Below are 84,657 nucleotides of genomic sequence, written 5' to 3'. Positions count from 1 at the left end.
GGTGGTCCCACCTGACCCCATGCCGAACTCAGAAGTGAAACGCCGTAGCGCCGATGGTAGTGTGGGGTCTCCCCATGTGAGAGTAGGGAACTGCCAGACATCAAACAAGTGAAGAGGCCATCCGAAAGGATGGCCTTTTTGCGTTATGTTTCCCGGAAAAAGTCAGACCCGGTAAGCGAAGCGCCACCGGGCTAAGACACGTTTAATGGATCACTTGTGACAGGAAAGCCCGCGTACGTTCAGATTTAGGATGTGCGAAGAACTCATCCGGCGGTGCCTGCTCAACGATTTCCCCACGATCCATAAAGATCACCCGATCGGCCACGGTTCTGGCAAACCCCATTTCGTGCGTCACACACAGCATGGTCATCCCGGACTGCGCCAGTCCAATCATGGTATCCAGTACCTCTTTCACCATTTCCGGATCCAGGGCGGATGTCGGTTCATCAAACAGCATAATTTTCGGTTTCATACAGAGCGAACGGGCGATAGCCACGCGCTGCTGCTGACCGCCTGATATCTGGCCGGGAAATTTATTGGCGTGCTCTGCGATACGTACCCGTTCCAGGTAGTGCATCGCCAGTGCTTCAGCCTCCTTTTTAGGCATCTTTCGTACCCAAATTGGCGCAAGCGTACAGTTCTGCAGAACGGTCAGATGGGGAAACAGGTTAAAGTGCTGAAACACCATTCCCACTTCCTGGCGCACCCGTTCGATGTTACGAATATCTTCATTCAGCTCGACGCCATCAACAACAATGCGCCCCTGCTGATGTTCTTCAAGGTGGTTAATACAGCGAATGGTCGTGGATTTTCCGGATCCGGAAGGGCCACAAAGAACGATCCGTTCGCCCTGCTTAACCTTGAGGTTAATGTCTTTCAAAACATGAAACTGCCCGTACCATTTATTCACGTTTTCCAGCGTAATCATCGCGTCGGCAGGTGTCATAGTAATCTGGCTCATAATTTCCTCAGTGCGGTGTACGCCCGGTGTTAAAGCGCTTTTCCAGATGCTGGCTATAGCGCGACATGCTAAAACAAAAGATCCAGTAGATCAGAGCAGCGAAGACATATCCCTCGGTGGACATACCCAGCCAGGCAGGGTCAACGGTCGCCTGTTGCACGCTGCTAAAGAGATCGAACAGCCCGATGATGATCACCAGGCTGGTATCTTTGAAGAGGGCAATGATGGTATTGACCAGGCCCGGGATAACCAGCTTGAGTGCTTGTGGCAATATCACCAGTCCCTGCGTTTTCCAGTAGCCAAGTGCCAGTGATTCCGCCGCTTCGTACTGACCTTTCGGCAGAGCCTGCAGGCCCCCACGCACCACTTCCGCAACGTAAGCGGACTGGAAAAGGATGACCCCGACCAGGGCACGGATCAGTTTGTCTATCGTTGTCCCTTCTGCCATAAACAGCGGCAACATGACCGAAGACATAAACAGAACGGTGATAAGCGGTACGCCACGCCAGAATTCAATGAAAATAACGGAAAGCACACGTACGACAGGCATTTTTGAGCGCCGCCCAAGCGCGAGCAAAATACCCCATGGCAGTGCGCCGGCTATCCCAACGGACGCGATAATCAGCGTCAGCGTTAACCCACCCCACTGACGTGTTTCAACACGTTCCAGCCCCAGGAAGCCGCCATACAATAGCACCCAAACAATAATGGGATACACCACTGCCCAACAGGCAATATAACGGCCCCGATGAGGCAGTTTTTTCCAGAACATTACGGCGATGGAGAGCAGCCCGATGGCCAGTGCCAGATTAATCCGCCAGCGCTGTTCATGCGGATACAATCCATACATGAACTGGCCAAAACGCTCATGAATAAACACCCAGCAGGCCCCTGCTTTTGTGCAGTCTGCGCGAGTGGATCCCGACCAGTTAGCCTGTAAAAAAGCCCAGTTCAGCAGCGGTGGAATTAATTCCCACATAAGCCACAAACATACAATTGTCAGCAGGCTGTTACTCCAGCTGGAGAACAGATTCTTACGCGCCCAGAGAATTAAACGTCCGCCTGTCGAACTGGCAGGGCGCGAGGAGTGCGACAGTATCGCTTTTGTCATCATAGATCCTTAGCGCTCGACCAGTGCTATACGACGGTTATAGAGGTTCATCAGCAACGAAATCACCAGGCTGATGATCAGATAGACAGACATTGTGATGGCAATAGTTTCAATGGCCTGTCCGGTCTGGTTAAGCACGGTTCCGGCAAACAGCGACACCATATCGGGGTAACCAATGGCGGCCGCCAGCGATGAGTTTTTGACAATATTGAGATATTGACTGGTCAGCGGCGGAATGATGACCCGTAACGCTTGCGGAATAATGACCTGACGAAGCGTCACCGTATGGGGTAATCCCAGCGAGCGTGCCGCCTCGTGTTGTCCGTAAGGAACGGCCTGGATCCCCGCACGAATAATCTCGGCGATAAATGCAGAGGTATAAATCGAAAGCGCCAGCGTCAGTGCTGCCAGCTCAGGAATTAAAACCATTCCGCCCTGGAAGTTAAAGCCACGCAGCTGCGGAATATCCCAGTGAAGGGCGGCCCCAAACAGCCAGTGTGTCAGGAGTGGCAGACCAATGATAAGGATTGCGGCGATTGGCCAGGTTTTACGAAGCTGCCCGGTTTTGAACTGATGCTTGCGGTTATAGCGGAAGATGGCGGCTGAGAGAGCAAGCGCTATTACAAGGGCGGCAATGAAGGCATACAACCCTTCACCCGGCTGCGGAGAAGGAATATACAACCCGCGATTACTCAGGAAAAACAGATCAAGAGCATCAATAGCCTGACGTGGCCCCGGCAGGTTGCGTAGCACGGCAAAATACCAGAAAAAGATCTGCAGCAGCGGCGGGATATTACGGAACGTCTCAATATAAAAAGTAGACAGTTTGCGCAGCAGCCAGTTTTCGGACAAACGTGCCAGACCAATAAAGAAGCCCAGTATGGAGGCAAAAACAATACAAAGTGCAGAGACCAGCAGCGTATTCAGTAAACCGACCACGAACACGCGTCCATACGTGTCGCCTTCCTGATAATCAATAAGGTGTTGAACAATGCCAAACCCCGCGCTGCGATCCAGAAAAGCAAAGCCGGAGGTAATACCGCGATTATTCAGGTTGGTTATAGTGTTATGGATGAGATACACGGCGATAAGAACAACCGCAATAATCGCAATAACCTGGAATAGCCAGGCGCGGACCGCGGGATGAGAAAAGGATAGCGATCCTTTTACGGCTGAGCGGCGATGGGACATAAAGAAACCTCGGTAACCATGACTCTGGGGCGGGCACTGCCTTAACAGTGCCCGTTACAGCAATGACTTAACGTACTGGTGGCGCGTACTGAATACCGCCGTTGTTCCAGAGATTGTTCTGGCCGCGTTTGATCTTCAGAGGGCTTTCCGATCCCACGTTGCGCTCAAAGATCTCAGCGTAGTTACCCACCTGTTTGATGATGTTGTAAGCCCACTTGTTATCCAGCTTCAGATCCTTCCCGAAATCGCCCTCTGTTCCCAGCAGATGAGCCATATCCGGCGTGGACGGTTTAGCGGCTTTCTCGTCGACGTTTTTCGAGTTGATGCCCATCTCTTCGGCATTCAGCATGGCAAACAACGTCCAGCGAACAATGGAGAACCAGTCTTCATCGCCACGACGCACAACCGGTCCAAGAGGCTCCTTGGAGATCACTTCAGGCAGGACAATCCACTCCGCCGGGTTGCTCAGCTTAATACGCAAGGCGTACAGCTGTGACTGGTCAGAAGCCAGCGTGTCGCAACGACCGGATTCCAGCGCTTTGGCCGATTCATCGGAGCGATCGAATGTCACAGGGGTATATTTCATGTTATTTGCTTTGAAATAATCCGCGACGTTCAGCTCGGTATCGGTACCGGCCTGGATACAAACGGTCGCGCCATCCAGCTCTTTGGCGCTTTTCAGGCCCGCTTTATTGTGGGTCAGGAAACCGATACCGTCATAATAGGTCACGCCAGTAAATGCCATTCCCATGCCTGCATCGCGGGAAGAGGTCCAGGTGGTATTACGGGAAAGCATGTCAACTTCGCCAGACTGTAATGCAGTAAAACGTTCTTTCGCCGTCAGCGGGGTATATTTTACTTTACTGTCGTCACCGAAAACGGCGGCGGCAACACCACGGCAGACATCAACATCAATACCGGTAAATTTGCCGTTTGCATCGGCATAAGAGAAGCCAGGTAAACCGTCACTGATCCCACATTGAACAAACCCTTTCTTTTTAACGGCATCCAGTGTCGTACCCGCATGGGCCTGACCGGCTACAGCAAACAACATGCCCGCGGCGGCCAGGCTGGCTATCATCGTCTTTTTCATAATGCATCCTGTGTGGCGAAATTTATCGTTATAGAGGCGTTTTAAACGCTTTACCTGTCTGTGGCTTTGGCCAACGTTTATAAAGCAAACGTAATGCCAGGTTTTGCGCTCAACAAAATAGGTGACCAATGAGCGCATAATGCTGAGTGTAGACAGGGTTAAATAAAGAGAGCGCCCCGAAACGGTGCGAAATTACAACCTGTGCCACAAATCGGAGCAAAACTTTCATGGGCTATGCCTTAAAAAGAAGAGATAGTTTCTGGGGTGAATATTGGCAGGGTATTAAATGTAATTAATATGTGAAAATCATCACGATAGAATATGTAATTTAACGCTGTGCATTAAAAATATGTGACTGTCCGCAGGATGAAATAAACAGGCTGGGTAAAGACGGGGCTATTTTTTTACTTATCTGAAAGCGCTGCACTCTTTAAAAGCAAAAGCGCGGACAGAGCCGCGCTTTCTACACACATGATACGTTCTGATGTTACTTCGTCAGAGCAACGATACCCAGCGTCAAACCTGCCACTGCGGCAGCACCACCGGCGATAGCACCTGCTGTTTCCCAGTTGTCCTGAGTGGTGCCTTTCATACAGGTATTGGTATGAACCAGTCGGCCTTGATCGTCGTATACCGGTACACATGGAGAGTCGTGCGCGCATCCAGCAAGCAGCGCAGCGAGTAGTGCAACGGAAATGAATCTTTTCATGATGTTACCTCAGTATTATTTCTCATTCGCTATACAGCCAGGAGGGCTATTAACGAACTGGAGACTATTTTACCACCGGGATAAGGCAACGTTGCACGGGGAATAATCTCAAATTATGTTGTTTGTAAAAATCGTGGAGAAAAGTCGCTGTCAGGATGAATTAATGGAGAAAATATGAAGACGTAACGCGGCGTTTTTACTTAATGCAAATGGTTAACTATTAATGCTGTGATTATGACATATCTAATTCATTGTTTATGCTAAAAATAAAAAAGGCACCTGAGGTGCCTTTTTTGAGAAACATTACTCTTTATGTTTCGTAAACCGGCGCCGGACAACCACAAAGAAGACGGGCACGAAGAAAATTGCCAGAAGCGTTGCGGAAAGCATCCCTCCCATAACGCCTGTCCCGACAGCATTTTGCGCGCCGCTCCCGGCTCCTCTGCTGATGACCAGTGGCATCACGCCAAGGATAAAGGCCAGCGACGTCATCAGGATCGGTCGAAGGCGCATTCTGGATGCTTCCAGTGTGGCTTCAATGATCCCTTTACCTTCTTTATCCATCAGATCCTTAGCAAACTCGACGATCAGAATGGCGTTTTTCGCTGACAGACCAATCGTTGTCAGCAGACCGACCTGGAAATAGACATCATTATTTAACCCGCGAATCGATGCGGCGAGAAGTGCGCCCGTGACACCCAGCGGCACAACCAGCATGACCGAGAAGGGAATAGACCAGCTTTCATAAAGCGCAGCCAGGCACAGGAACACCACAATCAGTGAAATGGCGTACAGGGCAGGTGCCTGGTTACCAGACAGTCGTTCCTGATAAGACATTCCCGTCCAGTCATGGCCGATACCGGAAGGCAGTTTTGCGGCGAGGTTCTCCATCAAGGCCATCGCCTCACCGGTACTTTTACCCGGCGCGGACTCACCGAGGATCTCCATCGAAGGCATCCCGTTGTAGCGCTCCAGGCGAGGCGAGCCATACACCCAGTGCGAGCTGCTAAAGGAGGAGAACGGCACCATTTCTCCGTTCGCGCTGCGCACGTAGAGGTTGTTGATGTCCCCTGGCAACATACGGAAGTGAGCGTCGGCCTGGACGTACACTTTTTTCACGCGTCCATGATCGATAAAGTCGTTCACATAGGTTCCCCCCAATGCCGTCGAGATCGTCTGGTTGACGTCAGAGAGGCTGACGCCCAACGCCTGTGCCTTCTCCTGGTCGACATCCAGTTTGAACTGTGGGGTATCTTCCAGACCGTTAGGACGAACGCGAACCAGCAGATCGGGGTGCGCTCTCACCATGCCGAGCAGTTGATTACGCGCCTGGGTCAGTTGGGTATGCCCCAGGTTAGCTTGATCAATCAACTCAAAGTCAAAGCCCGTTGCAGTACCCAGCTCGATAATCGCAGGCAGGTTGAACGGGAACACGAGGCCATCTTTAATCTGACTGAAGGCCTTTGTCGCACGCCTTACAATCGCCTCAACGCTATTTTCTGCGCCGGGACGCGCTTCCCAGGGCTTCAGGCTAACGAATGCAATACCGGAGTTCTGACCCTGACCACTAAAGCTAAAGCCGTTCACGGTAAACACCGATTCAACGTTAGCCTTCTCGTTGTTGAGATAATAGTTTTGAACCTGGTCAAGCACCCGCTGGGTTCGCATCTGGGTGGCACCGGCGGGGAGCTGGACCATGGTCATAAATACGCCCTGATCTTCTTCGGGCAGGAAGGAGGTGGGTAAGCGCAGGAACAGTACGGCCATGCCACCGACGATGATGACGTATACCACCAGATAGCGCCCGGTCTTACGCAAAATACCGCTTACGCTGTTGCTGTAATGCTCCACGCTCCGGTCAAAGAGCGCATTAAACCAGCCGAAGAAGCCACCTTTCTTTTCGTGACGATCGCTGGAGACGGGCTTAAGCAAGGTGGCGCACAGTGCCGGTGTCAGAATCAGAGCGACCAGCACTGACAGCGCCATAGCCGAGACAATGGTCAGCGAGAACTGACGATAGATGGCTCCCGTTGAACCGCCAAAAAAGGCCATGGGGATAAAGACTGCTGAAAGCACCATGGCGATACCCACCAGTGCGCCCTGTATCTGCCCCATCGACTTCTGCGTCGCCTCTTTTGGCGGCAGCTTGTCCTCAACCATGACGCGTTCGACGTTCTCAACCACCACGATGGCGTCATCAACCAGCAGGCCAATCGCCAGCACCATACCGAACATGGTCAGGGTGTTGATGGAGAAACCGAACGCCGCCAGGATCGCAAACGTACCCAACAGCACGACCGGCACCGCAATTGTCGGGATAAGCGTCGCCCGCAGGTTTTGCAGGAAAAGATACATCACCAGGAAGACGAGAATGATCGCTTCGAACAGCGTTTTCACCACTTCGTGGATAGAGATCTTCACAAAAGGCGTGGTGTCGTAGGGGTAGACTACGTTCAGCCCCTGCGGGAAGAACTGCTGGAGCTGGGCCAGTTTGCTCTTGATGGCGGCGGCCGTGTCCAGTGCGTTTGCACCGGTAGCCAGCTTAATCCCCAGGCCGGTTGCCGCTTGCCCGTTGATTTTGGTGACCATATTGTAGTTTTCGCCACCCAGCTCAATGCGGGCCACATCTTTCAGATGAACCATGGAGCCGTCCTGGTTCACCTTGAGCGTCACGCGGCCAAACTCTTCCGGAGATTTCAGACGCGTTTGTGCAATGATCGAGGCGTTCAACTGCTGCCCCGGTACTGACGGCGTTCCGCCTAACTGGCCGGCCGCTATCTGGTCGTTCTGCGTTTTCAGCTGATTAATCACATCCAGCGGCGTCAGCTGGTATTTGTTCATCGCGTTGCTGTCGAGCCAGATGCGCATCGCATACTGGGCACCAAACAGCTGCACATCACCAACTCCCGTGGTGCGGCTAATGGCATCTTTCACGTTAGACGCGACATAGTCAGAGATGTCATCCTGCGTGAGGTCTTTGTTATCGGAGATAAAGCCTGCGACCAGCAGGAAGCTGCTGCTGGACTTCTCAACACCGATCCCTTGCTGCTGGACCTCTTGGGGGAGCAGCGGCATGGCGAGCTGCAGTTTGTTCTGCACCTGTACCTGCGCAATGTCCGGGTCTGTTCCGGACTGGAAGGTCAGCGTGATGGTGACATTACCTGCGGAATCGCTGGTGGATGACATATACATCAGGTTATCGATACCGTTCATGTTCTGTTCGATAACCTGCGTTACGGTATCCTGCACCGTTTGCGCATCAGCACCCGGATACGTTGCGGTGATAGCCACGGCGGGAGGGGCAATGGTCGGATACTGCGCGATGGGCAGTTTGAGAATGGCCAGCCCGCCTGCAATCATCAAAATGATGGCAAGCACCCAGGCGAAAACCGGCCGTTGGATAAAGAAATTAGCCATGTCGTCGTCCCTTAACCGGCTGGAGTCGTGGTGGTATCAGGCGTCGCGACGACGGTAGCGCCCGGTCTGACTTTTTGTAAGCCGCTGACAATGACGCGGTCGCCATTTTTCAGCCCTTCCGTCACCAGCCAGCGATCGCCAATCGCCTGAGGGGCAACGACGGTACGTGACTCAACCTGGTTTTTATCGTTAACCACCAGAACGGATGCATCACCGCGCGGCGTGCGGGTCACGCCTTGTTGTGGGACCAGAATCGCATCAGGCTGTGTGCCTTCATCAATGCGGGCCCGGACAAACATGCCAGGCAACAGCAGGTGCTGTGGGTTTGGGAAAATCGCGCGCAAGGTGATAGAGCCGGTACTTTCGTCGACCGTGACATCCGAGAACTGCAGCGTACCTTTCAACGGGTAGGGCTGACCATTCTCCATCACCAGCTCAACGGTGCTGGTGGCCTCTCCTTTTTGCAGGCTCGTCTGCTTCAGACGCATAAAATCACTGCTGGACTGGGTGACGTCGACATACATCGGATCAAGCTGCTGAACCGTTGCCAGGGCTGCGGCTTGCCCGTTCGTCACCAGTGCGCCTTCGGTGACGCTGGATTTACCGATGCGACCCTCGACGGGAGACGTCACTTTGGTATAGGCAAGATTAATGCGCGCGCTTTCAACGCCTGCCTGTGCGGCAACGACGCTGGCATCTGCTTGCTGCGCTGTCGCCACGGCCTGGTCGTATTCCTGCTTGCTGACATACTGCGTGCCAACCAGCGTGAGATAGCGTTTTACCGTCAGGTGCGCAATGTTAGCCGCCGCCTGGGCCTTCGCGAGTTCACCTTTCGCGTTGTCATACGCGGCCTGATAGGTGGCAGGATCGATCTGATAAAGTGACTCGCCGGCTTTTACATCACTTCCCTCTGTGAAGTTACGACGCAATATGATGCCGCTCACCTGAGGACGAACCTCCGCAACGCGAAAGGCATCTGTTCTGCCCGGGAGTTCGGTGGTGACAGCCAGAGGGGCGCTTTTCACAATATGCACGCTGACCTGAGGTGCCTGCGGATGCGGTGGTTGGTTTTCCTGACCATCGCATCCAGTGAGCAGTACCGCGCAGACAATAAAACCGGATAAGGGCAAACGTCTGAAATAATTCGTCATTACTGTTCCTTTAAATACCCATGAACCGATATTTGCCGTGAATCGGTAGCAGGGCAGAGGGATAAAAATAAAATGTAGGGCGTATAATAATGAGGGTAATTAATGTTTTTTAATTTATAAGTGCGAATGAACAGGCCTTAAGGCAAAAATCAGAATCAAACCTGGTGTTAGCGAGGATATACTTCTGGCTGGTTAATCAGATAAATGGCATTTAACGTGGTTCAATTATTCATCTCATGAATTTAATTATATCTATGCATTTGTCTTAATTATTAATTAAGCGATTTGACTTTTTTTGTGCAAAATTAAAACGCAAAGTAGTGAATACTTTCGTGTACCTGAACCGTGTAAATATAAACTTTGTGAGTAACGAGTAGTCGTCTATGGCGCGTAAAAAGAAAGAAGAGGCTCAACAAACCCGTCAGCAGCTGATTGAAGCGGCTATCGGGCAGTTTGCGACGCGGGGCGTGGCGAACACGACGCTGACGGATATCGCGGATGCAGCAAATGTTACACGGGGTGCCATCTATTGGCATTTTACCAGTAAAACAGAAATATTTAATGCCATCTGGGAACAGCAATTACCGTTTCGTGACATCATTCGTGACAGACTTTCTCTTTCTGCAGGCAGCGATCCCTTGTTAATGCTTCGTGAGCAATTTATTGCTGCGTTGCAATATATTGCACATGAGCCTCGGCAATGCGCTCTTTTGCAAATTTTGTATCATAAGTGTGAATTTAATAGCGATATGATTTCAGAGTGTGAAATCAGAAAACGTATTGGTTTTAATTATGAGTCTTTACGTGCCACGTTGCAGGACTGTATTTCGCGGAACCTCATTTCGTCACAGGTAAATGTTGATCTAACCCTGATTGTTTTCCACGGTTTTTTCAGCGGAATCATTAAAAACTGGTTAATGAATAACAGCAGCTTTAATCTTTATCAGCAGGCTCCTGCGCTGGTCGATAGCATTCTGGCGACACTCCCTGTCGTGCGGGTGTCGCCTCATGAGGATGATTTTAGCTCAGCGCCAGGTAACATTTCCCCTTGCGCGCAGAGCGTTTCGATGGTCTGCGCACTGACCGGCTTGCCCAACAGATAGCCCTGAAGCGTGTTGCAGCCCAGCGCCGTCAAAAAGGTTTGCTGTGCTTCGGTTTCCACCCCTTCCGCCACGACTTTCAGATTTAGCGTTTTTGCCAGGGCCACAATCGCTGAGACAATGGTGGCGTCTTCGCTTTCACCGCTTAACTCTTTCACGAACGCTCTGTCAATTTTCAACTCACAGGCCGGCAGGCGCTTGAGATAAAGCAGGCTGGAATAGCCTGTACCAAAATCATCAATGGACGCTTTCACGCCCGCGTCCGTCAGCTCTGTCAGCACGCGCACACTCTCATCCGGGTTGCTCATCGCCGTGGTTTCCGTCACTTCAAGGATCAGCATCTCCGGCGGTACGCTGTGACGCGTCAGGCAGTCGAGCACCGTTTTAACCAGTGAAGGTTGCTCAAACTGCAGTGTCGACAGATTCACCGCCATCGACCAGTTTTGATGCCCCTGAAGGTGCCACTCCCGCAACTGACGGCAGGCCTCATTAAGCACCCAGTTACCAATCGGGATGATCAGCCCCGTTTTTTCCGCCAGCGGCAGGAACAGGTCTGGCGTCAGTAATCCCTGTTTCGGGTGTTGCCAGCGCAATAGCGCCTCGAACCCAAGGACAGGACCCGCCGGTGCGTGGAATTTTGGCTGATAAAGCAGGCGCAGTTCATTACGATCGATAGCCAGCCACAGATCGTTCATCAACTGGAGATGGGTCTGCGCCAGGGTGTTCATGGAGGGCTGGAAAAAGTGATAACCGTTTCGGCCCATGTGCTTCGTGTGGTACATCGCCGCATCGGCGTTAAACATCAGCTCGCGCTCGGTTTTACCGTCGTGGGGATAGAGCGCGATACCAATGCTAAGGGTTACCACCAGTTCATAGGGATCCAGATTGAATGGGCTATCGATAGCGCGAACCAGCGAGTTGGCCAGCGAGGCCGCATCATCCGGACCTTCTCCTTCTGCCAGCAGAACAAACTCATCACCACCGATACGGGCAAGGGTGAACTGACCCTTCAGGGGCGTGAGCAGGCGCTGCGTCACGGCGACAAGCAGTCTGTCACCGACATCATGGCCGTACGCATCGTTGATGGTTTTAAACCCGTCGAGATCCATGAACATCAGTGCAAAATGGGTGCCTTCACGGTCAGCTTTGCTGATGGCCTGATCGAGTCGGTCCTCCAGCAAAACACGGTTCGGCAGACGCGTCAGCGTATCCTGCAAAGCCAGTTGAGCGAGTTCGCGGTTCGCTTCTGCAAGGGATGAGGCCAGAAGAGAGGTTCGTGCCTGAAGGCGGGCATCCAGCATCGAGACCAGCAGCGTGATCCCCAGTATGGCGAGTGCGACGACGCTGACCAGTACTGCCAGCCAGCTGCCGTTAATACCTTCATGATGTGTCATGGTCGACATTGGGAACTGAGCGGCTTTCATCCCGGCATAGTGCATACCGGCAATGGCGATCCCCATCGTAACGGCGGCGGCAAGACGCATCAGAGACACCTGAGACGCTTCATGCCGCAAGCGGAACGTCAGCCATAATGCGGCGAGCGAAGCCGCAAGCGCAATGACAACCGAAATGGCCACCCATGTTTTGTCCCAGATAATACCGGGAGAGACTTCCAGCGCCGCCATGCCAGTGTAATGCATCGCCACAATGCCGCAGCCCATCACTAACGCACCGGGCAGCAGACGGCGCAAACGTAACTGCTCACAGCTAACAAGCCACAGCGCAAACAGTGACGAGCCCACGGCGATAACCATGGATAGCACCGTCAGGGTCGCGTTGTAGCGCATGCTCATGGAGAGGTCCATCGCCAGCATGCCGATAAAATGCATGGCCCACACGCCAATCCCCATGGCAATACCGCCGCCGGCCAGCCAGACGCGCGCAGCCACGCCCTGACTCCCGGCAACACGAGCAGCCATATTCAGCGCGGTATAGGCAGCAAGGATAGCAACAACAAAGGAGAGGACGACGAGGATATGGTTGTATTGGCTAACCAGCATGATCGGTTCTACTCGAGTGTGAGGTTACGCAGGTGCGGTTGAGAAGGGCGAGACATTATCATCGTAAGGTAACGGCTCAAAGGGATTTAAATCCCCGTTTTTAGTGGGTCATAATAGTGAGTTTAGCGACGTCAGGCGGTTAGTCGAGTTCTGAGCAGTTCACTAATTTTAGCGGATTTACGGAATTCATATTGCGACACTTATCGGCTTCAGTGCTCATCAGTTCAATCCACTGCATCAGGAGCGCGTCGAAGAGGAAAACCGAGACAGCAAATACAACCAGCCACCAGTATTTACGAATCATACGTATCGTTCCGGGTGAAGAGGTTCAGTGAGGTGGTGGAAATATACACGAAAAGTTGCGATTTAAAAGGGGGATAAACGAAGGTTTACACAGCCTTGACGGTGACAGGCACGGGCAATAAAAAAGGCGCATCCCCATGCCAGGTAGCGCCTTTTTAAACAAGCATTTCGCTAACCGAAATTAGTTCATGCCGTATTTTTTCAGTTTCTTACGCAGTGTACCACGGTTGATACCCATCATCAGGGCAGCGCGGGTTTGGTTACCGCGGGTGTATTGCATCACCATGTCCAACAGTGGCTGTTCAACTTCAGCCAGTACCAGCTCATACAGGTCATTAACATCCTGACCGTTCAGTTGAGCAAAATAGTTCTTCAGTGCCTGTTTAACCGAGTCACGCAGGGGCTTTTGAGTTACCTGATCCTGAGAGTTAACGGTAGAAACGGTCAGTACGTCAGAATTTACGCGTTGTTCGAACATAGTTCTGTCAGCTCTTTATTTCATTACGCAAGATTTTCGAAGTATGCCTCCAACGCCTCCAGCTGTACGCTGGCATCCTCTATGGCGTTGAATGTGCGCCGAAACTGGTCATTTGGAGCGTGCTCCTGGAGATACCAGGATACGTGTTTACGCGCAATTCGGTACCCTTTTGCCTGACCATAAAAGTCATGCAATTCCCGAACATGCGAACAAAGCAAGCGCTTTACCTCTGCCAGTGGCAGTGGGGCAAGCAACTCCCCAGTGTCCAGATAATGCTGGATTTCCCGAAAGATCCAGGGTCTTCCCTGAGCGGCACGTCCTATCATCAGAGCATCAGCTCCCGTATAGTCGAGCACAGCTCTGGCTTTAAGCGGGTCAGTAATGTCACCATTCGCGATAACCGGAATGGAAACTTTCTGCTTAACTGCCCGAATGCTGTCGTATTCAGCTTCACCATTGAACAAACAGGCGCGAGTGCGTCCATGGATGGTCAGGGCCTGAATGCCACAGTCTTCGGCCAGTTGGGCAATCTCTACACAGTTACGGTGTTCCGGCGACCAACCCGTGCGAATCTTCAACGTAACAGGAACGTCCACTGCGCTGACAACCGCGGTCAGGATAGACTTCACCTGGTCGGGGTATTGCAGAAGGGCTGAACCTGCAAGCTTGCGATTCACTTTCTTGGCGGGGCAACCCATATTGATATCAATAATCTGGGCGCCACTTTCCACGTTAATCCGCGCGGCATCTGCCATCTCTTCAGGCACGCTTCCGGCAATTTGCACGGTGCGAATACCTGGTTCATCAACGTGCACCATCCGAAGGCGGGACTTATCGCTTTCCCACACCTGTGGGTTAGACGACATCATCTCGGAAACGGTTAAACCTGCCCCCATCTCATAGCACAGCGTCCTGAACGGCCGGTCGGTAATACCTGCCATTGGGGCTGCGATCAGGCGATTTCTGAGCTGGTAGTGTCCGATGCGCATGAGTTAAGAAATGACCATACTGTGACTGCAAGGCGGCGTATATTACGCATTTTTTGCACGAGATGAAAGGCCAAACTTTGAACAATCCACTGTTGTAGATCAAGGAATCGCCGCTCTGTCCTTCAGGTGAAAATTATAAACCTGTTAAATCATAAAGTTATGATGTAATGATTATTTTATAGCCGCTTACAATTTCCCGTAACTTCTCATCATTTCTGAATAAATGCATCACTTGAGCGGGATAATCTGCTGTTTTTAGCAGCAGATTATCCCGCTTGTTTGCGATCTGAGTCGCATTTTAGAACATGATCTGCATGCGAAAAATGCGCATTATTCGACGACTACGCGACCATGAAGGGGTTGTACCGGGCGGTTATTTTCGTGGTGCATCGTATGGGAGAATTTCTCAAGCTGCTCTGCAGAGACGGTCAGCGGGTGCTTCAGTACAATCCAGGTTACCCCCTCTGAGCACGGCGGTGTGGTCAGCGAGCCGCTAAAGCGCCAGTACGTTTTATCTTTTGGAATCAGCTTGTTCAGATTGAGATCCTGCTTAATGGAGACGTTCTGTTCGGCCTGCTCAGGCATGACGCTCCACAGCTTATCCAGCTCCGGGTTCGCGGCCCCTTTATCGAACATGACCGCCACCACCGCCAGCTCTCCGGCCGCGTTTTTGTGCACCAGATGCATTTCCATCGCAAATTTCTTGCCATGTACGGTGTTTTCGCTCGGTGCGTGGAAATGGAACTGTTGCAGGGTCCAGGTTTGCTTATCGAGGGTAAGGGTATCGCGGGTTTCCGGCTTTTCGCTTGCCTGAATGGTGTGGCCGTTGTTCGTCAGCGTCACAGGGCCATCAATGTAATGCGTTTGCAGCGGGGAGAGGTGCGCGTTCGCGGTGGATTCAATGTTGATGGGGGACTGGTTCATCCCGCTTTGACAGGTTTTGTAGGCCTCGTCCAGTTCGCCCCAGTGTTCCGGTGCGCCTTCGCCTTCGTAGCTCCAGTGTGATGCGCAGGCTGAAGCCGAGATAATGCTCAGCGCGAAGAGCGCTGCCTTGCCAGTAAAGTGGGTCATAGTATTCTTCCGGTGAATTATTGTGGTTCAAACCATTTTTATCAATATGATTTGTGTGGGTATTTTACCGGAGAAGGGCACGGGAAGAGAGGATTATCGGAGGAAGAGAGGCGTGGTCAGATGACCACGCCAATGGCTTACTTTTTACGGCCCGTAATACGACACCACTCTTCTTTTTCGACCACCGGGTCGAGGGCGAAAAGATCGGCGTAGGCTTCGCAAACGCTGTCAGCCTGGCTTGCCAGGATCCCGGAAAGCCCCAGCAGACCGCCGTCAACGGGCAGTACGCTGATTAACGGGGCCAGTTCGCGTAATGGGCCGGCCAGAATGTTCGCCACCACCACATCGGCTTTCATGGCTTCTGGCTGCGCATCCGGCAGATACAGTTCAAGACGGTCAGAAACGCCGTTGCGTTCAGCGTTATCACGGCTGGCCTGAATAGCCTGTGGATCGATATCGATCCCAATGGCTTTGGCCGCGCCCAGTTTCAGCGCCGCGATAGCGAGGATCCCGGATCCGCATCCGAAGTCGATCACCGTCTTGCCGTCCAGATCCAGACTGTCCAGCCACTGCAGGCACAGAGAAGTCGTCGGGTGAGTACCGGTCCCAAATGCCAGGCCCGGATCCAGCATCACGTTTACCGCGTTTTCATCCGGAACGTCACGCCAGCTCGGGCAGATCCACAGACGTTTACCGAACTGCATCGGGTGGAAGTTATCCATCCACTCACGTTCCCAGTCTTTGTCTTCCAGCTGTTCGATTTTGTGTGCAAAACCCGCACCCAGCAGCGGATGATTTTCCAGGATCGCGACAACCTCTTTCATGTCAGTTTCTGCATCAAACAGGCCAATAACGTCGGTATCACCCCACAGGCGGGTTTCGCCCGGCAGTGGCTCAAACACCGGCGTGTCATGCGTGTCCTGGAAGGTGATGGAGACCGAACCGGCTTCCATCAGCGCATCGCTTAGCTCTTCGGCGTTAGCGCCGGTTGTATTCAGTTTTAGTTGGATCCACGGCATGGCAAAACTCTTTATTTATCAGTAGAAATCGTAGCGGGCTGTGGGACAGGCTGACCGAAACGGTTCCCGACCACAAACGCCAGTAAACTTAACAGTAACGAAGGCACAATAGGATGGAAGCCCAGGTACTGAATTTTAAATGTAGCTAGCACGGCATACAGCACACCGCCGACAATCATGCCGCTCAGGGCGCCGGCAGCGTTGGCGCGCTCCCAGTAGAGGCCCAATACCAGCGGCCACAGGAAGACGGCTTCAAGGCCGCCAAACGCCAGCAGGTTCAGCCAGATGATCATCTCCGGCGGACGCCATGCGGCTAACAGCAGCAGCGCGCCTAAAACGAGCGTAATCACCGCCGACATACGCTTCAGGCGTCGTTCATTTTGCACCTGCTCAGGACGCAGGTTCAGGTAGAGATCTTTAATGATCGTAGCGGAACTCTGCAGTAGCTGGGCGTTAATGGTCGACATTATGGCGGCCATTGGCGCGGCGAGGAATATCCCCGCGGCAAAAGGCGGAAGCACTTTGACCATCAGGGTTGGGATCACCAAATCGGGAACCGTAAGGTCGGGGATCACCGCACGTCCTAACGCACCCGCCAGATGCATGCCGAACATCAGGATTGCAACAACGACCGTCCCGATAATAATACCCCGGTGAACGGCTTTGCTGTCTTTATATGAGATACAACGCACGGCGGTATGCGGCAGGCCAATAACACCAAAGCACACCAGCACCCAGAACGACGTCATAAATGTTGGCGAAAGGATATCATCCGCACCCTGCGGGGAAATCAGTTTCGGGTCAATCGCTTCCAGAGTTTCAACGGCATGGCTCAGACCACCTGCGGCGTGAACAATTCCCACCAGCAGAACGATTGTGCCAACGAGCATCACCATCCCCTGCAGCGTATCGTTCAGCACGCTGGCGCGAAATCCGCCAAACGCGGTATACAGCGCAATGCTCACCCCAAAGATGATAAGGCCCGTCTCATAGGGGATCCCAGCAGCGGTTTCCAGCAGACGTGCCCCGCCGATGAACTGCACCGTCATTGCACCAATAAACGCGACCAGCAGGCTTAAGCTTGCCAGCCACACCAGCAGACGGCTCTGGTAGCGCGCAAACAGCATATCGTTGAGCGTCACGGCGTTATAACGGCGTGCCAGAATGGCAAACTTTTTACCCAGTATACCCAGCGAGAGCCAGACGGCAGGCAGCTGAATCATTGCCAGCAGCACCCAGCCTAACCCGTATTTATAGGCTGCACCGGGGCCACCGATAAACGAGCTGGCGCTGATATAGGTGGCGGTAAGCGTCATGGCCAGCACGACACCGCCCATCGAGCGACTGCCGAGGAAATACTCATTCAGGAAGGTGCCGGTGGTTCTCTTACGCATTGCATAAACGGACAAACCAAACACGACCACCAGATACGCGACCAGCGGCAGAATGACTTCAAGCTGCATCATCATCCTCCAGCGGGATATCCCGGTAGATAAATTTCACCATTGCCCAGCACAGCAGGATAAAGACCAGCGGCACCAGCAGGCAGGCCATTTCGAACCAGTGAGGCAGGCCGGTAATGCCGATAGCCGAGTCAGGTAAGTAAGCGGTCACCAACCATGCGGCAAGATAGAGAAGGGTCAGCCACAGCGCCCATCGCGCTTCTTTATGGGCCTGAACAAAACGCTTGTCCATTTTTTGTCCCTTGTGGATGAATAAAGCGGGGATTGTACATGATGGGGCTTTCCGATCCCCAGAAATAAAAAAAGGCCGGATTATCCGGCCTTTTTGGCGTGACTGCGCGCTTACTTCTCTTGCAGACCGAGTTTTTTCTCCAGATAGTGGATGTTAGTCCCACCATTCTGGAAGTGCTCGTCGCTCATGATACGCATCTGCAGTTCAACGTTGGTTTTTATACCGTCGATGATCAGCTCCTGCAGGGCGTTCTTCATGCGGGCAATTGCCACGTCACGGTTTTCGCCGTAGCAGATAAGCTTACCGATCATGGAGTCATAGTACGGCGGTACGGTGTAACCCGCGTAGATATGAGACTCCCAACGCACACCAAAGCCACCCGGCGCGTGGAAACGCGTGATTTTACCCGGGCTTGGCAGGAAGGTATTCGGGTCTTCGGCGTTGATACGGCATTCCACCGCATGGCCTTTGACCACAACTTCTTCCTGTTTGATGGATAGGGGCTGACCCGCAGCGATACGCAGCTGTTCTTTGATCAGGTCAACGCCGGTAATCATTTCGGTAACCGGGTGTTCTACCTGAATACGGGTGTTCATCTCAATGAAGTAGAACTCGCCGTTTTCGAACAGGAACTCGAAAGTACCCGCACCGCGATAGCCGATATCGACACAGGCTTTAGCACAACGCTCGCCGATGTAGCGACGCAGTTCCGGCGTAATGCCCGGTGCTGGCGCTTCTTCAACCACTTTCTGGTGACGACGCTGCATGGAGCAGTCACGTTCTGCCAGATAGATAGCGTTACCCTGACCGTCAGCCAGCACCTGAATTTCGATGTGGCGTGGGTTTTCCAGGTATTTTTCCATGTACACCATGTCATTGCTGAAAGCTGCTTTCGCTTCCGCTTTGGTCATGGAGATGGACTGAGCCAGTTCAGCATCGCTACGCACAACGCGCATACCGCGACCGCCGCCGCCGCCGGACGCCTTGATGATAACCGGATAGCCAATGCGTTTCGCATGAGCACGGTTAGCATCCATGTCGTCGGTCAGAGGACCGTCAGAGCCCGGTACGGTTGGAACACCGGCTTTTTTCATCGCGGTGATTGCGGACACTTTATCGCCCATCAGGCGGATAGTGTCAGCTTTCGGGCCGATGAAGATAAAGCCAGAGCGCTCAACCTGCTCAGCAAAGTTGGCGTTCTCAGAGAGGAAGCCATAACCCGGATGAATTGCCACCGCGCCGGTGATTTCAGCGGCGCTGATGATAGCCGGGATGTTCAGATAGCTTTTTACGGACGGAGCCGGGCCAATACAGACCGTCTCATCCGCCAGCAATACGTGTTTTAAATCGCGATCCGCGCTTGAGTGCACAGCGACGGTCTTGATGCCCAGTTCTTTACAGGCACGAAGAATACGCAGTGCAATCTCGCCGCGGTTGGCGATAACAATTTTATCCAGCATGTTCGCCTCGTTACTCGATGACGACCAGCGGCTCGTCAAATTCAACCGGCTGACCACTTTCGACCAGAATCGCTTTCACAGTGCCTGATTTGTCTGCTTCGATCTGGTTCATCATTTTCATCGCTTCAACGATGCACAGGGTATCGCCTGCGTTGACTTTCTGACCCACTTCGATGAACGCTTTCGCATCCGGGCTCGGGGTGCGGTAGAAAGTACCAACCATTGGGGAACGTACGATGTGACCACTGATTTCTGCTGCAGCGGCAGGTGCGGCTTCAGCTGCTGGTGCAACGGCTGCGGAAAGCGCAGGCTGCTGCACTGGCGCAGCATAAGCCTGCTGCATTACCGGGAAGCTAGCGGCTGGGGCTGCACGGCTGATGCGTACAGACTCTTCGCCTTCAGAAATTTCCAGTTCGGAGATGCCTGATTCTTCAACCAGCTCGATCAGTTTTTTAATCTTACGAATATCCATGAGTGGGTTCCGTACTCTTGTTTAGTGTGATTGTGACAAGCGTTTTACCGCTGTCTGTAAAGCGTATGAATAGCCGTCAGCGCCCAGTCCGCAAATAACGCCAGCGGCGATATCTGATAGATAGGAATGGTGGCGGAACGGCTCTCGGGCGTGCACGTTGCTCAGGTGGATCTCGATAAACGGGATACTCACTGCGAGCAGTGCGTCGCGAATAGCAACACTGGTGTGCGTAAACGCGGCCGGATTGATCAGGATATAGTCCACAATGTCTTTAGCCTGATGAATACGGTCGATGATTGCGTACTCCGCGTTCGACTGAAAATGATCCAAATCCACATTCAGCGACGTTGCTTCCGTGCTCAGACGGTTAACAATTTCACTCAATGTTAGCGAGCCGTACTTCTCTGGCTCGCGGGTGCCGAGCATGTTCAGGTTCGGTCCGTTTAAAACTAAGATATGGAACTTATCAGCCATTGTGCCGCTATCTCCTGCGATTCTCCGGTAAAAAACAAAATATACCTTCGAAGCACGATTGTCACCTTTTCAGAGGCCTAAAACCGCTGTCGGGTAAACCAAAGTCGCACATTATAACGATTTCGTAGCATTTGGCAGCTAAATACTGGTCTTATCAGGGAAGATTATCAACCGCTATCCGAAAAAGATTCGCGGTTGACAGGGATTCTGCGGGAAAACGCACAGTTTCGCGAATTATCGCAACCACTGACGGAACTTCTTGTAACGCCATGCTAAAAGCGCCACAGCCAGCAGCGCGTAGAGCATGGGCTGCGGGGAGAGGATCTTCACCGACCACAGATAATGGATGGGTGCGAGGATCGCGACAAGATAGACGAAGTTGTGCAGCAGTTGCCAGCGCCTGCCCAATGTACGTTGTGCATATTGCGTTGATGTCAGTGCTAATGCCAGTAACACCAGCCAGCTCACGATACCTAACGTCAGGTACGGACGGGTGACCAGTTCGCGGCCCAGCAGTGCCAGGTTGTTAATGCCCAGTTCCAGCAAGGCGTAGCTGGTCAAATGGAGCGTCGCCCAGGCAAAACACCATAGTCCCAAAAGCCGGCGGGTGCGTATCAATAATGGCTGTTTAGCGTAGCGTGCTAACGGTGACACCAGCAAGGTCGCCAGTAAAAATTTCAGAGCCATCCGACCGGTAAAGTGCTGGATATCCTTTGCCGGATCAGCGCTAAAAAGCCCCTGGCTGGCGGCCCAGAATAACCAGATAAAAGGAAGCAACCCGGCTAAGTGCAACAGCACTTTCAGCCAGGTTATCTGTTTTGCCGTTAAACGCACTCAGAAGTTCTCCCGTAAATTAAGGCCACGGTAAAGCGACGCCACTTCATCAGCGTAGCCGTTAAACAGCAGTGTCGGCTGACGCTTCACATCCAGCGCGCCGCCGGAACCGATAAATCGCTCAGTGGCCTGCGACCAGCGGGGATGATCGACGTGCGGGTTCACATTGGCAAAAAAGCCATATTCGTCGGGTGCCGCCAGGTTCCAGGTCGTGGGTGGACGTTCGCGGGTGAGCTTAATGCTGACGATAGATTTAATCCCTTTAAAACCGTACTTCCACGGCACCGTTAAGCGAACAGGCGCGCCGTTCTGCGGCGGGAGTGCTTTGCCGTAAACACCGACGGTCAGCAGCGTAAGAGGATGCATCGCTTCATCGAGCCGTAACCCTTCGACATACGGATATGCAAGCCCACCGCCGATAAACCGATCTTTCTGGCCCGGCATCTCGTCCGGGGCGTAGCGCGTCTGGAAAGAGACATATTTTGCGTTGCTGGTGGGTTCAACCATCGCCAGCAGTTTATGCAGCGGGAAGCCTACCCAGGGCACAACCATCGACCAGGCTTCCACGCAGCGCATGCGGTAGATACGCTCTTCCAGTGGGAAACGGGTGGTGAGATCGTGATGGTCCAGCGTCAGCGGTTTTGCCACTTCACCGTCGATTTTCAGCGTCCACGGATCGGTTTTCATACTCCCCGCGTTGGCCGCAGGATCGGCCTTATCGAGACCAAATTCGTAGAAATTGTTATAGCCGGTCACTTTGTCTTCCGGCGTGAGCGTCAGTGTGTTTTGCCACTGAGCGGGCTTCGTAAAGGTGAGCGGGGCGCCGGAAGGGGCTTTGGGGCGATCGTTACCTTTAAACCAGTCGAGCAGGTCGGCATGAGCCGCAGGGGAAAGCGTCAGTGCGGTGGCGCTGATGCCAAGCATTTTCAGGATCTGGCGGCGCTGTAACATAAAGACAGATTCAGACGTTACGTCGGCTTCCGTCAGTTTTCGGGTTTTCATGGCATCCTCCGTCATGCGTTTTTCTAAGCATGACGGAGGAGAGGGATTAGCGCGAATATGTCACGAAAATTTGAAGATTAGGCAATTTTCACCAGTGCGCGGCCATGGAACTGGTTGTCCATGATCTTGCTGGCATATTCAGGCGCCTGGCTAAGCGTGATTTCGGTTGCGCTCTGAGTAAAGAACGTGTCCGGCAAATCGCGCTGCAGACGTTCCCAGGCCGCAATGCGGCGCGCCGCCGGGGTCATTACGGAATCAACACCCTGCAGGCGAACGTTACGCAGAATAAAGGGCATCACGGTGGTGGGCAGGGCAAAACCGCCCGCCAGACCACAGGCTGCCACGCAGCCGCCGTAGTTCATCTGCGCCAGCACTTTTGCCAGCACTTTGTCACCGACGGTATCTACCGCACCTGCCCAGAGCTGTTTTTCCAGTGGACGGGTTTCGGCAAACTCGTCGCGGCTCAGGATGCGATTAGCGCCGAGCTGACGCAGGTACGCGTGGGTGCTCTCGCGCCCGGATACTGCCGCAACCTGGTAACCCAGTTTGTGCAGCAATGTCACCGCCGTGCTGCCCACACCACCGCTGGCACCGGTCACGACGATCTCACCCGATTCAGGGCGAATACCGGCATCTTCCAGCGCCATCACGCACAGCATGGCGGTAAAGCCTGCTGTACCGATGATCATCGCTTTACGACCATCCAGGCCTTGTGGCATCGGCACCAGCCAGTCGCCTTTCACGCGCGCCTGTGTCGCCAGCCCGCCCCAGTGATTTTCACCCACGCCCCAGCCCGTGAGCAGCACCTGCTGGCCGGCATGGAAGCGCGGATCTTCGCTCGCATGAACCCGGCCCGCAAAATCGATACCTGGCACCATAGGGAAATTTCGGATGATTTTACCCTTCCCGGTAATAGCCAGCGCATCTTTATAATTTAAACTGGACCAGTCGATGTCGACGGTCACTTCGCCTGCCGGCAGTCGGCTCTCTTCAACGGCCTGCACCGAGGCAAGCGTTTTGCCGTCCTGCTGTTCTAAGATCAAAGCCTGCATACAGGGTCCTCACGACTCAGATGATTGGAAAATAGCTCCTGAAGACTATACTCCCTCAGGGAAAAGCAATGCCGATTTAACGCAATAAATTGCCAGATACGCCAGGTTTGATAGTATGCCGCATTTGAAATGCAAGTTAGCGCTTACTCGCTACCCCCTCAACCCACGGAGTTATCTCAAGGATGCGATTAACGACGAAGTTCTCGGCTTTTATCACCTTACTGACGGGGCTAACCATTTTTGTCACGCTCCTTGGCTGTTCTCTGAGCTTTTATAACGCCATTCAGGACAAGCTGGTTAATCGGGTGCAGTCTGTCGCGTCGGTGATTGATAATCGTCTCCTCACCACCCCGCTGCCGGCGCTGTCCCGCGAGCTGGATGAGTTGATGGTGCCTGTCGATATTGTCCAAATCGACATTCTGCAGGGAAAGCATAATGTTTTAAGCCATGCCCGGCAGGACAGCTATCGGCCTGCGGGCGTGGTAAGCCAGTACCGGGAAGTGACGGTGCATTCCCTTAAAAACCCGGGCATGACCATAAACATGGTCTACCTCGATCCGATGGCCAGCTACTTCCGCTCGATGATGACCACCGCGCCGCTCACCGTCGCCGTCGCGTTTATTGTCCTGCTGATTTTTCTCGCAGTTCGCTGGCTGCGCCGTCAGCTCTCTGGTCAGGAACTGCTGGAGATGCGTTCCGTGCGAATACTGAACGGTGAACGCGGCCCGCAGGTGCGCGGCTCGATCCATGAATGGCCTGCACGTGCCAGCAGTGCGCTGGATATGCTGCTCTCAGAAATTCAGTTCGCTAGCGACCAGCGCAGCCGTATGGACACGCTGATCCGCTCTTACGCTGCGCAGGATAATAAAACCGGGCTGAACAACCGTCTTTTCTTTGATAATCAACTGGCCACGTTGCTGGACGATCCGGAAAAAGTCGGGACGCACGGTGTTGTCATGATGATTCGCCTGCCCGATTTCGATCTGCTGCGCGACACCTGGGGACAGCGCGTGGCGGAAGAGAATCTCTTTACGCTGATCAACCTGCTCTCCACCTTTATTATGCGTTATCCGGGTGCGCTACTGGCCCGTTATCACCGCAGCGACTTTGCCGTGCTGCTGCCTCACCGTACTCTGAAAGAGTCAGAAAGCATCGCCAGCCAGCTGCTGAAAGCGGTGGATGCGCTGCCGCAGAGCAAAATGCTCGACAGGGACGATATGGTTCATATGGGCATCTGTGCCTGGCGCGGCGGCCAGTCGACGGAACAGGTGATGGAACATGCTGAAGCGGCAACCCGTAACGCCGTGTTGCAGGGCGCTAACGGCTGGGCAGTGTACGACGATTCGTTACCAGAAAAAGGGCGCGGCAATGTGCGCTGGCGAACGTTGATAGAGCAAATGCTCAGCCGCGGCGGGCCGCGCATTTATCAAAAACCGGCGGTGATGAAAAACGGGAACGTTCATCACCGTGAGCTGATGTGCCGTATTTTTGACGGTACGGAAGAGGTCATCTCCGCGGAATATTTACCGATGGTGCTGCAGTTTGGGCTTTCTGAAGAGTACGACCGCCAGCAGATCACCCGACTCATTCCGTTTTTATCCTTTTGGCCCGAAGAAAACCTGGCGCTACAGGTTACCGTGGAGTCGTTAATTCGCCCGCGTTTTCAGCGCTGGTTGCGTGATACATTAATGCAATGCGAAAAATCGCAACGCAAACACATTATTTTTGAACTTGCTGAGGCGGATGTGGGTCAACACATCAGCCGGTTACGTCCGGTAGTACGGTTGATTAATGCGCTAGGTGCCCGTGTCGCGGTCACGCAGGCGGGTTTAACGCTGGTTAGTACTAACTGGATTAAGGAACTGGATGTGGAGTTATTAAAGCTGCATCCGGGGCTGGTAAGGAACATTGAAAAGCGCACGGAAAACCAGCTGCTGGTACAGAGTCTGGTGGAAGCGTGCAAGGGAACGCGAACACAAGTCTTTGCCACGGGCGTGCGCTCCAGAAGCGAATGGCAGATGTTGACAGAGCGCGGTGTGACGGGCGGTCAGGGGGATTTTTTTGCCTCCTCTCAGCCGCTTGACACCAATGTGAAAAAATATTTGCAAAGATACTCTGTTTGACCTGCCGTTTAATCCGTTTTCACGTAGAATATCGCGCCTGTAGCTTTGAGTATGACGAGCAAAAAGCCAGTGAACGACCTTTAGCGGGTTACAAATGTCAGTGAGGGACGCTACTGTGTACTCAGCCCTGAGGGAATCAGGGAAAGATTTGTAACATCAGGATACGAACTGCACAAATTTTCACCGCTGCAGATGATTTTTGCGCCTTGTCGCTGCTGCGTGTGGTTGGTAAAGTAAGCGGATTTTGTTTTCCGCCCCAGCTTTCAGGATTATCCCTTAGTATGTTGAAAAAATTTCGTGGCATGTTTTCCAATGACCTGTCCATTGACCTGGGTACCGCGAATACCCTTATTTACGTTAAAGGACAAGGCATCGTATTGAATGAGCCTTCCGTTGTGGCCATTCGTCAGGATCGTGCCGGCTCGCCGAAAAGCGTAGCCGCTGTGGGTCATGACGCGAAGCAGATGCTGGGACGTACCCCTGGCAACATCGCCGCAATCCGCCCAATGAAAGACGGCGTTATCGCTGACTTCTTCGTGACTGAAAAAATGCTTCAGCACTTCATCAAGCAGGTTCACAGCAACAGCTTCATGCGCCCAAGCCCGCGTGTTCTGGTGTGTGTGCCGGTTGGCGCCACCCAGGTTGAACGTCGCGCAATCCGTGAATCAGCCCAGGGTGCAGGCGCGCGTGAAGTGTTCCTGATTGAAGAGCCAATGGCGGCGGCAATCGGTGCGGGTCTGCCTGTTTCTGAAGCGACCGGTTCTATGGTGGTGGATATCGGTGGTGGTACCACTGAAGTGGCCGTTATCTCCCTGAACGGCGTGGTGTACTCCTCTTCCGTGCGTATCGGTGGCGATCGTTTCGACGAAGCCATCATTAATTATGTGCGTCGTAACTACGGTTCCCTGATCGGCGAAGCGACCGCTGAGCGTATCAAGCATGAAATCGGTTCCGCTTACCCGGGCGATGAAGTGCGTGAAATCGAAGTTCGCGGCCGTAACCTGGCTGAAGGTGTTCCACGCGGCTTTACCCTGAACTCCAACGAAATTCTGGAAGCGCTGCAGGAACCTCTGACCGGTATCGTGAGCGCAGTGATGGTTGCCCTGGAACAGTGCCCACCAGAACTGGCGTCTGACATCTCCGAGCGCGGTATGGTTCTGACCGGTGGTGGTGCGCTGCTGCGTAACCTCGACCGCCTGTTAATGGAAGAGACAGGTATTCCTGTCGTAGTTGCAGAAGATCCACTGACTTGCGTCGCCCGTGGTGGTGGCAAGGCGCTGGAAATGATCGACATGCACGGCGGCGACTTGTTCAGCGAAGAGTAGTCATTGTGAAAGGGTAGCGTATCGCTACCCTTTCTCTCTGACACGAGAATACGCATAGCCTATGAAGCCAATTTTTAGCCGTGGCCCATCGCTACAGTTTCGCCTCATTCTGGCGGTCCTGGTTGCGCTTGGGGTCATTATTGCCGATAGCCGCCTCGGTACGTTCAGTCAGATCAGAACGTACATGGATACCGCCGTCAGTCCTTTCTACTTTATTTCAAATGGTCCCCGTGAGTTGCTCGACTCCGTTTCCCAAACGTTGTCTTCACGTGACCAACTCGAACTCGAAAACCGGGCATTACGTCAGGAACTGCTGTTGAAAAACAGCGAGCTGCTGATGCTGGGACAATATAAGCAGGAAAACGCGCGTCTGCGTGAGCTGCTTGGCTCGCCGCTGCGTCAGGATGAGCAGAAGATGGTGACGCAGGTGATCTCCACCGTCAACGATCCCTACAGCGATCAGGTTGTGATCGACAAAGGAAGCGTGAACGGTGTGTATGAAGGTCAGCCTGTTATCAGTGATAAAGGCGTTGTAGGCCAGGTTGTTGCTGTGGCCAAACTGACCAGCCGCGTTCTGCTGATCTGCGATGCCACGCATGCGTTGCCGATTCAGGTACTGCGTAATGACATTCGCGTCATCGCGGCCGGTAACGGGTGTACCGACGATCTCCAGCTGGAACATCTGCCGGCTAACACGGACATTCGTGTGGGCGACGTTCTGGTGACGTCGGGTCTGGGTGGACGTTTCCCTGAAGGGTATCCGGTTGCGGTTGTCTCTTCGGTGAAGCTTGATACGCAGCGTGCCTATACCGTGATTCAGGCGCGTCCAACCGCGGGTTTACAGCGTCTTCGCTACCTGCTGCTGCTGTGGGGCGCCGACCGCAATGGTGCTAACCCCATGACGCCTGAAGATGTTCATCGCGTCGCGAATGAACGCCTGATGCAAATGATGCCGCAGGTTCTGCCGGCACCGGATGCCATGGGACCCCCTGCGCCAGTACCGGCCCCTGCTACGGGGCTAACGCAGCCGCTGCCGGATGCACCGCCACCGCCTAAACTCTCCTCGGGAGGGCAGTAGTGGCAAGTTATCGTAGCCAGGGACGCTGGGTTATCTGGCTCTCATTTCTCATTGCGCTGTTACTGCAAATCATGCCCTGGCCGGACGACATTCTCGTTTTCCGGCCAAACTGGGTATTGCTCATTTTGCTCTACTGGATCCTTGCCCTGCCGCACCGCGTAAATGTCGGCACAGGTTTTGTGATGGGTGCCATACTGGATCTCATTAGTGGCTCTACGCTTGGCGTGCGCGCCTTGTCCATGAGTATTATTGCGTACCTCGTCGCACTTAAATTCCAGCTCTTTCGTAACCTCGCGCTCTGGCAACAGGCGCTGGTGGTGATGTTGTTGTCGCTTGCTGCGGATATCGTTGTTTTCTGGGCAGAGTTTTTAGTGATCAACGTCTCTTTCCGACCGGAAGTGTTCTGGAGTAGTGTAGTAAACGGTGTGCTCTGGCCGTGGCTGTTCCTGCTGATGCGTAAGGTTCGCCAGCAGTTTGCTGTGCAATAAAAGGTTTCTATGACGTCTCTATATCTTGCTTCTGGTTCTCCGCGTCGTCAGGAGTTGCTCACTCAGCTGGGCGTCTCCTTTGAACGCATCGTTACGGGCATCGAAGAGAAACGCGCTGAAGGCGAAAGTGCCCAGCAGTACGTTTCTCGACTGGCGCGTGAGAAAGCGCAGGCAGGCGTGGCGCAAACGCCGCGTGACTTGCCGGTGCTGGGGGCAGATACCATCGTTATTCTTAACGGTGAAGTGCTTGAGAAACCGCACGACGCTGAACATGCGGCGCGCATGCTGCGCAAAATGTCCGGACAAACACATCAGGTAATGACCGCCGTCGCGCTGGCGGACAGCCAGCACGTGCTGGATTGCCTGGTGGTGACGGACGTGACATTCAGAGTGCTTACCGACGACGAGATCGCCGCTTATATCACCAGCGGTGAACCGATGGATAAGGCAGGTGCATACGGTATTCAGGGGCTGGGTGGCTGTTTTGTCAGGAAGATTAATGGCAGCTATCACGCCGTAGTCGGCTTACCGCTGGTGGAAACGTATGAGTTGCTGAGCAATTTTAACTCACTGCGTGAGGGAAGGGATAATTATGACGGCTGAATTGTTGGTAAACGTAACGCCATCGGAAACCCGTGTGGCCTATATTGATGGTGGCATTCTTCAGGAAATTCATATTGAGCGTGAAGCGCGGCGCGGAATAGTAGGCAATATCTACAAAGGTCGTGTCAGTCGTGTACTACCGGGTATGCAGGCGGCTTTTGTAGATATTGGACTGGATAAGGCGGCATTTTTACATGCCTCCGACATTATGCCGCATACCGAGTGCGTCGCGGGCGAAGAGCAAAAGCAGTTTGCCGTGCGCGATATCTCCGAACTGGTGCGTCAGGGCCAGGATCTGATGGTGCAGGTTGTCAAAGATCCGCTGGGCACGAAAGGCGCCCGTCTGACTACCGACATTACCTTGCCTTCCCGCTATCTGGTCTTCATGCCTGGCGCGTCCCACGTGGGCGTTTCGCAGCGCATTGAAAGCGAAAGCGAGCGCGAGCGTCTTAAAAAAGTGGTCAGCGCTTACTGCGATGAACAGGGCGGGTTTATCATCCGTACCGCCGCAGAAGGGATCAGTGAAGACGATCTGGCGTCTGATGCGGCCTACCTCAAGCGCGTCTGGACCAAAGTCATGGAGCGTAAAAAACGCAACCAGACCCGCTACCAGCTTTACGGCGAACTGGCGCTTGCTCAGCGCGTCCTGCGTGATTTTGCCGATGCACAGCTCGACAGAATTCGCGTGGATTCCCGCCTGACCTATGAAGCACTGCTGGAATTTACCGCCGAATACATTCCCGAAATGCCTGGCCTGCTGGAGCATTACACGGGGCGTCAGCCTATCTTCGATCTCTATGACGTCGAAAATGAGATCCAGCGAGCGCTGGAACGCAAGGTTGAACTGAAGTCCGGCGGCTATCTGATCATCGATCAGACCGAAGCGATGACGACGGTGGATATCAACACCGGCGCGTTTGTCGGCCATCGCAACCTGGATGACACCATCTTTAATACCAACATCGAAGCCACGCAGGCCATCGCCCGCCAGCTTCGCCTGCGCAATCTGGGCGGCATTATCATCATCGACTTTATCGATATGAGTAATGAAGACCATCGCCGTCGTGTGCTGCACTCGCTGGAGCAGGCGCTGAGTAAAGATCGCGTGAAAACCAGCATCAACGGCTTCTCACAGCTGGGGCTGGTGGAAATGACGCGTAAGCGTACCCGCGAAAGCGTGGAGCATGTGCTGTGCAATGAATGCCCAACCTGCCACGGACGTGGCACAGTAAAGACGGTTGAGACCGTCTGCTACGAGATCATGCGTGAAATCGTTCGCGTTCATCATGCCTACGACTCCGATCGTTTTCTGGTCTATGCTTCCCCTGCGGTGGCTGAAGCGCTGAAAGGCGAAGAGTCGCACGCGCTGGCGGAAGTGGAAATCTTTGTCGGCAAACAGGTAAAAGTTCAAATCGAACCGCTCTATAACCAGGAGCAGTTTGACGTCGTGATGATGTAAGACGCGGTACGCCGCGTGACCAAAGCTGACAAGGAGAGATGAGTGAGGCGATTGCCGGGGATTTTATTGCTTACAGGGGCAACGCTGGTCGTGATTGTCGCGTTGCTCGTGAGCGGGCTGCGCCTCGTTTTACCGCATCTGGACAGCTGGCGTCCGCAGCTGCTGGCAAAAATCGAATCCACCACCGGTGTCCCGGTGGACGTGAGCCAGATAAGCGCCAGCTGGCAGAATTTTGGTCCGACGCTTGATGTCCGGGATATCAATGCCAGCCTGAAAGATGGCGGCTATCTGAAAATCAAACGCGTCACCCTGGCGCTGGATGTCTGGCAAAGCCTGCTCCATTTTCGCTGGCAGTTCCGCGATCTCACCTTTTATCAGCTTCAGTTTCTGACCAATACCCCGCTGTCCGGCGGCGATAGCAATCAGAGCCTTGAAACCAACCGCTTCAGCGATCTCTTCCTGCGTCAGTTCGATCATTTCGATCTGCGCGACAGCGAAGTGAGCTTTATTACCCTCTCCGGACAGCGCGCTGAACTGGCGATCCCACAGCTGACCTGGCTCAACGGCAAAGAACGCCATCGCGCGGAAGGACAGGTGAATCTCTCCAGCCTGAACGGCCAGCACGGCGTGATGCAGGTTCGTATGGATCTGCGCGACGACGACGGTTTGTTAAATAACGGCAAGGTATGGCTGCAGGCCGACGACGTGGATGTTAAGCCGTGGCTCGGCGACTGGTTACAGCAAAATATGCAGCTGGAAACCGCCCGTTTTAGCCTTGAAGGCTGGATGACCCTGACGAAAGGGGTATTTGCCAGCGGCGATATCTGGCTTAAGCAGGGGGGCGCAAGCTGGAAGGGCGAAAAACAGCAGCATCAACTTTCGGTCGATAACCTCACCGCGCACGTGACGAAAGAGAAAGAGGGCTGGCAGTTTGCCATTCCGGACACACGCATCACCATGGATAACAAACCCTGGCCGCGCGGGGCTCTGACGCTGGCCTGGATGCCGGAACAGGATGTCGGTGGGGCGACCAGCAAACGCAGTGACGAGCTGCGTATTCGCGCCAGCAACCTTGATCTGGCCGCAATAGAAGGTCTGCGCTCGATGGCCGCCAAGCTCTCTCCGGATCTGGGGGAGATCTGGCTGGCAACGCAGCCAAGCGGAAAGATAGATTCGCTGGCGCTGGATATCCCGCTTCAGGCCACGGAAAAGACCCGTTTTCAGGCCGCATGGAAAGGTCTGGCCTGGAAGCAGTGGAAGATGTTACCGGGGGCGGAAAACTTCAGCGGTAAGCTGGAAGGGAGCGTTGAGAACGGCAGGTTAACGGTCGATATGCATGATGCCAGAATGCCTTACGAAACGGTCTTCCGTGCGCCGCTGGAAATTGAACAAGGCAATGCGGTGCTCAACTGGTTGCGTAACGATAAAGGCTTCCAGCTGGATGGGCGCCATATCGATGTGAAAGCCAAAGCGGTGCATGCGCGTGGCGATTTCCGCTATCTGCAGCCTGAAGGTGAAGAGCCGTGGCTGGGTATTCTGGCCGGGATCAGCACTAACGACGGTTCTCAGGCCTGGCGCTACTTCCCCGAGAACCTGATGGGCAAAGCGCTGGTGGACTATCTGAGCGGCGCGATCCAGGGCGGCCAGGCGGATAATGCCACCCTGGTCTACGGCGGTAATCCGCATCTTTTCCCGTACAAGCACAATGAAGGTCAATTCCAGGTGCTGGTGCCGCTGCACAACGCCACCTTTGCCTTCCAGCCGGGCTGGCCTGCGCTGAAAAATCTCGACATTGAACTTAATTTTATCAATGACGGATTATGGATGAAGGCAGACAACGTGGCGCTGGGCGGCGTAACGGCCAGTAACCTGACGGCAAACATTCCGGATTACTCAAAAGAGAAGCTTTTGATCGATGCCGACATTAACGGCCCCGGGAAAGCGGTCGGCCCCTATTTTGAAGACACGCCGCTGAAAGAGTCACTGGCAGCCACCCTTCAGCAGCTGCAGCTGGATGGCGATGTGAGTGCTCGCTTACATCTTGATATCCCGCTCGACGGTGAAATGACCACCGCCAAAGGCGACGTCCGTCTCAATAACAACAGCCTGTATATTAAGCCGCTTGAAAGCACCCTGAAGAACCTCAGCGGGCAGTTTAGCTTTGAGAACGGTAACCTGAAGAGCGAGCCGCTCACGGCCAGCTGGTTTAATCAGCCTGTGAATATTGATTTCTCGACCACCGAGGGCGAGAAAGCTTATCAGGTAGCCGTCAACCTGGACGGCAACTGGCAGCCATCGCGCATGGATGTTCTGCCAAAGCCGATTGAGGAGTCCGTTAACGGTGCAGTCTCCTGGAATGGCAAGGTGGCAATTGAACTGCCTTATCACGCCGGTGCGCGCTATAAAGTTGATATCACTGGCGATCTGAAAAACATTCAGAGCCAGTTGCCTGCACCGCTGGATAAATCGTCCGGTCAACCGCTGCCAATAAAGGTTAACGTCGATGGCAATCTTAACAGCTTCGCGCTGACCGGCAGTGCGGGTGAGAAAAACCATTTCAACAGCCGCTGGCTGCTTAACCGTAAGCTCACGCTCGACAGAGCCATCTGGACGACGGACAGCCGCACCACGCCGCCGCTGCCCGATCACACCGGCATTGAGCTTAATCTGCCACCAATGGACGGGGCCGAGTGGCTGGCCCTGTTCCAGAAGGGCGTGGGCCAAAACGTTGATGAGGCTGCCCAGTTCCCGCAGAGCATTACTGTTCGTACGCCGTCGCTGATGCTGGGTGGACAGCAGTGGAATAACCTGAGCATTGTTTCGCAGCCGACGGCGAACGGGTCAAAAGTCGAAGCCCAGGGCCGCGAGATCAATGGCACGCTGACCATGCGCGACAACGCGCCGTGGCAGGCGGCGATTCGCTATCTTTACTACAACCCGGCCACCGCGAGCGGAAAAGATCGTCCGTCAAATACGGCGCCGTTGAATAACCCAACCCGTATCGACTTCAGCGGCTGGCCCGATCTCCAGCTACGCTGTGCTGAGTGCTGGCTTTGGGGTCAAAAGTATGGCCGTATTGACGGCGATTTCGCCATTAAGGGGAATACGCTGAGCCTTGCGGGCGGGCTTATCGACACCGGCTTTGGCCGTCTGAGGGCCGCCGGGGAGTGGGTTAATAACCCGGGCGAGCAGCGAACCTCTTTGAAGGGCGACATCAAGGGCAATAAACTGGATTCCGTGGCTAACTTCTTTGGCATCAGCACGCCGCTGCGGGGGTCATCATTTGACGTGAATTACGATCTCCACTGGCGAGCGGCACCGTGGACGCCGGATGAAGCCTCGCTGAACGGCATTCTGAAAACCCGCTTTGGCAAGGGTGAGATTGCCGATGTGAGTACCGGGCATGCGGGCCAGATACTGCGTCTGTTGAGCTTTGATGCCCTGCTGCGTAAGCTGCGTTTCGACTTTAGCGATACCTTCAGCGAAGGTTTCTATTACGACTCTATCCGCAGTACGGCATGGATCAAAGACGGGGTGCTGCATACCGACGATACGCTGGTGGACGGCCTGGAAGCGGATATTGCGATGAAAGGCTCGGTCAACCTCGTGCGCCGCGAACTGGATATGGAAGCGGTGGTGGCACCTGAAATTTCTGCCACCGTCGGCGTGGCGGCGGCTTTTGTGGTGAACCCGATTGTCGGTGCGGCGGTGTTTGCCGCCAGTAAAGTGCTGGGGCCGCTGTGGAGCAAAGTCTCTATTCTGCGCTATCGCATCACCGGGCCGGTGGATAAACCGCAGATTAATGAAGTGCTGCGCCAGCCGCGCAAAGATGCACAGCAATGATTTGACGTGGGCAGGTAATTGCCTCACTCTCAATAAATACGATTTATATACCGCCACGGGCGGCAACGAACGAGTAGCAATACGATGAGTCTGAACCTGGTAAGTGAACATTTGCTCGCAGCGAACGGCCTGAGCCATCAGGACCTGTTCTCCATTCTTGGTCAACTGACCGAACGCCGTCTCGACTACGGCGATCTCTATTTCCAGTCGAGCTATCACGAATCCTGGGTTTTAGAAGACAGCATCATTAAAGATGGCTCTTATAACATTGACCAGGGTGTCGGTGTACGTGCCGTCAGCGGCGAGAAAACCGGTTTTGCTTATGCCGACCAGATTAGCCTGGCCGCACTGGAGCAGAGCGCGCTGGCCGCGCGGACTATCGTTCGCGAAACCGGTGACGGTCGCGTGAAGACGCTGGGTGAAGTGCAGCACTCCGCACTCTATACCAGTATCGATCCCCTGCAGAGCATGAGCCGTGAAGAGAAACTGGACATCCTGCGTCGCGTGGATAAAGTCGCGCGCGCTGCGGATAAACGCGTGCAGGAAGTCTCTGCCAGCCTGAGCGGTGTCTATGAACTGATCCTGGTCGCGGCGACAGACGGCACGCTGGCAGCGGATGTGCGTCCGCTGGTACGTCTTTCTGTCAGCGTGCAGGTTGAAGACGACGGTAAGCGTGAGCGCGGTTCAAGCGGTGGCGGCGGTCGTTTTGGTTATGACTGGTTCCTGGGCGATGTTGACGGTGAAGCACGCGCTGACGCGTGGGCAAAAGAGGCCGTGCGCATGGCGCTGGTGAACCTGTCTGCCGTGGCGGCACCCGCCGGTACATTGCCGGTGGTACTCGGCGCAGGCTGGCCTGGCGTGCTGCTGCACGAAGCGGTGGGCCACGGTCTGGAAGGCGATTTTAACCGTCGCGGCACCTCCGTATTCAGCGGCCAGATGGGACAACGCGTCTCTTCTGAACTCTGTACCGTGGTTGATGACGGCACGATGCAGGATCGCCGTGGCTCGATTTCAATCGACGATGAAGGTACGCCCGGGCAGTACAACGTGCTGATCGAAAATGGCGTCCTGAAAGGCTACATGCAGGACAAACTCAACGCGCGTCTGATGGGCGTTGCGCCAACGGGCAACGGCCGTCGTGAATCCTACGCGCATCTGCCGATGCCGCGTATGACGAACACTTACATGTTGCCGGGTAAATCCACACCGCAGGAGATCATCGAGTCCGTTGATTACGGCATCTTCGCGCCAAACTTTGGTGGCGGTCAGGTAGATATCACCTCCGGTAAGTTCGTCTTCTCCACTTCAGAAGCGTATCTGATTGAGAAAGGCAAAGTGACCAAAGCGGTGAAGGGGGCGACCCTGATTGGCTCCGGTATTGAAGCCATGCAGCAAATCTCCATGGTCGGTAACGATCTGAAGCTGGATAACGGCGTTGGTGTTTGCGGTAAAGAGGGCCAGAGCCTGCCGGTTGGCGTCGGTCAGCCAACGCTGAAAGTGGATAACCTGACGGTGGGCGGCACCGCCTGACCTGAATCAATCTGAAAAAATGGCGCGACTGTAAAAGTCGCGCCATTTTTTTTAACGTGCGTTACCCAGCGGGATCTCCGGGTCGGGCTCGTGCGTGATGCGGTTGCGTAGGTCACGACGAATGATTTCAATCGACCAGAACCAGATCAAATGCCCCACGATCTCTGAGACGTGTTCGTACCAGGGCAGTTCGAACAGCGGGGGTGTCAGCCCCATCAGCGGGAAGGAGATCATGTGAACAAAAAGCTGTGCTAACGCACCCGCCAGTAAACCTTGCCAGAGTTTAATTTTTGGGAAGACTTCAGCAACTACACAATACCCTACAGCAAAGACGATAGAGAAAATAATATGTGTTACACCGACCGCGTTAAATATATGTCCGGCAAAGGAATAAACCGCGGCGTTAGGGTCAGCAATGCCCAGCCAGTCGCGTAAAAATACATAAGGAGGATTTAAAAAATTGCGGGAACAATCAATCTGACCTGCGGCTCTTATTAATTGCTCCGGTCCGCATGCGCTGGTGAATAAATCGGTAGGGCTTCGCGGCGGAAGCGGCACCTCTGCTCCCCATTTTACGAAGGCGGAGACAATCCCTGCAATCAAACCAATGAACGCGGCGAGTCCATAGCGCCTGCGTGAAGGCGGTGTTTGTTCAAATATATTCATTTCTTTTCCTTGTTTAACGTCATCCTGAGAAATACATTTTATTATTCATATCGGTAACAAATTAATAACAGCCTGACTGTCAGACTGTTTATAAGGTAAGGCGCAGATGGCGGCAGTGTCAATTCGCTATTCCTGGCAGGGGTGAAGGAATATTCCTGAATGACGGTCTGTATCATCCTGGAATATTCATCACAAATATACATTTCGGAAATTAAAGGTTATTCCTTTCGTCTTTCGCGCATTCCCTGAAACAACTCCGCCACGTCCACAAAATACTCGGTCAGATAGTTTATGCACACCTGAACCTTGAGCGGCAGTTTGTCTTTCTCGGTGTACAACGCGTACACCGGACGCGGATCGGACTGATAGCGCGGGAAGAGGATCTCCAGTACACCGCTGTTGATCTCGTTGATCACCCACATTAACGGCACATACGCGATCCCGGCGCCGGCCACCAGCCAGCGCGAGATGGTCATCGGATCGTTGGTGACGAACCGTCCTTCCGGCAGCAGTCTGGTGGAAATCCCTTCCGGGGCAATCAGCTCAAATTCATTGTCGGGGCGAACGCTGTACTCCAGCCAGGAGTGGTTGGTGAGATCGGCGGGTTTCTCCGGCACCCCGTACTGAGCCAGATAGCTTTTCGAGGCGCAGACCACCATTGGCATACTGCCCAGCCGCCGGGAGAAGAGGCTGGAGTCCTGCAATGCCCCCACGCGGATCACCACGTCCAGCCCGTCGGCAATCAAGTCCGGGGCGGGAATGCCCGTGACCAGATTGACGGTTAATCCCGGGTACTCTTTCAGCATGTCAGCGGTCATGGCGGCGAGAACATTTTGTGCCATAGTTGAAGAACAACCGATGCGCAGCGTACCGATAGGCGTGTTGTTGAAGGCGTAAAGTTGTTCGTGCACATCCTGCACTTCGAGCAGCATGCGGCGACAACCCTGATAGTAAATCTTACCCGCTTCCGTCAGCCCAATGCTGCGGGTGCTACGGTTGAGTAGCTTGACCTGCAGCTCATCTTCCAGTTTGGACACAGTCTGGCTGATGGAAGAGACGCTCATCTGAAGCTGACGTGCAGCGGCGGTAAAAGAGCCAAGTTCAACCACTTTGGCAAAGACCGACATCCGTTTTAGACGTTCCATTGTTAACTCTGGCTTAAAAGTGATTTAGATCACATATTATAGATAACAGCATAACAGTTACGTTAATATATTATTAATTACATAACGGCTGCGCCATTCTCGCCCGGCGTTTCTTGCTCTCCTGCGGTGGCGTGCGCTAAAAAAGTCTGAAGCCTGCACTCTCTCTAATCAAGGTCAACATGAGTCTGTTTCCCGTTATCGTGGTGTTCGGTTTGTCGTTCCCACCGATATTTTTCGAGCTTCTTTTGTCACTGGCGATTTTCTGGCTGGTGCGCAAGGTGCTGGTCCCCACCGGGATCTACGATTTTGTCTGGCATCCTGCATTGTTCAATACCGCGCTGTATTGCTGCCTGTTTTACCTGATATCGCGCATGTTTGTCTGAGGTTGATGTGAAAACGCTAACAAGAAAAATCTCCCGCACTGCCATCACCATGGCGCTCGTTATCCTCGCGTTCATCGCTATTTTCCGCGCCTGGGTCTATTACACTGAATCACCGTGGACGCGTGATGCCCGCTTTAGCGCTGATGTCGTGGCAATCGCCCCCGACGTGGCGGGTCTCATCACTGCGGTCAATGTCCACGATAACCAGCTGGTGAAAAAAGATCAGGTACTGTTCACCATCGACCAGCCTCGTTATCAGAAAGCGTTAGAAGAAGCCGAAGCGGATGTGGCCTATTATCAGGCGCTGGCTTCCGAGAAACGCCGTGAGGCAGGTCGCCGTAACCAACTGGGTGTTCAGGCGATGTCCCGCGAAGAGATTGACCAGTCCAATAACGTCCTGCAAACCGTGCTGCATCAGCTGGCCAAAGCGCAAGCGACGCGCGATCTTGCCCGGCTCGATCTTGAGCGCACCGTGATCCGCGCACCAGCCGATGGCTGGATCACCAACCTGAATGTTTATGCCGGGGAGTTTATCACCCGCGGCTCAACCGCCGTGGCGCTGGTTAAACAGAACTCCTTCTACGTGCTCGCCTATATGGAAGAGACCAAACTGGAAGGCGTGCGTCCGGGGTTCCGGGCTGAAATTACGCCGCTTGGCAGCAACCGAGTGCTGAAAGGCACCGTCGACAGCGTAGCCGCGGGGGTCACTAACTCCAGCAGCTCTAACGATACTAAAGGGATGGCGACGGTGGATTCCAACCTGGAATGGGTACGTCTGGCCCAGCGTGTGCCGGTGCGTATCCATCTGGATGAACAGCAGGGCAATCTGTGGCCTGCCGGGACCACAGCGACGGTGGTGATCACCGGTGAAAAAGACCGTGACGCCAGCCAGGACTCCATCTTCCGTAAAATTGCCCATCGCCTGCGCGAGTTTGGTTAATCGTTATGGGTATCTTTTCCATCGCCAGCCAGCACATTCGCTTCGCCGTTAAGCTGGCGTGTGCCATTGTGCTGGCGCTGTTTGTCGGCTTCCACTTTCAGCTGGAAACCCCCCGCTGGGCTGTACTGACGGCGGCGATTGTCGCGGCAGGGCCTGCCTTTGCTGCGGGCGGGGAACCTTACTCCGGAGCGATCCGCTACCGTGGGATGCTGCGCATCATCGGGACATTTATCGGCTGTTTCGCCGCACTGACCATCATTATATTGATGATCCGCACGCCGCTGCTGATGCTGATGGTGTGCTGTATCTGGGCGGGCTTCTGCACCTGGCTCTCGTCGCTGGTGAAAGTGGAGAACTCCTACGCCTGGGGGCTGGCCGGTTATACCGCGCTGATTATTATCATCACCATTCAAAGCGAACCGCTGCTTGCCCCACAGTTTGCCGTAGAGCGCTGCAGTGAGATTGTCATCGGTATTGTCAGTGCGATTGTCGCTGACCTGCTTTTCTCTCCTCGCTCCATTAAGCAGGAAGTGGATCGTGAACTGGATGCGCTGATTGTTGCCCAGTATCAGTTGATGCAGCTCTGTATTAAGCATGGTGACAGCGAAGAGGTGGATAAAGCCTGGAGCGCTCTGGTGCGCCGCACCACGGCGCTGGAAGGAATGCGCAGCAATCTGAACATGGAGTCTTCGCGCTGGGCACGTGCCAACCGCCGCCTTAAAGCCATCAACACCGTCTCCTTAACGCTGATTACCCAGGCGTGTGAAACCTATCTGATCCAAAACACCCGCCCGGACGCGGTAACCGATACCTTCCGCGAGCTGTTTGCGGAGCCGGTGGAAACCGTTCAGGACGTACACAAACAGCTTAAACGCATGCGCCGGGTCATTGCCTGGACCGGGGATCGTGATACGCCAGTGACGATCTATACCTGGGTCGGGGCCGCGACGCGCTACCTGTTGCTGAAACGCGGTGTGATCAGTAACACCAAAATCAGCGCGGTGGAGGAAGAGGTGCTGCAGGGTGAAGTGGTGATCAAGGCAGAATCCGCCGAACGCCATCACGCGATGGTTAACTTCTGGCGAACAACGCTTGCCTGTATGCTCGGCACGCTGTTCTGGCTGTGGACCGGCTGGACCTCCGGCAGCGGCGCGATGGTGATGATCGCCGTCGTTACCGCGCTGGCGATGCGTCTTCCGAATCCGCGCATGGTGGCCATTGATTTCCTGTTCGGCACAATTGCTGCACTGCCGATTGGCGCGTTCTATTTTCTGGTGATCATTCCCTCGACCCAGCAGAGCATGTTACTGCTCTGTATTAGCCTCGCGGTGATGGCGTTCTTTATCGGAATCGAAGTGCAAAAACGTCGGCTGGGTTCATTGGGTGCCCTGGCCAGTACGATTAACATCATTGTGTTGGATAACCCGATGACCTTCCATTTCAGCCAGTTCTTAGACAGCGCCTTAGGTCAGCTGGTGGGTTGTTTCCTGGCGATGATGGTCATTCTGCTGGTGCGGGATAACTCTCAGGCACGGACGGGCCGCGTGCTGTTGAATCAGTTTGTCTCGGCTGCCGTGTCGTCCATGACCACCAATACCGCGCGTCGCAAAGAGAACCACCTGCCGGCGCTCTATCAGCAGCTGTTTTTACTGCTGAACAAGTTCCCGGGTGACATCGCCAAGTTCCGTCTGGCCTTGACCATGATTATCGCGCACCAGCGTTTACGTAATGCCCCCGTGCCCATCAATGACGATCTGTCGGCTTTCCACCGCCAGCTGCGTCGGACGGCCGACCACGTGCTTTCCGCCTCCAGCGATGACAAACGACGTCGTTACTTTAAGCAACTGCTTGAAGAGCTGGATATCTACCAGGAGAAGCTGAAAGTCTGGGAAGCACCGCCTCAGGTGACAGAGCCGGTAGGACGGCTGGTGTTTATGCTGCATCGCTATCAGAACGCCCTTACGGATAACTGACTGAAGTAAAAAAGCCGACGCCAAAAGCGTCGGTTTTTTTGTGGCTATACTTATTCCAGCATGCTCTTACATTCAGGAAGGGAGGACACATGACAACCCAGGCGCTTCAGGACAATCACCTTTTTCAGACCGGTTATCTGGTCAACGGCATATGGAAAACGCTGGACACGACGTTTGATGTGCTGAACCCGGCTACCGGTGAGGTCATCGCCAGAGTAGCCAAAGCCGGCAAAGCAGAAACCGAAGACGCCATTGCCGCGGCGGCCAAAGCCTTCCCGGCATGGCGCGCCAAAACCGCGAAAGCGCGTTCGGCAATTCTCTACCGCTGGTACGAACTGATCATTGAGAACAAAAGCTGGCTCGGGCGTTTAATGACCACCGAACAGGGCAAGCCCCTGAAAGAAGCGGAAGGCGAGGTGGAATACGCCGCGAGTTTTATCCAGTGGTTCGCCGAAGAGGCCAAGCGCGCGAACGGCGAAATTATTCCACCGATCAAACCGGGTTCCCGCATCCTGGCGACCCGCGAGCCCATCGGCGTGGTCGCGGCGATTACGCCGTGGAACTTCCCGATGGCCATGCTCACCCGTAAATTAGGTCCGGCGCTGGCGGCAGGGTGTACCGGGGTAATCAAACCGGCAAATAACACACCTCTCAGCGCCTTCGCGCTGCTTACGCTGGCAAAACAGGCCGGTGTACCGGATGGGGTACTCAACGCCGTAGCCGGGAATACGCATGAAATCAGTGACGCGATTATGGCGAGCCATGAGGTGCGGAAAATCTCCTTTACCGGCTCGACTTCTGTCGGCAAAACGCTGGTGCGTAACGCCGCAGAAACCATGAAGAAAGTGTCGATGGAGCTGGGAGGCAATGCGCCGTATATCGTCTTTGAAGATGCGGATATTGAGGCTGCCGTTAAAGGGGCTATCGCCAATAAATTCCGCAATGCCGGGCAGGTCTGCGTCAGCGTTAACCGTTTCTATATTCAGGAAACCGTCTACGACAAATTTGTGAATAAGCTTGCCGATGCGGTGAAGGCCCTGAAGGTCGGGAATGGTCTGGAAGAGGGCGTCATCGTGGGGCCGCTGATCGAATCCTCCGCCGTCGATAAGGTGCGTGAACACGTTGAAGATGCCGTGGCCCGGGGCGCGACCGTTCTGGCGGGCGGTAAACCCCATTCGCTTGGCGGCAATTTCTGGATGCCAACTGTCCTGGGCGATTGCCATGAAGGCATGAAACTGGCTGAAGAAGAGACGTTTGGCCCGGTTGCGGCCTGCTTCCGTTTTACCTCGGAAGATGAGGTTATCCAGCGTGCCAACAACACGCCATATGGCCTGGCGGCTTACTTCTATACCCAAAATCTGGCACGTGTCTTCCGCGTGTCGCAGGCCATCGAAAGCGGGATGATAGGAATTAACGAATGTGCCGTCTCCACAGAGCTGGGGCCGTTTGGTGGGGTAAAAGAGTCTGGCCTTGGGCGTGAAGGGTCCGTGCTCGGGCTGGAAGAGTATCTGGAAGTCAAAACCCTGCATATTGGGGGATTATAATAATCAGGGCGGCGCAGGCCGCTCGCCTGGACTGGGTGACTGGCAATGAAAACCTATACCTTTGATTTTGACGAGATCGACAGTCAGGATGACTTCTATCGTGAATTTATCCGGGTGTTTGATCTTGAACGGGAAAGCGTCACCAATCTGGACACGCTGTGGGACGTGGTGACCGGCAGCCTGCTGCCGTTACCGCTGGAAATTGAGTTTATCCATCTGCCTGAAAAGTTGCGCAGACGGTTTGGCGCACTCATTTTGCTGTTTGATGAAGCGGAAGAAGAGCTGGAAGGGCAGCTACGCTTCAACGCGCGCCATTGATCAAGCCATAAAAAAGCCCCTGACCAGAAGGCCAGGGGCAAGTCGTATGATGAGATACGACGAGGGTTTATTTATACAGTTGAGCCGTTGCATGCCAGTGGTCACCTTGGTTCAGCTCGGTGACGCGATAGCTGCTGGCGCCTGCTTTTTCAGCTTTAGCGGCCAGTGCCTGACGGATATCCATTGGAGAGCCGGTAACGGACGTCACAGACACACTCCCCATAGACTGCAGATTCTGCGCCTGATCAGCGTTCACTTGCTGTACGGCTGCACTTGCGCCGAAAGAGAGAACGGATGCCAGACCGAGGGTTGCGATGATGAATTTGGTTTTCATAGTTTTTGCTCCTGAATAGGGTTTTTGCTCAACGGCGAGAAGGGTTGAACTGCTATTTTTATGCCTGGTGCCGTTGAGTAGAGATTTTGGTCTTCAGTTATTACTAAAACTTATTTGTACAGCTCAGCGGTGGCGTGCCAGTGGTCACCTGAACGCGCTTCAATGATGCGATAAGATGACGCACCTTGTTCTTCCGCTTTTTTGTTCAGCATCTCATGCATGTCCATTGGAGACGTGCCGATTGCGCCGACGGAAACCGTACCGATTGCCTGGCGGGATTGTGCCTGCTCGGCATTGATAGCGTCAGCGGCGAAAGCACCGAATGACAGGACAGACAGGACGCTGAGCGCCGCTACAGTAGTTTTGATTTTCATGATTCTTTACCTCGTCGAATTTTTAGTGGGGTCTTTGTTTCGTGACCCTCATCACAAAATCAAGTATACACTAATAACGGTAAAAATTAATACCAGACTAATTGTTTCTGTTGTTATTACGTATTAACTAACCTGTTTTTTATAACCTAATGGCATAAAATTGTGCGTTTATTGTTCAATCTGTGGCTGTATATCTAAGAAAATCATATGGATATTAGCTTTTGATTTTTTGTGCGATTTTTTGATTTATCATTCACCAAGTGAATGTTAATGGGCGGTAAAAAGCACTATTTGTTAAAGTAAAGGGCGGGATAAAACAGGGGGAAACGCGGCAGAAGCAGAATGATCCCCGCAGCAGGACGCCACGGGGAGGGTAATCAGAGTTCCTGCTCGAACAGGTCCAGAATCGCTTCGTAGAGATCTTTCACTGAGAAGCCATTGGCGGGGGTAGTGAAGATGGTATCGTCACCCGCAATCGTCCCAAGGATGCCTTTGGGCTTACCCAGCGAGTCCAGCATACGTGCAATCAACTGTGCAGCACCCGGGCTGGTATGGATCACGACAACGGCATCGTTGTAATCGATATCGAGAACCAGATTCTTCAACGGGCTGGAGGTGGTTGGCACGCCAAGTTCTGCAGGCAGGCAGTAGACCATCTCCATTTTGGCGTTACGCGTACGTACCGCACCAAATTTGGTTAACATGCGGGAGACTTTCGACTGGTTGATGTTATCGAAGCCTTGTTCCTGTAAAGCCTGAACAATTTCTCCCTGAGAACTGAATATCTCTTCTTTGAGTAGCGCTTTAAACGCCTTCACTAAATCTTCTTGCTTAGACGAGCTTCGCATAAGTCACCCGGAATATGACGAAAGAAACAACATTATTATGCATGTGGATGAATTTTTATGCAAATTATCTGCCAGCGGTTAGGCTGAAATAATGTTATGAAAGGGAGTGATTTTATCAGATTTCGTTATCAGAAAACATGCCTGGGTCACGGCAAGCAAATAAGCTTAAAAGTAAATTAAATGTTATCAAAATGATGTTGTTTTGGTGGCGTGGCAGGGTGTATTGTAACCCCCTCTTAATTCGTTGTCGTCTGTCGTCAGATAGCCTTCTGGTGAGAGATAAAGTCGCGCGACCTCAAATTATTTAGTGACGAAAATTGTAATTAATTACCTGCTGAATTATGGTCGCCGCAACGGAGTTACAGATACTTAAGTTAACCATAATAAGGAGTTTAGGATGAAAGTCGCAGTCCTCGGCGCTGCTGGTGGTATCGGCCAGGCGCTTGCCCTACTACTGAAAACCCAACTGCCTTCAGGCTCAGAACTCTCCCTGTACGATATTGCTCCGGTAACCCCAGGTGTGGCGGTTGACCTGAGCCACATCCCGACAGCTGTGAAAATCAAAGGCTTCTCCGGTGAAGATGCTCGTCCTGCCCTGCAGGGCGCGGACGTGGTGCTGATCTCCGCTGGCGTGGCGCGTAAGCCAGGCATGGATCGTTCAGACCTGTTCAACGTCAACGCGGGTATTGTGAAAAACCTGGTGCAGCAGATTGCTGAAACCTGCCCGAAAGCGTGCATTGGTATCATCACTAACCCGGTGAACACCACGGTCGCTATCGCGGCAGAAGTGCTGAAAAAAGCCGGTGTTTACGATAAGAACAAACTGTTCGGCGTAACCACGCTGGACATCATCCGTTCCAACACCTTTGTGGCTGAACTGAAAGGCAAACAGCCTTCAGAAGTTGAAGTGCCGGTTATCGGCGGTCACTCTGGTGTCACCATTCTGCCTCTGCTGTCGCAGATCCCTGGTGTTAGCTTCACCGAGCAGGAAGTGGCTGACCTGACCAAACGCATCCAGAACGCGGGCACCGAAGTGGTGGAAGCGAAGGCGGGTGGCGGTTCTGCAACCCTGTCTATGGGTCAGGCGGCGGCACGTTTTGGTCTGTCACTGGTTCGTGCACTGCAGGGCGAGAAAGGCGTTGTTGAATGCGCGTATGTTGAAGGCGACGGAGAACACGCTCGTTTCTTCTCTCAGCCGCTGCTGCTGGGTAAAAACGGTATCGAAGAACATCAGCCGATTGGCAAGCTGAGCGCGTTTGAACAGAACGCGATGGAAGGCATGCTGGATACGCTGAAGAAAGATATCACTCTGGGCGAAGAGTTCGTTAACAAGTAAAACGGATGTCCCCATAGGCCGGGCCGTCATGCCGCCCGGCAAAAAAAACGGAGCAATGCGCTCCGTTTTTTTATGCCTGTCAGTTGGTGGCCGGGTATTCCTGAATCGTCACCTGCAGCGTCAGCTTCTTATCGTTACGCATGACTTCAACCGGGATGATAGAGCCAGGACGGATCTCCGCAACCTGATCCATGGTCTCCAGCGCCGATACCGCTGGTATGCCGTTGACCGACACGATGACATCATTAACCTGAATTCCCGCGTTAGCCGCCGGGCCGCCAGGCGACACTTCGTTGACCACGATGCCCTGAATCTGATCGATACCGCCGCCCTGCGAATGCATAGGCGCAATTTCACGACCGCCAATACCAATATAACCGCGGATCACACGGCCATCGCGGATCAGCTTATCCATGATCTTGGTCGCCAGCTGGAAGGGAATGGCGAACCCAATCCCTTCCGGCGTCTCACCGTCATTGCTCTTATCGAACGAGAGGGTATTGATACCCATCAGTTCGCCCAGCGAGTTGACCAGCGCACCGCCGGAGTTACCGTGGTTGATGGACGCATCGGTTTGCAGGAAGTTCTGCCGTCCCGACGGGTTGAGGCCAATGCGACCGGTGGCGCTGATAATCCCCTGCGTGATCGTCTGGCCCAGGTTATAAGGGTTACCGATAGCCAGCACGACGTCGCCAATATGAGGGGTTCGTTTACGGTTGATAGGAATAACCGGTAAACCGCCCGTGGCGTTGATCTTCAAAACAGCCAGGTCAGTCAGGCTATCCGAGCCCACCAGCAGGGCCTCAAACACGCGGCCATCCTGCAGGGCAACGATGATCTGGTCGGCATCGTTAATCACGTGTTTGTTGGTAATGATGTAGCCGCGCTCGTCCATAATTACCCCGGAACCGAGAGTGCGGATCTCCAGCTGGTTATGGGCTGAGCTATTGAGGCCACGGTTATAAACGTTAACCACGGCAGGCGCGGCACGGCGAACGGCCTGGTTGTAGGTCGCAGGCGTTTCATCCGCACTGTCGAACTGAGGCGCCGACAGCTTATTGAACTGGCGTAAAGACGGCATGACGACCAGCAGCAGGCCGGCAACAATCAAACCGATGACAATTGAACGAAAGAGCTTTAAAAGCATGATGCGCGTGTCGTTAATAAAGGAACGATTTGCAGCATAACATGAGTTATCCGGACATCACACGCAGCGGTGATGTCCGGAATCGCAAATGCTTAGCGCAACAGAATATAGATAGACTCGTTGCCGCGCATAACCTGCAGGGCAATGACCGCCGGTTTGCTTTCCAGCACCTTGCGCAGTTCTGCGATGGATTGCACGCGATTGCGGTTCACGCCGATGATCACATCATCCTGATGCAATCCGGCCTGCGCGGCAGGGCTGCTCTTCTCGACGGTATCGACGCTAATCCCTTTCGTCCCGTCTTTCAGCTGCCCATCGCTCAGCGTTGCCCCTTGCAGCGCCGGGGCGATAAGCTCCGCGCTGGCAGAGGATGAGGTGCTCTTATCAAGCGTCACTTCGACATCCAGCGGCTTACCATCACGAATCAGGCCTAACTTCACTTTGGCACCCGGTTCGGTGGTGGCAATACGCGAGCGCAGTTCCGCAAAGCTGCTCAGCGGTTTATCGTTCAGGCTGACAATCACATCGCCCGACTTCACGCCAGCTTTTGCCGAGCCGGAGTTTGGCAGCACTTCACTGACAAACGCACCGCGCTGCACATTGATGTTGAACGCTTTCGCGATGTCAGCGCTCATCTCCATCCCTTTGATGCCCAACAGCCCGCGTTTGACCTCACCGAACTGAATGAGCTGCTGCGCCAGCGTTTTGGCCATATTGCTGGGGATAGCAAAACCGATGCCGATACTGCCGCCGCCCGGCGCCAGGATAGCGGTGTTAATCCCAATCAGCTCGCCGTTGAGATTGAGCAATGCCCCGCCGGAGTTCCCGCGGTTAATTGAGGCGTCGGTCTGGATAAAGTTTTCCAGGCCTTCCAGATTCAGACCGCTGCGACCCAGCGCCGAGATTATCCCGGAGGTGGCGGTTTGCCCTAAACCAAACGGATTCCCCACGGCGACAGCAAAATCACCAACACGCAGTTTATCGGAGTCCGCAATGGCAATCTGAGTCAAATTGCTCGGGTTTTGCACCTGCAGCAGCGCGATGTCGCTCTGGTCATCGCCGCCAATCAGTTTGGCCTCAAACTCACGCCCATCGTTCAGCTGTACGCTGATTTTATCGGCCTGACTGATAACATGATTGTTGGTCAGAATATAACCTTTGGCCGCATCAATAATGACGCCAGAACCCAGACCTTCAAAAGGCTGCGCCTGCTGGTCGGGCGACTCATCGCCAAAATATTTTTTCAGTTCTTCAGGTACGCGTTGATTTTGTAATGCCGTGCCTTCTACCTGCACGCTCACTACCGCAGGCAGAACTTTTTCCAGCATTGGCGCAAGGCTTGGAATTGCCGCCTGGCCGGGTACCTGGGAAGGCAGGGCGGCAGATGCAGGGAAGGACGCCGAGAGAGATAACCCGACACTTAACGCTATAGCGCTCAACAGCTGGTTTTTTTTCTTCATCGATGCTGACTCTCGTAACCTGGAATAAAGGAAAAACGGCCCTAAAACACGTTGATGTTATTGAATTTTAAACCGCTGAACAATGAAGTGCTTACTCAATAATAGCTGGGGTCATGAAGAAAGGACGGGCGCAATAGCAGCGCCCGTAAAATAAATTCAGGTTGTGCGATTAATCGCGTTTTGCACCGCCGCGCAGCAGGCCAGACGCGCCATCTGAATAGTCGCGTGGCATCTGAACAGGGGCCTGATCGTTACCGGCTTCAGAGTCGGCCAGACGGTTACGGAATGGATTGGATTCCGCGGTCATTTCTGGCAGCAGGCTGCTGGAGCTTTTTGCCATATGTTGATAGAGCTGACGATAGTCGGTCGCCATGTTGTCCAGCAGCTCGGCGCTACGGGCAAAGTGGCTGACCAGCTCTTCACGATACTCTTCCAGTTCGGCTTTGTTCTTTTCCAGTTCGTACTGCAGTGACTGCTGCTGACGCAATTTGCGATTACCGAAACGCATGGCCACAGCACCAATGACGATGCCGACGACTAAACCGATTAGCGCATATTCCCAGGTCATGAACTTCTCCCGTTGTCTTGTTGTTCCGTAGGGTGTTGGCTCGGCTCCTGCCTGTGCCTGATATTGCCACTATAACCGCTATTTCCGCAGAAGTGGAATCCTGACGTATCATCGCGTAGTGTAGAACGGCCTTTTTTTCATCAGTCACGTCTGCTGGTGAGTATTATTTGAAGGAATAACAATACGTTTATGCAAAACCTGTCCCCTGCATCGCGATACCAACTTGCCCTAAATGAGGGTACACATCAGCCGGATGACGTTCAGCGTGAAGCGGTGAATCGTCTGGATACGATTTATCAGGAGCTCACGGCAAAACCTGCAGAGGGTGAACAGAGCGGTGGGTTGAAGGCGGCTCTGGGGCGGTTGCTCGGAAAAAAAGAGCCACAGACTCATGCGCCGGTGCGCGGTTTGTATATGTGGGGCGGCGTCGGGCGCGGGAAAACCTGGCTGATGGACCTCTTTTATCTGAGCCTGCCGGGTACCCGTAAGCAGCGTCTGCATTTCCACCGCTTTATGCTGCGGGTTCACGAAGAGCTGACGGCACTGCAGGGCAAAAGCGATCCGCTGGAGATTGTGGCCGACAGGTTCAAGGCGGAAACGGACGTACTCTGTTTTGACGAGTTTTTTGTCTCCGATATTACCGACGCCATGCTGCTGGGTGGCCTGATGAAAGCGCTGTTCGCGCGCGGGATAACGCTGGTGGCGACCTCGAATATCCCGCCGGATGAGCTTTACCGCAATGGCCTGCAGCGCGCGCGTTTCCTGCCCGCTATTGATGCCATCAAACAGCACTGCGACATCATGAATGTTGATGCCGGGGTGGATTACCGCCTGCGTACCTTAACTCAGGCGCATCTGTGGCTCTCTCCCTTAAACGATGAGACCACGCAGCAGATGGATAAACTGTGGCTGGCGCTGGCGGGGGCAAAACGGGCTCATGCCCCTGAGCTCGAGATTAACCATCGCCCGCTGCAAACCCTGGGTGTCGAAAATCAAACCCTGGCCGTCTCCTTTGCAACGCTCTGTGTGGATGCCCGCAGCCAGCATGACTACATCGCGCTCTCGCGCCTGTTCCATACCGTGATGCTGCTCAACGTGCCGGTCATGACGCCGCTGATGGAAAGCGAAGCGCGCCGCTTCATTGCGCTGGTCGATGAGTTCTATGAACGTCACGTGAAGCTTGTGGTCAGCGCCGAGGTACCTTTATATGAGGTGTATAAAGGCGAGCGGCTGAAGTTTGAGTTCCAGCGCTGTCTGTCGCGCCTGCAGGAGATGCAAAGCGAGGAGTATCTTAAGCTTCAGCATATGCCATAAATGCGACCTTCTCCCTGTGGGAGAGGGGCTGGGGGTGAGGGCGGCAGACCGCAAAAACCTTACCCCCGAAAAACCCGCCTCGAATCACATTTAAGGGTCGATCTTTGACCTCAACTTCTCTATAATCTTGCGACCCCACGTTACGAGAAGGTTTTTTTCCCGAAACTTTCTATGTGTCGGCATTAGCTATTCGAAGGGGTAGGTTTGCCGGACTTTGTCGTGTGAACCTCAACTGACTAAACGTTTGGGTGTTCACCAACGTGTAACTTATTATTTGGGTAAGCTTTTAATGAAAACTTTTACAGCTAAACCAGAAACCGTACAGCGCGACTGGTATGTTGTTGACGCGACCGGTAAAACTCTGGGCCGTCTGGCTACTGAACTGGCTCGTCGCCTGCGCGGTAAGCATAAAGCGGAATACACTCCGCACGTTGATACGGGTGATTACATCATCGTTCTGAACGCAGATAAAGTTGCTGTAACCGGCAACAAGCGTACAGACAAAATGTACTACCATCACACTGGCCACATCGGTGGTATCAAAGAAGCGACCTTTGAAGAGATGATTGCTCGCCGTCCTGAGCGTGTGATTGAAATCGCGGTTAAAGGCATGCTGCCAAAAGGCCCGCTGGGTCGTGCTATGTTCCGTAAACTGAAAGTTTACGCAGGTAACGAGCACAACCACGCGGCACAGCAACCGCAAGTTCTTGACATCTAATCGGGATTATAGGCAATGGCTGAAAATCAATACTACGGCACTGGTCGCCGCAAAAGTTCCGCAGCTCGCGTGTTCATCAAACCGGGCAGTGGTAAAATCGTAATCAACCAACGTTCTCTGGAACAGTACTTCGGTCGTGAAACTGCCCGCATGGTAGTTCGCCAGCCGCTGGAACTGGTTGATATGGTAGAAAAACTGGATCTGTACATCACCGTTAAAGGTGGTGGTATCTCCGGTCAGGCAGGTGCGATCCGTCACGGTATCACCCGCGCTCTGATGGAGTACGACGAATCCCTGCGTTCTGAACTGCGTAAAGCTGGCTTCGTTACTCGTGACGCTCGTCAGGTTGAACGTAAGAAAGTGGGTCTGCGTAAAGCACGTCGTCGTCCACAGTTCTCCAAACGTTAATCCTTTTCTGCTTACGCAGAAACGATTGGCGAAAAACCCGCTTCGGCGGGTTTTTTTTTATGGATAATGTGCAGGTTATCCACAGCATCACTGCATATATCTTCTCTTTTTCCACATTTCCAGAATCCCCTCACCACAAAGCCATCAAAATCTGGTAAACTATCATCCAATTTTCTGCCCAAATATCGGTGAATACTCGTTTTTTGTTCGATTCTTGAACAATGTGTTTTCTCTGGGATGGGCGATACAACATCTGGCTGGCCCTGTTTGGGCTGGTAGCAGTAAAAATTCTGAATATACCTGGAGGTTTTCATGGCTGTCGCTGCCAACAAACGTTCGGTAATGACGCTGTTTTCTGGTCCTACTGACATTTATAGCCATCAGGTTCGTATCGTGCTGGCCGAGAAGGGTGTCAGTTTTGAGATCGAGCATGTGGAAAAGGATAACCCGCCTCAGGATCTGATCGATCTCAACCCGAGCCAAAGCGTACCGACGCTGGTGGATCGCGAGCTGACCCTGTGGGAATCCCGTATCATTATGGAATATCTGGATGAGCGTTTCCCGCATCCACCACTGATGCCTGTTTACCCTGTTGCACGTGGTGAAAGCCGCCTGTACATGCAGCGTATCGAAAAAGACTGGTACACGCTGATGAACGTTATCGTCAACGGTTCCTCTTCTGAAGCAGACGCTGCACGCAAGCAACTGCGTGAAGAGCTGCTGGCGATTGCCCCTGTGTTTGGTCAGAAACCATTCTTCCTGAGCGATGAGTTCAGCCTGGTAGATTGCTACCTGGCGCCGTTGCTGTGGCGTCTGCCAACCCTGGGCGTAGAGTTCAGCGGTCCGGGCGCGAAAGAGCTGAAGGGCTACATGACTCGCGTATTTGAACGCGATTCTTTCCTGGCATCTTTAACTGAACCGGAACGTGAAATGCGTCTCGGCCGAGGCTAATGACTGTGGAAATGTCACAACTTACCCCACGCCGTCCGTATCTGCTGCGCGCCTTCTATGAATGGCTGCTGGATAACCAGCTCACGCCGCACCTGGTTGTGGATGTGACGTTGCCGGGCGTGCAGGTTCCTATGGAATATGCACGTGACGGGCAGATCGTACTGAACATCGCGCCGCGCGCGGTGGGTAACCTTGAACTGGCCAACGACGAAGTGCGCTTTAACGCGCGTTTCGGCGGTGTGCCGCGTCAGGTTTCTGTACCGCTGGCTGCGGTGCTGGCGATTTATGCGCGTGAAAACGGTGCAGGCACTATGTTTGAGCCGGAAGCGGCTTATGACGAGGATGTTGTCGGCCTGAATGACGAAAACGGCGCTTCGGAAAACGAAAGCGAAACGCTGATGTCGGTCATTGAGGGTGACAAGCCCGATCACAATGACGATCCTGATGACGATCCGCCGCCGCGCGGAGGCCGTCCGGCACTGCGCGTTGTGAAGTAGTAAAAGCATTTTTATCGACTATCCAGTTAGTTATTCAGACTAGCTGGATTTTTTTATGTCTTTTTATGTCAAAACGTTTAATAAAGTAAATTATATACATCCCTTCTTTTTTGCTTGCCCCCACCGTTCGGATAATTTCAAGCTATATCTCCGCTGAATATAATATGTCGTTTTAAAGCTATATACACTCTTATAAATAAATATCACTTATTGATAACGTTATTCTAAATCCATAAATTAATTTTTCTAAATTGCTTGTATTTATAAAGATTATATTATCTACGCATGCTCTCAAGCATGACGATAAACAGTATGGGGTAAATTTATTTATCCCTGCTGTATTTAATATTGCAATTACTCATATGTTAAGGAATAACAAGTGAAAAAGGTTTTACTCGCTACTGCGCTCTCTCTGTGTGTGACATCCGCTTTTGCGGCTAACCCGACTGCCGTTCTGAAAGTCAAAGGTACGCTGACTAATTCAGCCTGTACGCCTCAGTTAAGCAACGGCGGAACGGTTGACTACGGCACAGTTAGTTTGGGTGGTTTAAGCTCAACGGCAGTTAACCAGCTGGGCCAGAAAGACATCGATCTGACTATTACCTGCACCGCAGCAACAAAAGTGTCCTGGAATATGATTGACGATCGCGCTGATTCTAACGCGAAACTCACCGTTGAGAATGGCATGTTTGGTGGTGGTTCTAATTCGTCTGAAAGCCAGACTTACGGTGTAGGTAAAACAACAGGTACAACACCAGTGAACATCGGAACATACTCGCTGTTCGTTAAAACTGACAGCGTAATGGCTGACGGCGCTAAAGTTGACCCAATTTACCAGCAGAATGCTACCGGTAACTGGTCAAAGAGCACCAACGGTACAACTCAGGGCGATAACTATCGTGATTTCACCGTTGCGACTGTTGGCACCCTGGCTCCACTGGCGTTCCAGACCGCAACCTTCCCACTGGTGACCTCTCTGGCGATCCAGGATACCACCACGCTGGCGATCACTGATGACACCCAGCTTGATGGTCAGGTGACTATCAGCCTGCGTTATCTGTAAGACTTTTAATCGAGTAAACGTAATTTAATTAACCGGAGAGTAAATGCGCTGCATTTACTCTCTTTTTAACGGCGCGATAAACATGGACTGTTCTGTTGTTGCTTTCAAGGAGATATTATTATGCATTGTTTAAAATCCACTTTATTTAACACGCTTATTACTGCCGCGTTATTATCTGCCAGTGTTGCTGTACATGCAGAAGGCATGGTGCCTGAAACCAGTCTGTTAATCATTGATGAAGCAACGCACAGTGGAACCATTAACGTCAAGAATACCGATTCGCATCCTTCACTTTTATATACGAATGTTGTTGACCTGCCGGACGATACCGGTCTTAAGCTTATTGCAACGCAGCCGGTGGTACGTCTTGAGCCAGGTCAGACGCAGCAGCTGCGCTTTATTCTTCAGAACAAACAGCCATTGGATGTAGAGCATTATAAACGCGTCACATTCGACGGTATTCCGCCTAAAAACGATGATAAAAAAATAAAGATCGGCATTAACATTCGCCAGGATATCCCCGTGCTTATTCGTCCGGCATCCCTGGGAGTGGTCACTGATGCCTGGAAGTTCCTGAAGTGGTCCTCAAACGGCACGTCCGTCACCGTGAACAATCCCAGCAAATATGTGGTCCGTCTTGGGCAGAACGTGATGCTGCTGCCTTCAGGGATGAGTGCCTCTCTGTCCAAAACCTACATTCTTCCTGGCGAAACGCTAACGGCTGATATGAGTAAGAAAGTCAGTGGTGACAGCAGCGTTAAGTTTTTCCCGGCCAGCCGTTATGGCGTTGAGGTCCCGAGCTTTACGTCGGAATTAAATAAATAAAATAGGGATATGACGGTGAGTAAACAAAGCCGCCTTGCACTTTGTGTCCGCGCCATTCTTTGCGGCACATTACCTCTGGTGTTACTTGATTCAACATCCGTACTGGCGAGGGAGGTCACCTTCGACACGGGGATAATGCAAACGCTGGGGTTGAATAAAGATCTCAACCATTACTTCGCAGAAGCACCGCGCTTTTTACCCGGAACCCACTCCGTTTCGGTGAAGGTCAACGGGAAAGAGCGAGGAATGGCTGCAGTTCGTTTCAATAAAGATGGCATGCTTTGCTTTGATAACGATCTCATGGAGTTTGCTGGGCTGATGCCTGTGTCAATAAAGTCCGGTGAGGAGTGTCATGATATTCGGGATAACTATCCTAAAGCCGTCATCAACGCCTTGCCTAACCAGGAGGCCGTTGAACTCTATCTGCCAGCTGAAGCGGTGAACAGTCTGTCGTCGGATATCAAAAACTTCCAGCATGGCGGAACGGCGGCGCTGCTGAACTATTCATTGTTCAGCACCCATAACGACTATGGTGACAATGACAGCAGCCGCTACTCTCAGGCCAGCCTGGAAGCCGGATTCAACACGATGGACTGGGCGCTGCGCAGCCGTTATATCCTGACGGATGACGACGGTAGCCGAAATGCCGAAAGCATTTACACCTATGCAGAGCATGTTTTTACCGCGCAAAAAATGACGATGCAGGTGGGTGAAATCAACGCCATGTCCAACGTGTTGAGCGGGGTGCCGATTACCGGCGTTCAGTTTATGCCGACCAGCGGTCTGGCGAGAGCAAGCTCTGGCGTGAGCGTTTCCGGTATTGCCCAGTCTTCCCAGGCACGTGTCGAAATCCGCCAGAACGGTCAACTGGTCTTCAGTACCCTTGTGCCAGCCGGCCCCTTCACGCTGGATGACGTGCCCGTGGTTCGCAACAATGTGGATCTGGACGTCTCAGTGGTGGAATCCGACGGCGCAACTAACCGTTTCATCGTTCCGGCGTCTCAGGTAAGGGCGCGCAACCTTTCACGCCCGCAGGGTCTAACCCTTTCTGTAGGTCAGGTGCGCAGCATCGACAGCGACTATAACGATCCGCTGGTGATGAACATCTCTGACGGCTGGCGTGTCTCTCCGTGGATGAATCTCCTGGCTTCAGGTGCCGCTGCGGAAAACTATCAGGCGGCAGGCGGCAGGACAGAGTTCCTGGTAAGCGATGACTGGACCCTTTCAACGGGTGCGGCAGTCAGCAATGCGAGCTTTGGTGACAGCAGCAGCGGGGTAAAAACCGAGCTGCAAAGTGATTACATCCTGAACGAGTACGTCGGTCTTTCAGGCAGTGCGACGCATTACAGCGGAGAGTATCGCGAACTGGCTGATGCGATGGACGATGATTATCAGGGATATGACAACACCTATTCCGGCAACGTTCGTTTCTCCTCCCCTCTGGCGGGGGTGTTTAGCGCAGGGTTCAACTACAACCAGACCAGCGGTGACGGTGAAGATTCACGTTACCTCTTGCTGTCATGGGGCAAGACCTTTACGTACGCGTCAGTATCCATGAACTGGCAAAGTGCGGTCGGTAATGTCGATGACGATCAGGACAATGAGATGTTCTACGTCAACGTGAGCATCCCGCTCGGCGGCAGTCAGTCCATCAGTACCTATATGCGTAAACAGGGTGATAGCACCTCCTATGGCGCGTCTAACAGCGGCTCGCTGGGAGACAATACGAACTATTACATCTCAGCCGATCGCGATCAGGATTCGAAAGACAACAGCTTCAACGGCAACATCAACACTAACCTGCGCTATACGCAACTGAGCGTGGGGGGCGGAACCAGTGGGGATAATCAGCGGAACTACAATGCGACATTGTCGGGTGGCGTGGCCATGCATAAAGAGGGTGTGACTTTCTCGCCGTATACGATTCAGGACACCTTCGCGATTGCCAGACTGAGCGAGAAGAAGAGCGGCGTTGAAATCTCCACTCCGCAAGGTACCGTCTGGACCGATCCATGGGGCCAGGCCGTGGTACCTTCACTCAACGAATGGCATAACTCCCGCATAGAAATTGATGCTAATAAGCTGCCGCAGAGTATGACGCTGGCTAACGGCACGAAATATATTGCCGCAGGCCATGCCTCGGTCAGCGAGATTGATTTCAAAGTACTTAACAGCCGCCGCGTCATGCTAAGCGTTAAGCAGGCTGACGGTCAGCCCCTGAGTAAAGGGATCTCGATTGTTGATGAGAAAGGTAACTATATCGTGACCACGGTTGATGATGGCCACGTCTTTATTAACGATGCCGATCAGCTGAGCGCGCTCTACGCGCTAGACGGTGACAATAACCGACTGTGTAAGATTGATTACACCCTGGCTGATAAGCGTGACGAAAATGCCTTCTATGAAGAAGTGAACGGAGTCTGCCGATGAACAGTCGACACTTATCGGGCTTAGTGGCCTTGCTGATGCTCGGTGTGACAGGAATAACCCATGCTGAAGATTGCCAGCTCAGCCTCTCACAGCCGGTGGTGGATTATCATGAGATGCGCCGGGATACGATCGAAACGACGCAGCAGGACTGGCATAAAATGGCCGATCGCGACATCACGGTAAATGTTTTTTGCCCTCAGTCTCAGCAGATGGCGGTGATACTGCGCGGTACAGCGGGAGATAAGGGGCGGTTTCTTTTTGGGCAGTCCGGCGGTGTCGCAGTCAAAATTGACAACATGACCGTCGATGGCAAAAGTTACACCGTGGGTAAAACGGTCGATCAGCTGAATTTTACGCCGGAAAACGGTACACCGACGCCGTTCTATCTGCGTAATAACGAGGCGGTGATTGCGCTTGAGAATAACCAGGTCCCTTCCGGCCAGCAGATGAGTTTCAACGTAACGCTCTCACCGGTTCTCAACGAAAGCGCGTTCAGCCATCTGACAGATCAAACTACGCTGGAAAGTGATTTGACCTGGAGCTTATTGACGAAGTAACCCTTCTTTTTGCGGCACCACAGAAAAGCGGAGCTGCAGGGGGAAAATCAACGGCGGTTAACCGCATAAAAAAAGCCGGATGGTATTTGCCATCCGGCTTATTTCTTACACTTCCAGGTAGTTCAGAATACCGTCAGCGGCTTTACGGCCTTCGGCAATCGCGGTAACGACCAGGTCGGAACCGCGAACGATATCACCGCCAGCAAAGATTTTCGGGTTGCTGGTCTGGAACGCGTTTTCGTTGCCTTCCGGCGCAATAACACGACCCTGAGAGTCCAGCTCTACACTGTGCTTCGCCAGCCACTCCATGCTGTGAGGACGGAAACCGAACGCCATTACTACGGCATCGGCCGGGATCACATGCTCGGAGCCTGCCACGATCTCTGCGCGACGACGACCTTTCGCATCCGGCGCACCCATCTCAGTGCGCGCCATTTTCACGCCGCTCACTTTGCCGTTGGCATTCACTTCAATACCCAGAGGCTGGATGTTGAACTGGAATTCCACGCCCTCTTCACGCGCGTTTTTCACTTCGCGTTTAGAGCCCGGCATGTTCTCTTCGTCACGACGATAGGCGCAGATCACGTGTGCCGCATTCTGGCGAATGGAGGTACGCACGCAGTCCATCGCGGTATCACCCCCGCCCAGCACCACCACGCGTTTGCCTTCCATGCTGACATACGGCTCATCGGCGGTTTCGCCATAGCCCATGATCTGTTTGGTATTGGCAATCAGGAACGGCAGTGCGTCGAATACGCCCGGCGCATCTTCGTTTTCCAGACCACCGCGCATGGACTGATAGGTTCCCACGCCCAGGAAGACGGCGTCGTAATCCTTCAGCAGGTCGTCGAGCTGCACGTCGCGACCCACTTCCACGTTCAGTTTGAACTCAATGCCCATACCGGTGAAGATTTCACGGCGGCGGGTCATGACCTCTTTTTCCAGCTTAAAGGCCGGAATACCGAAGGTCAGCAGACCGCCGATTTCCGGATGGCGGTCAAAGACCACGGCCTTCACGCCGTTACGGGTCAGTACGTCCGCACAGGCCAGGCCCGCCGGGCCCGCACCGATGATCGCCACACGCTTGTCGGTTTGCTTCACGCCGGTCATATCCGGACGCCAGCCCATTTCGAAGGCTTTATCGTTGATATAGCGTTCGATATTACCGATGGTCACCGCGCCAAATTCGTCGTTCAGCGTACAGGAACCTTCACACAGACGGTCCTGAGGACACACGCGGCCGCACACTTCCGGCAGGGTGTTTGTCTGGTGAGACAGCTCGGCAGCTTCAAAAATACGTCCTTCGTTGGCCAGTTTCAGCCAGTTCGGGATGTAGTTATGGACCGGACATTTCCATTCGCAGTAAGGGTTACCGCAGGACAGGCAGCGGTCTGCCTGTGCTTTGGCCTGGCCTTCTGAAAACGGCTCATAGATTTCTACAAATTCAATTTTACGGATCTTCAGCGGTTTCTTTGGCGGATCAACACGCTGCAGGTCGATAAACTGGTATACGTTCTGGCTCATCTGAATTCCTTACTGCGCCTGCACACGCAGCTCTGCTGCGCTACGACTACGGTGACCCAACAGGGCTTTAACATCGCTGGACTTCGGTTTAACCAGCGCGAATTTCGCAGAGAACGCCGGCCAGTTGGCCAGGATCTCTTCGCCGCGCGAAGAACCGGTATGCTGCACGTGTTCGGTAATCAAACCGCGCAGGTGTTCTTCGTGGATAGCCAGCGTTTCAACGTCCAGCACTTCCACCAGTTCAGGGTTCACGCGTTTGCGGAACTCACCGTCTTCATCCAGGACGTAAGCAAAACCGCCCGTCATGCCTGCGCCAAAGTTCACGCCGGTTTTACCCAGGACGCACACAATCCCGCCCGTCATGTATTCACAACCGTTATCACCGATACCTTCAACCACGGTGATGGCACCGGAGTTACGTACGGCAAAACGTTCACCTGCACGACCTGCTGCAAACAGACGACCGCCGGTTGCGCCGTACAGACAGGTGTTACCGATGATGCTGGCATCGCAGCTACGGAAGGCTGAACCGACCGGCGGACGCACCGCCAGCAGACCACCCGCCATGCCTTTACCGACATAGTCGTTGGCATCACCGGTCAGATACAGTTCAACGCCGCCGGCGTTCCACACGCCGAAGCTCTGACCCGCGGTACCGCTGAAGTGCGCGGTAATCGGGTCGGCCGCCAGGCCCTGGTCACCGTGCGTTTGCGCGATGTAACCGGAAAGCGATGCACCGACAGAACGGTCAGTGTTGCGAATATCAAACCAGAACGTTTTGCTCTGCTTGTCATCCACATACGGCTTCGCTTGCTGCAGCAGCTGCGCGTTCAGCACGCCATTGTCGAACGGCGGGTTGTTCTCGGTGCAGTAGACCGCTTTGCCAGGATGTGGCTCGGCAGTTTCCAGCAACTTAGACAGCTCCAGCTTCTGCTGTTTGGCTGTGAAACCTTCCAGCTCTTTGAGCAGGTCGGTACGGCCAATCAGATCCACCAGGCGTTTCACGCCCAGCTGTGCCATCAGCTCACGGGTTTCGCGGGCGATGAAATCAAAGTAGTTCGTCACTTTGAACGGTAGGCCGTGGTAATGGTTCTTACGCAGCTTCTCGTCCTGGGTTGCAACACCGGTTGCACAGTTGTTCAGGTGGCAAATACGCAGGTATTTACAGCCGAGCGCGACCATAGGGCCCGTGCCGAAACCAAAGCTTTCCGCACCCAGAATCGCCGCCTTGATAATGTCGAGGCCGGTTTTCAGGCCGCCATCCACCTGCAGACGGATCTTATGACGCAGACCGTTAGCCACCAGCGCCTGCTGGGTTTCCACCAGGCCAAGCTCCCACGGACAGCCCGCGTATTTCACGGAGGAGAGTGGGCTTGCCCCGGTACCACCGTCATAACCGGCGATGGTGATCAGGTCCGCATAGGCTTTTGCCACACCGGTCGCGATGGTGCCAACGCCCGGTTCGGAAACCAGCTTCACGGAGATCATCGCTTTCGGGTTGACCTGTTTCAGGTCGAAAATCAGCTGAGCCAGATCCTCGATAGAATAAATATCGTGATGCGGTGGCGGAGAAATCAGCGTCACACCCGGTACGGAATAGCGTAATTTGGCGATATACGGCGTGACTTTATCACCCGGTAACTGGCCGCCTTCGCCCGGTTTTGCACCCTGAGCGACTTTAATCTGAATCACGTCGGCGTTAACCAGATACGCTGGCGTGACGCCAAAGCGACCGGATGCAACCTGCTTGATACGTGAGACTTTGTTGGTGCCATAACGGGCAGGGTCTTCACCACCTTCACCGGAGTTTGAATTGCCGCCGATGCTGTTCATCGCTTCAGCCAGCGCTTCGTGAGCTTCCGGGCTGAGCGCACCGATGGACATTGCCGCGGTGTCAAAGCGTTTAAACAGTTCAGTGGCAGGCTCAACGTCGTCAATGCTGACGGCTTCATCACCCGGGTTCAGCGCCAGCAGGTCGCGCAGCGTCGCCGCCGGACGGTTGTTCACCAGTTCAGCATACTGCTGGTAATCGCTGTACTCGCCGCTCTGAACGGCCTGTTGCAGCGTACGCACCACGTCCGGGTTATAAGCGTGATATTCACCGCCGTGGACATACTTCAGCAGACCACCTTGATCCAGCGGCTTACGTGCCAGCCAGGCGCGTTTCGACAGGTTCATCAGATCCTGCTGGAAGTCAGCGAATCCGGCACCGCCGATACGGCTGATAACACCCTGGAAGCAAAGTGTCGCCACGTCGTCATGCAGACCGACCGCTTCAAACAGCTTCGAGCAGCGGTAGGAGGCGATGGTCGAGATGCCCATTTTGGACATGATTTTGTACAGGCCTTTGTTGATGCCGTTACGGTAGTTCAGCATCACCGTGCGGTAATCTTTGTCGATAGCACGGGTATCCACGAGACGCGCCAGCGTTTCGTAGGCCAGGTACGGGTAAATAGCCGTCGCACCAAAGCCTAACAGCACGGCAAAGTGGTGCGGATCGCGGGCGCTGGCGGTTTCAACAATGATGTTGGCGTCGCAGCGCAGGCTCTTATCGACCAGACGCGTCTGGATAGCACCTACCGCCATTGGGGCCGGTACCGGCAGACGGTTTTTCGCAATATTGCGGTCAGAGAGCACCAGCAGAACGGTACCGTTACGCACCATCTGTTCCGCTTTGTCACACAGCGCATTCACCGTCTCTTCGAGGGTCGCTTCGGTCACGTCGAAAGTGATATCGAGCGTGTCGGCGCGGTAGTGATCCTCTTTCAGGGTGGTGAGCTGTTTGAAATCAGAGTACAGCAGGATCGGCGATTTAAAGGTCAGGCGGTGCGCCTGGCCTTCAGCTTCGCAGAAGACGTTCATCTCGCGACCGATGCTGGTGGCCAGTGACATCACGTGTGCTTCACGCAGCGGATCGATTGGCGGGTTGGTCACCTGCGCAAACTGCTGACGGAAGTAATCATAAATGATGCGTGGCTGGCTGGAGAGCACGGCAAACGGGGTATCGTCACCCATGGAGCCGACCGCTTCCTGGCCATTTTCACCGAGTACGCGGATCACGGAATCCAGCTCTTCGGCGCTGTAGTTAAACTGTTTCTGGAAGCTGGCGAGCGTATCGTCGTCCAGCTCACGACTGCCCACTTCTTCATCCGGCAGATCTTCGAATGGCACCAGGCGACGAACGTTTTTCTCCATCCACTCTTTGTACGGATGGCGGCTCTTCAGATCGTTATCGGTTTCAGCAGAGTGCAGAATGCGCCCACCGCGGGTGTCGATAACCATCAGCTCGCCCGGGCCAACGCGGCCTTTCTCAACCACTTCGTCAGGCTGGTAATCCCAGATACCGACTTCAGAGGCGCAGGTGATGAGCTTATCTTTGGTGATGACGTAGCGTGCCGGACGCAGACCGTTACGGTCCAGGTTACAGGCAGCAAAGCGACCGTCGGACATAACGATGCCCGCCGGGCCATCCCACGGCTCCATGTGCATGGAGTTAAAGTCGAAGAACGCGCGCAGCTCTGGATCCATATCCGGGTTGTTCTGCCATGCCGGTGGCACGAGCAGACGCATGGCGCGCACGATATCCATACCGCCTGCCAGCAGCAGCTCCAGCATGTTATCCATGGAGCTGGAGTCAGAGCCGGTTTCGTTAACGAACGGCGCGGCATCATGCAGGTCAGGGATCAGTGGCGTCTGGAACTTATAGGTACGAGCACGCGCCCACTGGCGGTTACCCGTAATGGTATTGATCTCGCCGTTGTGCGCCAGGTAGCGGAACGGCTGCGCCAGCGGCCAGCGAGGGACGGTGTTGGTGGAGAAGCGCTGGTGGAAGAGGCAGATGGCCGATTCCAGACGCAGGTCCGCCAGGTCCAGGTAGAAGCGCGGCAGGTCAGCCGGCATACACAGACCTTTATAGATGTTCACCAGGTTAGAGAGGCTACAGACGTAGAACTCTTTGTCGTCCTGGAGACGTTTTTCAATGCGACGACGGGCGATAAACAGACGGCGTTCCATATCACGCGGACGCCAGCCCGCAGGGGCATTAACAAAAATCTGTTCAATTCGAGGCAGCGAGGAGAGGGCGATTTCGCCGAGTACCCCTTCGTTGGTTGGCACATCGCGCCAGCCAACAATAGACAGGGTTTCACGTTGAAGTTCTTCTTCGACGATGCGGCGTGAGGCGGCAGCTTTTTCAGGATCCTGATTCAGGAACAGCATACCGACAGCGTAGTTTTTGGCTAAACGCCAGCCGCGCTCTTCCGCAACGATACGGAAGAAACGATCCGGTTTTTGCAGCAGCAGACCGCAACCGTCGCCGGTTTTACCATCAGCAAGGATGGCACCACGGTGCTGCATGCGGGCCAGTGCGTGAATAGCAGTACGCACTACCTTGTGGCTAGGTTCGCCTTCTATGTGGGCGATCAGGCCGAAACCACAGTTATCCTTCTCAAGGGATTTATCGTACAACATATCAGTGAACCTCCCCAGGCTCGTCGGGCTTCCCACTGAACCGTGGCGCACAGGCACAGAAAGAGCATGGCGACGGGGTTTGCGTTTCATACGCGTACCTCGCATTCGCCCTCTTTTTCATCCTTTCGCGCAGGTAAACAAGTTTGAGGACTTGCTTCAGAGGGAATCTCAATTACTGCATAAATATGATGAGCAGGCTGCTCATCCAGAAAGCTTCCAGCGGATTTCCAACTTATCGGGAATTGGTACACAGGTCAAATGGCAATCTTATTTATACAAAAATGTGCTAAAGCGTAATTAACTATTTGTATATAAAAGAAATTCAACTCTATTTACAACGTTTGTAAGCTGTGGCGAGACCCAGCGGAGTGTGATCTGACTCACTATATGAAAGCGGTATTATCGATGTAGCGTGCTGAATAGCCGTTTTTTAGCAGAATAATTCTCTACGATGAAATGCAAACCCGCATAAAGTCACTGTTTTTCAGTGCTGGCGCTATAAGTGAAAAAAACAATCAGAACATAAGGAAAAGTAATCACAACTGGCGTGAATGAAATTGCAGTAATCCTGAGTATTTATTCATAGAGGTAAAGGCCGTCCAGGGCGATTGATCCAGGTCATCGCCGACAGAGGCTAAAAATGGCAGGCTTGTCCCCTTTCTTTGGGACGGTCTATCAGATTATGCAGTTACAGAAATTAGTCAACATGTTTGGTGGGGATCTTTTGCAGCGTTATGGGCAAAAGGTTCACAAGCTGACGCTGCATGGCGGTTTTAGCTGCCCGAACCGTGACGGGACGATCGGGCGCGGGGGCTGTACTTTCTGTAATGTGGCGTCTTTTGCTGACGAAGCGCAGCAGCATCGTTCTATCATCGAACAGCTGTCCCATCAGGCGAGTCTGGTCAACCGTGCGAAACAGTATCTGGCCTATTTCCAGGCCTACACCAGCACATGGGCGGAAGTACAGGTCTTGCGCTCCATGTATCAGCAGGCGGTAAGTCAGGCCAGTATCGTAGGGCTGTGTGTGGGCACCCGCCCGGACTGCGTGCCGGAAGCGGTACTGGACCTGCTCAGCGAGTACAAGGAACAAGGGTATGAGATCTGGCTGGAGCTGGGCCTGCAAAGTGCGCACGACAAAACTCTGCACCGCATCAACCGTGGACATGATTTCGCCTGTTACCAGCGCACCACACGTCTCGCGCGTGAGCGTGGGCTGAAGGTGTGCTCACACCTGATTGTCGGCCTGCCAGGCGAAGGGCAGCAGCACGGTCTTGAGACACTGGAAAAGGTGGTCGAGACCGGTGTGGACGGAATTAAGCTGCATCCACTGCACATCGTGAAGGGCAGTATCATGGCCAAAGCCTGGGAAGCCGGGCGCTTAACCGGTATTGAGCTTGATGCGTATACGATGACGGCGGGGGAGATGATTCGGCACACCCCGCCGGAGATTGTCTACCACCGCATCTCCGCCAGCGCCCGCCGTCCAACGCTTCTTGCACCGCTCTGGTGTGAGAACCGCTGGACGGGGATGGTGGAAATCAACCGTTATCTGCAAGAGCACGGCGTACAGGGATCGGCGCTTGGTCGCCCCTGGGTTCCCCGCTTACCTGCGGCGACCGCCTAACAGGCTCCCCAGCATGCCGCGTACAATCTGATTCGTGACCTGACGCGCTGCACTTTTCGCCATGGTCTGCACGACGCCATCGCGTTTGCCGCCGCGTGGTCCGGTTGTACCAAACAGGATATCCTTAAGCCCGCCCAGGATGCCGTCGTCCACGGCAACAGACTGGCCTTTGGCGGCAGGCGCGTCCTGGGATTCGGTGGTGGCCTGTACCCCTTTTTGCAGCATCTCGAATGCCGACTCGCGATCCACGTCGTCCTCATACTTACCATACAGCGGGGAGCGGTTAATCAGGCCGTTGCGTTCATCGTCCGTCACGGGCCCCATACGGGAGCAAGGGGCAATTACCATTGCGCGCTCCACAACGGACGGGCTGCCTTTTGCATCCAGGAAAGAGATAAGCGCTTCACCGGTGCCCAACGCCTGGATGGCCGCTTCGGTATCAAATGCCGGGTTCGCTCGCATGGTTTGTGCGGCGGCTTTAACGGCCTTCTGATCTTTCGGCGTAAAGGCGCGCAGGGCATGCTGTACGCGGTTGCCAAGCTGTCCCAGCACGTTGTCAGGAATATCGGACGGGTTTTGCGAAACAAACCAGACGCCGACGCCTTTAGAGCGGATCAGGCGGATCACCTGTTCAATCTTATCCAGAAGAACCTGTGGCGCATCGTTAAACAGCAGGTGCGCTTCGTCGAAGAAGAAGACCAGCTTGGGCTTGTCGAGATCGCCGGCTTCAGGTAACTGCTCGTACAGTTCAGAGAGCATCCACAGCAGGCTGGCGGCGTAGAGCTTCGGCATCTGGTAAAGCTTCTCTGAGCTCAGAATATTGATGATGCCTTTCCCGTTGCTGTCGGTGCGCATCCAGTCCTTGATATCCAGCATCGGCTCGCCAAAGAAATGTTCGGCACCCTGTTGCTCCAGGGTCAGTAACCCGCGCTGGATGGCCCCGACTGAGGCGCTGCTGATATTACCGTACTGGTTCTGGAACGATTTGGCGTTATCACCGATGTACTGGGTAATGGCCCGCAGATCTTTGAAATCAAGCAGCAGCAGACCCTGGTCGTCGGCAATACGGAAGATGATGTTCAGCACACCGGACTGCACGTCGTTGAGGTTGAGCAGACGAGCCAGCAGCAGCGGACCGAGATCGGAGACGGTTGCACGTACCGGGTGACCTTTCTCACCAAAGATATCCCATAACACGACCGGATTGTTGTGCGGTGTCCAGTCCGTGATGCCGATATTTTTGAGTCGGTCGAGCAGTTTTTCGGACGGATTGCCTTCCTGAGCCACACCGGTTAAATCGCCTTTTACATCGGCCATAAAGACCGGTACGCCGATCTCTGAAAGCGACTCTGCCAGCTTCTGCAGGGTCACGGTTTTCCCCGTCCCGGTGGCCCCGGTGATGAGACCGTGGCGGTTGGCCATCGCGGGCAGTAAAAACAGCTCTTTGTCCAGCGTGCGGGCAATTAACAATGGTGTACTCATAATGCGCTTCCTCTCTTAGTCCTCGGTCGAGTATAGGCAATCTGACGGCAAAATGGCTGAGTAAATTGCTGACTTTGCGGCGCATTATCCAGCGCGGACTATGCTTTTGCATACGGTTCACAAAATTTTGGAAAACTATGTCCAGATTCTTCTTTAACGATCGCAAACAGCTGGTCAACGACGCCATCGAAGGCATACTGATTTCGGCACCACACGCTAATCTCGTCAAACTTGATATCGATCCGGCCATTCGGGTGGTGGCGCGCAGCGACTGGGATAAAAGCCGGGTGGCGGTTATTTCAGGCGGTGGCTCTGGTCATGAACCTGCACACGCCGGGTTTGTCGGCAAAGGGATGCTCACAGCAGCGGTGTGCGGGGATCTTTTTGCTTCGCCGAGCGTTGATGCGGTGCTGAACGCCATTGTGGCGGTAACGGGCGATCGGGGTTGTCTGCTGATCGTGAAAAATTACACCGGCGACCGGCTTAATTTCGGCCTGGCGGCAGAAAAAGCCAAGCGCTATGGCCTGAAGGTCGAGATGGTCATTGTCGCCGATGATATTGCCCTGCCGGATAACAAACAGCCGCGCGGTATCGCCGGTACGGCACTGGTTCATAAAATTGCGGGCTATGCGGCAGAGCACGGAAAATCACTGACTGAGGTGCGCGATATCGCGCAACAAGCTTGCGATAATCTCTGGAGCCTGGGCGTGGCAATGCAAACCTGTAACCTGCCGGGCAGTGATGATGAAGAGGGGCGGATCAAGCAGGGGCACGTGGAGCTGGGGCTTGGGATCCACGGCGAGCCTGGTGCCTCGGTTGTCGATACGCAAAACAGCAAAGCCATTATCGACACGCTGGTCGAGCCGCTCAAAGCGCAGGCCGGTAACGGGCGTTTTGCGGTGCTTATCAATAACCTCGGCGGCGTGTCGGCGCTGGAGATGGCATTGCTCACCAAAGAGCTGGCCCACTCGGCGCTGAAAGAGAATATCGCTTATCTGATTGGTCCGGCACCGCTGGTGAGTGCCCTGGATATGAAAGGCTTTTCGCTGACGTTGCTGAAGCTTAACGATCTGTTCGAAAAAGCTCTCCATGAAGAGGTGGAGACGTTGGGCTGGCAGAAGCCGGTGGCGTTTGCGCCGCTGCGCGTGCAGGAACATAGCGCGATCCATGACCGCGTGGAATATACCGCCTCGGACAATCCACGGGTCGCAGAGATCGTCTCCACGGTCACGCAGACGCTGATCCAGCTGGAAAACCGCCTCAATGCGCTGGATGCCAAAGTGGGTGATGGCGATACGGGCTCTACCTTTGCGCAAGGGGCGCGGGATATTGCGCAGCGTCTGGAGAAGAAACAGCTTCCGCTAAATGATGTGTCGACGCTGTTGCTGCTGGTTGGCGAGCGGCTGGCAACGGTTATGGGGGGCTCAAGCGGTGTGCTGATGTCGATCTTCTTTACCGCTGCCGGGCAGACGTTGCACGACGGTCAGCCGTTGCCGGAAGCGCTCTTAAGCGGGCTGGCGCAGATGAAGCAGTATGGTGGGGCAGATCTTGGCGATCGCACCTTGATCGATGCCCTGCAACCGGCGCTGGAGGCATTGCAGAAAGGCGACCTTCAGGCTGCTGCGCAGGCTGCGAACGCGGGCGCTGAGGCGACAGCGCATATGGTGAAAGCGGGGGCCGGACGTTCGTCGTATGTCAACAAAGAGAACCTGGAGGGGGTGACCGACCCGGGGGCCGTGGCGGTGGCAGAGGTGTTCAAGGCAATGACCGCAGCAAAACGGTAGCGTTTTGAGTATTACACCCTCTCCCGACGGGAGAGGGTAGAGATGCGTGCAATCAGGCCGCACGCACCCCGCGCGTTCACATCAAAAATCCGCTTTCAACACCACGCGATAACGGGCTTTACCGTCACGCACATGCTGGATAGCTTCGTTGATTTTAGACATCGGATACAGTTCGGTGGTGGGCGCCACTTTAGTGCGTCCGGCAAACTTCATCAGTTTGCGCAATTCGAACGGCGTACCGGTTGCTGAACCGGAGACGCTGCGATCCCCCCCGATCAGCGTAAACGCAGGCACCGGCAGCGGTTTCATCACTGCACCGACGGTGTGGAAGTTACCGCCGTGGGCCAGCGCTTCAAAGTACGGTTGCCAGTCGAGATCGACGTTAACGGTATTAATGATCAGATCAAACTGACCTGCCAGCGATTTGAGCGCTTGCGGATCGCGGCTGTTGACTACCTTATCCGCCCCCATCGCCAGCACTTCTTTCTCTTTGGCCGGGTTCGAGCTAAACGCCGTGACTTCACAGCCCATCGCGTGCAGCAGTTTGATTGCAATATGGCCCAGACCACCAATCCCGATGACACCCACACGGCTGGTGGCGGTGACATGATGCATCAGCAGCGGTTTGAATACGGTGATACCGCCGCACAGCAGCGGACCGGCAGATTCGATATCAATGCTGTCCGGCAGGGGAATAACCCATTGCCAGTCGGCACGCAGTTTATCGGCGAAACCGCCTTTGTTCAGAATGGTAGGGACTGCGCCTTCGAGGCAGTTGATTTGGTTACCGCTGATACAGGCATCGCAGTGACCACAGCTGCGCGCCGTCCAGCCAATCCCCACGCGCTGGCCGATCTTCAGCCCTTTGTCCTGTGCGGCGCTACCGAGCGCCACAACGCGGCCAATGACTTCGTGGCCGGCAATCAGTGGATACTGTGAGAAGCCCCATTCATTGTCGATCATGGAGAGATCGGAGTGGCAGATCCCGCAGTAATCAACCTGCACTTCGACGTCTTCTGCTTTTAGGTCGCCCGCATCGTATTCGTACAGCTCAAGTTCTGCACCCGCCTGCGGTGCGGCGTAGCTTTTTATCTTCGACATCGTGTTTCCCCCGTTATGGTGTGAACTGAGAGTGTAGAGCATTCAGTTTACAGTCGCTTAACAGAAGAGGGCAGGAATGCCCTTTACAGAGTTTTCAGCATCCTGACTTCGCAATCGACGTGGCCGGTACAGCCCAGCGGCGCATCAATATGCGTAAAGCCCAGATGTTCATACAGGCCAATGGCCTCTTTGAGGAAGGCGGTTGTTTCCAGGTAACAGCGTTTAAAACCCTGAGTACGCGCATGTTCAAGGGCGATCAGCGCCAGCTTTTTCGCCAGCCCTTGCCCGCGTACCGACGGCAGAAAATACATTTTTTGCAGTTCGCAGATATCCGGCTCGCTGCAGCTTAAAGGCGCCACGCCACCGCCGCCCACGACCTGGCCGTTCTGCTCAATAACCCAATAGGCGTAGCCCGGCTGGCTGTACAACTGAAACAGCTCATCCAGATTCGGGTCGGCAACGGTATAGCCTTTGTCGGCGGTCAGGCCATACTCAGCGGAAACCGTTCGGATAACGGCGGCAATAGCCGGGTTGTCCTGCTCAGTGATCCGACGCATCGTCGTCGCGACGGGGGTAATCACGCTCATAGTCTTACTCATTACAAAAATTGACACACAACTGCTGTTAATAGCACCGCAGTAAAGGGAGCGCAAGCGAGGAGTTTTCAGGAAGGATACCCCTTACGCCCTGAAGCGTAAGGGGTAAAAGCATTACAGGGCTGCAATAACCGCCTGCTGCTCGATCAGTTTGGTCTTAGCATCGGCGAAGGCAACCAGACGCTCACGCTCTTTCGCGATAACCGCTTCCGGCGCGCGGGCAACAAAGCCTTCGTTCGCCAGTTTGCTTTCGATTTTGCCAATTTCCACATCGACCTTAGCCACTTCTTTTGCCAGACGAGCCAGCTCAGCGTCTTTGTCGATAAGACCTGCCATCGGGATCAGCAGCTCGGCGCCGTCGATGATTTTGGTCACGGATACCGGACCTTTGTCATCCGCAGGCAGCACGGTGATGCTTTCCAGACGCGCCATGGTTTTCAGGAAGGTGTTGTTCTCGGTGACACGGCGAACAGCAGCCTCACTGCAACCGCGCAGCAGCAGCTCCAGAGGTTTACCCGGGGCGATGTTCATTTCGGCACGGATATTACGTACCGCCACGATCGCCTGTTTCAGCCATTCGGTATCGGCTGACGCCGCTTCATCGACCTTCGCTGCATCGAATTCCGGGAACGGCTGCAGCATGATGGTGTCGGCGTTGATGCCGGCAATCACTTTCACACGCTGCCAGATGGTTTCGGTGATGAATGGAATAATCGGGTGCGCCAGACGCAGCAGACCTTCGAGAACGGTAATCAGCGTGTTGCGCGTACCGCGCAGTTCCGCTTCAGAACCGCCGTTCATTACCGGTTTTGCCAGCTCCAGGTACCAGTCACAGAACTGGTTCCAGGTGAATTCATACAGAATGCCCGCCGCGATATCGAAGCGGTAGCTGTCCAGCGCTTCGCGGAAGGCTTTTACCGTCTGGTTGAACTCTGCCAGGATCCAGCGATCGGCCAGAGACAGGGTCATCTCGCCGCCGTTGAAGCCGCAATCCTGATCTTCGGTGTTCATCAGCACGAAGCGGCTGGCGTTCCACAGCTTGTTACAGAAGTTACGGTAACCTTCCAGGCGCTTCATGTCCCAGTTGATGTCACGACCGGTTGAAGCCAGTGCCGCCAGAGTGAAACGCAGGGCATCAGTACCGTGTGGTTCGATCCCATTCGGGAACTGTTTCTCAGTACGCTTGCGGATCTTCTCTGCCAGCTGCGGTTGCATCATGTTGCCGGTACGTTTTTCCAGCAGCTCTTCGAGGGAGATACCGTCAACCATGTCCAGCGGGTCGATAACGTTACCCTTGGACTTGGACATCTTCTGGCCTTCGTCGTCACGAATCAGACCGGTCATGTAGACGGTATGGAACGGAACCTGTGGCTTGCCGTTTTCATCTTTGATGAAGTGCATGGTCATCATGATCATGCGGGCGATCCAGAAGAAGATGATGTCGAAGCCGGACACCATCACGCTGGTTGGGTGGAACTGACGCAGCGCGTCGGTGTTCTCCGGCCAGCCCAGCGTGGAGAAGGTCCACAGTGCGGAGGAGAACCAGGTGTCCAGTACGTCTTCGTCCTGACGCAGGGCGACATCGGCACTCAGGTTGTTTTCCTGACGAACTTCATCTTCGCTGCGGCCAACATAGACGTTGCCTTCACTGTCGTACCAGGCCGGGATACGGTGGCCCCACCACAGCTGACGGGAGATACACCAGTCCTGAATATCACGCATCCAGGAGAAGTACATATTTTCATACTGCTTCGGCACGAACTGGATGTCGCCGTTCTCAACCGCTTCAACAGCCGGTTTCGCCAGCACGTCGGCGCGCACGTACCACTGGTCGGTCAGCATTGGCTCGATAACAACACCACCACGGTCACCGTACGGCACGGTCAGATCGTGAGGTTTGATCTCTTCCAGCAGGCCGAGTGCATCCACTGCAGCGACAATCGCTTTACGCGCGGCAAAACGTTCCATTTTCTGGAATTCAGCCGGAATGTCGCTGGAGTAAACGTCGGATTCGTTACCTTTGGTGTCATACACTTCCGCGCTTTCACGGATATCACCGTCGAACGTCAGAATGTTGATCATTGGCAGGGCGTGACGACGGCCCACTTCGTAGTCGTTGAAGTCGTGTGCCGGGGTGATTTTCACACAGCCGGTGCCTTTTTCCATGTCGGCGTGTTCATCGCCCACAACGGGAATGCGACGGTTAACCAGCGGCAGCACCACGAATTTGCCAATCAGATCTTTATAACGCGGATCTTCCGGGTTAACGGCCACGCCGGTATCGCCCAGCAGGGTTTCCGGACGGGTGGTCGCTACCACCAGGTAATCTTTACCGTCTGCCGTTTTAGCGCCGTCGGCCAGCGGATAGCGGATATGCCACATGGAGCCTTTAGACTCACGGTTTTCCACTTCCAGGTCGGAGATAGCGGTGCGCAGTTTAGGGTCCCAGTTTACCAGGCGCTTGCCACGGTAAATCAGGTCTTCTTTGTACAGACGGACAAACACTTCTTTAACGGCGTTGGAAAGGCCTTCGTCCATGGTGAAGCGCTCGCGCTCCCAGTCCACGGAGTTGCCAAGACGGCGCATCTGACGGGTGATGGTACCGCCGGATTCTGCTTTCCACTGCCAGATTTTATCGATGAACGCGTCGCGACCGTAGTCGTGGCGGGTTTTACCTTCTTCAGCGGCAATTTTACGCTCAACCACCATCTGGGTCGCGATACCCGCGTGGTCAGTCCCCGCCTGCCACAGGGTGTTTTTGCCCTGCATGCGCTGGTAGCGGATCATGGTATCCATGATGGTCTGCTGGAAGGCATGACCCATATGCAAACTGCCGGTGACGTTCGGCGGTGGGATCATGATGCAGAAGGACTCTTTGCTTTCATCGCCGTTAGGCTTGAAATAGCCCTGCTGTTCCCAGTGCTCGTAAAGCGGCTGTTCGATATCGCGTGGGTTATATGTCTTTTCCATTATTTCCAGGTTGCCGTATTCAGGTTAAAACCAGCCAGGCGGTACGCTTTATAGCGTTCGCGCGCCAGTTGTTTCAAAGATTCTTCGTAAGGGACAAAGTCTACCACTTCTGTGAAAGCGGTGGCAAAATCTGCAAAATCTATCCGCAGGCTAATCAGAATATCGCGCGCGCTGCTGTTGCGCTTTTGCGGCCAGGCAATCTCTACCGGTGCGCCGCCACGAGGGCCTTCGCCAGACAGATTATGCGGAACAAAACTCTCCGGTGGGCGTGCCCAGAGTGCTTCGTCAAGGCGGATGGCCTGCTGCTCATCTTCGCAGGCAATCAAAACGCGTTTACCTGCGCGCCAACGTTCTGCGGCAATTTCACACACCAGCTGTTCAACTGCGCTGAGGCTGTCCTGATGGGTGTCGTTGTCCAGAAGGTAGAACGTTGCATTCTTCATATATGGGGCTTCTTGTTGTGGATTTAAATGCAAGGCCGGGCTGACCCGGCCTACAAACGGCATCTTTCCGTAGGCCCGGTAAGCGTAGCGCTACCGGGCATCTGACGGCAATTACTCTTCGCCGTTAAAACCCGCACGATTGAGCAGGAACTGCGACAGTAACGCGACCGGACGACCGGTTGCGCCTTTGGCCTTACCGGAACGCCAGGCGGTACCTGCGATATCCAGATGCGCCCAGTTGTACTTACGGGTAAAGCGCGCCAGGAAGCAGCCCGCAGTAATTGCCCCGCCAGGACGACCGCCGATGTTCGCCATATCGGCGAAATTAGACTCCAGCTGTTCCTGGTACTCGTCACCCAGCGGCAGACGCCATGCGCGGTCACCGGCCTGTTCGGACGCGCCAATCAGCTCGTGCGCCAGAGGATTGTGGTTCGACATCAGCCCGGTGATGTGATGACCCAGCGCAATCACACAGGCACCGGTCAGCGTGGCCACGTCAATGACCGCTTCAGGCTCGAAGCGCTCAACGTAGGTCAGCACGTCGCACAGCACCAGACGGCCTTCGGCGTCGGTGTTCAGCACTTCAACGGTCTGGCCGGACATGGTCGTCAGAACGTCACCCGGACGGTACGCACGACCGCCAGGCATGTTTTCACAGCCCGCCAGCACGCCAATGACGTTTATCGGCAGCTGAAGTTCCGCCACCATACGCATCACGCCATACACTGCTGCTGCACCACACATGTCGTACTTCATCTCGTCCATGCCTTCGGCAGGCTTGATGGAGATACCGCCGGAATCGAAGGTCAGACCCTTACCAACCAGCACAATCGGACGCGCATCTTCAGACGGGTTACCTTTGTATTCGATAACCGACATCAGCGACTCATTCTGGGAGCCGTTGCCGACTGCCAGATAGGAGTGCATTCCCAGCTCTTTCATCTGCTGTTCGCCGATGACGCGGGTGATGACATTCTTACTGTAGGCGTCAGCCAACTGACGTGCCTGAGAGGCCAGATACGCTGCGTTACAGATGTTAGGCGGCATATTGCCCAGATCTTTTGCGGCTTTAATCCCGGCAGCAATCGCCAGGCCGTGCTGGATAGCGCGTTCACCGCTGGTCAGCTCGCGACGGGTCGGTACGTTAAAGACCATCTTACGCAGCGGACGACGTGGCTCGCTTTTGTTGGTTTTCAGCTGGTCGAAGCTGTACAGGCTCTCTTTTGCCGTTTCGACCGCCTGACGCACTTTCCAGTAGGTGTTACGGCCTTTGACGTGCAGTTCGGTCAGGAAGCAAACGGCTTCCATTGAGCCGGTATCATTCAGCGTATTAATCGTTTTCTGAATAACCTGCTTATACTGACGTTCATCCAGCTCGCGCTCTTTACCGCAGCCAATCAGCAGAATACGTTCGGACAGTACGTTTGGAACATGGTGCAGTAACAGCGTCTGCCCAGGTTTGCCTTCCAGTTCGCCACGGCGCAGCAGGGCGCTGATGTAGCCATCACTGATCTTATCGAGTTGCTCGGCGATCGGGGAGAGTCGGCGTGGTTCAAAGACGCCCACAACGATGCAGGCACTCCGCTGTTTCTCCGGGCTACCGCTTTTTACACTGAACTCCATGCACTACGCTCCTGAATCTTAAAGACAACAGCGGCTGCTACAGATAGAATTGAAACCTTTCGTAACTCATGTCCGCTGTTGTGGTGACTTCGTGTTAATCTTACGTTACTACGGTTTCGACACGTCAGAAAAAGTCCTGAAGCGTGAATCCGCCGGATGTTTTAATCTTAGCGATGATTTCGACGACTCAAGAGAATAAATGACGTTTAAGCCATGAAACAAGCGATTTTCCAGCAAAGAGACGGGTTTTTACGGGCGTATTTAAAGTGATAATCATAAGATATCTGGTGCGGGAGACGCTCAAAAGCCAGCTGGCGATCCTCTTCATCCTGCTGCTGATTTTTTTCTGTCAGAAGCTGGTCAGGATCCTCGGTGCGGCCGTTGACGGCGAAATTCCTACGAATCTGGTGCTTTCCCTGCTTGGTTTAGGGATCCCGGAAATGGCGCAGCTTATCCTGCCGCTAAGTCTTTTCCTCGGTCTGCTCATGACGCTCGGCAAGCTTTATACCGAGAGTGAAATCACCGTGATGCACGCCTGCGGCTTGAGTAAAGCCGTACTGGTGAAAGCCGCTATGGTTCTGGCGCTTTTCACAGGTATTGTTGCGGCGGTGAATGTGATGTGGGCGGGCCCAACGTCTTCCCGTCACCAGGATGAAGTGCTGGCAGAAGCAAAAGCAAACCCGGGTATGGCCGCACTGGCGCAGGGCCAGTTCCAGCAGGCGACTGACGGGAATTCTGTTCTCTTTATCGAAAGCGTGGATGGCAGCCGCTTTAACGATGTGTTCCTTGCGCAGCTCCGCACCAAAGGGAATGCCCGTCCTTCCGTCGTGGTGGCCGATTCGGGTCAACTGTCACAGCGTAAAGATGGCTCTCAGGTAGTGACGCTGAATAAAGGCACGCGCTTCGAAGGCACTGCGATGCTGCGCGATTTCCGCATCACCGATTTCCAGAACTACCAGGCCATTATTGGTCACCAGACCGTGGCGCTCGATCCAAGTGATACCGAGCAAATGGATATGCGTACCCTGTTCAATACGGACAACAACCGTGCGCGTGCCGAACTGCACTGGCGTATCACGCTAGTATTCGCCGTATTTATGATGGCTCTGATGGTCGTTCCGCTGAGTGTGGTTAACCCACGTCAGGGACGCGTGCTGTCAATGTTGCCAGCCATGCTGCTGTACCTGGTGTTCTTCCTGTTGCAGACCTCAATTAAGTCTAACGGTGGTAAGGGTAAAATTGACCCGTTCGTCTGGACCTGGGTGGTCAATGGTCTGTATCTGCTGCTGGCGGTGGGACTCAACCTGTGGGATACGGTGCCTGTGCGCCGCATTCGTGCCCGCTTCTCGCGTAAAGGAGCCCTCTAATGCAGGCGTTTGGCGTTCTTGACCGCTATATCGGTAAAACTATTTTTTCCACCATCATGATGACGTTGTTCATGCTGGTGTCGCTCTCCGGCATTATCAAATTTGTCGATCAGTTGAAAAAAGCCGGGCAGGGGAGCTATGACGCGCTGGGTGCGGGCATGTATACCCTGCTCAGCGTGCCAAAAGATGTGCAGATCTTCTTCCCGATGGCAGCCCTGCTGGGTGCGCTGTTGGGCTTAGGGATGCTGGCACAGCGCAGTGAACTGGTTGTTATGCAGGCTTCGGGCTTCACCCGTATGCAGGTTGCACTGTCGGTGATGAAAACCGCGATCCCGCTGGTGCTGTTGACCATGGCAATTGGCGAGTGGGTGGCACCGCAGGGTGAGCAGATGGCGCGTAACTATCGTGCGCAGGCGATGTACGGTGGCTCATTGCTCTCAACGCAGCAAGGGTTGTGGGCAAAAGATGGTGACAGCTTCGTCTATATCGAACGTGTGAAGGGCGATGACGAACTGGGAGGCGTGAGTATTTACACCTTCAATGACGATCGTCGTTTGCTCTCCGTGCGTCACGCCTCTTCGGCCAAGTTTGACGCCGAGCATAAGCAGTGGCGGTTGTCGCAGGTGGATGAGTCAGACCTGACCGATCCAAAACAGATCTCCGGCTCTCAGACGGTGTCGGGCATGTGGAAAACCAAACTCACGCCGGACAAACTCGGCGTGGTGGCGCTGGATCCTGACGCTCTCTCCATCAGTGGTTTGCACAACTACGTGAAATACCTGAAGTCGAGCGGACAGGACGCCGGACGTTATCAGCTCAACATGTGGAGCAAAATCTTCCAGCCGTTGTCCGTGGCGGTGATGATGCTGATGGCCCTGTCGTTTATCTTTGGCCCGTTGCGTAGCGTGCCGATGGGCGTGCGCGTGGTGACCGGGATCAGCTTCGGCTTTGTGTTCTACGTTCTCGATCAGATCTTCGGCCCGCTGACGCTGGTTTATGGCATTCCGCCTGTTATCGGCGCGCTGCTGCCGAGCGCCAGCTTCTTCCTGATCAGCCTCTGGCTGATGCTGAAACGCTCCTGACAGACCTCTCCTCGCTTCCGGAGAACCGGAAGCGAGGCTAATCTCCTGTTTCACCCCGCACTTTTTCTCACAACCTTCAACGCCCCGCCGCGAATTTGAGTATTATTGAGCGATAAAGTCGTGAAGGGATCCTCTATGAAGCAAATTCGAATGCTGGCCCAGTACTACGTCGATCTGATGATGAAGCTTGGGCTGGTGCGTTTCTCCATGCTGCTGGCACTGGCGCTGGTCGTTCTGGCCATTGTCGTGCAGATGGCCGTAACCATGGTTCTGCACGGTCAGGTCGAGAGTATCGACGTGATCCGCTCCATCTTCTTTGGCTTGCTGATTACACCCTGGGCGGTCTATTTCCTCTCCGTGGTTGTTGAACAACTGGAGGAGTCCCGTCAGCGCCTGTCAAAACTGGTCGATAAACTGGAAGAGATGCGCGATCGCGATCTGAAGCTCAACGTTCAGCTAAAGGATAATATCGCCCAACTGAACCAGGAGATTTCGGATCGTGAGAAGGCGGAGGCTGAGCGCCAGGCGACGCTGGAGCAGCTGAAAATCGAAATGAAAGAGCGCGAGGTGACGCAGATCCAGCTTGAGCAGCAATCCTCTTTCCTGCGCTCGTTCCTTGATGCATCACCGGATCTGGTTTTCTACCGTAATGAAGATAAAGAGTTTTCCGGCTGTAACCGGGCGATGGAACTGCTGACCGGGAAGAGTGAGAAGCAGCTGATTCACCTGAAGCCGCAGGACGTATACTCCGAAGAGGCGGCCGCCAAAGTGATGGAGACGGACGAAAAAGTGTTTCGTCATAACGTTTCGCTGACCTATGAACAGTGGCTGGATTACCCGGACGGGCGCAAAGCCTGCTTTGAGATCCGTAAGGTGCCGTACTACGACCGCGTGGGGAAACGCCACGGTCTGATGGGGTTTGGCCGCGATATCACCGAGCGTAAGCGCTATCAGGATGCCCTTGAACGTGCCAGCCGCGATAAAACCACCTTCATCTCCACCATCAGCCATGAACTGCGTACGCCACTTAACGGAATTGTCGGCCTGAGCCGCATTCTGCTGGACACCGATCTCACCGCAGAACAGGAAAAATACCTTAAAACCATCCATGTCTCAGCGGTCACGCTGGGGAATATCTTCAACGATATTATCGATATGGATAAGATGGAACGCCGCAAAGTGCAGCTTGATAACCAGCCGGTTGATTTCACCGGTTTCCTTGCCGATCTGGAAAACCTGTCGGGTTTGCAGGCGCAGCAGAAGGGGCTGAGCTTTGTCATGGATCCCACGCTGCCGCTGCCGCACAAGGTGGTTACCGACGGCACGCGTCTGCGCCAGATCCTGTGGAACCTTATCAGCAATGCGGTCAAATTTACCCAGAAGGGGCAGGTCTCGGTACGTATTCGCTATGACCAGGGCGACATGCTGCACTTTGAGGTGGAAGACTCCGGCATTGGGATTCCGCAGGAAGAGCAGGACAAAATCTTTGCGATGTACTATCAGGTGAAGGACAGCAACGGCGGCAAGCCCGCTACCGGCACGGGAATTGGTCTGGCGGTGTCTAAACGCCTTGCGAAGAGCATGGGCGGTGATATTACCGTCGCCAGCCATCCGGGCAAAGGCTCAACCTTCACGCTGACGGTGCACGCGCCGGCGGTGGCGGAAGAGGTGGAAGATACCTTCGAAAACGACGATATGCCGCTGCCTGCGCTGCATGTCCTGCTGGTGGAAGATATTGAGCTTAACGTAATTGTCGCACGCTCTGTCCTGGAAAAACTGGGCAACAGTGTAGATGTGGCGATGACCGGTAAAGCCGCGCTGGAGATGTTTAAGCCGGGTGAATATGATCTCGTTCTGCTGGATATTCAGTTGCCGGACATGACCGGGCTGGATATTTCCCGTGAACTGACGAGCCAGTACGCTGCCGACGAACTGCCGCCGCTGGTGGCGTTGACGGCGAACGTGCTGAAAGATAAAAAAGAGTACCTCGATGCCGGTATGGATGATGTACTTAGCAAGCCGCTGGCGGTGCCTGCCCTGACCGCCATGATCAAGAAGTTCTGGGATACCCATGATGAAGAGGAGAACACCATGACGTCTGTGGATAGTGCGAAAGCCCAAACGATACTCGATACCGCGATGCTGGAGCAGTACATCGATCTGGTTGGTCCAAAACTGATTACCGACGGTCTGGCGGTATTTGAAAAAATGATGCCGGGCTATCTGAGCGTGCTGGAGTCAAATCTGACAGCGCGGGATCAGAAAGGCATTGTGGAAGAAGGGCATAAAATCAAAGGCGCGGCCGGCTCGGTCGGCTTACGTCACCTGCAGCAGCTGGGACAACAGATTCAGTCACCTGATTTACCTGCCTGGGAAGATAACGTAGGTGATTGGGTTGAAGAGATGAAACAAGAGTGGCAGAACGATGTGGCGGTGCTTAAAGCCTGGGTGGACGCCAGAAAAAAATGACCCCGGCTTAACCGGGGTGCGCGAATACTGCGCCAACACCAGGGAAATTGTGGCTGCGCCTGTTTTTTGTGTTGTTTTCGTATGGACGCCGCCTGAAAATTTAGGCCGCACGCAAATAAGATAGCAAATCTTAAATGGTTTGTTACAGGAATCAGTGAAATGTGTGAAGCATAGCGTTTTAATCAAAATTAATTATGTGCTTCAGCGAGTTGCAGAGAAGGATCGTCATGATGAAAAAGATTGGTGTCGTACTGAGCGGATGTGGCGTTTACGATGGTTCTGAGATACACGAAGCCGTCATCACATTGCTGGCCCTGGCAAGAGAGGGGGCTGAAGTCATTTGCTTCGCGCCAGACAAAAATCAGGCTGATGTCATTAATCATCTGACCGGGGAGCCGATGGCGGAAACCCGTAACGTCCTGATTGAAGCCGCGCGTATTGCGCGTGGCGAAATTCATCCTCTGATTCAGGCGGACGCCGCAGAGCTTGATGCGTTAATTGTGCCGGGCGGGTTTGGGGCGGCTAAAAACCTCAGCACGTTTGCCACGCAAGGCGCCGGGTGTCAGGTTGATCCGCATTTAAAAGCATTATCACAGGCCATGCATGCGGCGGGTAAACCGCAGGGCTTTATCTGCATCGCTCCGGCCATGCTTCCCACAATTTTTGATTTCCCGCTGCGCCTGACCATCGGGACCGATATTGATACAGCGGAAATCATCGAGGAGATGGGAGGCGAGCACATCCCTTGTCCGGTGGATGACATTGTGGTAGATGAAGACAATAAAATCGTCACCACACCTGCGTATATGCTGGCGCAGACTATCGCGGAAGCCGCTTCAGGCATTGAAAAGCTGGTGGCCAGAGTGCTGGTGCTGACTGAATGAGGCGTCAATTCGCCGCAGGCGCCTGGGTAAAACGTATTCTTTGGCGTGCCGTGCTGGTGCTGGCGGTGTTCTGGGGCGGCGGACTGGCATTATTCAGCATTCTGCCGGTTCCGTTTTCTGCCGTGATGGTTGAGCGTCAGCTGAGCGCGTGGTTCACCGGTGACTTCAGCTATGTTGCCCACTCTGACTGGGTGAGCACAGATGAAATCTCCCCGTGGATGGGGCTGGCGGTGATAGCGGCGGAGGATCAGAAATTCCCGCAGCACTGGGGGTTTGACGTGGCGGCAATCGAGAAAGCGCTCGCCCATAACGAACGCCATGAAAACCGCGTGCGCGGCGCATCGACGCTGTCACAACAGACGGCCAAAAACCTGTTTTTGTGGGATGGCCGTAGCTGGGTGCGAAAAGGGCTGGAAGCCGGATTGACCCTGGGGATGGAAACGGTCTGGAGCAAGAAACGTATTCTGACGGTCTATCTGAACATTGCCGAGTTTGGTGATGGCGTGTTTGGTGTCGAAGCCGCGTCGCAGCGATATTTCAATAAACCTGCCAGCCGGCTGAGCCTTTCTGAAGCTGCGCTGTTGGCCGCGGTCTTGCCTAACCCAATTCGCTTTAAAGCCGATGCACCCTCAGGCTATGTGCGAAACCGACAGGCGTGGATCATGCGCCAGATGCGGCAGCTGGGAGGAGAAGGGTTTATGGCGAGAAATAAATTGATGTAAGGCGGGTAAGCGTAGCGCTACCCGCCATGAAAGAGGCGTTAGTCTTCGTCAAACCCGGCGTTAAACAGCGCAATCACCGCCGCCAGTGCTTCCTCTTCCTGTGGACCGGTAGCTTCTACTTCAATCTGGCGGCCTTTGGCGGAGTCCAGCATCAGTAGCGCAATTACGCTGTTCGCTTCCGCCTCGGTACCTTCATCGTTACGCAGCAGAACTTCTGCATCGAAACCCTGCATCAGCTCAAACAGTTTCATCGCCGGACGTGCATGCATGCCCAGCTTATTGGTGATCTCAACGGTTTGTTTTACGGTCATGTTTTACGTTTTTCCAGCGTGCGATGACGGGACTGAACGTTCTTTCCGCGTGAACGGAAATAGTCGGCCAGCTGTTCGGCGATATAGACCGAACGATGTTTACCGCCGGTACAGCCAATCGCCACGGTCAGGTAGCTACGATTGTTTGTCTCCAGCATAGGTAACCATAGCTCAAGGTAGCTTCGCGTCTGGTAGATAAAATTGTGAACTTCTGTGTGTCTGTCGAGGAAGGCCGCGACGGGCTTATCGAGACCGGTCATTGGACGCAGCTTCGGATCCCAGTGCGGGTTCGGCAGGAAGCGCACGTCGAAAACATAATCCGCATCGATAGGAATACCGTGCTTAAAGCCGAATGACTCGAACACCATCGTCAGTTCACGCTCGCGTTTGCCCAGTAAACGGGTACGCAGCATTTCCGCCAGCTCATGCACGGACATTTCGGATGTATCGACAATCAGGTCAGCACGGGAACGCAGCGGTTCCAGCAGATCGCTCTCTTCGTCGATAGCACTTTCCAGTGAGAGATTCTTGCTGGAAAGCGGGTGCAAACGACGGGTATCGCTGTAGCGACGGATCAGAGTATTGCGGTCTGCATCGAGGAACAGCAGCTGAGGCGAGAATGAATCAGGCAGGTTGCTCATTGCCTGTTCAAAAATTTCTGGCGATTCAGGCATGTTACGAACGTCGATACTGACGGCGGCAGAGATTTGCCTCTCCGCAAGCGTGCGTGCCAGGTCGGGCAACAGCACGACCGGCAGGTTATCTACGCAGTAAAACCCCATGTCTTCCAGCGCGCGCAGGGCCACGGATTTCCCGGACCCTGAACGGCCACTGACAATCATCAGCACCATGTTCCGTTTCTCCTCAGGACAACAGATGTGAAGGCCATCTCCTGGTTATACATCATCCTGATTGCCTTCTGCTTCAGTGATAATTTGATATAGCTCTTCATCACTTTGGGCTGCGCGCAGTCGACGGCAAATAGTTTTATCGGCCAGGCGTTTTGCGACCAGCGAAAGCGTATGCAAATGGGTTTTCGTCTGGTCGGCAGGCACCAGCAGCGCGAAGAGGAGATCGACGGGCTGATTATCGATGGCATCGAAGGCGATAGGCGTCTCCAGCTGCACAAACACACCGACGGCACGCAGGGTGTCCTCTTCCAGTTTGCCGTGCGGGATCGCGATGCCGTTGCCGATGCCGGTACTGCCCATTTTTTCACGGGTCAGGATCGCTTCGAACACGACCTGCGGCGGCAGGCCCAGCTGTTTTGCGGCCAGTTCACTGATGATCTCCAGCGCACGTTTTTTGCTCTGGCAGTGAACAGCACTGCGCGTACATTCCTGGTTAAGGACATTGCTCAGTTGAAGAGCGGAATCGTTGTTCATCATAATTTCACCTAAGCGCTAACTGTACAAACGGCCTGTTGTGTTTCACAACAGGCCTTCCTGCACCCGTTAACTGCCCGGACAATTAGTGTTGTTTCAGTTTGTCTTTATGTTTATTGAGCTGTCGTGCAAGCTTATCAATCAAGCCGTCGATAGCAGCGTACATGTCTTGCCCTTCCGCACTGGCATGGAGCTCACCCCCGTTGACATGCAGGGTCGCATCCGAGATATGAGTCACTTTCTCCACTTTCAATACAACATAGACCTGGTTGATCCTTTCGAAATACTGCTCGAGTTTCGCGAATTTAGCATTCACAAAATCACGTAAAGCCTCAGTAATCTCGACGTTATGTCCTGTGATATTGAGCTGCATAGTGTCTTCCTTATCGGTTGTGTCAGACCAGCTGTTTACGCTGGTTAGACGGCGGAATGGATAAAGACTCTCGATACTTCGCAACAGTTCGGCGTGCCACCATAATACCCTGGTCGGACAGTATGGTGGTTAACTTACTGTCGCTCAGTGGCTTCGCGGGGTTCTCCGCGGCGATCAACTTCTTCACCAGGGCGCGGATGGCCGTTGACGACGCTTCACCGCCGCCCTCGGTATTCACATGGCTGGAGAAGAAATACTTAAGCTCAAAAATACCGCGTGGACTGTGCAGATACTTCTGCGTGGTCACGCGGGAAATGGTTGATTCATGCATCTCGACGGCCTGGGCGATATCCGCCAGCACCATCGGTTTCATATACTCTTCACCCTGCTCAAAGAATGCCTGCTGCTGTTCGACAATACAGCGGCTTACGCGGAGCAGCGTATCATTTCGGCTCTCCAGACTTTTGATCAACCATCGCGCTTCCTGCAAATTGCTACGAATGTATTGATTATCGGAGTCGTTACGCACGCTGGTGCACATGGAGGCATACTGCTGGTTGATTTGCAGGCGAGGGATGCTGTCTGAGTTCAGTTCAACGACCCAGCGGTCATTGTGT

74 protein-coding genes and 1 rRNA gene (1 of these 75 only partly in view) are annotated in these 84,657 nt (G+C 54.0%); 32 read left to right on the top strand and 43 right to left on the bottom strand.

From position 1 onward, the window contains the following. A 5S ribosomal RNA gene (gene rrf / locus AB6731_RS16960) occupies window positions 1-99 on the top strand; the annotation flags it as partial. Window positions 100-202: 103 nt separating this feature from the next. Here rrf and AB6731_RS16955 read toward each other — a convergent pair. The 7 genes from AB6731_RS16955 to AB6731_RS16925 form a co-directional block, all read right to left on the bottom strand. Next, the gene (locus AB6731_RS16955; RefSeq protein WP_134179604.1) at window positions 203-961 is read right to left on the bottom strand and encodes an amino acid ABC transporter ATP-binding protein; all 759 of its coding nucleotides are present in this window, start codon (window positions 959-961) and stop codon (window positions 203-205) included. A gap of 7 nt (window positions 962-968) precedes the next feature. Further along, window positions 969-2,072 (bottom strand): amino acid ABC transporter permease, encoded by a 1,104-nt coding sequence (locus AB6731_RS16950; RefSeq protein WP_068795063.1) that lies wholly within the window; start codon window positions 2,070-2,072, stop codon window positions 969-971. A gap of 9 nt (window positions 2,073-2,081) precedes the next feature. Beyond that, window positions 2,082-3,263, bottom strand: a complete 1,182-nt coding sequence (locus tag AB6731_RS16945) for an amino acid ABC transporter permease (RefSeq protein WP_193163984.1) — start codon at window positions 3,261-3,263, stop codon at window positions 2,082-2,084. A gap of 67 nt (window positions 3,264-3,330) precedes the next feature. Further along, window positions 3,331-4,356, bottom strand: a complete 1,026-nt coding sequence (locus tag AB6731_RS16940) for an amino acid ABC transporter substrate-binding protein (protein ID WP_014171877.1) — start codon at window positions 4,354-4,356, stop codon at window positions 3,331-3,333. Window positions 4,357-4,843: 487 nt separating this feature from the next. After that, the gene (locus AB6731_RS16935) at window positions 4,844-5,065 is read right to left on the bottom strand and encodes a lipoprotein (RefSeq protein WP_008502867.1); all 222 of its coding nucleotides are present in this window, start codon (window positions 5,063-5,065) and stop codon (window positions 4,844-4,846) included. Between the two features lie 303 nt (window positions 5,066-5,368). Continuing rightward, the gene (locus AB6731_RS16930) at window positions 5,369-8,482 is read right to left on the bottom strand and encodes an efflux RND transporter permease subunit (RefSeq protein WP_371006582.1); all 3,114 of its coding nucleotides are present in this window, start codon (window positions 8,480-8,482) and stop codon (window positions 5,369-5,371) included. A gap of 11 nt (window positions 8,483-8,493) precedes the next feature. Beyond that, window positions 8,494-9,633: an efflux RND transporter periplasmic adaptor subunit gene (locus AB6731_RS16925; RefSeq protein WP_025202897.1), complete on the bottom strand. Its 1,140-nt coding sequence runs from the start codon at window positions 9,631-9,633 to the stop codon at window positions 8,494-8,496. A 383-nt stretch (window positions 9,634-10,016) separates the two neighbouring features. Between AB6731_RS16925 and envR the strand changes: the two genes are divergently transcribed. Further along, window positions 10,017-10,736 (top strand): acrEF/envCD operon transcriptional regulator, encoded by a 720-nt coding sequence (gene envR, locus AB6731_RS16920; RefSeq protein ID WP_073396289.1) that lies wholly within the window; start codon window positions 10,017-10,019, stop codon window positions 10,734-10,736. Here envR and AB6731_RS16915 read toward each other — a convergent pair. The 14 genes from AB6731_RS16915 to AB6731_RS16850 all read right to left on the bottom strand — a co-directional run bounded on the left by AB6731_RS16915 (window position 10,640) and on the right by AB6731_RS16850 (window position 23,582). After that, complete coding sequence (locus AB6731_RS16915; RefSeq protein ID WP_371006581.1) at window positions 10,640-12,733, bottom strand: putative bifunctional diguanylate cyclase/phosphodiesterase; 2,094 nt, start codon at window positions 12,731-12,733, stop codon at window positions 10,640-10,642. The two genes, envR and AB6731_RS16915, sit on opposite strands and share 97 nt — an antisense overlap. Before the next feature lie 139 nt (window positions 12,734-12,872). After that, window positions 12,873-13,037: a DUF2556 family protein gene (locus tag AB6731_RS16910; RefSeq protein WP_020883498.1), complete on the bottom strand. Its 165-nt coding sequence runs from the start codon at window positions 13,035-13,037 to the stop codon at window positions 12,873-12,875. A 180-nt stretch (window positions 13,038-13,217) separates the two neighbouring features. Beyond that, window positions 13,218-13,514 (bottom strand): DNA-binding transcriptional regulator Fis, encoded by a 297-nt coding sequence (gene fis, locus AB6731_RS16905; RefSeq protein ID WP_000462905.1) that lies wholly within the window; start codon window positions 13,512-13,514, stop codon window positions 13,218-13,220. A gap of 23 nt (window positions 13,515-13,537) precedes the next feature. Beyond that, window positions 13,538-14,503, bottom strand: coding sequence for a tRNA dihydrouridine synthase DusB (gene dusB, locus AB6731_RS16900; protein WP_014171871.1), 966 nt, complete (start codon window positions 14,501-14,503; stop codon window positions 13,538-13,540). Between the two features lie 330 nt (window positions 14,504-14,833). Further along, window positions 14,834-15,574, bottom strand: a complete 741-nt coding sequence (locus AB6731_RS16895) for a carbonic anhydrase (RefSeq protein ID WP_040018719.1) — start codon at window positions 15,572-15,574, stop codon at window positions 14,834-14,836. 137 nt (window positions 15,575-15,711) lie between these two features. Then, window positions 15,712-16,593: a 50S ribosomal protein L11 methyltransferase gene (prmA, locus tag AB6731_RS16890; RefSeq protein WP_014171869.1), complete on the bottom strand. Its 882-nt coding sequence runs from the start codon at window positions 16,591-16,593 to the stop codon at window positions 15,712-15,714. Window positions 16,594-16,604: 11 nt separating this feature from the next. Further along, on the bottom strand, window positions 16,605-18,056 hold the full coding sequence (gene panF, locus AB6731_RS16885; protein WP_020883501.1) for a sodium/pantothenate symporter: 1,452 nt from the start codon (window positions 18,054-18,056) through the stop codon (window positions 16,605-16,607). Next, the gene (locus AB6731_RS16880) at window positions 18,046-18,288 is read right to left on the bottom strand and encodes a YhdT family protein (protein WP_006178860.1); all 243 of its coding nucleotides are present in this window, start codon (window positions 18,286-18,288) and stop codon (window positions 18,046-18,048) included. Before AB6731_RS16880 ends, panF begins: the two co-directional genes overlap by 11 nt. Before the next feature lie 110 nt (window positions 18,289-18,398). Continuing rightward, window positions 18,399-19,748, bottom strand: a complete 1,350-nt coding sequence (gene accC, locus AB6731_RS16875; protein WP_020883502.1) for an acetyl-CoA carboxylase biotin carboxylase subunit — start codon at window positions 19,746-19,748, stop codon at window positions 18,399-18,401. 10 nt (window positions 19,749-19,758) lie between these two features. Continuing rightward, window positions 19,759-20,220: an acetyl-CoA carboxylase biotin carboxyl carrier protein gene (gene accB / locus AB6731_RS16870; RefSeq protein WP_014171866.1), complete on the bottom strand. Its 462-nt coding sequence runs from the start codon at window positions 20,218-20,220 to the stop codon at window positions 19,759-19,761. A gap of 21 nt (window positions 20,221-20,241) precedes the next feature. Beyond that, the gene (gene aroQ / locus AB6731_RS16865; protein ID WP_047956178.1) at window positions 20,242-20,694 is read right to left on the bottom strand and encodes a type II 3-dehydroquinate dehydratase; all 453 of its coding nucleotides are present in this window, start codon (window positions 20,692-20,694) and stop codon (window positions 20,242-20,244) included. 234 nt (window positions 20,695-20,928) lie between these two features. Then, window positions 20,929-21,528: a protein-methionine-sulfoxide reductase heme-binding subunit MsrQ gene (gene msrQ / locus AB6731_RS16860; protein ID WP_047956177.1), complete on the bottom strand. Its 600-nt coding sequence runs from the start codon at window positions 21,526-21,528 to the stop codon at window positions 20,929-20,931. Further along, a complete protein-coding gene (gene msrP, locus AB6731_RS16855) occupies window positions 21,529-22,530 on the bottom strand; it encodes a protein-methionine-sulfoxide reductase catalytic subunit MsrP (RefSeq protein ID WP_020883504.1) in 1,002 nt (333 codons plus the stop codon). Window positions 22,531-22,607: 77 nt separating this feature from the next. Next, window positions 22,608-23,582 (bottom strand): MDR family oxidoreductase, encoded by a 975-nt coding sequence (locus AB6731_RS16850; RefSeq protein WP_020883505.1) that lies wholly within the window; start codon window positions 23,580-23,582, stop codon window positions 22,608-22,610. Window positions 23,583-23,764: 182 nt separating this feature from the next. Between AB6731_RS16850 and csrD the strand changes: the two genes are divergently transcribed. The 8 genes from csrD to tldD all read left to right on the top strand — a co-directional run bounded on the left by csrD (window position 23,765) and on the right by tldD (window position 36,031). Further along, complete coding sequence (gene csrD, locus AB6731_RS16845; protein ID WP_371006579.1) at window positions 23,765-25,705, top strand: RNase E specificity factor CsrD; 1,941 nt, start codon at window positions 23,765-23,767, stop codon at window positions 25,703-25,705. A gap of 281 nt (window positions 25,706-25,986) precedes the next feature. Next, window positions 25,987-27,030: a rod shape-determining protein MreB gene (mreB, locus tag AB6731_RS16840; protein WP_000913396.1), complete on the top strand. Its 1,044-nt coding sequence runs from the start codon at window positions 25,987-25,989 to the stop codon at window positions 27,028-27,030. Between the two features lie 61 nt (window positions 27,031-27,091). Next, on the top strand, window positions 27,092-28,108 hold the full coding sequence (mreC, locus tag AB6731_RS16835) for a rod shape-determining protein MreC (RefSeq protein ID WP_014171860.1): 1,017 nt from the start codon (window positions 27,092-27,094) through the stop codon (window positions 28,106-28,108). Continuing rightward, window positions 28,108-28,596, top strand: a complete 489-nt coding sequence (gene mreD / locus AB6731_RS16830; protein WP_014071997.1) for a rod shape-determining protein MreD — start codon at window positions 28,108-28,110, stop codon at window positions 28,594-28,596. Before mreC ends, mreD begins: the two co-directional genes overlap by 1 nt. 9 nt (window positions 28,597-28,605) lie before the next feature. Continuing rightward, window positions 28,606-29,199, top strand: coding sequence for a nucleoside triphosphate pyrophosphatase (locus tag AB6731_RS16825; protein ID WP_014171859.1), 594 nt, complete (start codon window positions 28,606-28,608; stop codon window positions 29,197-29,199). Continuing rightward, window positions 29,189-30,658 (top strand): ribonuclease G, encoded by a 1,470-nt coding sequence (gene rng, locus AB6731_RS16820; protein WP_014885432.1) that lies wholly within the window; start codon window positions 29,189-29,191, stop codon window positions 30,656-30,658. Before AB6731_RS16825 ends, rng begins: the two co-directional genes overlap by 11 nt. 42 nt (window positions 30,659-30,700) lie before the next feature. After that, window positions 30,701-34,501, top strand: coding sequence for an AsmA2 domain-containing protein YhdP (gene yhdP, locus AB6731_RS16815; RefSeq protein WP_049021931.1), 3,801 nt, complete (start codon window positions 30,701-30,703; stop codon window positions 34,499-34,501). Between the two features lie 84 nt (window positions 34,502-34,585). Further along, a complete protein-coding gene (gene tldD, locus AB6731_RS16810; protein WP_014171856.1) occupies window positions 34,586-36,031 on the top strand; it encodes a metalloprotease TldD in 1,446 nt (481 codons plus the stop codon). A gap of 51 nt (window positions 36,032-36,082) precedes the next feature. Here the strand turns inward: tldD and AB6731_RS16805 are convergent, their stop codons facing one another. Beyond that, complete coding sequence (locus AB6731_RS16805; RefSeq protein WP_049021930.1) at window positions 36,083-36,697, bottom strand: YagU family protein; 615 nt, start codon at window positions 36,695-36,697, stop codon at window positions 36,083-36,085. A 218-nt stretch (window positions 36,698-36,915) separates the two neighbouring features. After that, window positions 36,916-37,842, bottom strand: coding sequence for an HTH-type transcriptional activator AaeR (gene aaeR, locus AB6731_RS16800; RefSeq protein ID WP_014171854.1), 927 nt, complete (start codon window positions 37,840-37,842; stop codon window positions 36,916-36,918). Window positions 37,843-38,021: 179 nt separating this feature from the next. Between aaeR and aaeX the strand changes: the two genes are divergently transcribed. From aaeX to AB6731_RS16775, 5 genes are all read left to right on the top strand, one after another. Beyond that, window positions 38,022-38,225 (top strand): p-hydroxybenzoic acid efflux pump operon protein AaeX, encoded by a 204-nt coding sequence (gene aaeX, locus AB6731_RS16795; protein ID WP_003860416.1) that lies wholly within the window; start codon window positions 38,022-38,024, stop codon window positions 38,223-38,225. Between the two features lie 7 nt (window positions 38,226-38,232). Next, window positions 38,233-39,165 carry a p-hydroxybenzoic acid efflux pump subunit AaeA gene (gene aaeA / locus AB6731_RS16790; protein ID WP_020883509.1) on the top strand — a complete coding sequence of 311 codons (933 nt, stop codon included), beginning with the start codon at window positions 38,233-38,235 and terminating at the stop codon, window positions 39,163-39,165. Between the two features lie 5 nt (window positions 39,166-39,170). Next, window positions 39,171-41,138 (top strand): p-hydroxybenzoic acid efflux pump subunit AaeB, encoded by a 1,968-nt coding sequence (gene aaeB, locus AB6731_RS16785; protein WP_014171852.1) that lies wholly within the window; start codon window positions 39,171-39,173, stop codon window positions 41,136-41,138. 89 nt (window positions 41,139-41,227) lie between these two features. Then, window positions 41,228-42,682, top strand: coding sequence for an NAD-dependent succinate-semialdehyde dehydrogenase (locus AB6731_RS16780; RefSeq protein WP_025202906.1), 1,455 nt, complete (start codon window positions 41,228-41,230; stop codon window positions 42,680-42,682). A 45-nt stretch (window positions 42,683-42,727) separates the two neighbouring features. Further along, window positions 42,728-43,000, top strand: a complete 273-nt coding sequence (locus AB6731_RS16775; protein ID WP_014171850.1) for a barstar family protein — start codon at window positions 42,728-42,730, stop codon at window positions 42,998-43,000. Window positions 43,001-43,067: 67 nt separating this feature from the next. Here AB6731_RS16775 and yhcN (AB6731_RS16770) read toward each other — a convergent pair whose 3' ends face one another. The 3 genes from yhcN (AB6731_RS16770) to argR form a co-directional block, all read right to left on the bottom strand. After that, window positions 43,068-43,334: a peroxide/acid stress response protein YhcN gene (yhcN, locus tag AB6731_RS16770; protein WP_014171849.1), complete on the bottom strand. Its 267-nt coding sequence runs from the start codon at window positions 43,332-43,334 to the stop codon at window positions 43,068-43,070. 110 nt (window positions 43,335-43,444) lie between these two features. Further along, window positions 43,445-43,708 carry a peroxide/acid stress response protein YhcN gene (gene yhcN / locus AB6731_RS16765; RefSeq protein WP_014171848.1) on the bottom strand — a complete coding sequence of 88 codons (264 nt, stop codon included), beginning with the start codon at window positions 43,706-43,708 and terminating at the stop codon, window positions 43,445-43,447. 377 nt (window positions 43,709-44,085) lie between these two features. Then, window positions 44,086-44,556 (bottom strand): transcriptional regulator ArgR, encoded by a 471-nt coding sequence (argR, locus tag AB6731_RS16760; RefSeq protein WP_014171847.1) that lies wholly within the window; start codon window positions 44,554-44,556, stop codon window positions 44,086-44,088. A 397-nt stretch (window positions 44,557-44,953) separates the two neighbouring features. Between argR and mdh the strand changes: the two genes are divergently transcribed. Continuing rightward, window positions 44,954-45,892 carry a malate dehydrogenase gene (gene mdh / locus AB6731_RS16755; RefSeq protein WP_014171846.1) on the top strand — a complete coding sequence of 313 codons (939 nt, stop codon included), beginning with the start codon at window positions 44,954-44,956 and terminating at the stop codon, window positions 45,890-45,892. A gap of 79 nt (window positions 45,893-45,971) precedes the next feature. Here the strand turns inward: mdh and degS are convergent, their stop codons facing one another. The 3 genes from degS to zapG all read right to left on the bottom strand — a co-directional run bounded on the left by degS (window position 45,972) and on the right by zapG (window position 49,067). After that, complete coding sequence (gene degS, locus AB6731_RS16750; protein WP_014171845.1) at window positions 45,972-47,039, bottom strand: outer membrane-stress sensor serine endopeptidase DegS; 1,068 nt, start codon at window positions 47,037-47,039, stop codon at window positions 45,972-45,974. A 92-nt stretch (window positions 47,040-47,131) separates the two neighbouring features. Beyond that, window positions 47,132-48,499, bottom strand: coding sequence for a serine endoprotease DegQ (gene degQ / locus AB6731_RS16745; protein ID WP_014171844.1), 1,368 nt, complete (start codon window positions 48,497-48,499; stop codon window positions 47,132-47,134). Window positions 48,500-48,668: 169 nt separating this feature from the next. After that, window positions 48,669-49,067: a Z-ring associated protein ZapG gene (zapG, locus tag AB6731_RS16740; protein ID WP_014171843.1), complete on the bottom strand. Its 399-nt coding sequence runs from the start codon at window positions 49,065-49,067 to the stop codon at window positions 48,669-48,671. Window positions 49,068-49,256: 189 nt separating this feature from the next. Between zapG and zapE the strand changes: the two genes are divergently transcribed. The 3 genes from zapE (at window position 49,257) to rpsI (ending at window position 51,507) form a co-directional block, all read left to right on the top strand. Beyond that, entirely contained in the window at window positions 49,257-50,381 is a 1,125-nt protein-coding gene (zapE, locus tag AB6731_RS16735; RefSeq protein WP_040018734.1) for a cell division protein ZapE, read from the top strand. A 289-nt stretch (window positions 50,382-50,670) separates the two neighbouring features. Continuing rightward, window positions 50,671-51,099: a 50S ribosomal protein L13 gene (rplM, locus tag AB6731_RS16730; protein ID WP_003860434.1), complete on the top strand. Its 429-nt coding sequence runs from the start codon at window positions 50,671-50,673 to the stop codon at window positions 51,097-51,099. Window positions 51,100-51,114: 15 nt separating this feature from the next. Beyond that, window positions 51,115-51,507, top strand: a complete 393-nt coding sequence (gene rpsI / locus AB6731_RS16725; protein ID WP_003860436.1) for a 30S ribosomal protein S9 — start codon at window positions 51,115-51,117, stop codon at window positions 51,505-51,507. Window positions 51,508-51,518: 11 nt separating this feature from the next. Here the strand turns inward: rpsI and AB6731_RS16720 are convergent, their stop codons facing one another. Further along, complete coding sequence (locus AB6731_RS16720; protein WP_136342246.1) at window positions 51,519-51,821, bottom strand: hypothetical protein; 303 nt, start codon at window positions 51,819-51,821, stop codon at window positions 51,519-51,521. Between AB6731_RS16720 and sspA the strand changes: the two genes are divergently transcribed. The 6 genes from sspA to AB6731_RS16690 all read left to right on the top strand — a co-directional run bounded on the left by sspA (window position 51,820) and on the right by AB6731_RS16690 (window position 57,830). Then, window positions 51,820-52,458: a stringent starvation protein SspA gene (sspA, locus tag AB6731_RS16715; RefSeq protein ID WP_014071978.1), complete on the top strand. Its 639-nt coding sequence runs from the start codon at window positions 51,820-51,822 to the stop codon at window positions 52,456-52,458. The genes AB6731_RS16720 and sspA overlap by 2 nt on opposite strands. A gap of 5 nt (window positions 52,459-52,463) precedes the next feature. After that, complete coding sequence (gene sspB / locus AB6731_RS16710; RefSeq protein WP_025202910.1) at window positions 52,464-52,955, top strand: ClpXP protease specificity-enhancing factor; 492 nt, start codon at window positions 52,464-52,466, stop codon at window positions 52,953-52,955. Between the two features lie 379 nt (window positions 52,956-53,334). Beyond that, a complete protein-coding gene (locus tag AB6731_RS16705) occupies window positions 53,335-54,018 on the top strand; it encodes a DUF1120 domain-containing protein (RefSeq protein WP_020883513.1) in 684 nt (227 codons plus the stop codon). Between the two features lie 120 nt (window positions 54,019-54,138). Beyond that, entirely contained in the window at window positions 54,139-54,843 is a 705-nt protein-coding gene (locus tag AB6731_RS16700; RefSeq protein WP_371006578.1) for a fimbria/pilus chaperone family protein, read from the top strand. 9 nt (window positions 54,844-54,852) lie between these two features. After that, window positions 54,853-57,273, top strand: a complete 2,421-nt coding sequence (locus AB6731_RS16695; RefSeq protein WP_020883514.1) for a fimbrial biogenesis outer membrane usher protein — start codon at window positions 54,853-54,855, stop codon at window positions 57,271-57,273. Beyond that, window positions 57,270-57,830, top strand: coding sequence for a membrane protein (locus tag AB6731_RS16690; RefSeq protein ID WP_014171836.1), 561 nt, complete (start codon window positions 57,270-57,272; stop codon window positions 57,828-57,830). Before AB6731_RS16695 ends, AB6731_RS16690 begins: the two co-directional genes overlap by 4 nt. A 105-nt stretch (window positions 57,831-57,935) precedes the next feature. Here the strand turns inward: AB6731_RS16690 and AB6731_RS16685 are convergent, their stop codons facing one another. Further along, entirely contained in the window at window positions 57,936-59,354 is a 1,419-nt protein-coding gene (locus AB6731_RS16685) for a glutamate synthase small subunit (RefSeq protein ID WP_014171835.1), read from the bottom strand. A gap of 9 nt (window positions 59,355-59,363) precedes the next feature. Then, the gene (gltB, locus tag AB6731_RS16680; protein ID WP_020883516.1) at window positions 59,364-63,824 is read right to left on the bottom strand and encodes a glutamate synthase large subunit; all 4,461 of its coding nucleotides are present in this window, start codon (window positions 63,822-63,824) and stop codon (window positions 59,364-59,366) included. Between the two features lie 682 nt (window positions 63,825-64,506). Here gltB and AB6731_RS16675 point away from each other — a divergent pair. Beyond that, the gene (locus tag AB6731_RS16675; RefSeq protein WP_371006589.1) at window positions 64,507-65,448 is read left to right on the top strand and encodes a TIGR01212 family radical SAM protein; all 942 of its coding nucleotides are present in this window, start codon (window positions 64,507-64,509) and stop codon (window positions 65,446-65,448) included. Here AB6731_RS16675 and AB6731_RS16670 read toward each other — a convergent pair. Then, window positions 65,428-66,930 carry a helicase HerA-like C-terminal domain-containing protein gene (locus tag AB6731_RS16670; RefSeq protein ID WP_371006577.1) on the bottom strand — a complete coding sequence of 501 codons (1,503 nt, stop codon included), beginning with the start codon at window positions 66,928-66,930 and terminating at the stop codon, window positions 65,428-65,430. The genes AB6731_RS16675 and AB6731_RS16670 overlap by 21 nt on opposite strands. Before the next feature lie 137 nt (window positions 66,931-67,067). Between AB6731_RS16670 and AB6731_RS16665 the strand changes: the two genes are divergently transcribed. After that, window positions 67,068-68,714, top strand: a complete 1,647-nt coding sequence (locus AB6731_RS16665) for a glycerone kinase (protein ID WP_371006576.1) — start codon at window positions 67,068-67,070, stop codon at window positions 68,712-68,714. Between the two features lie 81 nt (window positions 68,715-68,795). Here the strand turns inward: AB6731_RS16665 and AB6731_RS16660 are convergent, their stop codons facing one another. The 5 genes from AB6731_RS16660 to pepA form a co-directional block, all read right to left on the bottom strand. Then, on the bottom strand, window positions 68,796-69,815 hold the full coding sequence (locus tag AB6731_RS16660; protein ID WP_032680192.1) for an NAD(P)-dependent alcohol dehydrogenase: 1,020 nt from the start codon (window positions 69,813-69,815) through the stop codon (window positions 68,796-68,798). 83 nt (window positions 69,816-69,898) lie between these two features. Continuing rightward, window positions 69,899-70,402 carry a GNAT family N-acetyltransferase gene (locus tag AB6731_RS16655; RefSeq protein ID WP_020883521.1) on the bottom strand — a complete coding sequence of 168 codons (504 nt, stop codon included), beginning with the start codon at window positions 70,400-70,402 and terminating at the stop codon, window positions 69,899-69,901. Between the two features lie 123 nt (window positions 70,403-70,525). Beyond that, window positions 70,526-73,381 (bottom strand): valine--tRNA ligase, encoded by a 2,856-nt coding sequence (locus tag AB6731_RS16650; RefSeq protein ID WP_020883522.1) that lies wholly within the window; start codon window positions 73,379-73,381, stop codon window positions 70,526-70,528. Further along, window positions 73,381-73,824: a DNA polymerase III subunit chi gene (gene holC, locus AB6731_RS16645; protein ID WP_371006575.1), complete on the bottom strand. Its 444-nt coding sequence runs from the start codon at window positions 73,822-73,824 to the stop codon at window positions 73,381-73,383. Before holC ends, AB6731_RS16650 begins: the two co-directional genes overlap by 1 nt. A gap of 111 nt (window positions 73,825-73,935) precedes the next feature. Next, complete coding sequence (gene pepA, locus AB6731_RS16640; RefSeq protein WP_014171826.1) at window positions 73,936-75,447, bottom strand: leucyl aminopeptidase; 1,512 nt, start codon at window positions 75,445-75,447, stop codon at window positions 73,936-73,938. Window positions 75,448-75,713: 266 nt separating this feature from the next. On the opposite strand from pepA, the gene lptF reads away from it, so the two are divergent. From lptF to mtgA, 5 genes are all read left to right on the top strand, one after another. Beyond that, window positions 75,714-76,814 carry an LPS export ABC transporter permease LptF gene (gene lptF, locus AB6731_RS16635; RefSeq protein ID WP_014171825.1) on the top strand — a complete coding sequence of 367 codons (1,101 nt, stop codon included), beginning with the start codon at window positions 75,714-75,716 and terminating at the stop codon, window positions 76,812-76,814. Beyond that, complete coding sequence (gene lptG, locus AB6731_RS16630) at window positions 76,814-77,896, top strand: LPS export ABC transporter permease LptG (protein WP_020883523.1); 1,083 nt, start codon at window positions 76,814-76,816, stop codon at window positions 77,894-77,896. Before lptF ends, lptG begins: the two co-directional genes overlap by 1 nt. 135 nt (window positions 77,897-78,031) lie before the next feature. Further along, window positions 78,032-80,365, top strand: coding sequence for an aerobic respiration two-component sensor histidine kinase ArcB (gene arcB, locus AB6731_RS16625; RefSeq protein WP_032679053.1), 2,334 nt, complete (start codon window positions 78,032-78,034; stop codon window positions 80,363-80,365). Window positions 80,366-80,595: 230 nt separating this feature from the next. Continuing rightward, the gene (gene elbB, locus AB6731_RS16620) at window positions 80,596-81,249 is read left to right on the top strand and encodes an isoprenoid biosynthesis glyoxalase ElbB (RefSeq protein WP_032670144.1); all 654 of its coding nucleotides are present in this window, start codon (window positions 80,596-80,598) and stop codon (window positions 81,247-81,249) included. Beyond that, window positions 81,246-81,971 carry a monofunctional biosynthetic peptidoglycan transglycosylase gene (gene mtgA / locus AB6731_RS16615; RefSeq protein ID WP_279261726.1) on the top strand — a complete coding sequence of 242 codons (726 nt, stop codon included), beginning with the start codon at window positions 81,246-81,248 and terminating at the stop codon, window positions 81,969-81,971. The genes elbB and mtgA overlap by 4 nt, the downstream gene beginning before the upstream one ends. Before the next feature lie 38 nt (window positions 81,972-82,009). Here the strand turns inward: mtgA and npr are convergent, their stop codons facing one another. The 5 genes from npr to rpoN all read right to left on the bottom strand — a co-directional run. Next, on the bottom strand, window positions 82,010-82,282 hold the full coding sequence (gene npr / locus AB6731_RS16610) for a PTS phosphocarrier protein NPr (RefSeq protein WP_003861872.1): 273 nt from the start codon (window positions 82,280-82,282) through the stop codon (window positions 82,010-82,012). Continuing rightward, window positions 82,279-83,133, bottom strand: coding sequence for an RNase adapter RapZ (rapZ, locus tag AB6731_RS16605; RefSeq protein ID WP_014171820.1), 855 nt, complete (start codon window positions 83,131-83,133; stop codon window positions 82,279-82,281). The genes npr and rapZ overlap by 4 nt, the downstream gene beginning before the upstream one ends. 45 nt (window positions 83,134-83,178) lie before the next feature. Next, window positions 83,179-83,670, bottom strand: a complete 492-nt coding sequence (ptsN, locus tag AB6731_RS16600) for a PTS IIA-like nitrogen regulatory protein PtsN (RefSeq protein WP_371006574.1) — start codon at window positions 83,668-83,670, stop codon at window positions 83,179-83,181. Window positions 83,671-83,752: 82 nt separating this feature from the next. Further along, window positions 83,753-84,040, bottom strand: a complete 288-nt coding sequence (hpf, locus tag AB6731_RS16595) for a ribosome hibernation promoting factor (RefSeq protein ID WP_014171818.1) — start codon at window positions 84,038-84,040, stop codon at window positions 83,753-83,755. A 22-nt stretch (window positions 84,041-84,062) separates the two neighbouring features. Then, window positions 84,063-84,657, bottom strand: partial view of an RNA polymerase factor sigma-54 gene (gene rpoN / locus AB6731_RS16590; RefSeq protein ID WP_014171817.1) — the end only. Its footprint extends 839 nt past the window's final position; the window shows 595 of its 1,434 coding nt (coding positions 840-1,434); its start codon lies beyond the right edge, outside the window; it ends in the stop codon at window positions 84,063-84,065.

It is taken from the genome of Enterobacter sp. RCC_40 (assembly GCF_041360735.1).
Classification (GTDB): Bacteria; Pseudomonadota; Gammaproteobacteria; order Enterobacterales; family Enterobacteriaceae; genus Enterobacter; species Enterobacter ludwigii.
This window is presented reverse-complemented; position numbering and strand designations above follow the sequence as displayed.

Excerpts from the sequence above, each read along its gene's own strand:
- AB6731_RS16955 (WP_134179604.1), bottom strand. The coding sequence starts at position 961 with ATGAGCCAGATTACTATGACACCTGCCGACGCGATGATTACGCTGGAA.
- AB6731_RS16950 (WP_068795063.1), bottom strand. The coding sequence starts at position 2,072 with ATGACAAAAGCGATACTGTCGCACTCCTCGCGCCCTGCCAGTTCGACA.
- AB6731_RS16945 (WP_193163984.1), bottom strand. The coding sequence starts at position 3,263 with ATGTCCCATCGCCGCTCAGCCGTAAAAGGATCGCTATCCTTTTCTCAT.
- AB6731_RS16940 (WP_014171877.1), bottom strand. The coding sequence starts at position 4,356 with ATGAAAAAGACGATGATAGCCAGCCTGGCCGCCGCGGGCATGTTGTTT.
- AB6731_RS16935 (WP_008502867.1), bottom strand. The coding sequence starts at position 5,065 with ATGAAAAGATTCATTTCCGTTGCACTACTCGCTGCGCTGCTTGCTGGA.
- AB6731_RS16930 (WP_371006582.1), bottom strand. The coding sequence starts at position 8,482 with ATGGCTAATTTCTTTATCCAACGGCCGGTTTTCGCCTGGGTGCTTGCC.
- AB6731_RS16925 (WP_025202897.1), bottom strand. The coding sequence starts at position 9,633 with ATGACGAATTATTTCAGACGTTTGCCCTTATCCGGTTTTATTGTCTGC.
- envR (WP_073396289.1), top strand. The coding sequence starts at position 10,017 with ATGGCGCGTAAAAAGAAAGAAGAGGCTCAACAAACCCGTCAGCAGCTG.
- AB6731_RS16915 (WP_371006581.1), bottom strand. The coding sequence starts at position 12,733 with ATGCTGGTTAGCCAATACAACCATATCCTCGTCGTCCTCTCCTTTGTT.
- AB6731_RS16910 (WP_020883498.1), bottom strand. The coding sequence starts at position 13,037 with ATGATTCGTAAATACTGGTGGCTGGTTGTATTTGCTGTCTCGGTTTTC.
- fis (WP_000462905.1), bottom strand. The coding sequence starts at position 13,514 with ATGTTCGAACAACGCGTAAATTCTGACGTACTGACCGTTTCTACCGTT.
- dusB (WP_014171871.1), bottom strand. The coding sequence starts at position 14,503 with ATGCGCATCGGACACTACCAGCTCAGAAATCGCCTGATCGCAGCCCCA.
- AB6731_RS16895 (WP_040018719.1), bottom strand. The coding sequence starts at position 15,574 with ATGACCCACTTTACTGGCAAGGCAGCGCTCTTCGCGCTGAGCATTATC.
- prmA (WP_014171869.1), bottom strand. The coding sequence starts at position 16,593 with ATGCCGTGGATCCAACTAAAACTGAATACAACCGGCGCTAACGCCGAA.
- panF (WP_020883501.1), bottom strand. The coding sequence starts at position 18,056 with ATGCAGCTTGAAGTCATTCTGCCGCTGGTCGCGTATCTGGTGGTCGTG.
- AB6731_RS16880 (WP_006178860.1), bottom strand. The coding sequence starts at position 18,288 with ATGGACAAGCGTTTTGTTCAGGCCCATAAAGAAGCGCGATGGGCGCTG.
- accC (WP_020883502.1), bottom strand. The coding sequence starts at position 19,748 with ATGCTGGATAAAATTGTTATCGCCAACCGCGGCGAGATTGCACTGCGT.
- accB (WP_014171866.1), bottom strand. The coding sequence starts at position 20,220 with ATGGATATTCGTAAGATTAAAAAACTGATCGAGCTGGTTGAAGAATCA.
- aroQ (WP_047956178.1), bottom strand. The coding sequence starts at position 20,694 with ATGGCTGATAAGTTCCATATCTTAGTTTTAAACGGACCGAACCTGAAC.
- msrP (WP_020883504.1), bottom strand. The coding sequence starts at position 22,530 with ATGAAAACCCGAAAACTGACGGAAGCCGACGTAACGTCTGAATCTGTC.
- AB6731_RS16850 (WP_020883505.1), bottom strand. The coding sequence starts at position 23,582 with ATGCAGGCTTTGATCTTAGAACAGCAGGACGGCAAAACGCTTGCCTCG.
- csrD (WP_371006579.1), top strand. The coding sequence starts at position 23,765 with ATGCGATTAACGACGAAGTTCTCGGCTTTTATCACCTTACTGACGGGG.
- mreB (WP_000913396.1), top strand. The coding sequence starts at position 25,987 with ATGTTGAAAAAATTTCGTGGCATGTTTTCCAATGACCTGTCCATTGAC.
- mreC (WP_014171860.1), top strand. The coding sequence starts at position 27,092 with ATGAAGCCAATTTTTAGCCGTGGCCCATCGCTACAGTTTCGCCTCATT.
- AB6731_RS16825 (WP_014171859.1), top strand. The coding sequence starts at position 28,606 with ATGACGTCTCTATATCTTGCTTCTGGTTCTCCGCGTCGTCAGGAGTTG.
- rng (WP_014885432.1), top strand. The coding sequence starts at position 29,189 with ATGACGGCTGAATTGTTGGTAAACGTAACGCCATCGGAAACCCGTGTG.
- tldD (WP_014171856.1), top strand. The coding sequence starts at position 34,586 with ATGAGTCTGAACCTGGTAAGTGAACATTTGCTCGCAGCGAACGGCCTG.
- AB6731_RS16805 (WP_049021930.1), bottom strand. The coding sequence starts at position 36,697 with ATGAATATATTTGAACAAACACCGCCTTCACGCAGGCGCTATGGACTC.
- aaeR (WP_014171854.1), bottom strand. The coding sequence starts at position 37,842 with ATGGAACGTCTAAAACGGATGTCGGTCTTTGCCAAAGTGGTTGAACTT.
- aaeX (WP_003860416.1), top strand. The coding sequence starts at position 38,022 with ATGAGTCTGTTTCCCGTTATCGTGGTGTTCGGTTTGTCGTTCCCACCG.
- aaeB (WP_014171852.1), top strand. The coding sequence starts at position 39,171 with ATGGGTATCTTTTCCATCGCCAGCCAGCACATTCGCTTCGCCGTTAAG.
- AB6731_RS16780 (WP_025202906.1), top strand. The coding sequence starts at position 41,228 with ATGACAACCCAGGCGCTTCAGGACAATCACCTTTTTCAGACCGGTTAT.
- AB6731_RS16775 (WP_014171850.1), top strand. The coding sequence starts at position 42,728 with ATGAAAACCTATACCTTTGATTTTGACGAGATCGACAGTCAGGATGAC.
- yhcN (WP_014171849.1), bottom strand. The coding sequence starts at position 43,334 with ATGAAAACCAAATTCATCATCGCAACCCTCGGTCTGGCATCCGTTCTC.
- yhcN (WP_014171848.1), bottom strand. The coding sequence starts at position 43,708 with ATGAAAATCAAAACTACTGTAGCGGCGCTCAGCGTCCTGTCTGTCCTG.
- argR (WP_014171847.1), bottom strand. The coding sequence starts at position 44,556 with ATGCGAAGCTCGTCTAAGCAAGAAGATTTAGTGAAGGCGTTTAAAGCG.
- mdh (WP_014171846.1), top strand. The coding sequence starts at position 44,954 with ATGAAAGTCGCAGTCCTCGGCGCTGCTGGTGGTATCGGCCAGGCGCTT.
- degS (WP_014171845.1), bottom strand. The coding sequence starts at position 47,039 with ATGCTTTTAAAGCTCTTTCGTTCAATTGTCATCGGTTTGATTGTTGCC.
- degQ (WP_014171844.1), bottom strand. The coding sequence starts at position 48,499 with ATGAAGAAAAAAAACCAGCTGTTGAGCGCTATAGCGTTAAGTGTCGGG.
- zapG (WP_014171843.1), bottom strand. The coding sequence starts at position 49,067 with ATGACCTGGGAATATGCGCTAATCGGTTTAGTCGTCGGCATCGTCATT.
- zapE (WP_040018734.1), top strand. The coding sequence starts at position 49,257 with ATGCAAAACCTGTCCCCTGCATCGCGATACCAACTTGCCCTAAATGAG.
- rplM (WP_003860434.1), top strand. The coding sequence starts at position 50,671 with ATGAAAACTTTTACAGCTAAACCAGAAACCGTACAGCGCGACTGGTAT.
- rpsI (WP_003860436.1), top strand. The coding sequence starts at position 51,115 with ATGGCTGAAAATCAATACTACGGCACTGGTCGCCGCAAAAGTTCCGCA.
- sspA (WP_014071978.1), top strand. The coding sequence starts at position 51,820 with ATGGCTGTCGCTGCCAACAAACGTTCGGTAATGACGCTGTTTTCTGGT.
- AB6731_RS16720 (WP_136342246.1), bottom strand. The coding sequence starts at position 51,821 with ATGAAAACCTCCAGGTATATTCAGAATTTTTACTGCTACCAGCCCAAA.
- AB6731_RS16700 (WP_371006578.1), top strand. The coding sequence starts at position 54,139 with ATGCATTGTTTAAAATCCACTTTATTTAACACGCTTATTACTGCCGCG.
- AB6731_RS16695 (WP_020883514.1), top strand. The coding sequence starts at position 54,853 with ATGACGGTGAGTAAACAAAGCCGCCTTGCACTTTGTGTCCGCGCCATT.
- AB6731_RS16690 (WP_014171836.1), top strand. The coding sequence starts at position 57,270 with ATGAACAGTCGACACTTATCGGGCTTAGTGGCCTTGCTGATGCTCGGT.
- AB6731_RS16685 (WP_014171835.1), bottom strand. The coding sequence starts at position 59,354 with ATGAGCCAGAACGTATACCAGTTTATCGACCTGCAGCGTGTTGATCCG.
- gltB (WP_020883516.1), bottom strand. The coding sequence starts at position 63,824 with ATGTTGTACGATAAATCCCTTGAGAAGGATAACTGTGGTTTCGGCCTG.
- AB6731_RS16675 (WP_371006589.1), top strand. The coding sequence starts at position 64,507 with ATGCAGTTACAGAAATTAGTCAACATGTTTGGTGGGGATCTTTTGCAG.
- AB6731_RS16670 (WP_371006577.1), bottom strand. The coding sequence starts at position 66,930 with ATGAGTACACCATTGTTAATTGCCCGCACGCTGGACAAAGAGCTGTTT.
- AB6731_RS16665 (WP_371006576.1), top strand. The coding sequence starts at position 67,068 with ATGTCCAGATTCTTCTTTAACGATCGCAAACAGCTGGTCAACGACGCC.
- AB6731_RS16660 (WP_032680192.1), bottom strand. The coding sequence starts at position 69,815 with ATGTCGAAGATAAAAAGCTACGCCGCACCGCAGGCGGGTGCAGAACTT.
- AB6731_RS16655 (WP_020883521.1), bottom strand. The coding sequence starts at position 70,402 with ATGAGCGTGATTACCCCCGTCGCGACGACGATGCGTCGGATCACTGAG.
- AB6731_RS16650 (WP_020883522.1), bottom strand. The coding sequence starts at position 73,381 with ATGGAAAAGACATATAACCCACGCGATATCGAACAGCCGCTTTACGAG.
- holC (WP_371006575.1), bottom strand. The coding sequence starts at position 73,824 with ATGAAGAATGCAACGTTCTACCTTCTGGACAACGACACCCATCAGGAC.
- pepA (WP_014171826.1), bottom strand. The coding sequence starts at position 75,447 with ATGGAGTTCAGTGTAAAAAGCGGTAGCCCGGAGAAACAGCGGAGTGCC.
- lptG (WP_020883523.1), top strand. The coding sequence starts at position 76,814 with ATGCAGGCGTTTGGCGTTCTTGACCGCTATATCGGTAAAACTATTTTT.
- arcB (WP_032679053.1), top strand. The coding sequence starts at position 78,032 with ATGAAGCAAATTCGAATGCTGGCCCAGTACTACGTCGATCTGATGATG.
- elbB (WP_032670144.1), top strand. The coding sequence starts at position 80,596 with ATGAAAAAGATTGGTGTCGTACTGAGCGGATGTGGCGTTTACGATGGT.
- mtgA (WP_279261726.1), top strand. The coding sequence starts at position 81,246 with ATGAGGCGTCAATTCGCCGCAGGCGCCTGGGTAAAACGTATTCTTTGG.
- npr (WP_003861872.1), bottom strand. The coding sequence starts at position 82,282 with ATGACCGTAAAACAAACCGTTGAGATCACCAATAAGCTGGGCATGCAT.
- rapZ (WP_014171820.1), bottom strand. The coding sequence starts at position 83,133 with ATGGTGCTGATGATTGTCAGTGGCCGTTCAGGGTCCGGGAAATCCGTG.
- ptsN (WP_371006574.1), bottom strand. The coding sequence starts at position 83,670 with ATGATGAACAACGATTCCGCTCTTCAACTGAGCAATGTCCTTAACCAG.
- hpf (WP_014171818.1), bottom strand. The coding sequence starts at position 84,040 with ATGCAGCTCAATATCACAGGACATAACGTCGAGATTACTGAGGCTTTA.